We start from the raw sequence: 115,343 nt of genomic DNA on the forward strand, positions 1-115,343 counted from the left end.
CCGGGTCACTGCCATCATCCAGCAGTTCTTCAATAATCAGCCGCGTTTCTTCACGCTGCTCTTCCAACAATGCTTCATTAGCCATGATCGCTTCCTCATTAAGGCGTTATTTCGCGTATTTTCCCACAGTGCCCTCTGCGCCACTACCTTTAAAAGCAAGTTTCTGCTCTTCGGGGTTGAAAGTGAATATTAATACGGTTAAATTGAATTTTAATTCATTAAAGATCATCCCGGAGTGCTTTATGAGTCAGTTATATCAACGTCACTTCCTCAGGCTGCTCGATTTCACCCCCGCTGAAATCAACGGCTTACTGGCGCTGGCGTCCACGTTGAAGACCGATAAAAAAAATGGCGAAGAAATTCAGCATCTGAAAGGTAAAAATATCGCGCTCATCTTCGAAAAAGACTCGACCCGCACCCGATGCTCTTTCGAAGTTGCCGCATACGATCAGGGCGCGAACGTCACCTGGATTGGCCCGAGCGGCAGCCAGATCGGCCATAAAGAGTCGATGAAAGACACCGCCCGCGTGCTGGGCCGGATGTACCACGGTATTCAATATCGCGGCCACGGCCAGGTGCTGGTGGAATCCCTGGCCGAACACGCTGGTGTGCCGGTGTGGAACGGGCTGACCAACGAGTTTCATCCCACCCAGTTGCTGGCGGACCTGCTCACCATGCAGGAACACCTGCCGGAGAAAGCCTTCAGTCAGATGACGCTGACCTACGTCGGCGATACCCATAATAATATGGGCAATACTCTGCTGGAGGCGGCGGCGCTGACAGGCCTGGATCTGCGCCTGGTGGCACCGAAAAGCTGCTGGCCGGATGCGGGGCTGGTTGCTGAATGCCGCAGCGTGGCAGAAAAAACCGGCGGAAAAATCACCCTGACAGAAGATATTGCGCAAGGCGTGCTGGGCGCGGACTTCATTTACACCGACGTCTGGGTATCCATGGGTGAGCCAAAAGAGGTATGGCACGAACGTATTGCCCTGCTGCGCCCTTATCAGGTGAACATGGCGATGCTTGAGGCGACCGGGAACCCGCAGGTGAAGTTCCTGCACTGCCTGCCTGCGTTCCACGATGACCAGACCACGCTGGGCCAGCAGATGGCGCAGCAGTACGATCTGCACGGCGGCATGGAAGTCACCGATGAGGTGTTTGAATCATCGCACAGCGTGGTGTTTGACCAGGCAGAAAACCGTCTGCACACCATCAAAGCAGTGATGGTGGCCACGCTGGCACAATTGGGGTAACTCACCCCAGGCAAACGATTACGTTACGCGTTTTTCGCTTGCTGCAAACGGATGAATGCGTATAATGCACCCCGTTTGCCGGGAGGATGCATGAAACTGAATTGCGTTAATCAAGCCGTACTGAATCGCCTTTCTACAGGCGGGCAGCACCGTTTTTCCTCCCGTTGCATGACCGATCATCAAGAAAAGCCCCTCATTGAGGGGCTTTTTTTTGCCCGTATTTTAATGCAAAAACGTTGCGCTATAGCACTCATGAGGCAGCCGACACCGCTGCATCATGAATGATAACGGCAAAAGGAGTGGAAATGGCTAACCCCCTATATCACAAACACATTATTTCAATTAACGATCTCAACCGTGAAGAGCTGGAGCTGGTATTGCGTACCGCGGCCAGCCTGAAGGCGAACCCACAGCCTGAGCTGCTGAAGCACAACGTGATTGCCAGCTGCTTCTTTGAAGCGTCCACCCGCACCCGCCTCTCGTTTGAAACGGCGATGCATCGTCTTGGCGCGTCCGTGGTCGGGTTTGCCGATGGCAGCAACACCTCGCTGGGCAAGAAAGGGGAAACCCTCGCCGATACCATCTCCGTGATTGGCACCTATGTGGATGCGATTGTCATGCGTCATCCGCAGGAAGGCGCCGCGCGTCTGGCAACCGAGTTTTCCGGCGGCGTGCCGATCCTGAACGCGGGCGATGGCGCCAATCAGCATCCGACTCAGACGCTGCTCGATCTGTTTACCTTGCAGGAAACGCAGGGCCGTCTGAATAACCTCAGCGTGGCGATGGTCGGTGATTTGAAATATGGCCGCACCGTACATTCACTGACCCAGGCGCTGGCGAAGTTTGAAGGCAATCGTTTTTACTTTATTGCGCCTGATGCACTGGCGATGCCGGCTTACATCACCGATATGCTCGACGAAAAAGGCATTGTCTGGACACGTCATGACAGCATTGAAGAAGTGGTGCCGCAGGTGGACATTCTGTATATGACCCGCGTACAGAAAGAGCGTCTTGATCCGTCGGAATACGCTAACGTCAAAGCCCAGTTTATTCTGCGCGCCAGCGATCTGGTGGGCGCACGCGAGAATATGAAAGTTCTGCACCCGCTGCCGCGTATTGACGAAATCGACACGGATGTCGATCACACGCCGCACGCCTGGTATTTCCAGCAGGCAGGTAACGGTATCTACGCACGCCAGGCACTTCTGGCGCTGGTACTGAACAGCGAACCGGTTCTTTAAGGGGATAAGCACATGACACACGATAATAAATTACAGGTTGAAGCGATTAAACGCGGCACGGTGATCGACCATATCCCGGCTCAGATTGGCTTTAAGCTGCTCTCCCTGTTCCGCCTGACGGAAACCGACCAGCGCATTACCATTGGCCTGAATCTGCCCTCGGGTGAGCTGGGCCGCAAAGACCTGATCAAGATTGAGAACACCTTCCTGACCGACGATCAGATCAACCAGCTGGCGGTGTATGCACCGCACGCAACGGTGAACCGCATTGATGATTACAACGTGGTGGCGAAGAGCTCCCCGACGTTGCCAGACCGGATTGAACGCGTGCTGACCTGCCCGAACAGCAACTGCATCAGCCGTTCTGAACCGGTGCATTCCAGCTTCGCGGTGAAACAGCGCCAGGATGAGCTGCACCTGAAATGTAAATACTGCGAGAAAGAGTTCGCGCACCATGTGGTGATGGCAAACGGTTAATGCCGTTGCATTTGGTCCGTTGCGTGGGCAGGATGTGACACGCGCCGGGTCAAACAGAGAGGCGAGGCATGCCTCGCCCCTACGGGGGTATCACCGTTGCTGTCGGGCCTCGCTCTTACGGAATATCACTGTACCTGTAGGGGCCGGGCATGCCCGGCCCGGGCAAAAATGATACGCTGTACCCCTATCCTCACCATCGCACACATTCAGGAGAAACTATGTCACGCGAAATCAGTACGGAAAACGCCCCCGCCGCTATCGGCCCTTATGTTCAGGGTGTGGATCTCGGCAGCATGATCTTCACGTCAGGCCAAATCCCGGTCGATCCGAAAACCGGTGCTGTGGCGGACGATATTGCCGCTCAGGCACGCCAGTCACTGGAAAATGTGAAAGCGATTGTTGAGGCCGCGGGTTTGAAAGTGGGTGATATCGTTAAAACTACCGTGTTCGTGAAAGATCTGAATGACTTCGCCACGGTGAATGCCACCTACGAAGCCTTCTTCACTGAGCACCAGGCCAGCTTCCCGGCACGTTCGTGTGTGGAAGTGGCGCGTCTGCCAAAAGATGTGAACATCGAAATCGAAGCGATCGCTGTACGTCGTTAAGCGAACGTCGTAAATCGTTGTACGGGTCGATCAACGATCGACCCGCCGTTATTTCCCGTTGCGCAATAATTTCTCCACCGGATACACCAGCGCAATCACCACTTCATCCTGGCTGAACGCTGCCTGATCCAGCCGCTGATGCATCTTCGCCACTTCACGAGCGCCAAAAGTTTGTTCCTTTTCCATGGCATCCAGCAGTGACAGCCCCATCTGACTGATCTCTGCCACCTGCCCTGCCACCGGCAGCAGCGGCCGTAGCTGCGGGTTCTGCGCCAGCACCGGCTCTACCAGCGGAATATTGTGCTGCCACTGCAGAAGCTGACGGCGGATCGCCTGCGCCGCCTGTCGGTCACCCCGATTGGCGATCAGCGCGTCCACCTGCTGATCCAGCTCACGCACTTTGTTGCTTTCAGATGGCAGTACATCGGCCAGCCGGTTCAGCGGTTCAGCCTGCGTGTAATGCCCGGCCTGATATTTCAGATGCTGTCGGGTATAGAATTGCGCAGGCTCCAGCGCTTCAGCGAAGATTTGCAGCGGCACCGTGTCACTACTGTTGGCCAGACGCATCATCTGCAACTGCGTCTCCGCGTGCTGTTGCAGACCCACCGACACGGCGGACCAGCTATCAACCGCTGCCAGGCGCTGATACATATTCTTCTCATCCGTCACATCAGAGGCCGACCACAGCCGCTCTGCCACCACAAATGCCCGCGGCCACAAACGGACGTCAATCACGTTCTCATCGACGATTTCGCTCCACAGCGCCGCTTCCCCGCCCAGCAGGTTATTTCGCAACTGGGCATCATCCGGCAGTACCGGTTTTATACCCTGCGGAGGCTGCGGCAGCCTGCTGCCCACAGTGGGATAGCGCACGTTACCGATGCGCCAGTAGCCGCTCATGTTGTCGCCCGCCAGGGTGAGCACTGGACGAAGCTCGCCCATCCAGCTGTCGACACGGAAGGTAAACTGGGTGGGCGACAGCCAGCGGATCTCCCGCACCATACGCCGCGAGCGCCCTTCGAAATCAATAAATCCGCGCCATCCACCAACGGCATCAATCAGCGTAAAGCTGCCTGTAAGCGGCTTACCCTTAAGACGTGGCAGCGTAAATTGCCAGCTCTGTGCTGTTTCGCCCTCTTTGATCCGATCGGCATCGTTCAGTCCCTGCGGCCAGACTTCATTGCGATAATGGAACGCCGCAGGCTGGGCCTGATCGAGATAGAAGCCGGTAGAAAGGATGCCGCGATAGTTGTTTTTTGCCACTTCACCCAGCGCATCCGGTCCGCGCCAGGATTGGATCAGAATGCTGCGCGGCAGATCGGGATGATAGATTTCATCCCAGCCGATCATCTGTCGCTGGTGTTTTTCCAGGATCTTCTCCACCCGTTGATTGAAATATGCCTGCAGTGCATGACTGTCTTTCAACCCTTTCTGCTGCATAAACTGAGCGATAGCCTCAGAGTTATCCCACTGGCTGGGATCCACTTCATCGCCACCAATATGCAGATAAGGATCGGGGAAGATGGCGGCCACCTCGCCCACCAGCGTATCAATAAACTGATAAACCTGTTCGCGGGACGGATCGAGCAGCGGTTTAAAGACGCCCCAGCCACGTTCCATTTGATAAGGCCCCGGTGCCGCGATCAGTTCAGGCATCGCCACCGCCAGTGCCGAAGCGTGCCCCGGAAAGTCAATTTCCGGCACCACACGCACGCCACGATGGGCGGCATAGCTGACGATATCGCGCATCTGCTGCGGGCTGTACCACAGTCCGTCGCTGGCTTTTTCCTGCAACTGTGGGAAATGACTGGAACCAAAACGCCAGCCCTGGTCGTCGGTCAGGTGCCAGTGGAAGACGTTCATACGCGCAGCGGCGATGCCATCAATCTGGCGTTTCAGCGTCTCAATGGGCATAAAGTGGCGGGCAGAATCAATCAGGATCCCGCGCCACGGAAAGCGCGGGTGGTCATTAATCGTCACCAGGGGCACCGTGCTGTTATGCACCAGTTGCAGCAGCGTTTCCATGCCGCGCATCGCGCCAAAACGGGTGGCTGCATCCAGTGTGATGCCGTCGGCGCTGACCACCAGCCGGTAGCTCTCATCGCTGTCCGGTTGAGGAATAGCGGCAACCTGTCGGGCGATACGGATCTGTAATGACGTGGCACTGGCGGAAATCGGCAGATCAGGGTTACCGGTCTGACGCGCCAGGCGTTGCTGCCAGCGCGGGATTGCCTCGTGCAGGTTATCGCCCTTAACCTGAATCGCCAGCGGCATGGTCAGGGCCAGATTTCCCCTACCCTCTGGCTGCTCTACCTGCTGCGGCCAGGGCATCAGCGGGAGTTTCCCTGCCGGGTCGGCAGCCACAGTGAATGGCAGAAACAGGGAACAGGCAAGCAACAGCGGGCGCAGTGACCATGGCATATCAGGGCATCCTTTTTTTGTGATGACCTCATAAAACATAATTCGCGTGTTACATCAAGTTACATCTCACGAAACGAATTCCATAAGGCGCAGGCGCCGTTAACGTTTTGATGCTATCCGGGCGGTGATGTCAGGAGAACAGTGCCGCCAGATCGTCCTGACTGAAACTGGAGGGTTCACTCAGCTCGTCGTCGAGGATCTCTCCGGCCAGCTCGGCTTTTTGCTGCTGCATCGCGACGATCTTCTCTTCAATGGTATCGGCCGCGATCAGCTTATACACAAAGACCGGTTTATCCTGCCCGAGGCGATAAGCGCGATCGGTGGCCTGATTTTCAGCCGCCGGGTTCCACCAGGGATCGTAGTGGATCACCGTGTCGGCCGCCGTCAGGTTCAGCCCAACTCCGCCCGCTTTAAGGCTGATCAGAAACACCGGGACTTCGCCCTGCTGAAAACGCCGTACCGGCTCAGTGCGATCGCGGGTGCTGCCCGTCAGGATGACATAAGGAATGCGCGCTTTCTGTAACTCTTCGGCGATGATGCCCAGCATGGTGGTGAACTGCGAGAAGATCAGGATGCGCCGATCTTCTGCCAGCAGGTCATGCAGCATCTCGCGCAGCAGCGCCAGCTTGGCAGAGTGTTTCACCCGCTCGGCGCGCGGATCGGACATCAGACGCGGATCGCAGCAGATTTGGCGCAGTTTTAGCAGGGCATCCAGCACCAGCAGATGGCTGCGTCCCGGCCCCTGCTGCTGCATCGCTAACTGTACGCGGTCCTGCATGGCGGCACGCACCTGGTCATACAGTTCTCGTTGCGCACCGTCCAGAGGCACGCTGCGCACAATGGTATTTTTCGGCGGCAGCTCTTTGGCGACCTCCTGTTTACGGCGGCGCAGCATAAACGGCCGTACGCGCTTCGCCAGCAGCTCACGCCTGACTTTATCGCCATTGCGTTCTACCGGAATACGCCAGTTCTGGGTGAAGTCGCGTTCGCTGCCGAGGAAGCCCGGCAGCAGGAAATCAAACTGCGACCACAGCTCCCCGAGGTGATTTTCCAGCGGGGTTCCGGTCAGGCAGAGACGATGCCGCGTCTTCAGGGTGCGGATTACCGAGGCGGCACGTGAGGCGCTGTTCTTCACGTACTGCGCTTCATCGAGGATCAGCAGATGATAATAGTGCGCCACCAGCTGCGGCTGATCGCGCCACAGCAGTGAATAGGTGGTGATGACCACGTCGTACTGTTCCATCTGATCGTAAAAGTCTTTGCGCTGCGGCCCGGTCAGCGCCAGTACTCGCAGATCGGGGGCAAAGCGCCGTGCTTCACAGCACCAGTTATGGACCAGCGTGGTCGGCACCACGATCAGTGCAGGACGATCGAGGCGCCCGGCTTCTTTTTCCAGCAGCAGGTGGGCCAGCGTCTGAATCGTTTTTCCCAGCCCCATATCATCGGCCAGTATGCCCGCCAGCTGATGCTCACGCAGGAACTGCATCCAGTTAACGCCCTGCTGCTGATAATCGCGCAGGGTGGCCTGCAAGCCAACAGGCGGGGCAATGGCCTGCACGCCGCTGTGCCCGTTCAATCGTTCTGCCAGCTGATGGACCGCGTTGTCACCGTCAAATATCCAGCGGTTACGATCGCCAGGTTCGCTGAGACGCCCGATATCCCAGGCGGCCAGTCGCAGCGGTTGATGCGCGCCAAACAGATCAATCAGATTGCCCACCAGCGGCTTTAGCTGACCCGCGCGAAACAGCAATCGCTGATTCTTGTCGTCACGCATCTCAATCTGTTCGTCATCATCAATCAGACGCAGATTGCCGGACATCCAGCGGCGGTCACGCTCAAACAACTTCGCCAGCAGCGGCTCCAGGCGCACGCGTCGGCGGCCAATTTTCATCGCCAGCTCAAGATCGAACCAGCCGTCCTCGCCCTGTACTGCGCGCCCTTCAATCGCATCAACGTCCGAGACGTTCCAGGTGAAATCATCATCCATGCTGATGCGCCAGCCGCGTTTGCGCAGCGCAGGCAGGCCTTTTTTAATGAAATCACGCCACTGCGGCGGCGATGCCGGGGCGAAGATCGCCGGGGGCAACGGAGCAGGCGTATAAATATGCCCGGCGGGGATGGCATTCAGCCCGACCGTGTCGATCTGCGCCAGCCAGGACTGCTCCTCTTCCGTATGGCGCTGAACGTGGTAGCGCAGACCATTCCTGTCGGTAAAGTTCTCCGCCCGGCTTCCTGCATCAACGTTCACGCCTGCGTAGTCAAAGCTGACGGAGGCAAAATCGAGGCGCTTCTGGCGATGACCATAATGACCATAGCCGCTGATAAATTTGGCACGTGATTGCAGTTGCAGCACCGGGACAGGCACTGCCTCAATGGTTTTGAGGACCACTGCCGCTGTTGGCTGGCGGGGTTGCAGGTTCGCCAGCATCAGCGCCGCGACATGCTTACAGTTATTTTTTACAGCACAGCTGCACTCCCCGCTGGCCAGCAACCTGCCCTGGGGACGACTGAAATGCACGATCACGCTGAAAGGTTCCGCTTTACGTCCCGGCACCTCGCCGGTCAGCAAATTATTTTGCCACTGCAGATTCTGTACGCTGGCGACCAGATCGCGCGCCCGGGCCACGGTACGTGCACCGAGCCAGCGAATGACCTGTTTTTCGTTATAAGCGACAGACGACATCAGACAGTATCCCTGAGAGACCAGAGCAAAATGGATTTCGCTCTATGGCAACCGGCAATAGTAGTGATTCCTTTGGGTTGAATGCAACCGCCACAGCACACCTTGATGGCAAAAAATAGCGTATAACCACACAAAACCTTAACCGACGTTGACCATCGCTTATCTTTGCTGCGCTGCTGTCAGATCTTTGCCTCAGGTCAATAAAACGGCGTTTAAATCTGATCGCAACACTATATATAGCGTTTACTATAGCCATCAAAACCCACATATAGATTTTCTTCATTCAGGAGAGCAGCGGTGGCAACTCAGGTAATCAAGCGGGACGGCTGTCAGGTCGCCTTCGATCCAGCGCGTATTGAGGCGGCAATCCGTGCCGCTGCACAGGCTGCGAAAATTGACGATGACGACTACTGCGCCACTGCCGCCAGCCAGATTAGCGCTCAGCTCACCGCCCGCCCGAGCGTGGATATCGCAGAGGTTCAGCGCGCGGTTGAGAACCAGCTGATGGCAGGCCGTTACCCGCAGCTGGCACGCAGCTATATTGAATACCGCCACGATCGCGACGTAGCACGCGAGCTGCGCGGTCGGTTGAACCATGAAATTCGCGGTCTGATTGAACAGAGCAACCCGGCACTGCTGAATGAAAATGCCAACAAAGATAGCAAAGTGATCCCGACCCAGCGCGATCTGCTGGCCGGCATCGTCGCTAAACACTATGCCCGTCAGCATATGCTGCCGCGCGATGTGGTCAGTGCGCATGAACGCGGTGAGATCCACTATCACGACCTCGACTATTCGCCGTTCTTCCCGATGTTTAACTGTATGCTGATTGACCTGCGCGGCATGCTGACCCATGGCTTCAAAATGGGGAATGCCGAGATCGAACCGCCAAAGTCGATCTCCACCGCGACCGCCGTTACCGCACAGATTATCGCCCAGGTGGCCAGCCATATTTACGGCGGCACCACCATTAACCGCATTGATGAGGTGCTGGCCCCGTTTGTGGAAGCCAGCCTGGTGAAACATCGTGCCACTGCGCAGCAATGGCAGGTGGCGGATGTCGAAGCGTATGCCCAAACGCGCACAGAGAAAGAGTGCTACGACGCGTTCCAGTCACTGGAATATGAAGTGAATACACTGCATACCGCTAACGGCCAGACGCCGTTTGTCACCTTTGGATTTGGCCTTGGCACCAGCTGGGCGGCGCGCCTGGTCCAGCAGTCGATTCTGCGGAACCGCATTGCCGGACTGGGGAAAAATCATAAAACGGCGGTGTTCCCGAAACTGGTTTTTGCTATCAAAGCCGGGCTAAATCAGGCCGCTGGCGAGCCCAACTACGATATCAAACAGCTGGCGCTGGAGTGCGCCAGCAAACGCATGTATCCGGATATTCTCAATTACGATCAGGTGGTCAAGGTCACAGGATCGTTTAAAACCCCTATGGGCTGCCGCAGCTTCCTGGGCGTGTATGAAGAGAACGGCGAGCCGATCCACGATGGCCGTAACAATATCGGCGTGATCAGCCTTAACCTGCCGCGTATTGCGCTGGAGGCACAGGGTGATGAGAGCCGCTTCTGGACGCTGCTCGACCAGCGTCTGTTGCTGGCGAAGAAAGCCCTGATGACACGCATCGCCCGGCTGGAAAATGTGAAGGCCCGCGTGGCCCCCATCCTCTATATGGAGGGTGCGTGCGGAGTGCGCCTGAAAGCCGATGATCCGGTGGCACCTATCTTCCGTCACGGCAGAGCCTCCATTTCTCTGGGCTATATTGGCATTCATGAAACGCTGAATGCCCTGAGCGGCGGCAGTGTACATCCTTATGATGATGCGCAACTGCGCGCCAAAGGGCTGGAGATTGTTGCCCGACTGCGCGCCGCCGTCGAGGCATGGAAAGAGGAAACGGACTACGGCTTTAGTCTGTACAGTACGCCCAGTGAGAACCTGTGTGACCGTTTCTGTCGCCTCGATGCTGCCGAGTTCGGCGTGGTGCCGGGCGTCACCGATAAGGGCTACTACACCAACAGCTTCCACCTCGACGTGGAGAAGAAGGTCAATCCGTACGATAAAATCGACTTCGAAGCCGGTTATCCACCGTTAGCGAACGGCGGTTTTATCTGTTACGGCGAATACCCTAACATTCAGCACAACCTTAAGGCGCTGGAAGACGTCTGGGATTACAGCTACAGCCGGGTGCCTTACTACGGCACCAATACGCCTATCGACGAGTGCTATGAGTGCGGTTTTACCGGCGAGTTTGAGTGCACCAGTAAAGGCTTTACCTGCCCGAAATGCGGTAACCATGACAGCACCCGCGTCTCGGTGACGCGGCGGGTGTGCGGCTATCTCGGCAGTCCTGATGCCCGTCCGTTTAACGCCGGGAAGCAGGAGGAGGTTAAACGTCGGGTGAAGCACCTGGGTAACGGTCAGCTGGGGTGAACATCCATCAGTACTACCCGGTGGATATCGTTAACGGTCCCGGCACGCGCTGCACGCTGTTTGTCTCCGGCTGCGTGCATGAATGCCCCGGTTGTTATAACAAAAGCACCTGGCGGCTGAACTCCGGGTTGCCGTTCACCCTTCAAATGGAAGAGCAGCTGATTGCCGACCTCAACGATACACGTATTCCGCGCCAGGGGTTGTCGCTGTCAGGCGGCGATCCGCTGCATCCGGCCAATCTGGCGGATGTCGGACGGCTATTGCGGCGAGTGCAGCGTGAGTGTGCTGGCAAAGATATCTGGATGTGGACAGGTTACCGCCTGGAGGAACTGAGCACAGAGCAGCAGCAGGTGGTCACCAGCGTGAATGTGCTGATCGACGGGAAGTTTATTCAGGCACTCAAAGACCCGGCGCTGCTGTGGCGCGGCAGCAGCAACCAGGTGATCCATAATTTACGTTGAGATCAGTAGGTCATGCAGGCGGCGTTCAATATCCCCACGCCGGTAGACACCCCACCGAGGAACAGCCCCGCAGACAGGTGATTATCCTCAATGCGGCGGCTGATATCCGACATAAACAGGCGCACTGCGGTAAATACCAGCAGCTGCACAACCAGCGCCACTGCACCCCAGACCAGATAATCCAGCAGGTTAACGGAGTTAATGGCCACGCTGGCCAGCGGAATAATGTAACCCAGCAGTGCCCCGATGAACCCTGAAGTCGCCGCCAGATTATTCTCTTTAATCAGACGCCATTCGTTGTGCGGTGTAATGCGGGTATAGATAAACAGAAAGATCAGTACCAGCGCGCCGCTGGTTAAAAAATAAGAAGCAAAAGCGAGTAAGGAGTGCAGCGTGGCCATGAGATCGTCCTGAAAAGTGGGAGCTTAATGGGGAATTATCATAGGGTGCGGTATACATAAACACCAGCGACCTGCGTCTTCTTTACCTTTGTGTGCCCTATGTTCCCTTCTAAAATCATCCACCTGTGCCCCTCGCTGTGCCCCTGAATTTGCTTTTCAGCACCAGTGAACCACACTTACTGCGCATTTAAATGAAACTCACAGGAGGAAATATGAGCAAGAAAATTGCGGTGCTGATTACCGATGAATTTGAAGACTCAGAATTTACTTCTCCCGCAGAGGCGTATAAAAAAGCCGGCCACCAGGTCATTACCATTGACAGTGAAGCGGGTAAAACTATTACTGGTAAGCAGGGTAAAGCCAGCCTGAAGGTCGATAAAAATATCGATGATGTCCATCCGGCCGAGTTTGATGCGCTACTGCTGCCCGGCGGCCACTCCCCGGACACGCTGCGCGGCGATGACCGTTTTGTCGCCTTCACCAAAGCCTTTGTTGCACTGGGCAAACCTGTCTTCGCTATCTGTCACGGGCAACAGCTGCTGATCAGTGCCAATGCCGTACGCGGTCGCAAAATGACCACGGTGAAACCGGTGGTGATTGATTTGAAAAATGCCGGTGCTGATTTCTACGATGAAGAGGTCGTGGTCGATAACGACAGGCTGGTCACCAGCCGCACGCCGGACGATCTCCCCGCTTTTAACCGCGAATCGCTGCGTATTCTTAACGCCGCATGATGCTTCGGGCCAGCTCCGGCTGGCCCTTGCTGCCCCCCTGCCTCTCCCTCTCTGCCAACATATACGCTAAAGTAGCCGTACTGTTTTTTATCTGAGAAACCCTATGAGCGCGGCTGCACCCGGGGACTGGCGACTGTATATTCTGCGAACCGCTAAAGGAATGCTGTACACCGGCATCACCAATGACGTGGCCAGGCGTTTTGCCCAGCACCAGAGTGGTAAAGGCGCAAAAGCATTGCGCGGTAAAGGACCGCTGGTGTTGGTATTTCACTGTGAGGCAGGGGATCGTTCGCTGGCGTCGAAGCTGGAATATCAGGTTAAGCAACTGAAAAAACCACAGAAGATCAGGCTGGTAGAACACCAGCCTGTATCACTTGTTCAATGGCTTGCTGCGCTCAGAAGCGATTAAAGGGCACGGAGAACTCGATGCGGCCTTCAACGCCATCAAAGGCGTCATCCGCCAGCTTGTACACCTGAAACGCCGCTTCAGTGCCTTCCCAGCGGCAGTGCAGCTGGTGGCGTGCAGCCGGTTCAAAGCCATAAGGACCGTAGAAAGCGGGATCGCCCAACACCACAACGGCGGCATAGCCAAACTCATTCAACGTATCCAGCCCTTCGTAAATCAACTGTTTACCCACGCCCTGCTTGCGAACGCTTTCATCAACCGCCAGCGGCGCTAATCCTACCCACTGCCGATCTTCATCGTTGAGCGTGACCGGGCTGAAGGCCGCATAGCCCAGCACCTGGCCATCGTCATCTGTTGCAACGACACCGAGGGTTAATAGCCCATCTTCCCGCAGTTGCTGCACCAGTTCCGCTTCCGCAGAGGTTGGGAAGCTACGGCGCAGCAGGCTGTCGATGCTCGCCGCATCGATGCCAATTTCTGAACGAATTAACATGTGGCACCTGCGCGATCCGCCGGGGGAATCGCGTCCTCTTTCATTCCGGCCTCAATAAAATCAGCCAGTTGCATAAGCCCGATGCGTAGCGGCGCTGGCATGGCGTCCAGATCTATCGCATCCATCATATTTTTGACTTCCAGGCCCAGTTCCGTATCACCTTCAATCAGTAAACGGCGCTGGAAAAACAGCGTGTCGGGATCCTGCCTGCGGGCAGCGATCAGCGCCAGGTCATTGGCATTGCCGCGAAACCAGACATCAGCCTCCTCACGTTCAGCGACCCGAAGCTGCCCCTGTTCCAGCGTGACTGACCAACGGAGTTCAAGGTCCTTGACCTCAATCCCCAGCCAGCGCCCTTCAAGGAAGTCCAGCTCGCCTTCCGCCAGCGCCTGCTGAAACTGCCAGCGTAACAGTGCCTGTAATAGCGGCTTCTTCACTGCAAACGGGGTAAACCGCAGTGGGAAACGCAGTAATTGCGGCCCGTGACGGACACAGTGGCTGCGTAGCGGGTTCAACACCATTATCACTCCTTACGAATAAATTTCAGCTATTTTGCCACAGCAGCAAAAAGCGTCTGACGGCTGGATCAACAAAGTGTGCGAACTCTATGAGTTTTATCAGGGTACACGAACACCATCAATACGCCATTAGCTGCCTTAAATCAAAATTTGTCTCGGCCTTCCTCACTAAACTCTTCAACTCTTCTGATTAGTTGGATCGCTTCTTATGGAACTTCTCTGCCCGGCCGGAAATCTTCCGGCACTGAAGGCCGCCATCGAAAATGGTGCCGACGCGGTGTATATCGGCCTGAAAGATGAGACCAATGCCCGCCATTTTGCGGGATTGAATTTCACCGATAAACGCCTGCAGGAAGCCGCAAACTACGTGCATCAGCGTAAACGTAAACTCCATGTGGCCATTAACACCTTTGCCCATCCCGATGGCTACCAACGCTGGCAGCGTGCGGTGGATATGGCCGCAGATGCGGGTGCTGATGCCTTAATCCTGGCAGATATTGCCATGCTGGCGTATGCCGCAGATAAATATCCTCATATTGAACGCCATGTTTCGGTACAGGCGTCTGCCACAAATGCCGCTGCCGTACGCTTTTATCAGCGTAACTTTGATGTTGCACGCGTGGTATTGCCACGAGTGCTATCGATGCACCAGGTGCGCCAACTGGCGCGTGACACTACCGTTCCACTCGAGGTGTTCGCGTTTGGTAGCTTGTGCATTATGGCGGAAGGACGTTGTTATCTTTCGTCTTACCTGACCGGCGAGTCGCCCAATACCGTCGGTGCCTGTTCCCCCGCGCGCTTCGTTCGCTGGCAGCAAACCCAGGCAGGCCTGGAATCCCGTCTGAACGAAGTGCTGATTGATCGTTATGACAACGGAGAAAATGCCGGTTACCCCACGCTGTGCAAGGGTCGCTATAAGGTAGATGAGGCGCGCTATCATGCGCTGGAAGAACCCACCAGCCTGAACACGCTGGCACTCTTACCTGAGCTGATGGCAGCCAATATTGTCTCCGTCAAAATTGAGGGACGTCAGCGTAGCCCGGCCTATGTTGAACAGGTGGCGCGTATCTGGCGCCAGGCCATCGATCGCTGTAAAGCTGACCCGCAAAATTTCACCGCACAGCCGCAATGGATGGCGGCGCTGAGTGCGCTGAGTGAAGGCACTCAGACAACGCTCGGTGCTTATCACCGCCAGTGGCAGTAGGAGATATCATGAAATACTCACTGGGTCCGGTACTGTGGTACTGGCCAAAAGAAACGCTGAATGCCTTTTATCAGGCTGCCGCCAGCAGTCAGGCTGACGTCATCTACCTCGGCGAATCTGTTTGCAGCAAACGCCGTGCAACGAAAACCGCTGACTGGTTGAGTATGGCGAAGTCGCTGGCCTCCGCCGGTAAACAGGTCGTTCTGAGCACTCTGGCACTGGTGCAATCCCCTTCTGAACTGACGGAACTGAAGCGCTATGTCGATAACGGCGAGTTTCTCATTGAAGCTAATGATGTGGGTGCGGTGACGCTGGCAAATGAAGCGGGCGTGCCTTTTGTCGCCGGACCTGCGCTAAATGTGTATAACGCCGTTACGCTGCAACTGCTGCTGAAAATGGGTATGACCCGCTGGTGTATGCCGGTGGAACTGTCGCGCGACTGGCTGGTGCAATTACTGAAGCAGTGTGATGAGCTGGGCATTCGCCAGCAGTTTGAGGTCGAGGTGTTGAGTTACGGTTATCTGCCGCTGGCGTACTCTGCCCGCTGCTTTACTGCCCGCTCTGAAAATCGCAGCAAAGATGAATGCCAGACCTGCTGCATTGACTACCCGCAGGGGCGACGTGTTCGCACTCAGGAAGACCAGCAGGTGTTCGTCCTGAACGGGATCCAGACCATGAGCGGCAATTGCTATAACCTCGGCAATGACCTGATCTCAATGCAGGGGCTGGTCGACATTGTGCGTCTTTCGCCGCAGGATGCAGAAACGTTGTCGATGGTGGATCGGTTCCGCGCAAACGAAACAGGCCATCAGCCACTGATGATGGCACGCAGCAATGAGTGTAATGGCTACTGGCGCCGCGTTGCAGGGCTTGAGCTGGTCAGCTAAATAGCTGTTTCATTCTGGCAGATGATGGATAATACTTTGATTGGCTAGCAGCCTAACTATCCGCAGGCACTATTGTTTCGTCTGTTCTGTGCGCACTTTATTCCTTGAGTGCTGCAAACGGACAATAACAGGGACAGCAGATCCCGTAGCCTGTCGTTTTTGCACATGGCGCAGTGTCGGCCGTTAGACAAAGTGAGCAACTATGCCTGATAAAAAAAATGTTCCCCTTTCCGTACTGGATCTTGCCCCTATCCCACAGGGGGCATCCGCACGCGATGCTTTTCATTCATCACTCTCTCTGGCACAGCAGTCAGAAAAACTTGGCTTTCATCGTTACTGGCTGGCCGAACACCATAATATGACCGGGATCGCCAGTGCAGCGACGTCGGTGCTGATAGGTTATCTGGCGGCAAATACGCAGACGCTGCGTTTAGGCTCTGGTGGTGTCATGCTGCCAAATCATGCACCGCTGGTGATTGCAGAACAGTTTGGTACGCTGGAGTCACTTTATCCTGGCCGTATCGATCTTGGTCTGGGGCGTGCGCCGGGTTCTGACCAGCGTACAATGCTGGCACTGCGCCGCCATATGGCGGGTCACGTCGATAACTTCCCCGCCGACGTAGCGGAGTTGATCCGCTGGTTTGATCATTCCGGTGACGAGATGCCGATTGTCCAGCCCGTTCCGGGAACCGGGCTGAAAATTCCCGTCTGGCTGCTCGGATCCAGCCTTTACAGTGCTCAACTGGCAGCACAGATGGGCTTGCCGTTTGCTTTCGCCTCCCATTTTGCCCCGGAAATGCTGTTACAGGCGCTGGATCTGTATCGTGACAACTTTAAGCCGTCAGCGCGGCTGGAGAAGCCGTACGCGATGGTGTGCGTTAACGTTGTCGCCGCCGACAGCGAACGTGATGCCCGCTTCCTGTTTACCTCCATGCAACAGCAGTTTATTAACCTGCGTCGTGGCAAGCCAGGCCCACTGCCAGCACCGGTGGAAAATATGGATAATTTGTGGTCACCGTCCGAGCAGTACGGCGTGCAGCAGGCGCTGAATATGTCGGTGGTCGGCGATAAAGAGAAGGTGCGTCAGGGGCTGGCCGCATTGATGCGCGAAACGCAGGCGGATGAGGTGATGGTTAACGGCCAGATCTTTGATCCCCAGGCTCGCCTCTACTCCTTCGAGCTGGCGATGCAGGCACGTAACGCCTTGTAGATTCTGAGGGCGAGGCGTGCCTCGCCACTACATGATCAGAGATGGATGGCACAAATCGCAGATATAAAAAAACCAGCCCGAAGGCTGGTTTTTTATTGGGCATCAGTGATTACGCATCACGACGACGGGTAGGTGCTGCGCCGCCTTCAGTGCGTGGACCACGGCTGGTGCCACCTGGACGACGTTCGCCGCCACGGTCATTGCTGAAACGACGACCGCCTTCAGCACCACCGCGTGGAGCGCCGCCTTCACGACCTGCGCCAGAGCCGAAGCCACCACGTGCAGGGCCGCCTGGACGACGTTCGCCGCCACGGTCATTGCTGCGTGGCTGTGCATCACCAATCAGCTGCATATTCATGGGTTTGTTCAGAATACGCGTACGAGTGAAGTGTGACAGAACTTCGCCCGGCATGCCTTTTGGCAGTTCGATAGTAGAGTGAGTACCGAACAGCTTGATGTTACCGATGTAACGGCTGCTGATATCGCCTTCGTTAGCGATAGCGCCAACGATGTGACGAACTTCAACACCATCATCACGGCCCACTTCAATGCGGTACACTTCCATATCGCCAACATCACGACGTTCACGACGCGGCGCATCACCACGTGCTTCACCACTGCGTGCTTCGCGTGGTTCACGTGGACCACGGTCCGGACGGTCACCACGGCGATTGTCACGGCTGTCATCACGGTCACGGAACTGGCTGCGTGGACGCTGTGGTGCATCAGCTGGAACGATCAGTGGACGTTCGCCCTGAGCCATTTTCAGCAGTGCGGCGGCCAGTGTTTCGATATCCAGCTCTTCTTCTGGCTGCATTTTAGCCAGCAGAGCACGGTACTGCTCCAGATCGCTGCTTTCCAGCTGCTGCTGAACTTTAGCAGCAAACTTAGCCAGACGACGCTCACCCAGCAGTTCTGCATTTGGCAGTTCTACTTCTGGAATAGTCAGCTTCATGGTGCGTTCGATGTTACGCAGCAGGCGACGCTCACGGTTCTCAACGAACAGCAGAGCACGGCCAGCACGACCCGCACGACCGGTACGGCCGATACGGTGAACGTAAGATTCTGCGTCCATCGGGATGTCATAGTTAACAACCAGGCTGATACGCTCAACGTCCAGACCACGGGCAGCAACGTCAGTCGCGATCAGGATGTCCAGACGACCATCTTTCAGACGCTCCAGCGTCTGCTCACGCAGTGCCTGGTTCATGTCACCATTCAGTGCAGCACTGTTGTAACCGCTACGCTCCAGCGCTTCAGCCACTTCCAGCGTAGCGCTTTTGGTACGCACGAAGATGATTGCAGCATCAAAGTCTTCAGATTCCAGGAAACGAGTCAGTGCATCAGTTTTACGGCCATAGGCAGTCCAGTAGCTCTGGCTGATATCAGGACGTGTCGTCATGCTTGACTGGATACGCACTTCCTGCGGATCTTTCATGAAGCGTTTGGTAATGCGGCGAATCGCTTCTGGCATGGTAGCAGAGAACAGAGCAGTCTGATGATTGTCTGGGATCTGGGCCATGATAGTTTCAACGTCTTCGATGAAGCCCATACGCAGCATTTCATCGGCTTCGTCCAGCACCAGACCGCGCAGGTTAGACAGGTCTAACGTGCCGCGTTTCAGGTGGTCAAGCAAACGGCCAGGTGTACCCACAACAACCTGTGGTCCCTGACGCAGAGCACGCAGCTGCACGTCGTAACGCTGGCCGCCGTAAAGGGCCACCACGTTCAGACCGCGCATGTGTTTGGCGAATTCGGTCATCGCTTCAGCAACCTGAACCGCCAGTTCGCGGGTCGGTGCCAGCACCAGAATCTGTGGCGCTTTAACGGTAGGGTCAATGTTGTGTAATAAAGGCAGCGAGAATGCTGCAGTTTTGCCACTGCCGGTCTGTGCCATACCCAGAACATCACGGCCAGCCAGCAGATGAGGAATACACTCAAGCTGGATTGGAGATGGCTTAACGTAGCCCATGCCGGTCAGTGATTCGAGGAGGTCGGCGTTCAGGCCAAGGTCAGCAAAAGTAGTTTGGATATCAGTCATGTAGTACACGTGCCTCTTAGATTGCGGCGGCCAGTCTACATAACTCGTCGTGAAAATTTTCAGTCATTTTCATCAAAAAGTGTGAACCGGCTCAAATTAGTGGTTTCGACGAACAAAAAGGCCCTCATCCGCTAAGATGATGACTTTTCGAAAATTCGGGCAATAAAAGTTCGTCAGCTATTGCTGGTCAGATTCTGATAAATCGTCTTGTGTCTGGCCGAGTAGCGCCAGCTCCAACAATGCATATCGATGCTCAACAAAGTTGTGAACGTTGTTGGCGACCGTCAGCTTGAACAACGCTTGAGCGTTGTCCTTCTCCCCCAGACTTAGGTAGTACTTACCTAAATAGAAGTTGGTTTCACTGAGATGTTCAGCGAGCGAGGTGTTATCCGTTGCGTCCGCCTGGAGCCGTTCAGTCAGCGTTTTTTCGCTGATATCGCCCAGGTAGAACTCGACAATATTCCATCCCCATTGTTCCTTCACCGCTTTTTCGTAACGCTGCTTGAGCGAAACTTTTGCCTGGTCTGCGTTGATCTCACGTTCAGTAAGATACAGCCACAGGCTACGGAAGGGATCGTTAGGATCGTCTTGATAAAACGCCAGCAGATCATCTTGCGCCAGTTTAAATCTTCCGCCGTAATAGAGAGCGATACCTCGATTTAAACGCGCATAATTGTAAGTTGGATCAAGCTCAAGTACAGAATCGAACGCTTCATAGGCAGCATCAAAATTGCCTGCCTGCGTTAAATATATGCCTAAGTAATTGAATACTTCGGGCATATCTGGTCGGATAGACAGCGCTTGTGAAAAATCATTTCGCGCCAGTGCTCTCAGACCGAGACTATCATACAACACTCCGCGCTCATATAACAGCTGTGCGCGTTCATCATCGGTCAATGACCGACTGGCAAGTATTTGTTCCATACGAGCGAGAATGACTTCCTGTTGCAGCGTAGGCTGCAATGGAACTGCCAAAACTTCGTTCTTACGCCAATCGGTGTTGCTGCATCCTGCCAGCGTCAAAGCTGTCGCAACAATACACCAGCGCAAAAATGGCTTCATTTACCACTCCCGAAAACAAACATAGGGACGAGCATCCTGTCATCCGCCTGCCGTTCACAAGGCCATCCCGCCCTCGCGTTATAACAATCCTCCGCATCCGAAGATGCAGAGGACTCAATGGTAATGCTTTTATTCTGCTTCAGGTGCTGGTGCTGCAGGAGCTTCAGCTTCAGGCTGTGCCTGTTCGCTGGCTTCTTTGATGCTCAGGCGTACGCGACCCTGACGGTCAACTTCCAGTACTTTCACTGGCACTTCCTGGCCCATCTGCAGGTAGTCAGTCACTTTCTCTACACGCTTATCAGCGATCTGAGAAATGTGAACCAGACCTTCTTTACCACCACCGATAGCGACGAAGGCACCGAAATCAACGATACGGGTCACTTTACCGTTGTAGATACGGCCCACTTCGATTTCTGCGGTGATTTCTTCGATACGACGGATAGCAAATTTCGCTTTCTCACCGTCGGTCGCTGCGATTTTAACGGTACCATCATCTTCGATTTCAATGGTGGTGCCAGTTTCTTCGGTCAGCGCACGGATAACAGAACCACCTTTACCGATCACGTCTTTAATCTTATCAACGCTGATCTTGATGGTGTGAATACGTGGTGCAAACTGAGAGATATCGCCACGCGGAGTGCTGATAGCCTGTTCCATCACGCTCAGGATATGCAGACGCGCACCCTTAGCCTGGTTCAGTGCTTCCTGCATGATTTCGCGGGTGATACCTTCAATTTTAATGTCCATCTGCAGCGCGGTGATACCTTCACGGCTACCGGCTACTTTGAAGTCCATGTCGCCCAGGTGATCTTCGTCGCCCAGAATGTCAGACAGAACAACAAAGTTGTCGTTGTCTTTTACCAGACCCATCGCGATACCGGCTACGGCCGCTTTGATGGGTACACCAGCATCCATCAGTGCCAGAGAAGCACCACACACAGACGCCATTGAAGACGAGCCGTTAGATTCGGTGATTTCAGACACAACGCGTACGGTGTACGGGAACGCATCGCCTTTTGGCATCACTGCCAGCACACCGCGTTTCGCCAGACGACCGTGACCAATTTCACGACGCTTAGGCGAACCGACCATACCGGTTTCACCGACAGAGTACGGAGGGAAGTTGTAGTGGAACAGGAAGTTGTCAGTACGCTCGCCCATCAGTTCGTCAAGGTTCTGCGCATCACGGGCAGTACCCAGCGTTGCGGTAACCAGTGCCTGAGTCTCACCACGGGTGAACAGTGCTGAACCATGAGTACGTGGCAGAACGCCGGTACGCACATCCAGACCACGGATCATGTCTTTTTCACGGCCATCGATACGTGGCTCACCGCGCAGAATGCGGCTACGCACAACGTTCTTCTCCAGCGTGTGCAGGATGTCGCTGATTTCGCCAGCGTCCAGGGTCTCTTCTTCCGCCAGCAGTGCTGCTGTGGTTTCAGATTTGATCACGCCAACCTGGTTGTAACGTTCCTGTTTTTCAGTGATGCGGTACGCATCGCTCAAACGAGCTTCAGCCAGTGCAGCAATACGCGCGTGTAACGCTTCGTTGACAGCTTCTGGCGTCCAGTCCCAACGCGGTTTGCCTGCTTCAGCGACCAGTTCGTTGATGGTGTCGATAACGATCTGCTGCTGGTCGTGGCCAAACACCACCGCACCCAACATCTGATCTTCGCTTAACAGCTCAGCTTCAGACTCAACCATCAGCACTGCGCCTTTCGTACCGGCAACCACCAGGTCCAGCTTGCTCTCTTTGAGTTCGTCGGTGGTTGGGTTCAGTACGTACTGATCATTCAGGTAACCGACGCGTGCCGCACCGATTGGACCGTTGAATGGCAGGCCAGACAGCGCCAGAGCAGCAGAAGCACCGATAAGCGCAACGATGTCCGGGTTAACCTGTGGGTTAACAGAAACAACGGTCGCGATAACCTGCACTTCGTTTACGAAGCCTTCCGGGAACAGTGGGCGAAGCGGACGGTCAATCAGACGAGAGGTCAGTGTTTCGCCTTCGCTTGGACGGCCTTCGCGACGGAAGAAGCTGCCCGGGATACGACCAGCAGCATAAGTACGCTCCTGGTAGTTAACAGTCAGTGGGAAGAAGTCCTGACCTGGCTTAGGCGTTTTGCGGCCTACAACGGTGACGAACACTGCGGTGTCGTCCATGCTTACCATTACGGCTGCCGTTGCCTGGCGGGCCATCATACCGGTCTCAAGTGTGACGGTGTGCTGACCATACTGGAATTTTTTGACGATCGGATTCAGCAAAATTAGTTCCTTAACTTCAGGGCCGGTAGTTTTTTATACCGACCGTGGATTTCTAATCTTCATTCTTGCATCCTCGCGACTAATGACAACCCTGATCCCAGATGGGATAAAGCCTCTCATTAGCCGCGCGAACCTCTGCAACTGAAGATCACACTCACCAACAATACAATAGTTTGCGTTTAATTGCTGCCGCTTGCTTGAAAAAAGGGGCCATAAAGGCCCCTTTCCAGCGAAACTCGCACCAGGTTGTCCGATTACCCACTTTAGTGTTCAGATGTTCTGAAACCGTGGCGGGACAACCTGTAAGAATTAGCGACGCAGACCCAGACGTTCGATCAGGCTGGTGTAACGTGCAACATCTTTACGCTTCAGGTAATCCAGCAGCTTACGACGCTGGGAAACCATACGCAGCAGACCGCGACGGCTGTGGTGGTCTTTCTTGTGCTCAGAGAAGTGACCCTGCAGGTGACTAATCTGTGCGCTCAGCAATGCAACCTGAACTTCAGTAGAACCACTGTCATTTGCGCCACGACCGAAATCAGCAACGATCTGTGCTTTAGTTTCAACACTTAGAGACATGAGACAACTCCAAAAATTAAGATAAATGTACAGGCGCCGATCTCTAATTCAGCCACCCAGTGTAAAGCCGCGCCATTCTACTCTTAGCGCCAGACAAGCGCAAATTTACCCGTCATATTTCGAGCAGCAGATGCGTTGGCTACGCTCGCTCACCCCGGTCACATAGTACTCTATGCTCCCTGGGATTAACCAACTTGCCACCTTCCTGCAACCCGAACTATTTGGGTAATGCTAGTCGAAATATTCTACAACCAGCCGGCGTGGCGCCACACGCCCATCGTCAGCGATTTCCGCCATGCCGATAAATTTCTGATCGTCGCCTTCCGTCACGCGTACCAGCCCACTGGCGGGGGCACCCGCCGCCTGAACAGGCATACCTTGCTTGAAGTAAGCCGCTACCGAACTCAGCAGGTTCACTACCGGGTACTCGGCCGCAGGGCTGTCCATTGGCATCAACAGCGCGTCCAGCAGGTCAGCGGGAAGCTGTTCGCTACGGTGTGCTTCTTCCGTCAGCGCACTCAACTGCTCCAGCGTAACCATTTTTTCGATCGGATAGGTGGCAACCTGCAAACGGCGCAGATAAGTGACATGTGCGCCACAGCCAAGCTTTTCACCGAGATCGTCGATGATAGTGCGAATATACGTCCCTTTCGACACGTGGATTTCCAGCTCAAGTTCATTGCCTTCATGGCGAATAAACAACAGCTCGTACACCTGAATGCTGCGCGATTCACGCGGCACTTCAATGCCTTCACGGGCATATTCGTACAGCTTACGGCCCTGATATTTCAGTGCCGAATACATCGACGGGATCTGCTGCGTAACTCCGCGGAAACTTTCCAGCGCCTGTTCAAGTGCTTCTGCCGTAAACGCCACCGGACGCTCACTGACAATGACACCATCCGCATCCGACGTATCAGTGCGCTGCCCCAGGCGGGCTATCACACGGTAACGCTTATCAGATTCCAGCAGATACTGGGAGAATTTCGTCGCTTCCCCCAGACAAATCGGCAGCATGCCTGTCGCCAGTGGGTCCAGCGCACCAGTATGACCGGCACGATTGGCGTTATACAAACGTTTCACTTTCTGCAGTGCATCGTTGGAGGACAAGCCCGTAGGCTTATCCAGCAATAGCACACCGTGGATATCGCGACCGCGACGGCGAGGACGACTCATTACTCTGCTTTACCTTCTTCCTGATTTTCTTCTGCCGGACCGCGACGCTCTTCGTCATTTCTGACCACGTTAGTCACGAGGTTAGACATGCGCATCCCTTCAACCAGCGAGTTATCGTAGAAGAAGGTCAGTTCAGGCACGATACGCAGGCGCATCGCTTTGCCGAGCAGCGTACGGATATAGCCAGAAGCGTCACCGAGGGCGCGCAGGCCACCTTTGATTGCGGCTTCATCTTTGTCGTTCAGGAAGGTCACGAACACTTTGGCATAGGCCAGGTCACGCGACACATCAACACCTGAAACGGTGACCATCATGCCAAGACGTGGGTCTTTAATCTCACGCTGCAAAATGATAGCAATCTCTTTTTGCAGCTCTTGAGAAACGCGCTGAGGGCGACCAAATTCTTTCGCCATAATATTATCTCTCTATAAAGAATTGGGAGGCCAGAAGCCTCCCAAATATTAGTGTTGCTGATTGCGGTCGTCGACTTAGTCGATGGTACGCTGGATTTCGATAATTTCGAATACTTCGATCATATCGCCAACACGTACATCGTTGTAGTTCTTCACGCCGATACCACATTCCATGCCGTTACGGACTTCGTTAACGTCATCTTTGAAGCGGCGCAGGGATTCCAGCTCGCCTTCATAGATAACCACGTTGTCACGCAGTACGCGGATTGGGTTGTGACGTTTGATGTTACCTTCCGTCACCATACAGCCCGCGATAGCACCAAATTTCGGTGATTTGAACACGTCACGTACGGCAGCCAGACCGATGATCTGCTGTTTGTACTCAGGTGCCAGCATGCCGCTCATCGCTGCTTTCACTTCGTCAATCAGATTATAGATGACGGAGTAGTAACGCAGATCCAGGCTTTCGGAATCAATCACGCGGCGCGCAGATGCATCGGCACGAACGTTGAAGCCCACCAGGATTGCGTTAGACGCTGCTGCCAGTGTGGCGTCGGTTTCAGTAATACCACCCACACCAGAACCGATGATTTTCACTTTCACTTCATCAGTAGACAGCTTCATCAGGGATTCGGAGATAGCTTCAACAGAACCCTGTACGTCAGCTTTCAGCACGATGTTCAGTTCAGACACTTCGCCTTCGGTCATGTTCGCAAACATGTTTTCCAGCTTAGATTTCTGCTGACGAGCCAGCTTAACTTCACGGAATTTGCCCTGACGATACAGTGCTACTTCGCGTGCTTTCTTCTCGTCACGTACGACGGTCGCTTCATCACCCGCTGCCGGCACACCGGACAGGCCAAGGATCTCAACCGGAATAGATGGGCCTGCAGTCAGTACTTCGCGGCCCAATTCGTCACGCATCGCACGGACACGGCCGTATTCGAAGCCACACAGAACGATATCGCCTTTGTTCAGCGTACCTTCACGAACCAGTACAGTTGCAACCGGGCCACGACCTTTATCCAGGAAGGACTCGATAACCACACCGCTTGCCATGCCCTGACGTACTGCACTCAGTTCGAGGACTTCCGCCTGCAGCAGGATAGCATTCAGCAAGTCATCGATACCGGTACCGACTTTAGCTGAAACGCTAACGAACATGTTTTCGCCGCCCCACTCTTCCGGAATGATACCGTATTGAGTCAGTTCAGTTTTAACACGGTCTGGATCAGCTTCAGGCTTATCGCATTTGTTCACCGCAACGACAACCGGCACTTTGGCCGCTTTCGCATGCTGGATCGCTTCGATAGTCTGTGGCATCACGCCATCGTCAGCCGCAACCACCAGGATAACGATATCCGTTGCCTGAGCACCGCGGGCACGCATTGAAGTAAACGCTGCGTGGCCTGGGGTATCCAGGAAGGTGACCATACCGTTGTCAGTTTCAACGTGGTAAGCACCGATATGCTGAGTAATGCCGCCCGCTTCGCCAGAGGCGACTTTGGTGGAGCGAATGTAGTCCAGCAGAGATGTTTTACCGTGGTCAACGTGACCCATGATAGTCACGACCGGAGCACGAGACTCATGCACCGCATCGGTATCACGGTCACTCATTACCGCTTCTTCCAGCTCATTTTCGCGGCGCAGAGTCACTTTGTGACCCATTTCTTCCGCTACCATCTGAGCCGTTTCCTGGTCGATGACCTGGTTGATGGTGGCCATAGCGCCCATTTTCATCATCGCTTTGATGACCTGGGAGCCTTTCACCGCCATCTTGTTAGCCAGTTCCGCTACGGTGACAGTTTCACCGATGATAACGTCACGGTTAACAGCCTGAGCTGGCTTGTTAAAGCCCTGCTGCAGGGTGCTTGGTTTACGTTTGCCGCCTTTGCCGCCACGAACCTGAGCACGCGCTTCTTCACGGTCAGTTTTCGCTTCAGAATGCTTGTTGCCTTTCTTGCGAACAGGGGCTTTAGCTGGACGTGTAGCAGTACGAGTACGACGGTCACCTTCGACCTGTGCGTCATTTTCGTCTTCTGCTGCACGAGCGTGAGTTGAAGTAGTAACGTGGTAATCAGAAGTGTCTTCCACTTCTTTAACCTGCGTCCACTCTTCGCCTTTCTCTTCCGCCATTTTGCGTGCTTCTTCGGCTACGCGCTTCGCTTCTTCTTCGATCTTGCGACGCGCTTCTTCTTCAGCTTTACGCTTCAGTTCTGCCGATTCCGCTTCGCGGCGGGCTTTATCGGACTGAGAAGCCCGGGTTGTTTCGTCGGTATGTTGATTGCTCACTTTATCTTTTTCCGCTGCATCACGTTTGGCTTTATCAGCTGCCTCACGTTTGGCCTGCTCCTCGGCTTCACGCTTCGCTTTGTCTTGAGCTGCGCGCTGGGCTTGTTCTTCAGCCTCGCGACGAGCCAGTTCTTCCGCTTCACGCTCTGCCTGGGCTTCCGCTTCTGCTTGTTCAGCATCAGCCGGATCGCCTTTTACATAAGTGCGTTTTTTGCGGACTTCGATTTGCACCGACTTACTTTTGCCCCCGGTGCCTGGAACATTCAAGGTGCTGCGCGTTTTGCGCTGCAGAGTAAGCTTACCAGATCCACCGCCATGTTCGCGGTTCAGATGGGTCAGCAAAGTCTCTTTTTCATGCTGGGTAACAGAGTCAGTCTCAGACTTTTGGATCCCTGCATCAGCAAATTGCTGTACCAGGCGTTCTACCGGTGTCTGAATCTCTGCGGCCAGGGATTTTACGGTTACATCTGTCGTCATGCTGTTCCTTCCTGCTACAGTTTATTACGCGTCGTCGCCGAACCAACAGATATTTCGTGCAGCCATAATCAGCTCACCAGCCCTTTCATCGTTCAGGCCCTCAATATCTGACAGATCGTCAACACCCTGCTCGGCAAGATCTTCCAGCGTGCATACGCCTTTAGCTGCCAGCTTGAAGGCCATCTCGCGCTCCAGTCCTTCCAGGCTCAGTAAATCTTCTGCCGGTTGGGTGTCGCCGAGGCTCTCTTCCTTGGCCAGTGCCAGGGTGGTTAACGCGTTTTTAGCTCGGTCGCGCAACGCTTCTACTGTCTCTTCATCAAGACCGTCGATTTCCAGCAGCTCGTTAATCGGCACATAAGCCAGCTCTTCCAGAGAAGAGAAGCCTTCTTCGACCAGAGTGGTCGCGAAGTCTTCGTCGATATCGAGATGTTTGGTAAAGACGTCGATGGCAGCATGAGCTTCAGCCTGATGCTTGGCCTGCAGGTCGTCGACCGTCATCACGTTCAGCTCCCAGCCACTTAACTGTGAAGCCAGACGCACGTTTTGGCCATTACGGCCGATCGCCTGGGCCAGATTACCGGCTTCCACAGCGATATCCATGGTGTGATTATCTTCATCCACCACGATAGAGGCGACATCCGCCGGGGCCATTGCGTTGATCACGAACTGCGCAGGATTATCATCCCACAGCACGATATCAATACGCTCGCCACCCAGCTCACTGGATACCGCCTGAACACGCGCACCACGCATACCTACGCAAGCACCGACCGGGTCGATACGTTTGTCGTTGGTTTTCACTGCGATTTTAGCTCGGGAGCCTGGATCGCGCGCAGCGGCTTTAATTTCAAGAACTTCTTCAGCAATTTCCGGCACTTCAATGCGGAACAGTTCGATCAGCATTTCCGGTTTAGAACGGCTGACGAACAGCTGAGCACCACGCGCTTCAGGGCGCACAGCGTACAGTACGCCACGGATACGGTCACCCGGACGGAAGTTCTCACGTGGCAACATATCTTCACGGATAATCACGGCTTCTGCGTTGGTGTTAGAACCATCGTTTGGACGCACTTCCAGTGAGATATTGTCACGATTAACTTTCTTCACCACGCCAGTGATGATTTCGCCTTCCTGCTCGCGGAACTGATCGACAACCATCGCGCGTTCAGCTTCACGAACTTTCTGTACGATAACCTGCTTGGCAGTCTGGGTAGTGATACGGTCAAAGGTAACAGATTCGATCTGATCTTCAACAAAGCCACCCAGGCCCAGTGATTCATCTTCGTAGACGGCGGCTTCCAGCGTGATTTCACGCGTCGGCATCGTCACTTCGTCCACAATCAGCCAACGGCGGAAAGTATCGAAATCGCCACTTTTGCGATCGATGCTGACGCGAACGTCAATTTCCTGCTCGTATTTTTTCTTGGTGGCTGTGGCCAGCGCGCTCTCCAGAGCTTCGAAAATCTTCTCGCGTGGGAGGGACTTCTCATTAGAGACCGCTTCTACAACAGCTAAGATTTCTTTGTTCATCCTGGTATGCCTCAATCCGGACTTTTAAAAGTGGGGAACCAGGTTCGCCTTCTGGATATTACTCAGCGCGAACACTTCGTCGTTACCCTCAACGGCAACAGTGATCATCTCACCCTCGACAGACTTAATGATACCTTGCCATTTGCGACGGTTCTGGACCGCCATACGCAGAACCAGGCTCACTTCTTCGCCAGTAAATCGGACATAATGTTCTGCGGTAAACATTGGTCGGTCAAGACCAGGCGAGGAGACTTCGAGGTTGTAAGCAACGGTAATTGGGTCTTCGACGTCAAATACCGCACTGACCTGGTGGCTCACATCAGCGCAATCATCAACATTGATGCCATCTTCACTATCAATATAGATGCGCAAGGTGGATGTGCGACCGCGTACAAACTCAATACCAACCAGTTCGTAGCCTAGCGCTTCTACCGGTGCTGAGATCAGCTCTGTTAATTTTTGCTCTAACGTGGACAATCCCACCCCCAAGACGTAAAAAAAGGGCCTATAGCCCAGTGATGCTGCTTCCTGATAACAAAAAACCCCGAAATATCGGGGCTTAATGCGACTGGACCCTGTAAACCGCCACTGGCGGCTCGGCACAATCCAAAAGAATTTTTTTCAAAATCAACTGAGATACGTAATGTGGAGTATACAGTTTATTTGAAAAAGAACTCTAAGGGAAAGTGGTTGCGGGGGCCGGATTTGAACCGACGACCTTCGGGTTATGAGCCCGACGAGCTACCAGGCTGCTCCACCCCGCGTCCGAATACTACGCAAAACTTGCAGAAATTGCAAGCAAAACTGAGATTTGGTACCGAGGACGGGACTTGAACCCGTAAGCCCATGCGGGCACTACCACCTCAAGGTAGCGTGTCTACCAATTCCACCACCACGGCACTAAAGAGGCGACTTTTTTATTTCTGTCGCGTCGAAACGGTTACTGCAACTTCATTTACTGCTTACTGCGGGATATCGCTGCCCGGTGTTACCGGTTTCGCTGGCTGAGTCTGTTGGGACTGCGCCGGCTGAGTCAGGTTTTCCCACTCGCTTCCTTTCTGGGTTTTGTTGCTGTTGATGTTACCCAGAACCAGACTGATAATGAAGAACAGGGTCGCCAGTACTGCAGTCATACGGGTCATGAAGTTACCAGAACCGTTAGAACCAAACAGTGTACCAGAAGCGCCTGCACCAAATGATGCTCCCATATCAGCGCCTTTACCTTGCTGAAGCATGATCAGACCGACAAGGCCGATTGCCACAATAAGGAAAACTACTAAAAGAGCTTCGTACATAATCAACCTTGTTCCTGGTGCGTTAAACGCACATCAAAAGCTTCAAGCCAGTTAGTCTTAATAAGTAGTTAACGACCTACCTATGAAGCGGGTGTGAATACTAACCAAAGGTGACCGCACGTGCAAGGGCAATTTCATACGCCATAACTGATTGCGGAAAAAAACGACAAAAGGCGGTTTTTTGGAGAAAAAACACACGCTTTAGCCCAAAAAAATCCTATGCACTCTGTAAATTACCTGCCCGGTAAGACTTAAAAAAGATCGTCCCGGGCATCGGGTTAAACTGCTTTTACTGCATCAGCAATGCGGTGCGCCAGCGCAGTCACCTGCGCTTCATCCTCACCTTCCACCATCACCCGGATGAGAGGCTCGGTGCCTGACTTACGTAACAATACGCGTCCACGCCCTTTTAATTCGGCTTCAACCTCAGCAGTCACCGCTTTGACCTGGCTGTCTTCCAGCGGGTCATTGGCACCACTGAAACGCACATTTACCAGAATTTGTGGCAACAGTTTCATTCCACTGCACAGATCGTGCAGGGTCATATGGTTACGCACCATCGCAGTCAACACCTGCAAACCTGCAACAATACCGTCGCCCGTGGTAGTTTTATCCAACAGGATAACGTGACCTGAGTTCTCAGCCCCCAGGCGCCAGCCCTTCTCTTTCAGTTTTTCCAGTACGTAGCGGTCACCCACTTTGGCACGTGCGAACGGAATACCGAGCTGTTTCAGCGCCAGTTCAAGGCCCATGTTGCTCATCAGTGTGCCAACCACGCCGCCGCGCAGTTGCCCCTGGCGCAGCCCTTCCCGGGCAATAAGATAGAGGATCTGATCGCCATCCACTTTGTGGCCAAGGTGGTCAACCATCATGATACGGTCGCCATCACCATCGTAAGCCAGACCAACATCGGCTTTTTCTGCCAGCACACGCTCCTGCAACAGACGGAGATCGGTCGCACCGCACTCTTTGTTGATGTTCATACCGTCCGGCTGCACACCAATCGCGATGACCGTAGCACCCAGTTCACGTAATACGTTTGGCGCGATGTGATAAGTGGCACCATTCGCGCAGTCGACCACAATTTTCAAGCCATTCAGACTCAGCTCGCTCGGGAATGTCCCTTTGCAGAACTCAATATAGCGCCCGGCAGCATCAACGATACGGCTGGCACGTCCCAGTTCTGCAGATTCGACACAGGTAATCGGTTTTTCCATTTCCGCTTCGATCGCTTCTTCCACTTCATCCGGCAGCTTAGTGCCTTCAGTAGAGAAGAATTTGATGCCGTTATCGTCAAAGGGATTGTGTGACGCAGAAATCACAATGCCGGCTTCTGCACGGAAGGTGCGGGTCAGATATGCGATAGCCGGGGTTGGCATCGGACCGGTGAATGCCGCAGACAGACCCGCGGCGGCCAGGCCTGCCTCCAGTGCAGACTCCAGCATATAGCCAGAAATACGCGTGTCTTTACCAATAATGATCTTCTTGGAACCATGACGCGCCAGCACTTTACCTGCAGCAAAGCCCAGCTTCAGCACGAAGTCCGGAGTAATCGGAGACTCACCCACTTTGCCGCGGATGCCATCTGTACCAAAATATTTACGCTCGCTCATACTATTTTTCTTCCCTTGCAGACTGTGTGGCTTCGACGACGCGCATCGCCTCTACGGTTTCTTTCACATCGTGGACGCGCAGAATATGGGCTCCCTGCATGGCGGCAATCACTGCACAAGCGAGACTCCCGGTCAGGCGCTGGGATGGCCCGACATTCAATAGCTGACCAACCATACTCTTGCGTGACATTCCTACCAACAGCGGCAGGCCAAAGTGGTGGTAATCCGCCAGATGCGCCAGCAATTGATAATTGTGGGAGAGATTCTTACCGAAACCGAAACCGGGGTCGAGCAACAGTTGTGATTTTTTGATCCCGGCGGCTTCACAGCGGGCGATATGCTCGACAAAAAAGGCATCCACATCCTGTAAAATGTTCTGATACTGCGGCGCCTGCTGCATCGTTTTCGGCTCACCCTGCATATGCATCAGGCAGACTGGAAGGCCGGTTTCCGCTGCTGCAGCCAACGCGCCAGGTTCCTGGAGAGAACGAATATCATTGATGATGTGGGCACCTGCACGTGCAGATTCGCGAATAACATCAGGTTTTGAGGTATCGACTGAGATCCAGACCTCGAAACGTTGTGCGATGGCTTCCACGACCGGCATAACCCGGTCCAGCTCCTGTTGAACACTGACCTCTGCCGCGCCGGGACGCGTGGATTCCCCCCCCACATCAATGATAGTTGCACCTGCGTTGATCATCTCATTGGCATGGGTCAGCGCCTGGATTAACTCATTATGCTTGCCGCCATCGGAAAAAGAGTCAGGAGTGACATTTAAAATCCCCATTACGTGAGGATGTGAAAGGTCGAGCACGGAATCTCTGGCGTACAGCTTCATAACAAATTTTCTCCGGTAACAGGGATAAAAAAACCCCGGTCAGCGCCGGGGTTTTGATGATATCAATTTTACAGCACAGCAGATGAAAGCGCTGCGCAGTTTTTACATAGTGCTGGTAGGCGTCGGCGGATCATCAACCGGGCGCGGTGCCTGAGGGCTGCCACCATTTTTATCGGAGTTGTCAGAGCTGGTGCTCTCTTCCCAACCCGCTGGTGGACGCACTTCACGGCGTGCCATCAGATCGCTAACCTGTGGAGCATCAATGGTTTCATACTTCATCAGCGCGTCTTTCATCGCATGAAGGATGTCCATGTTCTCATCCAGAATACGGCGAGCACGGGCGTAGTTAGTATCAATCAGTTTTTTCACTTCCTGATCGATAATACGCGCCGTTTCATCAGACATGTGTTTCGCTTTTGCCACTGAACGGCCAAGGAACACTTCACCTTCTTCTTCAGCATACAGCAGCGGACCCAATTTCTCTGAGAAGCCCCACTGAGTCACCATGTTGCGCGCAACGCTGGTGGCCATTTTGATGTCTGAAGAAGCACCGGTAGAGACATAGTCTGGACCATAGATGATTTCTTCAGCCAGACGGCCACCGTAGGCGACGGAAATACGGCTTTCCAACTTCTGACGGTTGGCGCTGATCTCATCACCCTCAGGCAAGAAGAATGCGACGCCCAATGCACGTCCTCGCGGAATAATCGTCACTTTATGCACCGGGTCATAACCGGGTACCAGTGTACCGACAATCGCGTGACCGGCTTCGTGGTAGGCCGTCGACTCTTTCTGCGCTTCGGTCATCACCATGGAGCGACGTTCTGCACCCATCATGATTTTATCTTTGGCTTTTTCGAACTCAACCATCGATACCACACGCTTATTGCCGCGTGCCGCAAACAGAGCCGCTTCGTTGACCAGGTTAGCCAGGTCAGCACCGGAGAAGCCTGGAGTACCACGTGCAATCACAGACGGTTCCATATCAGTCGACAACGGTACACGACGCATATGGACTTTCAGGATCTGCTCACGACCACGAACATCTGGCAGACCCACCACAACCTGACGGTCGAAACGGCCCGGACGCAGTAATGCCGGGTCCAGCACGTCAGGACGGTTAGTTGCCGCGATCACGATGATGCCTTCATTACCTTCGAAGCCATCCATTTCAACCAGCATCTGGTTCAGGGTTTGCTCACGTTCATCGTGACCACCGCCCAAACCGGCACCACGCTGACGGCCCACTGCATCGATTTCATCGATGAAGATAATGCACGGCGCAGCTTTTTTAGCCTGTTCAAACATGTCACGAACGCGGGATGCACCCACACCAACAAACATTTCAACGAAGTCAGAACCGGAGATGGTAAAGAAAGGCACTTTCGCTTCACCGGCAATCGCTTTTGCCAGCAAGGTTTTACCGGTACCCGGAGGACCGACCATCAGTACGCCTTTCGGAATTTTACCGCCGAGTTTCTGGAAGCGGCTAGGCTCACGCAGGTATTCAACCAGCTCGCTGACTTCTTCTTTTGCTTCGTCACAACCGGCAACGTCCGCAAAGGTGGTCTTGATTTGATCTTCTGTCAGCATGCGGGCCTTGCTCTTGCCGAAGGACATCGCGCCCTTTCCGCCGCCGCCCTGCATCTGACGCATAAAGAAGATCCAGACACCGATAAGTAGCAGCATTGGGAACCAGGAGATGAAGATCGACGCCAGCAGGCTCGGCTCTTCTGGTGGTTCACCCACTACTTTCACATTTTTAGTCAACAGGTTGTCGAGCAACTTAGGATCGTTGACGGGAATGTAGGTCGTATATCGATTACTGTCTTTTTTGGTTACGTTAATCTCACGCCCGTTAATACGTGCCTCGCGGACCTGATCCTGGTTCACTTCCGACAGGAAGGTTGAATAATCAACCCGACGGCCATTCGACTCGCTGGGCCCAAAGCTCTGGAATACAGACATCAGCACGACTGCGATGACTAACCAGAGAATCAGGTTTTTCGCCATGTCACTCAAGGGATTAACCTCATATTACAACGGTGTTAACAGACAGCGTAGGGTACTCTATATCCTTCACACTTGGAATCGCTGAGGTGCTGACAGCCAATCCAGTTATTCTGGTTACAGTTTGCGCCCTGTCGCTACAATGTACACTTCACGCGAACGAGAGCGCGAAGCGTCCGGCTTACGAATTTTTACTTTCGTAAACAGGGAGCGAATTTCCCGGAGGTATTCTTCAAAGCCATCTCCCTGAAACACTTTCACTAAAAAGCTTCCACCAGGTGCCAAAACGTCACGGCACATTTCCAACGCAAGCTCACATAAATACATAGACCGGGGAATATCGACGGCAGGCGTACCCGTCATGTTGGGTGCCATATCTGACATCACAACCTGAACCTTGGTCTCACCTACGCGTTCCAGCAGAGCCTTCAGCACCAATTCATCACGAAAGTCGCCCTGAAGGAAATCGACACCGACGATAGGATCCATCGGCAGAAGATCACAAGCAATAACGTGACCCTTTGCCCCAATCTGGGTAACCACATACTGCGACCAACCACCGGGAGCCGCGCCGAGATCCACCACAGTCATCCCAGGTTTGAACAGTTTGTCGCCTTGCTGTATCTCATCCAGTTTAAACCAGGCGCGCGAGCGCAGCCCTTTTTTCTGTGCCTCAAGCACATATTTATCGCTAAAGTGTTCCTGTAGCCAGCGGCTGGAACTGGCCGAACGCTTTTTACCTGTCATACAATTTCCAACTATGATTCAACGTAAGCGATAAATAAACCGCTCAAATCAGCGCTGCCGATTTGGTGATACACCCGAGATGGCGGTAGAATGACCCGTTTTCAATCCCAATGTAAGTAAAAAATACGATGAATCTGAGTACCAAACAAAAACAGCACCTGAAAGGTCTGGCCCATCCGCTGAAGCCAGTTGTTATGCTGGGCAACAATGGTTTGACCGAAGGGGTGCTGGCCGAGATCGAACAAGCACTGGAGCACCATGAACTTATCAAGGTGAAAATCGCCACAGAAGATCGTGAGACGAAAGCCCTGGTAGTTGAGGCCATCGTGCGCGAAACGCGTGCAGTCAATGTGCAGGTTATCGGCAAGACGCTGGTACTGTACCGTCCAACGAAAGAGCGCAAGATTTCCATTCCGCGTTGATGAGCAGGTCGGTTTTCGGGCCGACTTGTCCATACTAAGCTCAGGACTGGAGAAAGTGCCATGCTCCTGATTCTGATAAAAGGCCGCGTTGCGGCCTTTTTCTTATCTTTACAAAACCTCAGTTATTTTGAGGACTGTAAAATTAAAGATATTCTACTTTTAAGATTTCATATTCCACATCGCCACCTGGGGTTTTGATAATGGCAATATCATCAGCAACCTTGCCCACCAGGCCACGTGCCATTGGTGAGTTCACTGAAATCAGATTCTGCTTAAAGTTCGCTTCATCATCCCCTACGATACGGTAGGTAGACTCTTCATCAGTGTCCACATTCAGCACGGTCACTGTGGCACCGAAAATCACGCGGCCGTTAGCATTGCCCGCCATTTTGGTGACATCAATCACCTGGGCATTCGACAGCTTGGCTTCAATTTCCTGAATACGGCCTTCGCAGAATCCTTGCTCTTCACGAGCAGCATGATATTCAGCATTTTCTTTTAAATCGCCGTGTTCGCGAGCATCTGCAATTGAGGCAATAATTCTAGGGCGTTTAACGGTTTTCAGCTCTTCCAGCTCTTCGCGCAGTTTTTCCGCGCCCCTCAACGTCATCGGAATCTGGTTCATCTCAATACCTCTTAAAATCTATCCTGTTTAAAGTGTCGTCATCCTGACGGGTGGCATGCAGGAAGGGCGTCCTGCGGCGCTTACTACTGATTTGAAACGAAAGAAGCCTGACCCGGAGCAAGCTCCAGGGCAGGTTCGATTTTGCAATTTGATACGTATTTTACCCCAGAGTTCCCTGGGGGTCATCGTTTACTTTCCACCGCAATGCACCGTAGTATGACAGCATCACCTGTCAGTTACCGCGAGATTATGCGATTTTCACGAATTGTCACCGGCTTTACCTGCGCATTTATGCTGCAAGCGCAGGCTGCGCCCGTCGAAGACTATACCCAATATTTACCCGACGGCGCCAATCTGGCGCTGGTTGTGCAGAAAATTGGTGCCACAACGCCAGCTATCGACTATCACAGCCAACAGATGGCACTGCCCGCCAGCACCATGAAAGTGATCACTGCTCTCGCCGCGTTGTTACAACTCGGCCCGGATTATCGCTTTCATACACAGCTGGAAAGTAAAGGCAGTGTGAGCGGCGATACACTGCGCGGCGATCTGGTGGCTCGTTTCGGTGGCGATCCCACCCTGACACGCCAGGATTTGCGTAATATGGTCACCGCACTGAGAAAACAGGGTGTGGAACACATTGATGGCAATCTGGTCATTGATACGTCCGTTTTTGCCAGCCACGATAAAGCGCCCGGCTGGCCGTGGAATGACATGACGCAATGCTTCAGTGCCCCGCCCGGCGCTGCCATCGTTGATCGTAACTGCTTCTCGGTATCGCTTTATAGTGCGCCAAACCCGGGTGATAAGGCGTTTATTCGCGTCGCATCTTACTATCCGGTGAATATGTTCAGCGAAGTCCGCACGCTGGCTAAAGGCTCCCCTGATGCGCAGTATTGCGAGCTGGATGTGGTTCCGGGTGAGCTTAATCGCTTTACCCTCACGGGTTGTCTGACCCAGCGTTCTGAGCCATTACCGCTGGCTTTTGCCATCCAGGACGGGGCCAGTTACGCAGGCGCGATCCTGAAAGCTGAGCTGCAGAATGCCGGGATTGACTACACCGGCCACCTGGTCAGGCAGACTCAGGTCACACAGCCCGGTACTGTACTGGCCGAAACGCAGTCAGCACCGCTGCATGATCTGTTAAAAATTATGCTGAAGAAGTCAGACAATATGATCGCTGACACCGTTTTCCGCACCATCGGCCATGAACGCTTTGGCGTGCCGGGTACATGGCGGGCAGGATCGGATGCAGTCCGTCAGATCCTGCGTCAGAAGGCGAATATCGATCTGGGTAACAGCATTCAGGTCGATGGATCCGGGCTGTCGCGTCACGATCTGATCTCTCCGGCAACCATGATGCAGGTACTGCAATATATTGCGCAGAATGATGAGCAATTAAATTATATTTCGATGCTACCCTTAGCGGGTTATGACGGCACATTACGCTATCGCGGCGGTCTGCACGAAGCTGGTGTTGATGGCAAGGTATCGGCAAAAACGGGGTCTTTACAGGGTGTGTATAACCTGGCTGGCTTTATGACAACCGCCAGCGGACAACGTGTTGCCTTTGTGCAGTTCCTGTCAGGATACGCTGTGCCACCGGAAGATCAGCGCCAGCGCCGTATTCCTTTGGTTCGTTTCGAAAGCCGCTTGTACAAAGACGTTTATCAAAATAATTGAGCCAATGAAAATACTGATCGTTGAAGATGATACGCTCCTGCAACAGGGGTTAACCCTAGCCCTGACGGGTGAAGGTTATGCTGTGGACTGTGCGGCCAGCGCCGCGCAGGCCATTGCGTATTTGAACAGCGGTCAGTACAGCCTGATTGTTCTGGATCTTGGGTTGCCGGATCGTGATGGTGCCGATCTGCTGCGGCAGTGGCGCAAAGAGCAGGTTGATCTGCCAGTATTGATCCTGACAGCACGCGATGCATTATCTGACCGTGTTGACGGGCTGGATGCCGGAGCAGATGACTATCTGATCAAACCCTTTGCACTGGTTGAGCTGAAAGCCCGCGTCCGTGCGCTTATCCGTCGCTATCAGGGAAGAAGCGATAACCTGTTACAGCATGGCGACCTCGCACTTAACCTCTCTTCGCAACAGGTCGCCGTCGATAATCACCCCATCGAGGTGACACCTAAAGAGTTTTCTCTGTTAACGCGTCTACTGATGCGCATTGGTCAAACGGTGCACCGGGAAACACTCCTGCAGGATCTCTACAGCTGGCAAGATGATACCGGCTCAAATACCCTTGAAGTCCATATCCATAATCTGCGGCGTAAGCTGGGGAAAGACCGGATTAAAACCGTACGTGGCGTTGGCTATCGCCTGGAAGAACGCGCATGAACAGTATGCGTCGGCGTTTATTGATTATGCTGACGCTCATTCTGTTGAGCTGCCAGTTGATGAGCGCGCTCTGGCTGTGGCATGAAAGCCGCGAACAGATCAGTTTTCTGGTCAATGAGACCCTCTCTGCACACGCTCGTAATGATCAGGTAGAAAATGAAATCCGCGAGGCCATCGCCTCTCTGCTTCTGCCTTCGCTGGTGATGGTCTGCTTTACCCTGCTGCTTTCATTCTGGGCAATCAGCTGGATTATTCGCCCGCTCAGATCGCTTCAACAAAACCTGGTTACCCGCTCTGCTGACAATCTCTCTCCCCTGCCGCTGCATTCAGAAATGGATGAAATTGTGGCGGTCACCGGGGCGTTAAACCAGCTGCTGGGCCGTCTTGATAATACGCTGCAGCAGGAGCGGCTGTTCACCGCTGATGCTGCACACGAGCTGCGTACGCCGCTGGCAGGTCTGCGGTTACACCTTGAGCTGCTGGAGCAGGAAGGGGTAAAACAGGGGCCGATGCTGGTTGAGCGCATCGATCAACTGATGCATGTTATTGAGCAGCTCCTGATGTTGTCACGCGCCGGTCAGGCACTGGCCAGCGGCCATTATCAGACCCTGAGCTGGCATGATGTCATTGACCCGCTACGCCAGGAAATGGATGAACTACTGGCCCTGCGTCAGCAGCATCTTATTGTTAGCAGCACGACAATACGCACGGTACAGGGCGATGCCATCTTGCTGAGGCTGATGCTGCGTAACCTGCTGGAGAATGCCTCACGTTACAGTCCAGAGGGCAGCACGATTACGTTGCTGGTGGAAGATGAGGAAACCGGAAGCCAGGTCAGTGTCCACGATGAAGGCTCCGGCATTGATGCCAGTATGGTAAACGATGCCATCAAAGCCTTCCGTCGAATGGATCGTCGCTATGGTGGTAGCGGACTTGGCCTGAATATCGTCCAGCGCATTGTGCAAATCCATCGTGGGCACCTCAGTCTGACGAACCGTAGCGATCGCAGTGGCCTCAAAGCCAGCTGCTGGTTACCCCATCAGCTTGACTAAACGTTTCCTGCTACCCGCCTAACATCCTCTGTTATCCCACGGGCGTTATCCCACGGGCATTTAATCAGCAATGCTTACCTTTTATGTGGATTCCTCTGGCCCCCCTTTTCACAGGTAATGGCAGCACGGCTCGCGTACAGCACCCACCGTGTAAGGATGTCTTTACGATAATTAAATTAATTTACCTTTATTGACACTCCACAATAATCGACGTAGTTTACTGCACCTGAAAGCAAATGATAATAGTTCTTACTACGTTTATCATTTAAATGAGGATGCCCAATGGAATCGTTAACGTCAGAAAGTACGCTACAGTTTGCCTCACAGGCAGCCGCCAGTGGTTTTTTCTTTATGTCTCCCTGGCGCAGTCTGGCAGCACAGGGCTGCTTTACCACCGTCACCACCCCTGCATTCGGTGGCGAAGCGCTACATAGCGAATTTCAACACGAAATCCGGCAACGATTCCTTGATGCGAAACGCCAGGGAATTGCTCACCCCGTGCTCGTCGGGGCGATCCCCTTCGATGCCAGCCAGCCTTCTTCCCTGTTTATCCCTGAGTCCAGCCAGTACTTCGATGGCAAGGCGTATCTGCAACAAATGGGCGCGCCAAAGAGTGAGCTTCCTGACGTCATGCGCCGTACTGCTCTGCCAGAGCAGGACGCCTTTATGCAGATGGTCGCCCAGGCCGTTGACGCGACCACAACGAAGCAGTTGGACAAAGTGGTGCTGTCACGCCTGATGGAAATCGTCACTACCGAGAAGATCGATATTGCCAACCTGATGACGCGCCTGATGACGCAGAATCCTGGAAGCTATAACTTCCATGTTGCACTACCGGAAGGGGGTTCATTGCTGGGGGCCAGCCCGGAGTTGCTGATGCGCAAGCATGACAGCCGCTATTACACCCATCCACTGGCCGGATCGGCGCGTCGTGAAAGTGATGCACAGAAAGATCGTCAGGCCGGGCAACAGCTGATGGCATCCACCAAGGATCGCTACGAGCATAAGCTGGTGACCGATGCCATGCGCGATGTGCTGCAACCCCGCAGCGCTTACCTTGCCCTGCCAGCGACCCCGGAGCTGTTGACCACCTCGACGCTCTGGCATCTGGGCACCGCGATTGAAGGTGAAGTGAGCCAGAAAGCCGATACGGCACTGTCACTGGCCTGCCTGCTGCATCCAACGCCGGCGCTGAGCGGCTTCCCGCATACCACTGCCCAGAAACTGATTGCTGAACTGGAACCGTTCAATCGGGGCCTCTTTGGCGGCATTGTCGGCTGGTGCGATGAGCACGGCAACGGTGAATGGGTCGTCACCATCCGCTGCGGCAAAGTGAACGGTAACCGCGTTCGTCTGTTTGCCGGTGCCGGTATCGTTCCGGCCTCCAGCCCGGAATCCGAATGGCGGGAAACCGGCGTCAAACTCAACACCATGCTACGGGCTTTTGGCCTGAACTAAAGAGTGCTGTCATGACCATCCCTTATTCTCGCTGGCCGAACGATCTGGCCACACAGTATCGCGCAAAAGGTTACTGGCTGGATCTGCCGTTAACGGACATTCTGCAACGTCACGCTGGCAGCAGCGCCGTAGCCGTGATTGACGGCACGCGCCGTTATCGCTACCACGATCTGGCACAGCAGTCCGATCGCCTGGCAGCCTCGCTGCAACGCCGTGGTCTGAAGTCAGGTGACACGGCACTGGTACAACTGGGTAACGTTGCAGAATTCTACGTCACCTTTTTTGCCTTGCTGAAAATTGGCGTCGCCCCTGTTAACGCACTATTCAGTCATCAACGCAACGAACTGAGCGCCTACGCGCTGCAAATTCAGCCCGCGCTGTTGATTGCCGACCGCCAGCACAGCCTGTTTAGCAACGATGATTATCTCAATCAACTCCGGCAGGATTTCCCGGCGCTGAAGGTCGTGGCGTTGCACAATGAAAACAACGTTGCGCTTTCACTGTCAGGCCTGATTGATGCAGATGCCGGCGATTTTATAGCCAGCCCCTCTGCTGCCGATGAAGTGGCCTTCTTTCAGCTCTCCGGCGGCAGTACCGGAACCCCGAAACTGATCCCACGTACCCACAATGATTATTACTACAGTATTCGTGGCAGCGTTGAGATCTGTGAGTTCAACGCACAGACTCGTTATCTGAATGCCCTGCCCGCCGCCCATAACTATGCGATGAGCTCACCAGGCTCCCTCGGCGTGTTTTACGCGGGTGGCTGTGTGGTAATGGCGAACGATCCCAGTGCCAACCTCTGCTTCCCGCTGATTGAACAACATCAGGTTAACGTGGCGGCACTGGTGCCACCCGCCGTCAGTCTGTGGTTACAGGCAATTCAGGAATGGGGCAGCAACCGTGCACTGACATCACTGGCACTGTTACAAGTTGGTGGTGCCAAGCTCAGTGAATCACTGGCTTCACGTATCCAGAAAGAAATTGGCTGCCAGCTCCAGCAGGTCTTTGGCATGGCCGAAGGTCTGGTGAACTACACCCGCCTGGACGATGACCAGCAGCATATTCTCACTACGCAGGGCCGTCCGATCTCTGACGACGACGAGGTTTGGGTCGCGGATGAGCAGGGTCAGCCACTGCCCGCGGGAGAAACCGGCCGCCTGATGACGCGCGGCCCTTATACCTTCCGTGGTTACTACAATAGCCCGGAGCACAATGCTGCCAGCTTCGATGATCAGGGTTTCTACTGCTCCGGCGATCTGATCGCCATCGCTGCAGACGGCTACATCACCGTTCAGGGGCGCGAGAAGGATCAGATCAACCGGGGTGGCGAAAAGATCGCAGCGGAAGAGATCGAAAATCTGCTACTGCGCCATGAAGACGTGATCCATGCTGCGCTGGTGTCCATGGAAGACAACCTGATGGGTGAGAAAAGCTGTGCGTTTATTGTCGCGCGTCGTGCGCTAAAACCGGTGGTCTTACGTCGTCATCTGCGTGAACTGGGCGTGGCGGAATTCAAGCTGCCGGATCGCATTGAATGTGTCGATGAGCTACCGCTCACCCCGGTGGGAAAAGTGGACAAAAAACGCCTGCGCCAGCAGCTGGCCGCTCAGCAGAACGGATAATTTTCAGGAGAGAGTAATGGCTATTCCAACGTTAAATTCTTACGCGCTGCCAACCGCAGCCGAACTGCCAGCCAATAAAGTGACCTGGGCCTTTGAACCGGCGCGTGCCGCGTTACTGATCCACGATATGCAGGAGTATTTCCTCAATTTTTGGGGTGAAGACAGCCCGCTGATTGAACAAGTCGTCGCCAATATTGCCCGGTTACGCGAGTACTGCAAATCCCAGGGGATCCCGGTGTTCTACACCGCACAGCCCAATGAGCAAAGTGCTGAAGATCGTGCTCTGCTAAACGACATGTGGGGACCTGGCCTCAACAAACACCCTGATCAGCAGAAAGTCGTGGCTGCACTGGCACCGGATGAACATGACCAGGTGCTGGTGAAATGGCGTTACAGCGCATTTCATCGCTCACCGCTGGAATCGATCCTGAATGAAACCGGACGCGACCAGCTGATTATCTGTGGCGTATATGCCCACATTGGCTGTCTGACCACCGCGACCGACGCCTTTATGCGTAACATCAAGCCATTTATGGTGGCTGACGCCCTGGCTGACTTCAGCCGCGAAGAACATATGATGTCGCTGACCTATACAGCCGGTCGCAGCGGCCGCGTTGTGATGACGGAAACCCTGCTGCCACTGCCACAAAGCAAAGAGCAGCTACGTGCCGTGGTCCTGCCCCTGCTGGATGAAGACAGCGATGATCTCCTTGATAGCGAAAATCTGGTGGATTACGGACTGGATTCGGTGCGCATGATGGCGCTGGCAGCCCGCTGGCGCCAGGTGCATAGCGATATCGACTTCATCGCCCTGGCAAAAAATCCCAGTATTGATGGCTGGTGGGCACTGCTGTCGAGGGAGCCTGCGTAATGTCATGCCGTTTTGACTTCAGCAATAAACAGGTGTGGATCACCGGGGCGGGCCAGGGGATTGGTTATCATACTGCACTGGCATTTGTTGCTGCGGGTGCCTCTGTGGTGGGGTTTGATAAACAGTTTTCGCAAAACGATTACCCCTTCCAGCGCGCCATTGTCGATATTTCCGATGCCGATCAGGTGAAACGTGTCTGTCAGCGCCTGCTGTCAGATACACCCCGCCTTGATGTGCTGGTGAATGCTGCCGGTATTTTACGTACTGGCAGCACCGAAGAACTCGCGGTGGAGGACTGGCAGGCCTGCATGGCCGTCAACGCCGGGGGGGCATTCAATCTGTTCCAGCAAACACTGCCACTGTTCCGTCAGCAACGTGCCGGCGCGATTGTCACTGTTGCCTCCAATGCGGCACACGCGCCGCGTATCGGTATGTCAGCTTATGGTGCTTCTAAAGCAGCCCTGCGTAGCCTGTGCCTCACTGTCGGGCTGGAAATGGCTCCCTTTGGTGTCCGCTGCAATATCGTTTCACCCGGTTCCACAGACACCGCGATGCAACGGAGCCTGTGGCATAAACCGGAAGACGAACAGCAGATGATCGCCGGCTACCCCGATCAGTACAAACTGGGTATTCCGTTGCAGAAAATTGCCCAACCTCAGGAAATCGCCAACACGGTATTGTTCCTCGCCTCCGACAGCGCCAGCCATATCGTGATGCAGGATATTGTTGTCGATGGCGGAGCCACTCTGGGTGCCTGATATGTGGAAACGACAAAGTAGCCTGACTGAGCTAAATCAGATGGCAGAAGGTACGCTAATTGCCGGGCTGGGTATGGTCTTTACCCGACTGGAGCCTGACTGGCTGGAAGCCACTATGCCCATGGATGCTCGCACACAGCAGCCGTTTGGGCTGCTGCACGGTGGCGCATCAGTGGCGTTGGCGGAATCGCTGGGGTCAATGGCAGGTTGGCTCTGTTCGCAGCCAGGTCAGAATGTGGTAGGTATTGAAGTCAGCGCCAGCCATCTGCGTGCGGTCTATAGCGGAACCGTACGCGGCATCTGCAGGGCGCTTCACAGCGGCAGTATGAACCAGGTCTGGCAGATTGAGATTGTGAATGCACAGGATCAGCTGTGCTGTATTGCACGACTGACAACCGCCATTATCGGCTAAAGCGCAGAGGCGCGGTACCACATCAGAACCGCCGCGATTAAGCACAAAAAAATAGGGCGCCAGTGGCACCCTATTTTTTTAGCGAAGATTAACGCTGATAGACGGTTTCGACACCTTCTTCGTCGTCTTCGTCCCAATCGTCATCCCAGTCATCGTCTTCTTCTTCAACTTCTGGCTGGGTTTCTTCCAGCTGCTGACGATGATAGTCATCCCACATGAATTCCACTTTCTCTGGCTGTTTAGCTTCCAGTTCAGCTTCTTTCGGGTTAGCGATGATGAAGGACATCAGGTCCCAGCACAGTGCGTTAACGCCTGAGCGGTTTGCCGCAGAGATCAGATAGTATTTCTCTGTCCATCCCAGAGCGTCTGCAATGGCTTTAGCACGCGATGCGGCTTCTTCTTCATCCAGCAGGTCCACTTTGTTGAACACCAGCCAGCGTGGCTTCTGGAACAGCTTATCGCTGTATTTCTCCAGCTCAGCCAGGATGATGCGAGCGTTTTCAATCGGATCGCTTTCGTCAATCGGTGCCAGATCGATGGTGTGTAACAGTACACGGCAACGCTCAAGGTGTTTAAGGAAGCGAATACCCAGACCTGCACCATCCGAAGCCCCTTCGATCAGACCCGGGATATCGGCAATAACAAAGCTCTGCTCGCTGTCCATACGAACAACACCGAGGCTTGGCACCAGAGTGGTAAACGGATAATCCGCCACTTTAGGTTTCGCAGCAGAAACAGCGCGAATAAAGGTCGATTTACCTGCGTTAGGCAGGCCGAGCATACCCACGTCAGCCAGCAGCATCAGCTCCAGCTGTAAATCACGCTTTTCACCCGGCGTACCCATGGTTTTCTGGCGTGGGGTACGGTTCACGGATGACTTGAAACGGGTGTTGCCCAGACCGTGCCAACCGCCTTTAGCGACCATCATCTTCTGCTGATGATGCGTCATATCACCGAGGGTTTCACCGGTTCCCTGGTCAATAATGCGCGTTCCAACCGGTACTTTAACAACGATGTCCACACCGCGTTTACCGGTACAGTCACGGCTCTGGCCGTTCTGCCCACGTTCTGCACGGAAGGACTTTTCAAAGCGGTAGTCGATCAGGGTATTCAGGTTTTCGTCGGCCTGCATATACACATCGCCGCCATCGCCACCATCACCACCGTCCGGACCGCCACGAGGGATATATTTCTCACGACGGAAGCTCACGCAGCCATTACCGCCATCGCCAGCCACTACCAGGATCGTCGCTTCATCAACAAACTTCATTTTACTTCTCCATCACTCATACGCCCGTGGCCCGATGCAGGTGGCACCGGAACGGGATTGCTCCGCCGTGGCCATAAGCGATGACCAATTGCGGAAAACATGGCGCCTGACACCACAACGATTGCTCCGACAAACCCTAAGGTATTGAGTTGCGGAATGGCAAAAAAGTCGGGCCAGCCAAGCGATAAAAATTCTGAAAACAGCAGGGTAAAAAGTGGCGTTAGCGTCACAATTGCGCTGACCTGAGCCGCCTGCCAGCGTGCGTAGGCTTCCGCCAGTGCGCCGTAACCCACAAGGGTATTCAGCACACAAAAAATCAGGCATCCAAGCTGCCATCTGTCCAGTTGCCACACCAGATCGGTGTGCGCAAAAGGCAATAACGTCACTGCACATAAAGTGTACAGCAAAAACAGGATCTGCTGCGAGCCGAGTCGACGCAACAAAATTTTTTGCGTCACGCCATAAACCACCCACACCAGTGCTGCACTGACGCCCAGAATCACACCCCAGGTGTAATTGGTCAGACGGGTAAAGATTTCCACCAGGCTGGTATTAAAAAACATCACCAACCCGCACAGCAGCATACAGACACCGATAATCTGGCTGCCGCGCATCTTTTCTTTCAGGATAAAGACGCTGGCAAGCATCATACCAGGAGGAGCCAACTGGGCAATCACCTGGGACGCCGTCGGGCTGAGATACTGCAACGAAGAGCCAAACAAGATGAAATTGCCCACCAGTCCGGCGGTAGCGATCATCACCCACACCAGCCAACGCGGGTGCCGGAAGAAATCACGCGGCGGCAGCTGACGTTTCAAGGCCAGAATCGTGCCCAGGCCTAACGCTGCGAGAAAAAAACGATAGAACACCACAGTGAACGGATCCATCACCTGCAGCACCACTTTCATCGCAATGGGTAACGAACCCCAGCTCATAGCGGTAACCAGCGCAAGCGCAATACCCATTCCAGCCTGTTGTTTGATGACTAACATCAGTGTTCCCTGGCAGAATGTAAAAAGCCCCGCAGTCTAGTGCGGGGCTTTTATTTTCGCAGCAGTGAACGGCTTAACAGCCGTTCCGCGGCACGAAAACCTAATTACTCAGCAACAATGCTGATGTATTTACGGTTGTTCGGGCCTTTAACTTCGAATTGGACCTTGCCGTTTGCAGTAGCAAACAGGGTGTGGTCACGACCGCAGCCTACGTTGGTGCCCGCGTGGAATTTGGTGCCACGCTGACGAACGATGATGCTACCAGCCAGTACAGATTCGCCGCCGAAACGTTTTACGCCCAGACGTTTTGCATTGGAGTCACGACCGTTACGGGTCGAACCACCAGCTTTCTTATGTGCCATTTGTCAGGTCTCCTGTTATGCGCTGATGCCAGTGATCTTCACATCAGTGAACCACTGACGGTGACCCTGCTGCTTACGGTAATGCTTACGACGACGGAACTTAACAATCTTGATCTTGTCGCCACGACCGTGAGCTACGATTTCAGCCTTGATCACGCCACCTGAAACTAAAGGTGCGCCGATTTTAACGTCTTCGCCGTTAGCAATCATCAGAACCTGGTCGAATTCAACGACTTCGCCGGTTGCGATGTCCAGCTTTTCCAGGCGAATGGTTTGACCTTCGCTTACTCGGTGTTGTTTACCACCACTTTGGAAAACCGCGTACATATAAACTCCGCTTTCGCGCTTGCCTTCTTTGATTTCAGGCTGCGCTATAAATATTCACAATAGGGCGCGAATTCTACGCAACTTCGCAGGTAAAGACAATAGCCTGTTTCGCTCTATTGCAGAAAAAAAACGCAACGTGAATGGGGACGTTTCACCGCCGCGTTTTTCAAGTACAATCTGTCATACATTTCATGCCACTGGCACGGTAAAGGCGCTTATCATAGCAGCGAACTGAGCGATAGCTGAACAGACTGATGAACTTAGAACAGATAAATGAACTCACCGCGCAAGATATGGCGGACGTCAATGCGACAATACTCGACCAGCTGAACTCGGATGTATCCCTCATCAATCAGCTGGGCTATTACATTATCAGTGGCGGAGGTAAGCGTATCCGTCCGATGATCGCTGTGCTTGCAGCACGCGCCATCAATAATTACGAAGGTAAACAACACATTACCGTCGCGGCGTTGATCGAATTCATTCATACCGCCACGCTGCTACACGATGACGTCGTGGATGAATCAGATATGCGCAGAGGTAAAGCCACCGCGAACGCCGCGTTTGGCAATGCTGCCAGCGTGCTGGTCGGTGATTTTATCTACACTCGCTCGTTCCAGATGATGACCAGCCTCGGCTCGCTGAGGGTTCTGGCCCTGATGTCTGAAGCGGTCAATGTGATTGCGGAAGGCGAAGTCTTACAGTTGATGAACTGTAATGACCCGGACATCACCGAAGAAAGCTACATGCGCGTCATTTACAGCAAAACCGCACGCCTGTTCGAAGCAGCAGCACAGTCCTCGGCCATTCTGGCAGGTGCCAACGCGGTACAAGAGCAGGCTTTGCAGGATTACGGCCGCTACATCGGCACCGCATTCCAGCTCATTGATGATCTGCTGGATTACAGTGCCGATGGCAAAACGCTGGGTAAAAACGTGGGTGATGACCTGAGTGAAGGTAAACCGACACTGCCGTTATTGCATGCCATGCGTAACGGAACACCGCAGCAAGCCAGCATGATTCGTACTGCGATTGAAGAAGGTAACGGACGCCATTTACTGGAACCTGTTCTGGAAGCAATGCACCAGTGTGGCTCACTGGAATGGACGCGCAATGCTGCGGAACAAGAAGCCGATAAAGCCATTACGGCTCTGAAAGCCCTGCCTGAGTCGCCATGGCGGAGTGCGCTGGAAGCCCTTGCGCACATGTCAGTTCAGCGCGAATTCTAATGCCATAAATTAAACAGAAAGCACACCACTTCGTGCTTTCTGTTTTTTTGTCCGCCCTTCAGATACACTTTTTTCACGCGCACTCCCCCATGCCCCCGGCACGTCACTTCTAATTTTGCGTAACGTTACGCAAAAAAACAGTTATGCCTGAAATTTATTGGAATTTAATGGAAGTTATTTGCTATAAACAGCCTGTTATTGTGAAATATAACAAGTTGCTTTATCGGAATAATACCTACAGCAGAGTGCAATTGATGACAACAATCCGCGCCCTGTTTTCCAAAAGTGCCCATGGAGGATAAGCACATGAAACACTCTCAGCAAGACTGGCACCCAGCAGACATCATTGCCGGACTGCGCAAAAAAGGAACCACCCTCGCCGCCCAATCCAGACTGGCAGGCTTAAGTTCATCGACGTTAGCCAATACGTTGAGTCGACCCTGGCCTAAAGGAGAGTGGCTGATCGCCGATGCCCTGAATGTGCATCCGGCAGAAATCTGGCCCAGCCGCTACTACGATCCTAAAACACATCAACTTATCGACCGTAAGAAACTGATCCGCAGTAAAAAAAAAGGGCCGGTATTGAATACCGACCCTTTTTTATTGCGGGAAAATCACTCTTCGCCGCTGATGCGCTGAATATTTGCGCCAAGCGCCATCAGCTTATCTTCAATGTGCTCATAACCGCGGTCGATGTGGTAGATACGATCCACCAGAGTCGTACCTTCCGCAATACAGCCTGCCAGAACCAGACTGGCTGAAGCACGCAGATCGGTCGCCATCACCTGAGCACCCGACAGCTTCTCCACGCCATGGCAAATCAGCGTATTGCTCTCAATTTCACCGTGTGCGCCCATACGGACCAGCTCCGGCACATGCATGAATCGGTTCTCAAAAATGGTCTCGGTGATCACGCCCGTACCTTCTGCCACCAGATTCAACAGGCTGAACTGGGCCTGCATATCAGTCGGGAAACCTGGGTGTGGTGCCGTGCGCAGGTTTACCGCTTTTGGCCGCTTACCGTGCATATCCAGGCTGATCCAGTCGCTGCCCACTTCAATATCCGCACCGGCTTCACGCAGTTTAGCCAGCACAGCATCCAGAGTATCGGGCTGAGCCGCACGACAGACCACTTTACCGCCAGAGATCGCCGCCGCCACCAGGAATGTTCCGGTCTCGATACGGTCAGGCAACACGCGATAGACCCCACCACCCAGACGTTCTACGCCTTCGATAGTAATACGGTCGCTGCCAGCGCCAGTGATTTTCGCACCCAGCGTATTCAGGAAGTTTGCGGTATCCACAATTTCTGGCTCACGCGCAGCATTTTCAATAACCGTTGTTCCGGTTGCCAGCGTTGCAGCACTCATGATGGTGACGGTAGCGCCTACGCTGACCTTATCCATCACAATGTGTGCGCCCTTCAAGCGACCATTAACCGAGGCCTTCACATAACCTTCTTCCAGCTTAATCTCTGCGCCAAGTTGCTCCAGACCCGTGATATGCAGGTCAACAGGACGGGCACCGATGGCGCAACCGCCAGGCAGGGATACCTGACCCTGGCCAAAACGCGCTACCAGCGGCCCCAACGCCCAGATAGAAGCACGCATGGTCTTCACCAGGTCGTAAGGCGCACAGAAAATATTGACGTCACTGGCATCAAGATGCACGGAACCATTACGTTCAGCCTTTACACCCAACTGACTGAGCAGTTTCATGGTGGTATCGATGTCCTTCAGTTTCGGGACATTCTGAATCTCTACCGGCTCTTCAGCCAGCAAAGCTGCGAACAGGATCGGTAATGCGGCATTTTTAGCCCCGGAAATTGTGACTTCACCACTCAGGCGGGTCGGACCCTGTACACGAAATTTATCCATTGCAACTGCTCTCTGTTGTCAGTCAAAAAATCTGCTGTTCAGACTCTCACCACGCCAAACGTGGCGAACGCTGCACAGCTTAAAAACCGTTTAGTTTACGGTCACGCGCCCACTCTTCAGGGGTATAAGTCTTGATGGAAACCGCATGAATACGGTTATCCGCGATGTAAGCCATCAGGGGTGCATAGACCGTCTGTTGCTTCTTCACACGGCTCAGCTCGCCAAACAGTTCACCAACGGCAATCACCTGGAAATGGCTGCCATCACCAGTAACGTGGACTTCCTGCAGCGGTAACGCGCCCATCAGCACGGACTGAATTTCATTATTTTCCATGATGCTTTCAAATTCACTTGATAATAAACAGGCACACATCTTAGTGGAATCCGCCCCACTCTTAAACAAGCAAAAAATGCCAGGAGCAGCAGTAAAAGACTAAATGAGAATGGATAACAATACGGAGGCAGGATGAAAGAGGAACCGGCGCACCAGTTCCTGAAGTAAAAATGAGCAAACTCAAGGTGTTCCGCTGTCGTTACGCGGCGCATCGATTCTGGCGGCTTAGTCGCTGCCGACAATAATTTTCTGCAGGTTATAGAGCGTGATCAGCGAACTGAGTTTATCGGTGATGCCGATAAACTGCGGTACTCTTCCACGCTGTATCGCGATCTGTCGGAGATGGACCAGCAATGCCAGCCCACCGGAATCGACGCGATCCAGCCCGGAAACATCGATCGTTTCGACCCACTGCATCACCGCTTCCCGCTGCTGCCAAAGCGGCAACAGCGTTTCACGTTCCAACTCCCCGAAGAGACGCAGATGGTCCGTCTCTACCTCCCAACGCAGTTGTTCGCTCATTACGACTGCTTATTCAATGAAATCGGCTGCTGCGAGTAGGACTTCAACAGCGCCGTCAGGCCGTCGATACCTTTCGTACGTAGGGTGTCACTCCATTCGTTCTGCTTGGTCGTGATCATGCTGACACCTTCCGCAATCATGTCATAAGCCTGCCAGTGATTCGTGACGCTGTTTTTACGCCACTGGAAGTCCAGTCGTACCGGCGGGCGGCCATTCGGGTCAATGATGGTGACACGGATAGCAATAATATTGGCATCCCCCAACGGCTGAGGCGGAGCAATCTGGTATGTTTGCCCGTTGTACATCGCCAGCGCCTGGCCATAGGCCTGCGCAAGATAATCACCAAAGGCTTTGAAATAGGCATCACGCTGTGCTGGCGTAGCCTCTTTGTAGTAACGACCGAGTACCAGCGCCCCGGCGTATTTGATCTGCACATACGGCAACAGTTCTTCACGCACGATCTGACGCAGGTAGTTAGGATCCTGCTTAATTTTCGGTTGTTCACTCTTCAACCGGGTAAACGTTTTCGCGGCTGCTTCGTTCATTAATTTATAAGGATCGGTCTGATCCGCTGCGGCATTGGCTGCCACTGGTGCGATCACCAGCATCGCCACCATCAGTAAACGTTTAAACATTATTTGCCCTCTTCTGGAGTTGTCGTCGCCGGGGCGGGCACTGAGGCCGGCTCGTCACCCGACGCAGATGAATTTTGGTTTTTATCGTCACCGTTGCCGCTTTTGTACAGGAACTGTCCAATCAGATCTTCCAGCACCATTGCAGATTTGGTGTCCTGCAACGTGCTGCCGTCTTTAAGCGTAGCAGTTCCCATTTCCGGGTCATCAAACCCAATATTCAGGGCCAGATATTGCTCACCCAGCAGACCGGAGGTGCGCACAGCCAGAGAACTGGTGTCAGGGATATTGTTATATTTATCTTCAATATCCATCGTGACCTTCGGTGAGTAATTTTTCGGGTCAAGGGTAATGTCTTCAACCCGGCCAATGACGACGCCACCAACTTTCACCGGCGATCCTGCTTTCAGACCACCAATATTGTCAAAAGTAGCATACAGCTTCCAGGTCGGTTCATTGCCCAGTGACTTCAGGTCGGCAACGCGTAGACAGAGAAAAATAATCGCGCACAGCGCCAGCAGTAAAAAGGCACCTACCCAAATCTCGCTTTTTTTCGTTTGCATTGAATCAGTTCCCAAACATCAGTGCTGTAAGCACAAAATCCAGACCGAGCACTGCCAGTGAAGCATGTACTACGGTACGCGTCGTTGCCCGACTGATCCCTTCAGAAGTCGGAATGGCGTCATAGCCGTTAAACAGCGCAATCCAGGTGACCGTCACCGCAAAAACGGCGCTCTTGATTACGCAGTTGATAAGATCCGTGCGCAGGTCGACCGCATTCTGCATGGCTGACCAGAAGAATCCAGGATCGATACCTTTCCAGCTGACCCCCACCAGCCCACCGCCAAGAATACCCACCGCGACAAAAATCAGGGTAAGCAACGGCATACTGATGACACCCGCCCAGAAGCGCGGAGAGATAATGCGCCGCAGAGGATCAACCGCCATCATTTCCATGCTGGAAAGCTGCTCAGTGGCTTTCATCAGGCCAATTTCTGCTGTCAGTGCTGAACCGGCACGCCCGGCGAACAGTAACGCGGTGACAACCGGCCCCAGTTCGCGCAACAGCGACAGTGCAACCATCATGCCCAGGCCTGTTTCGGCACTGTATGTCTTCAGCACCAGATAACCCTGCAGGCCAAGCACCATGCCGATAAACAGCCCGGAGACCACGATAATTAATAACGACATCACGCCAACGCTATACAACTGTTTTATCAGCAATGGCGCATGTTTACGAAAGCGAGGAATGCCAAAAAGTGCATGGAATAACATCAACCCTGCACGGCCAAAGGAGGCGCAGGTATTAATGCCCGTTCGCCCGAGTGACGCCAGTGCTCTTAGAAACATCAGTCTGTCACCCTCCCTGAGCCGACTAAATCTTGCAGATAATCCCCTGCCGGGAAACGGAACGGCACGGGCCCGTCAGCAATACCATCAATAAACTGACGCACGCGGGCATCATCATTTTCACGTAACTGTGGGGCTGTCCCCTGTGCAATCACTTTTTGATCGGCGATAATATACGCATAATCGGCAATGCTCAGCACTTCCGGGACATCGTGAGAAACCACGATACAGGTAACACCCAAAGCGTGATTAAGCTCATCGATTAACTTCACCAGCACGCCCATGGTAATCGGATCCTGCCCGACAAACGGTTCGTCGAACATAATCAAATCGGGTTCAAGTGCAATCGCACGGGCCAGAGCGGCACGCCGCGCCATTCCGCCAGACAGTTCAGAGGGTTTCAGATTGGCGGCACCGCGTAATCCCACGGCTTCCAGTTTCATCATCACCGTACTGTTCAGCAAGGGCTCTGGGAGACGGGAATGTTCACGCAGCGGCCATGCAACGTTGTCAAAGACGCTGAGATCGGTAAACAGCGCACCTGACTGAAACAGCATACTCATCTTCTTACGCGCTTCGTAAAGACGCGAACGCGACAGCGCGGGAATGTTCTCACCATTGAACCAGATTTCACCGCTGTCAGGCGGGATCTGCCCACCTATCAGTCGTAACAACGTAGTTTTACCGATCCCGGATGGCCCCATAATGGCGGTGACTTTCCCTTTGGGCACCGTAAGCGAGATGTTATCGAAAATCGGACGGTTGCCACGGGAGAAACTCACACCCCGGACATCCACCAGATTCGTCTCCGCCTGGCTCATAGTTACCTCTATCTTTATTTTTAGGCGATTAATTTACCCCCGATAGTAACGTATTACCCTCCGGGCCGGGCATTTTTACAGAATCTTACCTCTGTGACGTAGCTAAAGTTGGCATAAGTTTTACTTTTTGCTTTGAGACCGTCAAAATCACTGCCATTAAATTTTCCATGCCTTACTTCGTTGTCGCCACCTGCCCTCGACGATAAGACCTGACCACAAGGACACTTCATGCTCGTCGCTACAGCACTACTGATTATCGGTTTAGTCTTACTGGTTTATGGAGCCGATCGTCTGGTGTTTAGCGCCGCTATCTTGTGCAGATCCTTTGGTATTCCCCCGTTAATTATCGGAATGACCGTGGTGGGCATCGGCACCTCACTGCCCGAGCTGATTGTCTCGTTCTCTGCTGCTACACATGGGCAGATGGATATTGCCGTAGGAACAGCGATGGGCTCGAATATTACCAATATTTTGCTGATATTGGGAGGCGCAGCGCTGCTACACCCGCTCACCGTTCATTCAAACCTGATCCGGCGTGAGCTCCCACTGATGCTGCTGGTCACCCTGCTGTGCGGTGTGACGTTGTTCGATAACGAACTGAGCCGGAATGATGGTCTGGCGCTGATCGCTATCGCAGCCATCTATCTGTTGTTCATCATTAAAATCGCACGCCGTGCTGAACGCGACGGTAATGACTCTCTGACCCGGGAACAGCTGGCCGAACTGCCACGCGATGAGGCGGGCAATACCGTTGCTTTCCTGTGGCTGGCCGTTGCGCTGATCCTGCTACCCATGTCTACGCGTATGGTGATCGATAATGCGACGGTCATTGCTGATTATTTTGGCGTGAGTGAACTGGTGATTGGCCTGACCATCATTTCAGTAGGCACCAGCCTGCCGGAACTGGCTACGGTTATTGCCGGAGCACTAAAAGGCGAAGATGATATCGCCGTCGGAAACCTGATTGGTTCAAACATCTATAATATCGCGATTGTGCTGGGCATCCCGGCACTGATTCATCCCGGCACGCTCGACACCGCTATCTTCGCCCGTGATTATTGGGTGATGCTGGGTGTCAGTGCGCTGTTTACATTAATCTGTTTGCAACGCAGTCGTCGCATTGGTCGGCTGGCTGGTGCATTGTTGCTGTGCGGATTTATCGTCTGGGTGGGAATGCTCTATGGCTTCCCCTCTGTGACTTTCTGGTAAAAGGACTGGACTACTATGGCGCATATCACTGCCGATCCCGACTTTGACTTTCAACAGGCCGGGAAAGAAGTATTGCGGATTGAACGTGAAGGGTTAGAGCAGCTCGATCAGTACATCAACGACGATTTTACCCATGCCTGCAACCTGATCTATCGCTGTGGCGGTAAAGTTGTGGTGATGGGAATGGGGAAATCGGGGCATATCGGTAAGAAAATAGCCGCTACCTTTGCCAGTACCGGTACGCCATCGTTTTTTGTCCACCCCGCTGAGGCCAGTCACGGCGATCTGGGCATGGTCAGCCCCAATGACGTAGTATTAGCCATCTCTAACTCCGGTGAATCTTCCGAAGTTCTGGCACTGATTCCGGTGCTAAAACGCTTACGCGTCACATTAATCTGCCTCACCAGCCGCCCGGAAAGTGCAATGGGCCGCGCAGCGGATGTGCATCTGTGTGTTAAAGTGCCACAGGAAGCTTGTCCACTGGGCCTGGCACCAACGACCAGCACGACGGCAACACTGGTCATGGGAGATGCCCTGGCCGTTGCCCTGTTGAAAGCACGTGGCTTCACACCGGAAGATTTTGCGCTCTCCCATCCCGGTGGTGCGCTGGGGCGTAAGCTGCTACTGCGTGTTGATGATATCATGCACTCGGGCAGCGACATGCCGCACGTGAGCCGTGATGCTTCACTCCGCGATGCGCTGCTGGAAATAACGCGTAAAAATATGGGAATGACGGTAATCTGCAACGATTTGATGAAAATCGAAGGCATCTTTACCGATGGCGATTTGCGCCGTGTCTTCGATATGGGCGTTGATATCCAGCATGCCGGCATCGAAAGCGTGATGACCCCGGGCGGGATCCGCGTTCGGCCTAATACCCTGGCAGTGGATGCGCTGAATCTGATGCAAAATAAGAATATTACCTCCGTGATGGTCGCCGACGGCGACACACTGCTGGGCGTGGTGCATATGCATGACATGCTTCGTGCTGGTGTGGTTTAACAAAGGAAGTGAACAAAAATGAGTCATTCAGCAGCCACCGTTGAGACCTGTTACGGCCCGGTCAGCCAACAGGTGATGGCACAAGCGCAGAACATAAAACTGTTGATCTGCGATGTCGATGGTGTCATGTCAGACGGCGTGATCTACCAGGGTAACAATGGTGAAGAACTCAAAGCCTTCAATGTGCGTGATGGTTATGGTATTCGCTGCCTGCTCACCTCCGGGATTGAAGTGGCTATTATTACCGGCCGTAAAGCCAAACTGCTGGAAGATCGCTGTGCCACACTGGGGATTACGCATCTTTACCAGGGACAAACGGATAAGCTTTTGGCCTTCCGTGAACTTCTGGATACACTGTCACTCAGTGCGGAGCAGGTTGCCTATATTGGTGATGATCTGATTGACTGGCCGGTCATGGCTGAAGTGGGCCTGAGTGTGACCGTTGCTGATGCTCATCCCATTTTGCTTCCCCGCGCTCACTACGTGACCCGTATTGCGGGTGGTCGTGGTGCAGTTCGGGAAATTTGCGATCTAATCCTGATTGCACAGGGCAAGTTTGATGAGGCCAAAGGGCAGTCGGTATGAGTAAAACAAGACGCTGGATGACGCTGATACTGGCACTGATCGCCATTGTGCTGATTGGCTGGAATCTGACTGCCACCGATGATAACGACGGTGCAGCAACGCAGGACAATAATGAACCCACCTATATGAGTGATAACTCACATACGGTAGTTTATAACCCAACCGGAGCGCTGAGCTACAAGCTGGTTTCTGACAAGGTGACCTATTTTTCGGCGGATGCTGTAACCTGGTTCGATAACCCGGTGATGACCACCTACGATGAGAACAAGGTTCCAACGTGGTCAGTGCGTGGAGACAAAGCCAAGCTCACTAACGATCGCATGCTGTACCTATACGGGCATGTGGAAGTTAACAGCCTGACGAAAGACGCACAGCTTGAGCGCATCAAAACAGATAATGCGCAAATTAACCTGACGACTCAGGATGTGACCTCGGACGATCAGGTAACACTTTATGGCAGCAGCTTTAACTCTACAGGTATGAAGATGCGTGGGAATTTACGGAAGAAAACTGCCGAGTTGATTGAAAAGGTCAAAACATCTTATGAAATTCAAAATGAACAAAAGCCTTAAGTTACTGACTGCAACCCTGCTGTTCGCCGTGAGCGTTCCTGCTTTAGCGTTAACGGGCGATTCGGATAAACCGGTGAATGTCGACTCGGAAAATCAGGCGCTGGATATGCAAGGCAACGTTGCCACGTTTACCGGAAAAGTCATCGTGACGCAGGGTACGATTAAAATCACGGCCGATAAAGTGGTGGTGACCCGTCCGGGTGGCGACAGCAATAAAACCATTGTTGATGCCTACGGCAATCCTGCGACCTTCTACCAGATGCAGGACAGTGGCAAACCCGTGCAGGGTCACGCCCAGAAAATGCATTACGAACTGGCGAAAGACCTGGTGGAGTTAACCGGCAACGCCTATCTGGAGCAGCTCGACAGCAACGTCAAAGGCGATCGCATCACCTATCTGGTGAAAGAGCAAAAAATGCAGGCCTTCGGCAGCAGCGGCAAACGTGTCACTACCGTACTGGTGCCATCGCAGTTGCAGGACAAAGGCACACCGTCAAACGGTCAGAAAAAGAGTAACTAACGAACATGGCAACCTTAATTGCGGAAAACCTCGCGAAGGCTTACAAAGGCCGCCGCGTGGTTGAAGATGTCAGCCTGCAAGTGAAGTCTGGCGAAATCGTGGGCCTGCTTGGCCCGAACGGCGCAGGCAAGACCACCACGTTTTACATGGTGGTTGGCATCGTGCCGCGTGATGCAGGTCGTATCGTGATCGACGATGAAGACATCAGCATTTTACCGCTGCATGCGCGTGCGCGTCGGGGCATTGGCTATCTGCCACAGGAAGCCTCTATTTTCCGCCGTCTGAGTGTTTACGATAATCTGATGGCGGTGCTGCAAATTCGTGAAGATCTGACCAGTGAGCAGCGTGAAGATCGTGCTAATGAACTGCTGGAAGAGTTTCACATCGAACATTTACGTGACAGCCTCGGTCAGGCGCTATCAGGCGGTGAACGCCGCCGCGTAGAAATTGCCCGTGCGCTGGCCGCCAATCCAAAATTCATCCTGCTGGATGAACCGTTTGCCGGTGTTGACCCGATTTCCGTTATTGATATTAAAAAGATTATTGAACACCTGCGTGACAGCGGCCTCGGCGTGCTGATCACCGACCATAACGTACGTGAAACGCTGGCAGTGTGTGAGAGAGCCTATATCGTCAGCCAGGGGCATCTTATCGCCCACGGCACCCCGGAAGCGATCCTGGCCGATGAGCAAGTTAAGCGTGTCTATTTGGGTGAAGAGTTCAGACTCTGATAAGGTGTTCACATTCGGTAAGTTTTCTGGGGAATTAATACTCTGAATATGAAGCAAGGTTTACAACTCAGGCTGAGTCAACAGCTTGCCATGACGCCACAACTGCAGCAGGCCATTCGCCTGCTGCAACTCTCTACGCTTGAACTACAGCAGGAAATTCAGCTGGCGCTGGAAAGTAACCCGTTGCTTGAACAGACCGACATTCACGAAGAAGTTGATACCCGCGAATATCAGGAAACAGAAGCGCTGGATACCCGGGAAGCGCTGGAACAGAAAGACATGCCCGAGGAGCTTCCACTGGATGCGACCTGGGATGAAATCTACACCGCTGGTACGCCGTCAGGCACGGGTACCGATTACCATGACGATGAGTTACCTGTTTATCAGGGTGAAACGACCCAGACACTACAGGACTATCTGATGTGGCAGGTGGAGCTAACGCCTTTTACCGATACCGATCGCGCGATTGCGACCTCCATTGTCGATGCTGTCGACGATACGGGCTATCTGACCGTGTCGCTCGAGGAAGTGCTTGAAAGTATGGGTAACGACGAGCTGACCCTTGACGAAGTGGAAGCAGTGCTGAAACGTGTACAGCGTTTTGATCCAGTAGGCGTCTGCGCCCGCGATCTGCGCGACTGTTTACTGGTACAGCTCTCCCAGTTTGCGGCAGATGTGCCGCTGCTGAAAGAAGCACGGCTGATTGTCAGTGAGCATCTCGACCTGCTCGCCAACCATGATTTCCGCAGCCTGATGCGCGTCACACGCCTTAAAGAAGACGTGCTGAAGGGAGCGATGCAGGTCATTCAAACGCTTGACCCGCGCCCAGGCCAATCGATCAATACTCAGGAACCCGAGTATGTCATTCCAGATGTGCTGGTGCGTAAAGTCAGTAATCGCTGGATGGTCGAGTTGAATGCAGACAGTGTGCCGCGTCTGAAGATTAATCAGCATTACGCTTCACTAGGCTCAAGTTCACGCAGCGACAGTGATTCGCAGTTTATCCGCAGTAATTTGCAGGAAGCCAAGTGGCTGATTAAAAGCCTGGAAAGCCGAAATGATACGCTGCTGAAAGTGACACGCTGTATCGTGGATCAGCAGCAGGCCTTTTTCGAACAGGGCGAAGAGTATATGCGCCCAATGGTGCTGGCTGATATTGCCAGTGCCGTCGAAATGCATGAATCGACCATTTCCCGTGTGACCACCCAGAAATACCTGCACAGTCCACGTGGTATTTTTGAACTTAAGTATTTTTTCTCCAGTCACGTCAATACCGAAGGAGGGGGCGAAGCGTCCTCAACGGCGATCCGTGCACTGGTGAAAAAATTAATCTCGGCGGAGAATCCCGTCAAACCACTCAGCGACAGCAAGCTCACCTCCATGCTTTCCGAACAGGGAATTATGGTGGCACGGCGCACTGTGGCAAAATACCGAGAGTCTTTATCCATCCCGCCATCAAATCAGCGCAAACAGCTGGTCTGAACGAACAGAGAAGGAAGACACTATGCAGCTCAATATCACTGGACAGCACGTTGAAATCACCGAGCCACTGCGCGAGTTTGTGACAGCGAAGTTTGCCAAACTGGAGCAATACTTTGACCGGATTAACCAGGTCTATATTGTTTTAAAAGTGGAGAAAGTGACGCAAATTGCCGATGCAACATTGCATGTGAATGGCGGTGAGCTGCATGCCACCTCGGAAGATAAAGATATGTACGCGGCGATTGACGGCCTGATCGACAAGCTGACTCGCCAGTTGAATAAACACAAAGATAAGCTAAAACAACACTAAATCTCACAATGCATTGATGGTGTTTCAGCAACCCGCTTCTACTGGCATATGCTGAAAGCGGTATCGGCTCGTATTCTTCCGGGAATACGAGCCGTTAATCAATACGGCATGTTAATCTCTTGATCTGAACGCTGGTAAAGAGTGTCCTGCCTGCGGAAGTGAAAAGTTAAGTGAAACTATGATGAACAATGATTTGAAACTGGAACTGGGCTCCGTCTTGAGCATCTCGTGTACCCGTAATGGCGTACATTGCCAGAGCAAAAAACGGGCGCTGGAAATTATCAGCGAGCTTGCGGCGAAACAGCTTAACCTCCCGCATCAGACAATTTTTGAAGCGATTCTGACGCGTGAAAGAATGGGCAGCACCGGTATCGGTAATGGCATTGCCATCCCGCACGGCAAGCTGGAAGAAGATACGCTACGCGCAGTCGGTGTCTTCATTCGCCTTGACCAGCCCATCGCGTTTGATGCAATTGATAATCAGCCCGTGGACCTGTTGTTTGCCCTGCTGGTGCCAGCAGATCAGTGTAAAACACATCTTCATACTCTCTCTCTGGTTGCCAAGCGCCTGGCAGATAAAACCGTTCTGCGTCGCCTGCGCGCCGCACAATCCGATGAAGATCTTTACGAGATCATCACGGAAGATCACGAAGAGAGTTAGTCATTCTTGCCACAGTCCCCGACATAATGAAGTTGCAGCAACGCAGCGAAACGCAGCGCTGGTGCAGCTTCTGGTCTAAGGGAAAGCGGGTTAAATTGGGGGAAAAGTGAAATGGTGCTGATGATCGTCAGCGGTCGCTCAGGCTCAGGGAAATCAGTGGCATTACGCGCGCTGGAAGACATGGGTTTTTACTGCGTGGATAACCTGCCTGTAGTCTTGCTACCTGATCTGGCTCATTCGCTGGCTGAGCGCAACATATCTGCTGCTGTGAGTATCGATGTACGTAACATGCCGGAATCTCCGGAGGTATTTGAAACCGCGCTCACCAATTTGCCAGACTGTTTTTCGCCGCAGCTTCTGTTCCTGGATGCTGACCGTAATACCTTAATCCGTCGCTATAGCGATACCCGTCGCCTGCATCCGCTCTCCAGTAAAAATCTGTCGCTGGAAAGTGCCATCGATGAAGAAAGCGATCTGCTGGAACCGCTACGTTCCCGTGCCGATTTGATTATCGACACCTCAGAAATGTCAGTGCACGAGCTGGCAGAGATGCTACGTACCCGCCTGCTGGGGAAACGCGAACGTGAACTGACCATGGTATTCGAATCTTTCGGTTTCAAACACGGTATTCCCATTGATGCCGACTATGTGTTTGATGTCCGTTTTCTGCCGAATCCACACTGGGATCCGAAGCTGCGTCCGATGACCGGTCTTGATCGCCCCGTTGCCGCCTTCCTTGATCGTCATACTGAAGTGCATAATTTTATTTATCAGACGCGCAGCTACCTCGAGTTATGGTTACCGATGCTGGAAACCAATAACCGTAGCTATCTGACAGTGGCGATCGGCTGTACCGGCGGTAAACATCGTTCCGTGTATATTGCCGAGCAACTGGCAGATTATTTCCGCTCGCGCGGTAAAAACGTTCAGTCTCGTCACCGTACGCTGGAAAAACGCAAATCATGACCGTAAAACAGACTGTTGAGATTAAAAATAAGCTGGGTATGCACGCACGTCCGGCGATGAAGCTGTTCGAACTGGTACAGAGTTTTGATGCTGAAGTGCTGCTGCGCAATGAAAGCGGTACTGAAGCGGAAGCGAGCAGCGTGATTGCGCTACTGATGCTTGACTCAGCTAAAGGCGGTCATATCGAAGTAGAAGCCAGTGGTGCGCAAGAAGAAGAAGCGCTGGCCGCGGTGATCGATCTGTTTAATGCCGGATTCGACGAAGACTAATCATCCCCCTGAACAGACCGGCGTTTCAGCCGGTCTGTTGGCTATTTCCCGCCCGAATTAATGCAACTTATGTTCCCGCAGGAAACTCTCCCCCCCGAGCTGGCGCATCTGGCGCATAATCCACTGTTGGCGCTGACGCACATAGCCAGACGGAGCATCAGCCCTGAAGCGAATGGGGTTGGGTAGCACTGCAGCCAGTAGCGCGGCTTCAGACATAGACAGGCGACTGGCCGGTTTATGGAAATAGCGTTGAGAGGCCTCCTCTACGCCAAAGACCCCTTTCCCCATCTCCGCCACGTTAAGATAAACAGTGAGGATCCGGCGTTTGGTCCATACTGTTTCAATTCCCACCGTCAGACCGGCCTCCAGGCCTTTACGCACCCAGCTCCGTCCATCCCAGAGAAATACGTTTTTGGCCGTTTGCTGCGAGAGTGTCGATGCGCCGCGCATACCCGCTTTCTCATTACTGCTGTCCAGTACTGACTGAATAGCGGCCACATCAAACCCCCAGTGCGTAGGGAACTTCTGATCTTCAGAGGCAATAACCGCCAACGCCATCCACGGTGAAATCTTATCCATCGACACCCAGTCAGAATGAGCCACATAGCGAAAATCACCACTGAACCAGGCGCTCAATTGCCGTTCGGCCATCACGGCAGAAAATGGCACCGGTAAAAAAGCAAAGAGGACAATACCACCCACCCATAAACCCATTACGACCAGGACCAGGCGAAATAGCCCCGATTTGATCCGCGCCATCACGCGCACTTTATTGCGACTCATACCCGAGGATCCGCCCAAAATTTATCAGTATGAAAATACACCAGGATTTCTCCATGATTGTCAGTTACTCCGACATAACCGGAATCGGTTCCATTAAATCACGCACTTTACCTTCACTCTACGATGGATCTGTCGGAAGCAGAAAGCACTCGAAATTGATTGGTTCATCCTGCTTATAAATTTCATCTGGACGCTTTCGATTATTCAGCCTCATAGAAAGTAAATCCCGTGTCGATTTGGCCTTAGAGTCGATTCCACATCGTTTCACGTTACTGGAAAGAGCTGTTTATCTTGCTGAACGGAGTCAGCATTTACCGACCGCTGGAGGGCGATTCGGTAATTTGTGCTAGCAGAAACCAAAACGTTTCGGAAAGCCAGACCAAAAACCCAACAATAACTAAATAAAACATCAACTTACAAACAATAAAATCGATTACAGCAGCGAGACTCCCGTACCTAAGTAAAAAGTCATCAGAGCAAAAAGTTTACGTCAATCCCAGGACCTGGGGAAAAGCCACAATCGTTCAATAAATATGCGTATTATCGTAAAATGTAATTCGCCGCTTGACTGGATTGTAAAAATCGGTTCTTCTGTTTACGAACGCTGCTCAACATCACACATTTTAATGAATCCCGTAACATGTGACGCAAGATTTGCTAAAGTAGTGACTGAGCATTGTTATGTTCACCCAATACCTAAACCTGAGCTCTCGACGATTCTTATCAGAATAGCTCAGGAGGACCTTTTTCCCTGGTGTTGGCGCAGTATTCGCGCACCCCGGCTTCGGTCGGGGTCATTTTTTTTCAGCGTCCGTAACCCATTGCCGTAACACTTCCACGTCATTGCGCCACTCGTGCTTAAGCTCATCAATCCATTCCTGAACGTTATCCCACCATGCAGGCAGCTCAGGGCTTTGAATCTGTTTTGCAACCTGCTGCAAATGTGTCAGCCCTACGGAACCCGCAGCACCTTTAATTTTGTGGCCCTCTTCCGCAATGCCTTTTTGATCGCGCGCCATCATGTTGGAATCCAGTACCGCCAGGTAACCCGGCATCATCTGTTCGAACATCGCGAGGCTCTGATGGATCAGTTTCGGCCCGACCAACTCGATATACTGTTCAAGCATGGGCACATCCAGTAACGCCAGTTCTTTCTCATCCATATTGAACTCCGGTGCATCAGGTAGATCGATTGCCTGGAAATCCCAGTATCTTTTGATCATCGCCGTGAGTGCAGGAACGGCCAATGGCTTGCTCAGAACATCATCCATACCCGCATCAAGGTATTCACGTTTATCCTTCAGGACGTTCGCCGTCAGTGCCACCAGCGGTGGCAGATGCTCTCCGGCATGACGCTGGTGGATGATGCGCGCCACATCCAGTCCGGTCATGTCGGGTAGCTGGATATCCAGCAACACCAGATCAAACTCGTCAGGGTCAAACATATCCAGTGCAGCTTGCCCTGTCATCGCCACGTCTACGCTGTTACCCAGCTTCTCAAGCACCGAACGAGCAACCACAACGTTCAACTCAATATCCTCCACCAGCAGCACGTGCAGCGCGGGCAGTGGCAAATCTTCTTCCTGCTGTTCATCCTCGAGGTCTTCGATCACACGCGGTGCGTTGAGCGTCAGGGTGAAGCAGGAACCCTGACCAGGCGCGCTATGCACGCAGATGTCGCCTCCCATGCTTTGAGCCAGGCGGCGGGATACCGCCAGTCCAATCCCCGTGCCCGTCGCAGGCTTGCCGCCACGCTGATCCTTCACCTGGTAATACATGGCAAAAATTTTGTCCTGCTCATCCTGCGGGATACCCATGCCAGAATCTTCGACTTCGAAGCACAGGCAGTCATCCTGCTGATAGCCAACCCGCACCACAATTTCCCCTTGCTGGGTAAATTTCACCGCATTACCAATCAAGTTCCACAGGATCTGACGAAGGCGTGTGCCATCAGCAATAATTTTGTGGGGAAGCGGGAGCGAGGGCGCCAGCACAAACTTCAGCCCTTTTGGCTCAGCCAGCAAACCGGAGAGGTTTTCCAGATCGGCCAGGAACCCTGTGAAATCAATAGGCTGATTATCCAGCTGCACTTTGCGGCGCTCGATTTTGTCCATCTCAATCACATCGTTGAAAATGTTACCCAGTGTAATAGCGGAAACATGGATGGTTTTAAGATACTTCAGCTGTTCCTGGTTGAGGCGGGTATCCAATAGGATACGGCTCAAACCCACAATGCCATTAAGCGGCGTACGAAGCTCGTGGCTGATAGTAGAGATAAAGGTCGTCTTATCCCTACTGGCATTCTCTAACGCGTCCTGGTAACGCTTACGCTCGGTTATATCGCGTCCAAAGCCCATCAGCCCACTACGTTTCCCTACGCGGTCGTAATAAGGCACCTTCCGAATTTCAAAACAGGCCTTGCGCCCATCAGGATATTGCAGCCACTGCTCATAAGTCAGGGAGACATTATGACGGAAGACTTTCTCATCAGTTTCCAGCACTTTGGTCGCTGCGTCGTCGTCGTAGACATCTTTTGGAGACAGGCCGATAAGCTGTTTTTCGCTTTTGCCCGTGAGCAATTCCATCGCGCGGTTACAGCCTGAGAACTGCTGGTCAACATTGCGGTAGAACACGAGATCAGGGGAGGCATCAAGGAATGAACGCAGGAAAGAGGATTGTTGTTCGAGTTCGATTTGCGCTTCTTCACGCCGCACCATCTCCTCTTTCAGTTTCGCCACCACCTGCAGGCGTGCATCTTCGGCTTTAATACGGTCAGTAATCTCCTGATTTAACTGGACAATATTACCCTGCATCTGCTGATTAAGTTCCAAATCACGGTTACGCATCTCTTCAAGCTTATCGACAAGCCGGGCAAGACGCTGACGCGATTCTTCCAGTTGCTCCACCACCACCGAGAGGAAGTAAACCGCCCAGGGCGTAATCAGCAGACCGAAAAATACCGAACGTACCATATCGATACTTTCGACATGACCACGCAGCACCATGGTGACGGCCATCTGCACAATCATGGCCAGTACCACCAGCGCCGATGCCAACAGCAACGAGAAGCGCACCAGCCCCAGTTTGACCATCAAATCAACGTAGTACTGCGCTAATAACCGAATTTGTTTCATAAAGGATTCCTTCCAGTCGGATAGCGGCAATCATACCGGAATTGAACAAAAGACCAACGCGCTATCTCCCCACGCTGGGTCAGAAACCTGCACACTAATAGTGCAGCAGCACCCACAGCCCGCAGCGGGTTATGACGGGATTTTCCGCGCCCTGCGGCCTGAGACTGGTACTGGCGGCAAAACCAGGCCTGGCAATGCTCTCACCAGGGTGGCCGACAATAAAAACTTTTTTTCCCTCTCAGCAAAAAGTTACCCTTTAAGATATTGACTAAATTTTATAACTGCATAATCTGTAGGGCCGCTCTGGATTCAGCGCGCCTTTCTCTTGTTGATACTTTTCATAGCGATGGTCAGCCTTACTCGCAGTCTCTCGTCACACCTAACGAATAATCATTCACAATTAATGAAATATTAATCACACCTGGCATGATTAATTTTACTAATGACACCCCTCTGTTTAATTCAAATAACCCCACTCGCCAAAAACAGTGTGTTCCTGCGGTTATCAAGCGCCTAACAGCACATTCTGCTGCCAATAACCCCGGCACCAGCATGGTGCAGAGATTTGCCCGCTGCCCTATAGTGAGTCAGCTCACACTTCCTGTGCCTTCATGCATGGGTCGATAGGGTTAAAATATGGCATTATTTTGTTATTTATCATGAAGATAATTCACAAAACACGCTAAAAGGTATAAGTAAGATCGCTATTTGACCTGAGTACGCTTTCCCGATAAGTTGGAAATCCGCTGGAAGCTTTCCTAACGGGCCAGTGTCTCGGCATATCTATGCAGCAAGTAGACTCCCTCGTGATGCAAGTTATCTCCAATTTGAGACCCGGAATTTCGTGAGCAACTCATTCAAGGACGTTTAAACAAATGTCCATCAATGGAATGTTCGGAGTCACGGTGTCTGCGTTTTAGCGGCATAAAATGATACAGAGCCAGAGAAGACTGCCCGTAGCGCTCTGTGCCTGAAGAACAGTGGTAATGTCAAAAGCAGTTTAAGGAGGCCCTCAATGTCCAACTCAAAACCTTATCCCTATGGCTTGTATGATCCATCAAAAGACAGTGATAGCTGTGGCGTAGGTTTCATTACTCGTAAGGACGGCGAGCAAACTCATGAGGTTCTGCAGATGGCACACAATGCCCTGTGCACCGTTCCTCATCGCGGGGGTATGTCAGCCGAAGGCGTGGGTGATGGCGCTGGCGTCAACGTTGACCTCTCTTTGCACTTTTTCCGCAAAATTACCGGATTGCCGCTGGAAGCGGGCCGTTATGGCGTCGGTAACTTCTTTGTGCCGAAAGACAGTGCGCTACGAGCCAACGCCGAGCGCCTGGTCGAAGAAACGCTGGCCGCCTATGATTTGACGATCATCGTTAAGCGCGATATGCCGCTGGATAACAGCGTGCTGCGCCCGGCGGCGATTCAGTTCCAGTTGCCTATCGCGCAATGGGTGTTTACTGCCCCGGCCGATGTGACTAACCAGATTGATTTTGAAAAACGCATTTACCGTGCCCTGCTGGACATCGAAGCCCGCGCCTTTACTGAAAGTGAATTTGGCGGACTCTATCCGCTGTCGCTTTCCTCGCGCACGCAGGTATTTAAAGCACGTCTGAACTCCAATGAAGTGATTCCTTATTTCCAGGATCTGACCGATGCTGACCACCAGGTGCGCGGTCTGTTCTTCCATACCCGTTTTTCCACCAATACCGACCCGCACACCACCATGGCACAGCCGTTCCGCCTGATGGCGCACAACGGTGAACTGAACACTGACCGTAAAAACCGCATTGCAGAATCTGCACTTGCGCTGGCACGCGGTAAGAAGATCGTGCGTCCAAAAGGCCAGTCAGACAGCTCCCGTCTTGACCAGAGCATCCACAGCCGCCTGATGGAAGATAACCTGGACCTGATCACCGCCGTGGTATCGATGATGCCGCCAGCATGGGAAAACGATCCATCATTGTCTGCTGAAGTACGTGCGATGCTGGAATATTTCTCACTGTACGAAGAGAAGAATGACGGCCCGGCCGCTCTTATCTTCGGTAACGGCGAAGTGATTGGTGCGCGTCTTGACCGTCTGGGGCTGCGTCCCCTGCGTTCTGTCGAAACCGCTGAATATATTGGTGCGATGTCGGAAGCGGGCCAGATCGCCTTCCCACCGGAAAGCGTACTGCGCCGTGGCCGTATCGAAGCGGGCGGGATGCTCTATTACGATCACAGTGAAAAACGCAGCTACACCACCATCGAAGCGCTGGAGAAACTGGCTGCGGTGGCTGACTATCCGGCTATGCTGGCAGAGTCGCGCGTCACATTACAGGAACTCCCGGTTATTCCGGCAGAGCAACAAGGCTCGCCTCTGCGTTACAGCGGTGACCTCAAAACCTATCAGCGTTTTGTGGCTTACTACTACAACCAGGAAAGCTTCAAATTCATGATGGATCCGATGCTGACCACCGGCGCTGAGAAGATTTCAGCGATGGGTTACGGCAACGCGATTAACGCCCTGTCCGATCACGAAGGCGGCATGGCGCACTACTTCTCCCAGCGCTTTGCCCAGGTCACTAACCCACCGCTGGATTCTATCCGTGAAGTGGACGGCATGACGCTGCGCGTAGCATTAGGCGCTAAACCGCATCTCGGGCGCAGTAAAGGCCACCAGATTGTGGTTCCAACACCGATTCTGACGCATCTGGATATGCTGCAGCTGCGCGAGCAGACCGTGGCACCTTATGCCCGTTTTGAAATGCTCTACGAGCCAGTTATCGGAACCGATCCTGAAAGCCGTGCGGCCAATGCTGATGCGCTGGAAAAAGCCATTGATGCCCTGGCGCAGGATGTGGTTGATTTTGCCCGTGAACAGGGCGGCATCGCCGTTATTACTGACCGCCATATTTCCTCGACGCGTGCGGCTATCCCGATGCTGCTGATGGTGTCGGCGATCAACCAACGCCTGGTGCAGGAAGGCCTTCGTCTTGATGTCTCACTGGTGGTGGAAAGCGGTCAGAGCATCTCTTCACATCACATTGCCGCTACCCTCGGTTTCGGTGCTTCGGCGGTTTATCCGCTCGGCGTTCAGATGCGTGCTGAAGAGAAGTACGGTGAAGGCGAAGAAGGTAATAAAGCCTTTAAACGCTATGCCAAAGCCGCTGAAAAAGCCCTGATGAAAACCATGGGTAAAGTGGGTCTGTGTACCGTTGAAAGCTACAGCTGTGGCGAATTCTTTGAACCGAACTTCCTGGATACCGAAGATCGCGTGCTGAAGAAGTATTTCCCGAATATCAAAACCCCGGTGGGCGGCGCTGGCTTTGCCACCATCGCGCAGATGGCCGTTGACTGGCACCAGAGTGCGCTGCGCATTCAGGGCGAGTCTGACGTACCGTTGCTGGGGCTGTTTAAAGAGCGTGCAGAAGGTGCAGGCCACTCTTACGGAACCATTGCCGTACGTACCTTTATCGATATGACTGAGCAGCCTATCCGCTTTACCGACAAAGCCCGTGAGGAGGATAATTTTATCCGCCTGATGACGCTGGCCAAGCTGGATAATGCCTTCAATATCAAAGCGAAGTCCTTTACTGACAGCAGCTTCGAACGCATCCCGAATGAGGTGATCGATAACTTCACCATCACCGCTGATTACCGCCAGTTCTCCAGCCTGATGCTGGAAGAGCGTAAACGTCGCCCGGCGGCCCTGCGTGATATTCTCGCCCTGCCGGCAGACTTAACGCACGTGGACAGTGAAGCAGAATTCACCCGTAAGCTGGGACGCTACTCGCTGGTCAACAACGGCTTTGCCGTGCGTGGGCTGGAGTGTGAAGCGACAGAAGGCAGCGACGATCGGTTTACGCTGCGCCTGACTGATGCCATCGTCGGCCTGAAAAGCGAGTATGACCGTTTGACCACGCTCTCCGTCGTCCTGAAAAAACGCTTTGGTGACGCGATTCAGCATGTCGAAGTGGCGGCGGATGCTCTGCACCTGACGGCAACCGGAAAAGCAGCAGATTATCTGTCACGCATCTTCACGATCTCTCCGGCACTGCCATTGAGTGAAGTGCAGCCCGCTCACGAAATTACCCGTACCTTTGCCTCTGGCGCGATGAGCCACGGTGCGCTGGTCGCCCCGGCACACGAAGCCGTTGCTCACGGCACCAACATGGTGGGCGGCATGAGTAACTGCGGTGAAGGCGGTGAACACTACTCACGCCATGGGACCATTCGTGCTTCACGTATCAAGCAGCTGGCATCCGGTCGTTTCGGCGTCTGGGCCGCCTATCTGGCTGACCCTATGCTCGAAGAGCTGGAAATCAAGATTGGCCAGGGCGCAAAACCGGGTGAAGGCGGCCAGTTACCGGCAGCCAAAGTGACGGTAGAAATCGCGGCGGCACGTGGTGGTACACCGGGCGTGGAGCTGGTTTCACCTCCTCCGCACCATGACACCTATTCGATTGAAGATCTGGCGCAGCTGATCCACGACTGTAAAGCGGCGCGTGTGCGTGTCATCGTCAAACTGGTTTCCTCTGAAGGTATCGGCACCATTGCTGTTGGCGTGGCGAAAGCCGGTGCCGATGTCATCAACGTTGCCGGTAACACCGGGGGAACCGGGGCAGCCTCGGTCACCAGCCTGAAATACACCGGGCGCGTGGCAGAAATCGGCATCGCCGAAGTGCATCAGGCGCTGTGTGCCAACGGCCTGCGTGAAAAAGTGCTGCTGCGCTGCTCTGGCGCACAGCAGACAGGTAGCGACGTAGTGAAATCCGCGCTGCTGGGCGGTGACAGTTTCGAGTTCGGTACCACTGCACTGATGATGCTGAAATGTGTGATGGCGAAAAACTGTAACGTGAAATGCCCGGCAGGCCTGACCACCAATGCCGAAGCCTTTGATGGCGATCCGCGCCAGCTGGCGCAATATTTTATCAACGTTGCGCATGAAGTGCGTGAAATGCTGGCGCGTCTCGGCCTGCGCTCACTGCGCGAAGCCCGTGGCCGCTCCGATCTGCTGCACCTGATGGATCACCCACTGGAAGTCGGCAAACTGGATCTGCGTGCCATGTTGACCGTAGTGCCCGAGCTGAAAATCGCCCGTCCAGTCTATCTGGAAAAAGATTTTGAGCTGGATAACGGCTGGATTGATCTGCTGAACGATCAACTGGTCAGCCAGGGATCCACTGAGATCAAGCTCGGCGCAGGGATCACACTGAACAACCGTAACAAGAGCGTGGGCGGTCAGTTGGCTATCGACATTGAGCGCCTGCTGAACCATACACTGAACGCTGAGCATTTGAGCCGTATTCCGGCCGCGCTGCTGGACGATCGCGGGCGCCGCTATCTGGCACCGGCGACGATCACTATCTCTACCTCCGGTTCTGCTGGCCAGTCCTACGGCGTGTTCTGTAACGATGGCATGCGCCTGGAACATTACGGCACCTGTAACGACGGTGTGGGTAAGGGCCAGTGCGGCGGGGAGATTGTGGTGATGTCGCCTGGCGGCGGCTCACAGGACGCGGAAGGCAACGTGTTGATCGGTAACTTTGCCCTGTTCGGTGCCACCGGCGGGCGTCTGTACGCACAAGGCCAGGCGGGTGACCGTTTTGCCGTGCGTAACTCCGGTGCGACTGCGGTTGTTGAAGGCGTCGGTGATTTCTGCTGCGAATATATGACGAACGGTGCGGTGCTTAACCTTGGTACGTACGGTACTGGGTTTGGTAATGGCATGAGCGGCGGTTTCGCCTACCAGTACGACCCGTACGGCACGCTGGCGGGTTCTGCTGCCGGTGATTCCGTGATGCTGGGTTCCATCACCGATGACAACGAGATGGCACGCGTTCATAAAGAAGCGGTACTGACCATGCTGAACTGGCATCTGGAAGCGACCTCTTCTCCGCGTGCTCAGTGGTTGCTTGATCACTGGGAAACAGAGAGCCAGCATTTCGTTTACGTGATGCCGCGTTCCCTGTTGCTGTATCAGGATGGTGCTGAAATTCTGAAAGCGAAAACCCGTAAGGATTTGCTTGAAGAACTCTCTACCGCACTTGCCGGTCATCAGGTCGCGAAATTTAAAGCGGCATGGCGTGAAGGTAAAGCCATCGCCAATGGTGCGGTTCCGGGCTACGGCGCAACGGATACCCCCGAGATGCTGGTGTTGTTAAACAACTACACCGTCCTCAGCTCTGCGCAACAGCTGGCACTTTCGCGTCTGCCGAAAGGTACTTCAGTGGAAGACCCGGCGGTTGAGAAAGCGGTGCGTAACCTGCTGATGACCGAGGATTTCACGCTGATCAGCAAGTTGCAGCGCCACGGTCGCGCGGCCATTGAAAGCTACAGTGATGAAGAGCTTTCCTGCCTGATTGGTGCGAAGCGCATGACCGATTATAAAGCCGCGCTGACGCAACGTAACATCCGTTCAATGGACAGTCTGGCGACGTACGGTTGGATCATGTATCAGGATGCATGCAACAGAGAAGTACTGGGACGACTGCCTGACTTTGAAGAGCTGTTTGCTCGTGCTGCACTGCCTGAACTGGCTGCCGCAGTCGGCAAATTAGCCTGATTATTGATAAGAACAGAAACTAATATTCTATAACGAGTATTCAAACGGGATTGAGTAGATAAAAGCGATGAAGATTCCTTATATTCCTGAAGATGCACCGTTTAATGGTGAGCAGAAATTTTGGCTGGCAGGCTTCCTTGCTGGTTTACATTCACGCCTGCTGGTGCTGGAAAATCAGCCGCAGGCGGCAGGCTCTGCCGCCTCCGCAGCAACGACCCAGCTTCACATCCTGTTTGGTTCCCAGACGGGTAATGCGGAAGCATTAGCACAGAGCGCCGCGAAAGCAGCGCGTGCGAAAGGCTTGGTGCCTGTCGTTCAGGGTCTGGGCGAAGTCGATATCGACGTGTTCGCGACCATGCGTCACGTGCTGGTGATCACCTCGACCTACGGTGAAGGTGAAATGCCAGATAACGCGCAGCTGTTCTGGCAGGCTATCTCTGCCAGCACAGCTCCACGTCTGGAACAGATGCACTTTGCGGTACTGGCGATTGGCGATACAGGCTACGACGGTTTCTGTCAGGCAGGTAAATTTATCGATATGCGTCTTGAGCAGCTGGGCGCAAAACGTGTCTATGACCGCATCGACTGCGATATCGACTATGAAGAGCCGTCTAACGAATGGATCGCCAGCTCCATGCCACAGTTTGCTGCCAGCGCAGGCAGCAGCGGTAATGCCCTGGAGAGCGCACCCGAAGCGCCAGTCATCCCTGGCAGCAATAAAAACAACCCTTACGCTGCTGCACTGGCGACGAACAAGCGTCTGTCCGGTGAGAACTCAGGCAAAGATATTCGTCACTTCGAGTTTGATCTGACCGACAGTGGTCTGAAGTACGAAGCGGGTGATGCGTTGGGTGTTATCCCGGTCAACGAACCGGCACTCGTCACTCTGCTGCTGACGCAGCTGAAATCAGACTACGATACACCCGTTCCTGGCTTTGAAAGAAGTCTGGGCGACCTGCTGACCTACCAGTTTGAGATCTCTGAACCTTCACGCAAGCTGATCGAATGGGTTGGCCAGAACACCACCAACCAGGAGCTGCGTCATGTCTTACAGCATGACGATAAAGATGCGCTGGGTGTGTGGCTGTGGGGTAAAGATACCCTCGACCTGCTGCAGCTGGATGTGACTCGTTCACTGAGTATTCCTGAGTTTGTTGCCCTGCTGCGTCCGTTGCAGCACCGCGCTTACTCCATTTCGTCCAGTCAGAAAGCACACCCTAATCAGGTGCATCTGACCATCGCTTCCGTTCGTTATCACAGCGCAGGCCGTGCACGTAATGGCGTCTGCTCAACTTACCTGGCTGAGCGCGTTAAACGGGGTGAAAAACCTGCGATCTTCATTTCACCGAATAAAGCGTTCCGCGTGCCATCCAATAATGATGCTCCGCTGATCATGATTGGCCCAGGTACCGGTATTGCCCCGTTCCGTGCTTTCCTTGAAGAGCGTGAAGCGTTAAACGCTAAAGGCAAAAACTGGTTGTTCTTCGGCGATCAGCATCAGGAACACGACTATATCTATCAGGATGAACTGAATACCTGGCAGGAAAGTGGTTTACTGACGCGCCTGGACTTAGCCTTCTCACGCGATCAGGCTGAGAAAATCTATGTGCAGACCCGCATGCTGGAACAGGGTGCAGAGCTGTTTGCCTGGTTAGAAGAAGGGGCTTACTTCTATGTCTGTGGCGATGCTTCACGCATGGCTAAAGACGTCGATAAGGCGCTTTATCAGGTGATTACTCAGTTTGGTGGGATGTCTGCGGAACGTGCAGCAGATTACGTCGATCAGCTGAAGAAAGAAAAACGCTACCTGCGCGATGTCTATTAAGAGAAGTGAGGCGAACCGTAACATCGGTTCGCTCCAGAGACAGGGATAAAAAAAACGGGCCATCAGGCCCGTTTTTTATTTCACAACGCGAAGCGCCGGACGACCACCGCGCGGAGGCGGCTCATCATCAGGGCCCTCATCGTCAGAAACGCTGTCATCGGGACGATCACCATCGATCACCGACATCACCGTTTCCGGGGCAACATCCTGCCCGCCAGATGCCTCGAATTCACCCGCTTCGTCATACGCCGGTTCAGGTTCGAACATGGTACCCGCGCCGTTTTCACGGGCGTAAACCGCCAGTACCGCCGCTAATGGCACGGAAACCTGACGAGGAACACCGCCAAAACGGGCGCTGAAGCGAACTTCATCATTGCCCAACTCAAGATTGCCCACAGCACGCGGCGCAATGTTCAGAACGATCTGACCATCGCGGGCGTATTCCAGGGGCACCATCACGCCGGGCAAATTAATGTCGACGACCAGATGCGGCGTGAGATTGTTGTCGAGCAACCACTCATAAAAAGCGCGCAGCAAATAAGGACGACGTGCGGTAAGTTGGGACATTTCCATCGTAATCAGCCCCGCGTATGCAGGCGCATTTCACGTTCTGCTTCAGTCAGGGAAGCCAGGAAGGAATCACGCTCGAAGACACGCGTCATATAGCCTTTCAGCTCTTTTGAACCCGCACCAATCAGCTCAATACCCATCTGCGGTAAACGCCACAACAGCGGAGCCAGATAGCAGTCAACCAGGCTGAACTCTTCGCTCATAAAGAACGGCGTACGTGCGAACAGCGGAGCGATTGCCAGCAGCTCTTCACGCAGTTGCTTACGTGCCGCTTCAGCTTCCTGCGCGGTACCGTTTTCAACTTTACGCATCAGGCTGTACCAGTCCTGCTCGACGCGGTGCATCATCAGGCGGCTTTCACCACGCGCTACCGGGTACACCGGCATCAATGGTGGATGCGGGAAACGCTCGTCCAGATATTCCATGATGATGCGCGATTCATACAGCGTCAGCTCGCGATCAACGAGGGTGGGTACGGTACGGTACGGGTTGAGGTCGATCAGATCCTGCGGCAGGTTATCCGTTTCAACCTGCTCGATCTCGACACTAACACCCTTCTCAGCCAGTACAATGCGTACCTGGTGGCTGAAAATGTCAGTCGGACCAGAAAACAGCGTCATTACCGAACGTTTGTTGGCAGCGACAGCCATGTAAACCTCCAAGTTTATCGAGAAAATTACTGCGAATAGCCATCCACGTGGCGACTCATCATTGCCACCAGCCCGAAGATTGACCGATTCCTGGTACACAGGATACACGCGTCATTGCCCGGCCAATGGGCACAAAGTGACACATAGTCTACCAGATTTTAGTCAGCTTGTGGGGGGTCGCAGACGGAATTGCAGGGGAAAATGGTAAAGCGGTGTGTGTTTCGCGCTTTTTGCACTAGAAGAAAATAAAAAACCCGGCGCCAGGCACCGGGTTTTCCGATAATCGATTCTGCCTGAGCAGAAAAAATTAACGTTTGGAGAACTGAGGACGACGACGTGCTTTACGCAGACCGACTTTCTTACGTTCAACCTGACGAGCATCACGAGTAACGAAGCCTGCTTTACGCAGTTCGCCACGCAGTGACTCGTCGTACTCCATCAGAGCGCGTGTGATACCATGACGGATCGCACCAGCCTGACCAGAGATACCACCACCTTTAACAGTGATGTACAGATCAAATTTACCTACCATGTCCAGAAGTTCCAGCGGCTGGCGAACTACCATGCGGGCAGTTTCGCGACCGAAGTACTGTTCTAAAGAACGCTGGTTGATAACGATGTTACCGCTACCCGGCTTAATGAAGACGCGTGCGGAAGAGCTTTTGCGGCGACCAGTGCCGTAGTTTTGATTCTCAGCCATTGCCTGTAATCCCGATTAAATGTCAAGAACTTGCGGTTGCTGTGCCGCATGGTTGTGCTCGTTGCCCGCGTAAACTTTCAGTTTACGGTACATAGCACGGCCCAGCGGGCCCTTTGGCAGCATGCCTTTAACCGCGATTTCAATCACACGCTCAGGACGGCGAGCAATCATCTCTTCGAAGGTCGCTTGCTTGATACCACCGACGAAGCCGGTGTGATGGTAATAAATCTTGTCAGTACGCTTGTTACCGGTTACGGCAACTTTCTCAGCGTTCAGAACGATGATGTAATCACCAGTATCGACGTGCGGAGTGTATTCCGCTTTGTGCTTACCGCGCAGACGACGAGCCAGTTCGGTCGCTAAACGACCTAAGGTTTTGCCTGTTGCGTCAACAACATACCAGTCACGTTGGACGGTTTCTGGCTTAGCTGTAAAAGTTTTCATCTAAAAGCTTACCCAAATTAAGTTACACGTTGGTGAAATCCCAAACGCTTGAATAAACGGTTGGAGCTCACACGACCATCTTGACCAGCAAGCCCACCCCTTCGGATAGAGTTACTGGAACACAAAGAGTTTTGGGAAAAAAACCTTTGCTGTAACGTGGGGTCGCAAGATTATAGAGAACTCGCACGCAAAGAGCGAACGTTTTCTACGATAAAATTACCATCACGTCACCGTAATGAGAGGCTCAGGGTAAATGCGGCAGCCGCAGGTACTCTTCGCTCTGCATCTCTTGTAAGCGGGAGACACAGCGCTGGTACTCGAACTTCAGCCTCGTACCCTGGTAAATCTCATAAAGTGATGTTTCTGCCGAGACCACCAGCTTCACATGACGCTCGTAGAATTCATCCACCAACGCCAGGAAACGTCGAGCCTGGTCTTCAGTCTTGTAAATCATCACCGGCACATCATACAGCAATACGCTGTGGAAGCGGCGCGACAGTTCAATATAGTCATGCTGGCTACGTCCTTCCCCACATAACGTAAGAAAACTCATCGCCAGCACGCCTTCTGCCATTCCCAGCGTGGGCAGCTGACGATGGTTAATCTCGAGCGGCTCATGATGTTCCCGCGGCTTACCCGCCAGCGCGACAAACATCCGTTCCATCTCTTTTGACGTCTCTTCACCCAACGGCGTCATCCACAGGTGTGCAGACGTCAGCGTGCGCAGGCGATAATCAATCCCCGCATCCACATTCATGATTTCACAATGCTGTTTAATCATCTCAATGGCAGGCATAAAACGTGCCCGTTGCAAACCGTTACGATAGAGATCGTCCGGGGGAATGTTTGATGTCGCAACCAGCGTAATACCCCGACTGAATAGCGCTTCCATCAGTGTGCCAAGCAGCATGGCATCGGTGATATCTGAGACAAAAAACTCATCAAAACACAGCAGGTCCGTTTCGGCTTTAAAGCGATCGGCAACGATTTGTAACGGATCACTTTGGCCCTGCAACTCGGTCAACTCCTGATGCACCCGCAGCATAAAGCGGTGGAAGTGCAGTCGCTGCTTGCGCTCGCCAGGAATAGCCCGAAAAAACATATCCATTAGCCAGGTCTTGCCACGCCCAACGCCGCCCCACATATACAGACCACGCGCAGGTGTCTGAACATCATTTTTACTTTTTCCCAGCAGCTTATTAAGCTTACCGAATAACCCACCGCTGGCAGCGGATGCGGGCGGGCTGATACGGGTTAATGCCTGATAGATACCGTCTAAGCGGGTCATCGCGGCACGTTGTACGTCATCGGCCTGATACTCGCCGTTTTCCAGCGCCTGCTGATACAGCGCCAGAGGAGACATCGTTTGCATAATGTTGTCACATTCCCTGAAAAATGGTCTTGCCGGGTGGTTGATTGTCGAAAAAAAAGTCGTTCTACACTAAGCGAAGCTGCCGCAGGATTCCACTTCCGTGAGATTAGCGGTTATAGTGGCGGGTATGAGTTGGAAAGGCCCTACGGAACAACGAAGACAATATGGGAGTTATTATGACCTGGGAATATGCGCTTATTGGGTTAGTGGTTGGGATTATTATTGGTGCGGTCGCCATGCGTTTCGGCAATAAGAAACTGCGTGAGCAACGCAGCCTGCAGTATGAACTGGAAAAGAGTAAAGCCGAGCTGGCTGACTATCGTGAAGAGCTGACGAATCATTTTGCCCACAGCGCAGAGCTGCTGGACAATATGGCTCGCGACTATCGCCAGCTGTATCAGCATATGGCGAAAGGGTCGAACGACTTGCTGCCAAACCTGCCGGGTGAAAAAAACCCGTTTGCCTATCAGCTGACCGAATCCGAAGCGGATAACGATCAGGTGCCAGTGCAAATGCCGCGTGATTACCCGGACAGCGCTTCTGGCCTGCTGCGTGGCGATCGCGCTGCCAAATAATTTTTATTGGGGGTGCCTGGCACCCTCTCGTTTCTGAACGGTCATACCTGTATCACTCAACATATAGCCTGCAATTCCGGGTACACCTTTATTTATTCCCCTGGTAGCGAGAGCTGAGTCCCGATGAAGAAGAAATCATTTCTGTTAAGCGCACTGGCATTAAGTATTGGCGTCAATCTGGCCGTGGTCCCTGCGACCCAGGCATCGCTGCCTTCCCAGATTCAGGGACAACCGTTGCCGAGCCTGGCACCGATGTTGGAAAAAGTTCTGCCTGCCGTGGTCAGCGTTCACGTTGAGGGAACCGAGAGCGACAGCAAACAGCAACAGATCCCCGAGCAGTTAAAGCGCTTCTTCGAACAGAACGGCCAGGATGGTGCACAAGGTGACGAAAAATCACAAGAGTTTGAAGGACTGGCGTCAGGTGTGATCATTGATGCGGCAAAAGGTTACGTGCTGACCAATAACCACGTGGTTAACGGCGCAGACAAAATCAGCGTGCAGCTGAGCGACGGCCGCGAGTTCGATGCCAAACTGGTTGGCCACGATGAGCAGACCGATATTGCGCTCATCCAGCTCAATGGCGCCACGAAGCTAACGCAAGTTAAAATTGCCGACTCTGACCAGCTTAAAGTCGGGGATTTTGCCGTTGCGATCGGTAATCCGTTTGGACTGGGTCAGACCGCCACCTCAGGAATTGTCTCTGCCCTGGGGCGCAGTGGGCTGAACCTGGAAGGGTTGGAAAACTTTATCCAGACCGATGCGGCCATCAACCGGGGTAACTCCGGTGGAGCGCTGGTGAATCTCAATGGTGAACTGATCGGCCTGAACACGGCTATTCTGGCCTCCAGCGGCGGCAATATCGGCATTGGCTTTGCTATCCCCAGTAATATGGCGATGGGCCTTGCACAGCAGTTGATCCAGTTTGGCGAAGTTAAGCGTGGCCAGTTGGGAATCAAAGGCACCGAGATGACCGCTGAGATGGCGAAAGCCTTTAATGTCGACGTTCAACGTGGCGCTTTCGTCAACGAAGTATTACCCCAGTCCGCCGCGGCCAAAGCAGGCATCAAAGCCGGTGACATCATTACCAGCGTCGACGGTAAAGCCATCGCCAACTTTGCGGAACTGCGGGTGAAAATCGGCACCACCCCGCCGGGCCAGGATGTGAAGATCGGCCTGTTACGTGATGCTAAGCCACTCACCGTAACTGTGAAGCTGGATAACAGCACCCAGAGTAGCGCTGGCGCAGAGCTGACAACGCCAGCTTTACAGGGCGCGACACTCAGTGATGGAGCGGCCAAAGACGGCACCAAAGGGGTGAAAGTCGATGAGGTTGAGAAATCGACTCCCGCCGCCCAGTTTGGTCTGCAGAAAGACGATGTGATTGTTGGCGTCAACCGTACGCCAGTTCAGAACCTGGCCGAACTGCGTAAACTGCTGGAAGCAAAACCACCGCTACTGGCACTGAGCGTGATGCGCGGTGAAGAGAATATCTACCTGCTCCTGCCTTAACCCTCTTGCGCAGACACGGGCTACTGTGTCTGCGTAACTCATGCTATTCTGCCAGTCGTTCTTTCATTCACCGCTTAAGACCATGTTTCTTAAAATTTTGCGTTCAGTGATCTTTGGCCTGATTGTGGCCGGTATTCTTCTGGTAGCCGTACCGAGCCTCAGGCTTGGGGGCGACCTGTTGCCGCGCTCCAGCTCCAGTACCAGCACCACCAGTGAAGAACCTGTCAGTTACAATGCCGGGGTCCGCCGCGCGGCACCTGCCGTGGTCTATGTCTATAACCACAGCGCCAGCGGCTCAACAGATGTCCTGGGCTCAGGCGTAATAATGGATCCTCGTGGCTATATCCTGACCAATAAACATGTGATTAATGATGCCAGTCAGATTATCGTTAATCTGCAGGATGGACGCTCCTTTGAAGCCATGCTGGTCGGGTCAGATACGCTGACCGACCTGGCCGTGCTGAAAATCAATGCCTCCAGTTTGCCGGTGATCCCCATCAACCCGCAACGAGTCGCACACGTTGGCGACCTGGTAATGGCGATTGGTAACCCCTACAACATCGGACAAACCGTCACCCAGGGCATTATCGGTGCCACGGGGCGCGTTGGCCTCAGCCCTTCCCGTCATCAGGATTTCCTGCAAACAGATGCCTCGATTAACCGTGGCAACTCTGGCGGTGCGCTGATTAATTCTCTGGGTGAACTGATGGGGATTAATACGCTATCGTTTGATAAAAGTAGCAACGGTGAAACACCGGAAGGGCTGGGGTTTGCTATCCCCACCAAACTGGCGACTAAGGTGATGGAAAAGCTGATCCGCGATGGTCGGGTGATCCGTGGCTATATCGGTATCACGGGCCAGGAATTCCGACGCTCCAGTGGGCTGGAGACAGGAATAGAGCACCCTCAGCTTCAGGGTATCGTCGTTACCTATGTTAAAGCTGGTGGGCCCGCCGATATTGCCGGTATTCATGTCAATGACACGATTACCCGGGTCAACAACGTTCAGGCGGCTTCACCGCTGGAAACGATGGATCAGGTGGCGGAAATACGCCCGGGAACGGTGATTAACGTAGAAATCAGCCGTGAGGGTAAAAAGATGACGCTGCCAGTCACGGTTCAGGAATACCCGGAAGAGAATCAGACGCAGTAGTTTGACAGACATCCACCCCGGACAGAGCCGGGGTGAACAGCACCGCTACGGGTGCCATATATGAAGGGGTAAGTTACTTAACGAACTCTTCGCCGAGAGTAATATCCTTCTTCAGCGTGTCCAACATGCCATCCAGCGACTGCTGTTCAAACGCACTCAGTGCACCGATCGGACGACGTTCGACAATACCGTTTTTGCCCAGCAACAACGGCTGTGAGAAGAAACGCGCATACTCGCCATCTCCTTCAACATAAGCACATTCAACAATGTTGCTTTCGCCTTTCAGAGCACGCACCAGAGACAAACCAAAGACCGCAGCCGCGTGGCCCATCGACAAAGTTGCAGAGCCGCCACCCGCTTTTGCCTCGACCACTTCAGTACCCGCATTCTGAATACGTTTCGTCAGTTCAGCGGCTTCCTGCTCGGTAAATGTCACGCCAGGGATCTGCGACAGCAATGGCAGGATCGTCACGCCGGAGTGTCCACCAACCACCGGCACATTGAGTTCTTCAGGCTGCTTGCCTTTCAAGGCAGCAACAAATGTGTTCGAACGAATGATATCGAGGGTCGTGATACCAAAAAGTTTATTTTTGTCGTAAACACCTGCTTTCTTCAGCACTTCAGCAGCAATCGCTACCGTGGTATTGACCGGGTTTGTGATGATACCAATCAGTGCTTTTGGGCTGGTTGAGGCGACCTGCTCAATCAGATTACGCACAATGCCGGCATTTACGTTGAAAAGATCTGAACGATCCATACCAGGTTTACGTGCAACACCAGCAGAAATCAGCACTACGTCAGCACCCTTAAGCGCAGGAGTCGCATCTTCACCGCTGAAACCTTCAATTTTGACTGCTGTAGGGATATGGCTTAAATCAACCGCGACACCGGGGGTAACCGGAGCGATATCATAGAGGGAGAGTTCTGAGCCTGCCGGAAGCTGAGTTTTAAGCAGGAGGGCCAAAGCCTGACCAATACCACCTGCTGCACCGAGGACCGCAACTTTCATCCTAAACTCCTTATTATTTTTTGAACATTACATGTGCCGGGAAATCAGTATACAAATACATCGTGATTGGGCGTTACATTACACCTTTAGCGCGTTGTGGAACAACCTCAACATTATAACAAAGTGTTCACAAAGTGCGCATTTCAGCACGGCGTCAGCACGTTTTTTTTCGCCGATAAAATTTGGTAAACTGTTGCGGAGACGGCCTTAAATGGCTCCGCGCCCGATTTCTCATTTGCATAAACATTCATTTTATTGCATATTAATGTAATATCCCGCTGAGGGTATCCCTTGATAACCCCCTTTTATCGGTAACCTATGCGTAACCCATCAAAACAAGAAGACCTGATCAAGGCATTCAAAGCCTTACTCAAGGAAGAAAAATTCAGCTCGCAGGGCGAGATTGTCAGCGCACTGCAAGAAGAAGGCTTCGAGAATATCAATCAGTCGAAAGTGTCTCGTATGCTGACGAAGTTCGGCGCAGTGCGCACACGCAATGCAAAAATGGAGATGGTTTACTGCCTGCCAGCAGAACTGGGTGTGCCGACCACCACCAGTCCGCTAAAAAACCTGGTACTGGATATCGACTTTAACGATGCACTGGTTGTGATTCACACCAGCCCGGGTGCCGCACAGTTGATTGCACGCCTGCTGGATTCACTGGGTAAAGCAGAAGGTATTCTTGGAACCATCGCCGGAGATGACACCATCTTTATTACGCCTGCACGCGCCTTCTCGGTGAAGCAACTCTACGATGCGGTGCTGGTACTCTTCGAGCAAGAGTTATAAGGCACCACTGGCGTTAACCTGGCGGCAACACCCGCTGGCCATGCATTTTACTTAGGGCTGATACTGATCGGCCCTTTTTTATTTCCCTGATAAAACAACCAACAGCAGAATATCCCACTCCCTTCTCACCCGGCTCCTTGCGGCTACCACTGCCAAAAATTCTTTCAGCAATGTGATCAACCCCTAATAAGCGCACAAATCGCTAATGTCACGCAGTGCGATGTTTTTACACGTATTTAACAGGGGGCGGGTAAAATATAAGCGTTTTTTATAACGGCTGGTTATTAAAAATGCTATAACGCCAGAAGAATCCCAACAAAAAATTATTAGCGTGCTATTAATTTTTTACGTTATTAGATCTATACTTGTTTTCGTGATGCAAATCACAGTACGTAAAAAGATAAAAACAGTTGACGAGGAAAATATCATGAACATTAAAACTACTATTGCTGCATTGAGCGTGTTATCTGCGCTGTCATTTGGTTCTTTTGCCGCTGAATCTGTTAACGCCGATCAGGCTAAGAATCTGCAATCTATCGGCGTCATTAGCGTCAGCGGTGTCGCCGGATCGCCGATGGATATCCATCAGGCTCTGAATAATAAAGCAACTGAGAAAGGCGCCAGCGCTTACCGCGTTATCGAAGACTATGAGAACGGTAACTGGCACGCGACAGCGGAATTGTACAAATAATTCAGTCAGTCACCTGGACGTCTATTTATTAGTTAATTAATTAATGAAATACGGTAACCCCAAGTATAAAAAACGCTTTTAAGCCCTTTCGGTTACCGCGAAACCCTAATTCTGGAGTCATCATCATGAAAACCACTTTTACCATCGCTGCATTGAGTCTTGCTTCTGTTCTGTCATTCGGCGCCAGCGCCGCGAATCTGGTGACCAATGAGCAGGTCGCCAGCCAGAACCTGCAATCTGTCGGCACCGTAAGCGTCAGCGGTATCGACGGAACGCCAATGGATATCCGTCATGCGCTGTCAGAGAAAGCGGACCAGCAGGGCGCAACCTCTTACCGTGTCATCGAAGCACGTAACGACGGTAACTATCACGCCACCGCTGAACTGTATAAATAACACCGTATCGGGTGCTGCTGCACCCATCCGTGACATGACTGCGGTCATGATGTTGAATCCGCAGGTTGTTGGTCACAATGAGGAGATTAATCATGAAAATTAAAACAACCATCGCTGCATTGGGTCTGTTTTCTGTCGTCAGCTTTGGCGCATCTGCTGCACAGCTGGTCAACAGCCAACAGGCTGAAAATCTGCAATCTGCGGGGACAATTACGTTGAGTGGCGTGGCGGGTACACCGTCGGATATTCGTCAGCAGCTGTCACAAAAAGCCGATCGTGAAGGTGCCAGTGCTTATCGCATTATTGAAGCACGTAATCAGGACAGCTGGCACGCCACCGCCGAGCTCTATAAGTAATTCCTCGTCAATGCACTGCCCATGATGGGCAGGCCAGACGACCTTTTTGGCCCCGTTCGCCGGGGCCCTTTTTTTGCCCTTTTTACCTGACGTTAAAGCGGAGCTGGCCCTCAAGTTCCTCTTCCGCTTCATCAAAGAGCAAAATCAGTGCGCCATATCGTCGTTTCTGACCACTTCCCAGATGGATAAACTCAATCTCCAGCGGTAGCGGCACCTGCGGCTGAATGATGGCATCCCACAGGCTATCCAAATCGCTTATCACACTCGCCGTTAATGCAAACCGTTCACTGAACTGGCGGTAGAAATGCGCCTGGTCGACAATCACATTAAAATCGAAACTCTCTTTTCTCATGCTGGCTGCTCCGCAGGACACACAACCGGGCGTAGGGCTACAGCCCACCAATATGCAGGGCTTTGACTTCCATAAACTCCTCAAGCCCCAGAACCGAACCTTCCCGCCCCAGACCGGAGGCTTTGACGCCACCGAACGGCGCCAACTCAGTAGAGACCGCACACTCATTCACTCCCACCATGCCACTTTCCAGCGCGGCAGAGACGCGGAATACCCGCTGCAGATTTTGTGTATAGAAGTAGGCGGCCAGACCAAACTCGGTATCATTCGCCCGGCGGACGACCTCTTCTTCCGTATCAAAACGGAAGCACGCGGCCACCGGACCGAAGGTCTCTTCATGGGCCAGTTTCATGGTTTCATTCGCTTCCGCAATCACGGTGGGTTGCCAGAAATTCCCCCCCAGCGCATGACGCGCACCACCGGTCACCAGCCTGCCGCCTTGTGCCACGGCATCGTTGACATGTTCTTCGACTTTTTTAAGCGCGGAGGCGTCTATTAGCGGCCCGATCACCACGCCCTCTTCCATTCCGTTACCCACCTTCAGCTTTTTCACTTCCTCCGCCAGTTGACTAACGAAGCGATCGTAAACACGGTTATGGATAAAGAAGCGATTCACGCTGACGCAGACCTGCCCGGCATTACGGAATTTATTAGCAATCGCCCCTTTCACCGCCGCATCAATATCCGCATCGTCAAAGACGATATAGGGTGCGTTGCCCCCCAGCTCCATTGAAACCTTTTTCAGCGTCTCGGCCGCATTGCGCATCAGCAACTTGCCAACTTGTGTGGAACCGGTAAAGGAGATTTTCCGCACCTGATTGCTCGCCATAATGGCATCACTGATCGCCTGCGTATCGCCGGCGACTGCATTCAGAACGCCATCGGGCACGCCCGCTTTTTTCGCCAGCGCCAGCAAGGCGAAGGCAGAAAGCGGCGTGTTATTAGCGGGTTTGATCACGCCGGTACAGCCAGCAGCCAGCGCCGGACCCAGTTTGCGAGTCAGCATGGCCATGGGGAAATTCCACGGTGTAATGGCGGCAACCACCCCAACAGGTTCACGCGTGGCAAGAATGCGGCTGCCCGGCTTTGCCGGAGGAATGATTTCACCATTCGCACGCTTCGCCTGTTCAGCAAACCACTGAATGAAGCTGGCAGCATACTCCACCTCGCCCTCTGCCTCTTTTAATGGTTTACCCTGTTCGGCGGTCATCAGACGCCCCAGCCAGGCTTTGTTTTCAAGGATAAGCTGATACCAGCGTTGCAGAATTTCAGCGCGTTGTTTGGCGGTCTGGGCACGCCAGCCCGGGAAAGCCGCTGCCGCTGCCGCAATGGCCTGCTCAGTTTCTGTTTTGCACGCTTTTGCCACCTGAGCAATCACTTCCCCGGTCGCGGGGTTGAGCACGTCAAAGGTGCTCGTCGCCTGCTGCCAGCGGCCATTGACCAGAAAGCCAGTCTGAAACAGTTCGTTATCCTTAAGCGTTGAGAGGGCCATCGTTGTCTCCTGATACGGTTTTCATTTGCCTGGCAATAAGTATAGATGGCAAATGACGGTCGTTTTATGACGGAGTGGCATCAGAGAAAGGAATCAGGCAAGGAAAAGCGCTGACAGCGGATGCTGTCAGCGAGGTGATCAAATCTCGATCAGGGTATTCTGATATTTTTTCAGCATCGCAGCCAGTCGTGCAACCGGCTCGGTCACACCGATCGGGGCGTCATACTGTTCCAGCTTTTGCTGATAGATCTCAAACTCTGCGAGCAAGCGTTCAAAGTAATGGCGTTTTTTGATTTCACTGCTGGAGGAGATAACCCGGTCAGCGGTATGGCGCATCTGCTTGTGGAACGCAGAGAGATCGGCATTCACGGGCACATCGGCATCACGCATACGTTGATGACCAATGATCAGCGTCAGCGCCAGCCGGTATTTGTCGATGTCACCGGGGAAGATATTCAGCAGCATAAAGAGTTGCTGATAGAGCGCAGGCAAGTGGTTCTCTTTACGCCGTGCCGGGTTAGTCGTCAGCGCGGAGACGGCGGCATACATCAGGCGATTAAGTAGCGTCCGTCCGACGCGTGCTTTCGAGGTATCGCGTATCAGCAGGATCACCAGCAAGGCAACAAAGCAGCCGATCGCCTGGCCGAGCGCACTGTCGAGAAACAAGCTGACTTCAAACTTCATCGGATTATCCAGTGTCAGGATATTAATGGTCCCCACCAGCGCCCCCAGCGTACCGATCTGCCGCCGCTGGATCAGAATGCCGCAGATAAACGCGATGATACCCAGAGCGATGCATAACAGCAGCATACTTTGCTGGGTATTTGGCATCACCACCATGTAATACAGTGACCCCAGAGGAATAGCGACAATCATGCCGTAGAGAAAGTCTTTGGCGACCATGAGCGGGTTGGGCGTGCGCATCGCCAGTGAGGTAATCACTGCCAGCATCACCATCGCACCGCTGCCGGAGGTCCAACCGGTCCACAGCCAGAAGAGTGAACCAACGGCAATCGCGACAAACGTACGTAAGCCGTTAACCAACGCATGACGGTTTTCAGCCGAACGCATTTTGACTACGGGTTCCGCATTCAGGAGATCTTCTTCTATGCGGCTGATACGGCTATTGGTGTGGATCCCTTTCAGCAGCAGCAGATAGCGACTTGCCGCCCCCACCCAGGTGCGAATGGTCGTCGGCGTATTTTTACTGCCGCTGGCGGTAATCACCCTGCGCATCACTTTCATCCGCTTATGGATATCCGCAATATTATTAACCGGCTTTTCGAAGAACAGATGAAACTGGGAAGGAACATATTCTTGCCGGGTGTTCTGGATAAGGAAGGTTTCACAGGCCTGGGTAATCAACGTCAGCGACAGGGTATTCAATACGCGCAGACGGCGATCCACTTTCTGCCAGCGCCCTGACTCCATCATCAGATGGGTGCGCATACCGTTCAGCGCGGTGGTGCGGCGTACCAGCCCCGCCCAGCATTTATCAACCTCATCTTTGTCCGCATGTGACACGCAGAGCTGCATCAACCGGTACTGCTCAACCAGAAGAGCATCAATTTCCCGATCAATATCCTGTTTAATCGAACGCGGTGAGAACAGCATGTCAGCCAGAATAGCGCAGACAATACCGATAATGATTTCACTACAGCGCTCAACGGCAAACTGCGGGGCCAGCAGCAGCGAGCCGTTAGCATCCACGCTGACCACGATAATCAGCGCGGTGTAGCCCGCCAGGCCCAGTGCATAAGAGTTTTCCACCTTCATCAGTGAAGAAACCCACACGCAGACACCCGCCCAGATGCAGCACAGCAACAACATCACTACGGGCGCACGAATGGTGGCCACCATGATCACCACGGCAGCAATGCAGCCAATAAAGGTGCCGATAATGCGCAACATGCCGCGATGGCGCAACGCACCGGAGAAGGGGTCGCCCCCGGCGGCAAAAGCGGTGCCCCCGGCAACGATAGCTGCCGTCATCACCGCCCAGCGCGGAGTTTCCAGGTTAAATTCAAAGCCGACAAACAGCGCCAGTAAAATGGCAAAAGTCAGTTTGATGGGAAAGCGCAGACGATACCACTGCATCATTCGCCCCGCCTCAACCAAACTCGCGCAGGCGATGCATCAGCTTCATCAGCGGTGACATATCTTTATCCTGACGGTCTTGCGCGCCTGTGACCACTACGGTCGCCGTGGTACCCGACGGATAGAGGTTACCCGGCTGCTGGTCAAGGTGAATTCGCACCGGCACACGCTGTGCCAGACGTACCCACTCAAGGTTGGAGTCAATCGTCGCCATCCCTTTACCATCAACCGTACTGCTGCTGTTGGTTACACCAGCGGCCACACTGTCGACCGAGCCATGCAGGACATGGTTGCTGCCCAGCGGTGTAATTTCGACACGATAACCCGGACGGATGCCATCCAGTTTGGTCTCTTCCAGGTAGGCCAGCACATAGAAGGAGTTCTGCTTCACCAGCGCCACCGACGTTGAACCGCGGGTAATAAACTCACCCGTGTAAACATTCAGGTTGGTGATCCAGCCCGCTGCGGGTGCTTTTACCGTGGTACGTTCCAGGTCCAGCTTCGACAGGTCCCGGGTGGCGACGGCTTTCGCCAGCTGGTGTTCCGTGGTTTGATAATCACTGTTGGCCTGGTCAATCGCTTCACGCGACATGGCCGAGATGCCTAGCTGATTACGACGCGCAGCTTCACGGCGCTTTTCACTCAGCACCGCCTGGTAGTAGGCAACATCCGCTTCCGCCTCTTCCAGCGCTTTCTGGTAACGCGGCTGGTCGATGGTGAACAACACCTGGTCTTTCTGCACCAGCTGGTTATCACGGACGCGAACGTCGGTGATCAGGCCGCTGACATCAGGCGCAATCGCCACAACATCAGCGGTGAATTTGGCGTCACGCGTCCACGGGGATTCGGTATAAAACACCCAGACGCGGAAAATCAGGACAATCGCGATGATCACCAGCAGCAGGGTAATGGCGAAACGGGCAATTTTTCTTGTTAGAGCTTTCACTATGACCTCAGACGAACAATCGGGATACCAGATAGAACAGGCAGCAGTACAATGCAGTATTAAACAGTGCCGGATGCCAGACCAGATCATAGATCCCGGTCGGCGTGATCAGACGGCGGACCAGCCAGAACACGATCAGCGACACAATTATTTCAAAAAAAATGGGTGGGAATGACATCCCGAACACCACGACAACCGGAAGTACACTCATCATTTATCCTTGTTGATACTGTACCAGGTAATTCGCTGCCACAACCCGCTCCTCTCAGGGTTTACTGAGAGATATGTATGCAAAAGGTGATCAGCTGACAGGGAGACAGTCAGACGCTAATCAGCACCAAAGCCAATTGAATAATAGTCTATTCAGGGGCAGCATTTGTCACACGCGGGGCGACAGGTCGATAACCTGACATGACTATAGTAACGCGCCTGACTATAAGTTATCTACCAAATGTGATCTAAATCACTTTTAAGCCAGGGTTAATAATGGAAAGACTGAAGGGCATGACCGTTTTCGCCAAAGTCGTTGAACTGGGTTCATTTACCGCAGCAGCACAACAGATGCAGTTAAGTGTATCGGCCGTTAGCCAGATTGTCGCCAGGCTGGAAAATGAACTCCAGGTGAAGCTGCTTAATCGTAGTACGCGCAGCCTGGGGCTGACCGAGGCCGGTAAGATCTACTTTCAGGGCTGCCGTCGCATGATGTCGGAGGCGCAGCAGGTGCATGAACAACTGTGGGCATTTAATAATACGCCGGTTGGCACACTGCGCATCGGCAGTTCTTCTACCATGTCGCAGAATTTACTGGCCCCGATGACCGAAGAGATGCTGAAGGAGTATCCGGGACTGACCGTTAACCTGGTGACGGGAATTCCGGCACCGGATCTTATCGCGGACGGGCTGGACCTGGTGATCCGTGTTGGTGCATTGCAGGATTCCAGTCTGTTTTCAACGCGGCTGGGTTCCATGCCGATGGTGGTATGTGCCGCGAAAAGCTATCTCGCGCAGAATGGGACGCCGGAAAAACCGTCAGACATCAGCAACTTTTCGTGGCTCGAATACAGCGTACGCGTGGATAACGACTTTGAGCTGACCTCACCGGAAGGCACATCGATTCGTCTCTCGCCTCAGGGCCGCTTTGCCACCAATGACTCACAGACACTGATCCGCTGGCTGAAATCCGGCACCGGTATCGCCTATGTGCCGCTGATGTGGATTATTGATGAGATTAATGCCGGGAAAGTGGAAATCCTGTTCGCGCATTATCAATCGGTGCCGCGCCCGGTCTATGCGGTATACACCCAGAAAGACAAATTGCCGCTAAAGGTGCAGGTGTGCATTAACTATCTGATCGCGTATTTCGATAAGGTGGCGGAGATTTATCAGGAGTTTCGCACATAACGCACACTATGCAGAAAGCAGAAACCGTAGGGGCGAGGCACGCCTCGCCCTGGGTCAACGTCAGGCGGTACCACCGACGGTGAGTTTATCCAGCTTCAGCGTAGGCTGACCCACGCCAACAGGCAGGCTCTGGCCCTCTTTACCGCAGACGCCAACGCCTTTATCCAGCGCCAGGTCATTACCCACCATTGAAATCTGTTGCATCGCTTCAATACCGGAACCGATCAGCGTTGCGCCTTTCACCGGCTTCGTCACCTTACCGTTTTCAATCAGATAAGCTTCAGAGGTGGAGAAAACAAATTTACCCGAGGTAATATCCACCTGACCACCGCCGAAGTTCGGCGCATACAGACCGTACTCCACGCTTTCGATAATATCCTGCGGGGTCGACTTGCCTGCCAGCATATAGGTATTGGTCATACGCGGCATCGGCAGATGTGCATAAGACTCACGACGACCATTCCCGGTAGGCGCCACGCCCATCAGACGCGCATTGAGTTTATCCTGCATGTAGCCTTTCAAAATACCGTTTTCAATCAATACATTGTACTGCCCCGGTACGCCTTCATCATCAACGGCCAGCGAGCCGCGCAACCCTTCGATGGTGCCATCATCCACGACGGTACACAGCTCAGAGGCCACCAACTGCCCCATTTGGCCACTGAACACCGACGTTCCACGGCGGTTGAAATCGCCTTCCAGACCGTGACCCACCGCCTCGTGCAGCAGCACGCCCGGCCAGCCAGCACCCAGCACTACAGGAATGGTGCCTGCCGGTGCCGCGACCGCATTCAGATTCACCAGCGCCATGCGCACGGCTTCACGTGCCCAGGCTTCGGCACGCACTTCCCCGTTTTCATTTGCCAGGAAAAACTCGTAGCCGAAGCGCCCGCCGCCGCCGCTGGCACCGCGCTCGCGCTTGCCGTTATCTTCCACCTGGACGCTCACCGAGAGACGTACCAGTGGACGCACATCGGCCGCCAGCGTGCCATCGGTTGCCGCGACCAGCACCAGTTCATAGACACCGCTCAGGCTGGCAGATACTTCCTGTACGCGTTTGTCGGCTGCGCGTGCAGCGCTGTCAACGCGGTGCAGCAGAGCAATTTTCTCTTCGCGGGTCAGGCTTTGCAGCGGATCGAGTGCCGGATACAGCGCACGGTTCATCACCGCCCCCAGCGTGCGTGACTGGCCGTTGCCCTGCTCGCGTACAATGCTGCGTGCCGCTGTGGCACTTTGATTCAGCGCATTTAGCGTAATCTGGTCAGCATAGGCGAAGCCGGTTTTCTCTCCGCTAACCGCGCGCACACCAACGCCCTGATCGATATTGTAAGAGCCGTCTTTAATGATGCGGTCTTCCAACACCCAGGACTCATGGTAGCTGGACTGAAAATAGAGGTCCGCATAATCCAGCTTGCGCTCTGAAAGCTGGCTGAGAATAGAAAAAAGGTCGCTTTGACGAATGTTGTTAGCAGTTAGTAACTGCTCACTTACCAGATTCAGACTCATGAATTCTCGCTCTGTGTGGATGAGCCAGTGGCTGCTGGCTTTCAATTGTCAATTGTGACGAGGTACGATGGTGATACCCCGTATCATATATGAAGGGTGAGGCAATATGAGGGCCACGTCAAACTCACTTCTCACTGATCTCACGTGGTTTACGCAGCACTTCATCAATTTGCGGTTTATCTATCGGCCCACTGATGTGGTAGCGAAGCACGGAAATCTTGCTCCACAGCGGCCCCAGCACTTTACTGGCGGCAAATACCGCCGCACCAATCACCGGGTTCACTGCAAAGGCGGTCGCGACACCCACGGTCGTAGAAATTTCCGGAGCAACAACGGCTTCCATATCAATCTGGCGTTTGACCAGATCCATCTTTCCTTTCATGGCAATGTCGGCTTCCAGCCCATCCACCAGCAGGTTATCGGTGTGCATCACGCCGTTTTCAATCCAGGCCGTGCCGTTGATGGAGTCGAAATAGAAGCCCTGGCTGAAAGTGTCGCTAAAATCGAGGCGTAATTTACGCAACAGCGAGTCGATGCTGACCAGACGCAGCAGTTGCCCGGCACGGCCGGTTGAAACATCGGCGATCTGCCCCGCGCCCAGATGCGACTTCAGCACACCGCTTAACGTCTGCTCCGACGGTTGCCACGGTGCCGACTGCCAGTGCAGATCATATTCCAGCTTAAACGGCGAATCACGCAGCGGTGAGCTGACACCAAACCAGTTAGTGGCATCATTGATTTTTTTACCGCTTAGTACGCCCTTTAACGACGTGCGCTGCTGGCCTGGCTGGTTCACCCACTCGCCCTTCACGGTCAGGTGAGTATTACCACTATCAATCAGTCCATTCTCCAACGTCAGCGTATCGCCGGATGGCGTCAGGTCGGCCTTCATATGGCCGAATTTCTGTCCACGTAGCCAGCATTCATCGCAGTTCAGGCGGAGTGCAGGCCAGCCGCTGAAATTCACCCGGGCCGCATCGTCAGGCAAGGGAGATGACGAGGTGCCTTTGCTGTCCCATTGCGGGTTGTAATAAAGGTATTTGAGGTTAGCCACCCAGGGTTCATTCTGCTTAGTGACCAGAGAACCAATGATATCCTTGCCCTGAGCGTTGACCGTCATCTCGCCCGCCATACTTTGGCTGAGAGTGGCGGTAAGATCCTGCCACTGCTGGCCCGCCAGAGTGAGTGCAGGTGTGTGCAGGCGAATATCACCTGGCAGCATCGTGATTCCCGTTTTGCCGTTACCACCGCTACCCGAACCCGCTCCCAGCAAGCCAAGCCAGGCTTCACCGTCCAGCGCAGGCAGATTTAATACCATTCCACTGCTCTCCGGCAGCGCAGGCAGGTGTTTTGTGTCGTTTTCCCAGATACCACGGTCGACTTTAAGCTGCTTACCCAGCAGCCAGCGACTGTTAAATCGATGACGGTCACCCACTGAGCCACTGAGATCAAGACTATTGAGGTTACCTTTTGCCAACACTTTCACAGGAAGCGCACTGGTGCCTGTTTTATCAAGCGGTGCAGGTAAGCGACTGCTCACATTTTTAAGATCACCGTCAAGGTTAACCAGGTAACTGGCCCCACCTTTGTGCGGCAAGGTCACCAGTACATTGCCCTGCCACGGCAGATGTCCCCCCAGCTGTTTACTCACCGCCTCAGGCAGCTGACTTATCGCCCCTGGCTGCCAGTCACCGTTCAGATCCACACCGATTTGATACTCTTTTTCCCCGTCCTGGGTGTTGAAGCTCACGCCGATGGGCTGACCAAACCAGCGGGCGGTCATCGCATCACTTTTCAGGTCGCCGTTATCATAGGTAAAGTGACCGCTCAGCTGGTCGAAACGCGTCTCCAGCGGTTTGATCAAGAGCGAGTTGCCTGCAAGATTCACGTCACCCGTGGCACGCACCTCTTTGCCATCCAGCGGGATATCAAGATGTAAGCGCCCACTAACAGCACCGCCGATTTGCAGTTCGTCCAGCGCCGCTCCCAGCGAGGGTTTTAACGGTGACTGATTAAAGTACTCACGTATCTGAGGCCCTTCCCCCTTGATCTCACCATCAATAATCAGCTTTTCTTGCAAATAATCGGGGATCACCGCCGAGATGTTATGGCCGTTAACCTCGCCCAGTTTGATATCAGGCGCTTTCATCCACAGACCGTTGTTGGCGAAGTCGAGGTCAATATCCAGATTTTCCAGCAACGGCCAGCCCGGTTCAAACTCGTAGGTCGCCTGACGCAACGGTACCGCCACTTCAAACATGCCGTCATTCTTTCTGAACGGGAAATGGTGCGGGTCACCGGCAAAGACCAGCGTTGCATCTTTCACCTGCCCGCCTTTGATCGCGCCGCTCAGATAGTCTGCCAGCGATTTCCCCATCAGCGGTTCAGGGAAATAGCGCCAGGCATCACCCGCATTGGTGAGGTTAATACCCGCGAGGATATCAAGACGAGGTGGCTGCTCGTTCTGTTGCTGATAGCGGAAGTCACCCCGCGCCCACAGTGAGCGCGCCTGAACATCAACCTGCTGGCCGGACAGCGTCAGCCCCTGTTTTCCATATTCCCAGTTGAGTGACCCACTGGCCTGGGCAATCTCCAGCGGAGCGCGGAACATATCACCATAAGGGAGCGTAGCCTTCTGAATATCGAAGGTGAGCCGCCCGTCAGCCACGCCGCCTGCCAGCGTCCCGTTAAGATGCTCCATACCTGGCAATAGTTCCCACTGCTGCCAGCTCAGATTCTGCCATTTGGCCTGGAAACGAGTCCGTTCCGGCTGCTGAAGCGGTATATCCAGCGCCAGCGCGTTGAGCTGGCCGCGCGGTTGCAGCGCACGCCAATTTTCCAGCAGTTGCGGAGACAGTTTGGCAAAAAGCGGAATGAGTGGATCAAGACGCTCAAGGTCCAGATCGGTGACGCGCACGCGCAGTTCCTGATGATGATCAGGACCGGGTAGCTGCGTATTTTCGGGCTGCCATAACAGCGATAACTGACCGTGTGGCCAGGGCTGCCCATCCGTAATAAAGCGCGTTTGCGGGATATTCACATTCCAGCCACCGTTAAAACGACTGATATGTGCAGTAAGATTGTCTACGCTGAGATGGTGCGCCTGTTTGTCGCCCTGCCAGTTAGCTCCCCCCTGTTTCAACCAGACATCACCACCATGGACTTCACCATTTTCCACACTCATCCAGGCGGCGAGGCTGAAACGCGCGCTTTCCAGACTGGTGTTGTCGCGCATCCACTGTCCCAGCCAGGGTTTCATATCAACGTCATCGGCCTGCATCCACACACGCCCGGTACTGAGGTAACCATTACTGTCGCTGAGATCCAGCCGCAACTGCACCACACCATGCTGCCCTGTAAAACTGGAAAGACTGACCAGTCCCTCGGCACGATGGCGATTTTTTTCATTAAGCCAGGTCAGCTGCGGAATGGCCAGCGTTGCACGCTGTCCGGATGGGGTAACAAAACTGATGTGACTGTCGCGCAGATCGAAGTGGTCAAACTGGCGCAGGAAGAGATCGTTTAACCGCTCAGTCTGAAAATCTGACTGACGATTATTGCCACCATTCAGCGGGGTATTGGTGAGCAGGTTGAGCTGCCAGAAAGTCAGATCGCGAAACTGCCAGCGCAGGTGCAGCAATGATTGCCAGACATCCAACGCCAGCGTGACGCGCTGGATTTTCAGTGCGCCGCCATCGGAGAAGCCGGTCTGGATATCTTTGATTTCCAGGCGGGGACCAAAGTTCTCCCAGCTGCCTTCAATTGCGCTGGCCTTGATCTCGACGCCCGCGGCAGCAGACACAGCGTTAAGGATTGGCGCACGCCAACTGTTCATATGCGGCATCAGCAGACGTAAGCCACTCACTAATAGCGCAGTAACCACCACCAATGTTGCGCCAGTGAATAGCAAAACCTTCGGCAATTGCCTCACACACCTCTCCTTGTCTTCCGCGAAAACGGATAGCCAGTCACTAAAATCTGTTGGTATCTCACGAGGGAGATACGACAAGGCGGTTCAAGCCGTAACGTCCAGTTTCCCCCCAACCGTTGCGATTTTTAGCGCAAAATCGGGGAGAACCGTGCGGATATTACATCATCACCACGTCAAACTGCTCCTGAGTATAGAGCGGTTCTATTTGAACTTTAACCTGCTTGCCCACAAAGATTTCTACTTCCGCTAAAGCATGAGACTCATCGCTTTTCAGCGCTTCACCCACCGATGGCGAGGCATAAACCAGGAAACGGTCAGAATCATAAGCATGATGCACACGCACAATCTCACGCATGATTTCATAACAGACCGTTTCCACCGTTTTCAGCGTTCCACGCCCTTTACACACCGGACAATCCTGGCACAGTACATGCTCAATACTTTCGCGCGTGCGCTTACGCGTCATTTCCACCAGCCCCAGCTGTGAGAAACCATTCACGCCTGTTTTCACCCGATCTTTACTTAGGGCCTGGTCTAGTGAATGCAGAACTCGTCTGCGGTGATCGTCATTATTCATATCAATAAAATCGATGATGATAATGCCACCAAGATTACGCAGCCTGAGCTGACGCGCAATCGCCTGAGTCGCCTCGATGTTGGTATTGAAGATGGTTTCTTCAAGGTTACGGTGTCCAACAAAAGCACCGGTATTGATATCAATTGTGGTCATGGCTTCCGTCTGATCGATAATCAGATAGCCACCTGACTTGAGCTCAACTTTACGATCGAGAGAACGCTGAATTTCGTTTTCCACATCGAACAGATCGAAAATAGGCTGCTTGCCGACATACAGCTCCAGCTTTGCCGTCATCTCCGGGATATATTCGCTGGTGAACTCCACCAGATGTTCGAACGTCAGACGGGAATCGATGCGGATACGGTCAAGGGCTGCACCGGCAAAGTCACGCAGGATACGCTGCGATAGCGCGACTTCACCATAAAGGCGGCAGCGCGTCTGATTGCGTTTCTTACGTTCGATCACCTTGGTCCACAGACGTTTAAGAAACGCAGCATCAGATGCCAGCTCATCTTCGCCCACGCCTTCTGCTGCAGTGCGGATGATGTATCCGCCCAGCTCATCACAATAGCTGGCAACGACGGATTTCAGGCGGTCGCGCTCTGCTTCGCTCTCGATACGTTGCGATACCCCCACGTGCGAAGCACCCGGCATAAACACCAGATAGCGTGACGGCAAGGTAATATCGGTCGTCAGGCGTGCACCTTTGGTCCCAAGCGGATCTTTCACCACCTGCACCATCAGATCTTGTCCCTGGCGTACCAGTTCGGAGATATCACGCACAATGAAATTTTTCTTTTCGTCACCCGCAACACATTCGGTGTGCGGCATGATGTCAGAAGCGTGCAAAAACGCCGCTTTTTCCAGCCCAATATCGACAAAGGCCGCCTGCATTCCTGGTAACACCCGGCTGACACGCCCTTTGTAGATGTTGCCAACGATGCCACGGCGCGCTTCGCGCTCGATATGAATTTCCTGCAGAATGCCACCGTCGATGTAGGCAACACGGGTTTCCGACGGCGTAATATTGACCAGCAGTTCAGCTGTCATCTTGACCTCTCACATCACGCAGCGATTGAAAATGGCTGAAAAGCTCGGCGGTTTCCACCAGAGGCAGCCCCACTACCGCGTGATAACTTCCGTTAATTTTTCTGACAAAGTTGCCACCCAGTCCCTGAATTCCATAAGCGCCTGCCTTATCCATTGGCTCGCCGCTGGCAATATAACCAGCAATATCTTCAGGTGTTAACATGCGAAATGTCACCTCAGTGACAACAAGACATTCAAGGGTCCGCTGGCGATCGGCCAACGCTACCGCGGTCATGACTTCATGAGTCTGGCCGGAGAGCATCGTCAGCATGGCGGCGGCAGCGTCAGCATCCGCGGGTTTCTCCAGCACATGATTATTCAGCACAACAATAGTATCAGCACCCAGCACCGGGAGATCGCGAGCAGCCACGGCAACCCCCGCCAGCGCTTTATCCCGCGCCAGACGACGCACATACTGCTCTGCGGTTTCATCCGGATGACGGCGTTCTTCCACGTCAGTAGAAAGGCGTTCAAATGACAGGCCTAGCTGAGTCAGCAGTTCGCGGCGGCGTGGGGAGCCTGAAGCCAAATACAGGGATACCATAATTGTCCTTTATTGTACGGCAAACTGGCGGCGAATTTTTCTCATCAGTAAGAACAGCCAGGGCCAGAGGATACCGTCGACGACGCTACTCCAGAAAATTTCTGGGCGGAAGGAAACGTTAATCACCAGGAACTCAGACCAGAATACGATGACATCCATCGCCAGTGACAGCACCATCACCATCAGTGCCTGCTGCCAAAGCGCCAGATTGCGGAATAACTGGAATTTGAAGGCCACCAGGTAGGCAACGATACTGAATGCCAGTGCGCGTACGCCGAGCGTCGAACCAGAGATAAGATCCATTATAGATCCCATCACAAATCCGGTGCCAACGTTGACACGGTGCGGCAACGCCAGCACCCAGTAGATCAGGATCAACAACAGCCATGACGGGCGATAAACAAACAGCTCCTCGGGCCAGGGCATGATTTGTAGCACCAGCGCCACCAGAAAAGAGAGCCAGATAACCCAGCGTCCGTGGCTGCGGTAACTACTCAAGGCTGGCCTCCGCGTTCGGACTGCGGACGGCGAACCGGTGCAGCGGCAGGGGCCGTTGCCGGGATGCTGGCGGGTGCCGCGGCAGGAGGGGCAGGCGGCCCCACCATTTCGCTCGCCTGCGGCAGTACCTGCGGCATCATCTGCATCAGGCGTTCATTGGCCACGCGATGGACTTCGTCCGGTGCCATTGGCATCGAGCCATTGCGATCCGCGCCCCACAGCAGCAGCAGATAACGCAGACGCTGGAGACCCGCCGTTGGACGCGCCTGGATCACCGTATAAGCGCGTTGGGTATCCACTTTCACGGAAGAAACCACCCCAACAGGGTAACCTTCAGGGAAGCGCCCACCGAGGCCGGACGTCACCAGCACATCGCCCACGCGGATATCGGTATTACCTGGCAGATGTTCAAGCTGCAAATCTTCCGTGCAGCCATTACCCGCCGCAATCACGCGGATGTCATTGCGCAGAACCTGAATCGGCAGTGCGTGTGAGGCATCGCAAATCAGCAGCACGCGGCTGGTGATTTTACCCACAGCAACCACCTGGCCGACCACGCCTTTATCACTGATCACCGGCTGACCTTCGTAAACACCGTTTACGCTGCCTTTGTCGATCACCACCTGATCGGTATAGGGATCGGTGCCGGTGGAGATCACCTGCGTGACCATTTTATGCTCGTCCTGACGCAGCGGTGAACCCAGCAGTTCGCGTAAACGGGCATTTTCCTGCTTAAACTGACCCAGCATCAGCAGTTCGCTGTTCTTCAGCATCAGTTCGCGGTGTAAGGCTTTATTTTCCAGCTCGAGTTGCTGGCGGGAGGCCAATGTTTCTGAAACATTGTCCAAAATCTGACGAGGCCCATTGGCCAGGAAATAGAATGGACTGACGGCAGTGTCCATATAGGTGCGGATTTGGGAGAAAGCTCCCATGCGACTGTCGGCAACAATCACGCCTATTGCCACAATAACCGCTAAAAATAAGCGTAACTGCAGGGAAGGCCCCCTGCTGAACATCGGCTTCATAAACTCGGCGTTTTCCTCGACAACATGAAAAAGGAGTGCGGGCAGCGTCCCGCTACTCCTTCAGGCAAATTATTCTTCGCTGAACAAATCGCCGCCGTGCATGTCAATCATTTCCAACGCTTTACCACCACCGCGTGCAACGCAGGTCAATGGATCTTCTGCAACGACCACTGGAATTCCAGTCTCTTCCATAAGCAGGCGATCCAGATTGCGCAACAGCGCACCACCGCCAGTCAGTACCATGCCACGTTCGGAGATGTCAGATGCCAGTTCTGGCGGACACTGTTCCAGTGCAACCATAACCGCGCTAACGATACCAGTTAACGGCTCCTGCAGCGCTTCCAGGATCTCGTTGGAGTTCAGGGTGAAACCACGCGGAACCCCTTCAGCCAGGTTACGGCCGCGGACTTCAATCTCGAGCACTTCGTCACCCGGGTAGGCTGAACCGATCTCATGCTTAATACGCTCTGCGGTGGCTTCACCAATCAGAGAGCCGTAATTACGGCGCACATAATTAATGATGGCTTCGTCGAAACGGTCACCACCGATGCGGACAGAAGAAGAGTAAACCACGCCATTCAGCGAGATCACCGCAACTTCTGTTGTACCGCCACCGATATCCACCACCATAGAACCGGTCGCTTCGGAAACAGGGAGGCCTGCACCGATAGCAGCAGCCATGGGTTCTTCAATCAGGAAGACTTCACGCGCACCAGCACCCTGAGCAGACTCACGGATGGCACGACGTTCAACCTGGGTTGCACCAACGGGCACACAGACCAGCACGCGCGGACTTGGGCGCATAAAGCTGTTGCTGTGAACCTGTTTGATGAAGTGCTGCAACATTTTCTCAGTCACAAAGAAGTCGGCGATAACGCCATCTTTCATTGGGCGAATAGCTGCGATATTACCGGGTGTACGACCCAGCATCTGTTTTGCGTCATGACCGACTGCCGCTACGCTCTTTGGGGAACCGGCACGATCCTGACGGATAGCAACGACGGAAGGCTCATTAAGAACAATGCCCTGCCCTTTCACGTAAATCAGGGTATTGGCTGTACCCAGGTCGATGGACAAGTCGTTGGAAAACATGCCACGGAATTTTTTAAACATACTAAAGGATAATCCTGCAAGCTGGGGGCGGAAAATAAAATCCGCTTACTTTACCAACCACACGAAGCAGCGACAAGGCGCAAAAACGTTCTGCTTCGGTGAAAAATCATGCTATCTCTCGCTGAAGTCACAACCTTACGACATCGTGCGTAACGGAAGCCGATATAACGGCCTTTCGCTGTGGTTTTTGGACACGTCAGCGGACATAACATACATAAAAATTAACAGTTTCAGTTTCGCCTCGGCCTGCGAGAAAGCCGCGTCGAACCACAATCTCCCAGGTATTCTACGTGAAAACCTGCCAGACGTGAGACTAAACTCGATATCTTTGCGAATATTTTTTCACGCTACTATTAACCGGCTCTGAGGCAGCGAAAAAGTCGCCCTGCCCACCGGTGACTCCCAGCTCCAACAGCGTTTGCCACTCTTCCCGGGAACGTACCCCGGCAGCAAAAACCTGAGTGGAAGTTTGCTTGCTACTCTCCAGCAGGCTTTGTACAAACAGCTGATTTTCAGTACGCCGATCAATATTGCGCACCAGGCCGGGATGAAGCTTGATCAGCCTGACCTGGAACTGCTTGATATACGCGGTGCTCACTACCGTTAAACCGGCCTGATTCACTGCCACACCACAGCCAAAACCGTAGAGCAATCGGAACACTGGCGTTAAACGGCTGATGTGTTGACACACATCTGCTTCTGCAAGTTCAAATAAAATACGTTTTCTTTGCGATTTAGTACATTGCAGCAGGTTATCACGCAGCCAGTTCAGGAATGAGCGCTGCAATAATGAGTCGAGGGTGAGCGGAATGGCAAGAGTTTCTTCTGGCCACAGTTCGATCAACGTCACAATACGTTTCACCATCTGTCGATCGTAGCGTTCTGCCAGACCCAGTTGCTGAATCACAGGCAGATACTCTGCGGATAACAGCTCTTTTTCACCGTCAAAAATGCGTGGCATCATTTCGCGATGATGCACTTCACCCTTCGCGTTAACGGCCGGTTTTTGATAAAGCCGTGGACCACCACGATTCAGTGTGTTTTCCAGCAATGTGCGCCATTTCACGCTTCCGCGCGCGAAATCCTGCTGTGCCCCCTCGCCCACCGACCAGTTATTCCCGCCCTGTAGTGTGGCGTTACGCGTTGCCCGCTCGGCATTCTCCATCACCTGAAGAGTGCTCTGCCCGCTGTGCCAGCCGCTGATACCAATATGAATCATGTCATCACGATCCAACATTCGCGTTGATGGCAGAGTATCGACCGCTTTAATCAACTGAGAAGCAATACCGTCGGCATCCTTTACGCTGCGATGTGGGAGCAATACGGCGAAGTCACTGCGAAAATAGCGAGCCAGCAGCGCACCGGGATAGCGCAGCACAAAAGTCGACAGCATATTGACCAGCGCAAACAGATAATCCTGCACCTGCACATGGCCCCAGCGCTCACGCAGGCTGTCGAAATCTGGCAAGCGGATCATCATCACCATGCCATGCGTTCCAACGGACTCCGGATCCTCCAACAGTGTGGTGAGCTGATTATCAAAGAACAGGCGGTTGTTCAGGCCGGTGCGGGCATCCTGTGCCGCAAATGCGCGGATCAGCGTATCAATGCGGTTATGCTGCTCTCCTGCCTCTTTCAGATCGGCCAGCAACAGGTCAATTGCGCTGCTGGCTTTAGGCGGCCACTCATGTACTGAACCCGATTTGACCGTAGCGCGTTCTCCTTTGATCACGGCTTCAGCTCGCTCCTCCAGCCGTTCCATTCCTTGTAATTGCTGCTGGAGCCAGCGCCTGGCCTGCCATAGCAATAAAGTCATGATCGCGACCACACCGATAATTAGCGACAAACTGGTAGCCCCTATTAAGGAAGCAAACCAGGTACGGGTGGAGTCGACCCACTGAATATGCAGTGTCATGCCGGGATGTTGCGTCAGCGGAAGCTGTATCTGGCGATAGCGATTAGGTTCGTCTTCCAGGAGGGACGGCTGATGAAGGGTGACCTGAAACAGTTGCGCATTACCGTTGTTCAGTTTAACGCGTTCGATTTGTAACGGATTCATGACCTGACGTAGCCATGCTTCTATCTGTTGGGGGGATTGTGTGAATAACGCGCTATCAACATCGTCCGCCATCCGCTGGATCCGATGTTCTGCCCGCTGGTTACTAAGATAAAAGAAGCTCAGTACGCAGCCCACCAGCATCAGTAACATGGCCAGTGAGCAAAGCAGGGTGATAATCGCAGAAAGTTTGGTGGTTAGTCGCATCCTTGTGCCCATTTGTGTTGCGGGTGAAGAAGACGTCATTAACACTGAACCGCAACCAAAATGTAAATGACCAGGAAAATGTGCATATCTGACAGCTGACGCGGTGAAAAATAACACACCACACACACCGATTGCTTGCCCGGGGTCAGATAATTGTCCATTTCCAGGAGTATAGTCCTGACAGGGCGCTTTTTATTAATGAAACCACTATTTTCAGGAGATTCTCATGCAGGCTCTGGTTCTCGAACAGTCAGAAGGCAAAACCGTTGCTGCCGTGAAGTTCATTAGCGCTGACAGCCTGCCGGAAGGCGAGGTCAAGGTCGATGTGGACTGGTCGGGTATTAACTATAAAGATGCGCTGGCGATTACCGGCAAGGGCAAGATTATCCGCCAGTTTCCGATGGTGCCCGGTATCGATTTTGCCGGGAAAGTGCATACCAGTAGCGATCCCCGTTTCCACAGCGGTCAGCCGGTGCTGCTAACGGGCTGGGGCGTAGGTGAAAACCACTGGGGCGGCCTGGCCGAACAGGCACGTGTTAAAGCAGACTGGCTGGTCCCGATGCCAGAAGGCATGGATGGCCGCCAGGCGATGATCATTGGTACGGCCGGGTTTACCGCCATGCTGTGTGTTATGGCGCTGGAAGAAGGCGGCGTGACGCCAGAAAGCGGTGAAATATTGGTCACGGGTGCCAGCGGTGGCGTGGGAAGCACCGCCATCGCACTGCTCAGTGCACTCGGTTATCACGTTGTGGCCGTCAGCGGACGCGAATCAACGCATGACTACCTCAATCAGTTGGGGGCACGCGAGGTGCTGCCGCGCAGTGCATTCAGTTCGGTGGCGCGGCCGCTGGAGAAACAACGCTGGGCAGGGGCGGTCGATACCGCAGGCGATCAGGTGCTGGCCAGTGTGCTGGCGCAGATGAACTACAACGGTGTGGTCGCTGCGTGCGGCCTGGCAGGTGGCTTTGCCCTGCCCACCAGCGTCATGCCGTTTATCCTGCGTAATGTCCGTCTGCAAGGGGTGGATTCCGTGATGACGCCAGCACCACGTCGTCGTGAAGCCTGGAAACGTCTGCTGAAAGTGCTGCCAGCATCGTTTTATCAACAGGCCACTACTGAGGTTCCCCTGTCAGAAGCCGCCAGCGCCGCTGAAAAACTGCTGAATAACGAGATTACTGGCCGTACCCTGGTGCGTATCCGCTAATGCTATGTCCCTCGCTATGATGGCGAGGGATGCCTTTCTCCCAGGAAATTTCATATTTTTTCGCCAGTATTCGCTTAAATCGTGGCACTGCGCCATGCTCAGGGTTATTACCCATACCTGAGCAAGGGTCACAGATGAAAACCATCAACAAACTGACTGAAAATGATGTCACGCCGGAGAGCGTCTTTAATACGCGCCGTCGTACGCTGCTCAAAACCCTCGGGTTGAGTGCGGCTGCACTTTCCCTGCCCACCGCCGCTCGCGCTGATGTGCTGTCATGGTTTAAAGGTAATGACCGCCCGAAGGCGGCATCCGGTAAAGCATTAGAATTTAGCAAACCCGCACTTTATCAGGCAGACCTTGCGCTGACGCCAGAAGACAAGGTCACTGGCTATAATAACTTTTACGAGTTTGGGTTGGATAAAGCGGATCCTGCCGCCAATGCCGGCACATTAAAAACCACCGACTGGAAGATCCAGATCGGCGGTGAAGTTGGCAAGCCGCTCACGCTTGATATGGATGATATCTTTAAGCGCTTTCCACTGGAGCAGCGCATTTACCGTATGCGCTGTGTCGAAGCCTGGTCCATGGTAGTGCCGTGGATCGGTTTCGAGCTGGGTAAACTGCTGAAGGCTGCCGAACCCACCAGCAATGCACGCTATGTTGCTTTCCAGACGCTCTACGCGCCCGATCAGATGCCAGGCCAGCAGGACCGCTTTATCGGCGGGGGGCTGGATTATCCTTACGTAGAAGGCCTGCGGTTGGATGAAGCCATGCACCCACTCACGCTGTTAACCACCGGCGTATATGGCAAAGCGCTGCCCCCACAAAACGGTGCGCCCATTCGCCTGACAGTGCCGTGGAAATACGGTTTTAAAGGTATCAAGTCGATAGTAAAAATCACCCTGGTGAAAGATATGCCCCCAACAACCTGGAATCAGCTGGCAGGCAATGAATATGGTTTCTTCGCCAATGTGAATCCTCACGTCGATCACCCACGCTGGTCACAGGCAACCGAACGTTTTATCGGCTCCGGCGGTATTCTTGATGTCAAACGCCAGCCAACGCTGCTGTTTAACGGTTATGCTGAACAGGTTGCTTCCCTCTACCGCGGGCTGGATCTGCGGGAGAATTTCTAAATGGTGCGCCTGTCGTTAAAACAGATTACAGGCCTGAAGGTGTTGCTGCATCTGGCGGGCTTTTTGCCGCTATTGTGGCTGCTGCTCTCGATTGATCAGGGCTGGTTCAGTGCCGACCCGGCCAAAGATATCCAGCATTTTACCGGCAGAATGGCATTAAAATTTTTGCTGGCCTCCCTCGCGGTAACGCCGCTGGCACGCTACGGTAAGCAACCGCTGCTGATTCGTGTACGCCGCCTGCTGGGATTATGGTGCTTTGCCTGGGCCACGCTGCATCTGGTGAGCTACTCATTACTCGAACTGGGGATCAGTAATCTCGGTCTGCTGGGATCAGAGCTGATCTCACGCCCTTACCTGACACTCGGTATTATTTGCTGGATCGTGCTGCTACTGCTGGCTGTCACATCGTTCCAGCGGGCACAGCGCACATTGGGTAAGCGCTGGCAAACACTGCACAATGCCGTCTATCTGGTGGCTATCCTGGCACCGGTTCATTATCTGTGGTCGGTAAAAATCCTTTCCCCTCAGCCGTGGATTTATGCGTTAATTGCCGCGATCTTGCTGGCATGGCGTTACAAAAAGCTACGTAAGTGGTTGCCAGGTAAATCCTGATTACTGTGTTCCACCCCACATCTTCAGCGATCAACCCTGCCTTTTTAACCGGGTGTGGTTGATCATCTTCGCTGATACGACCAGTATTTAGCTGCTAATTGCGTTGATATCGTTATAATGCCCGACTTCATTCGTGGCCTTTGCCAAATTTCATCTGAAAAGGTGACAAACTGGCTTTGGCGATGTATTTTGTGCGATGCCATTATTATCGCAGGAGATAGCAGCAAGATGACGGATAAGTTGCACGTACTGCTTTTGAACGGCCCCAATCTGAATATGTTGGGAACCCGTGAGCCTGAAAAGTATGGTCATACCACGCTGGCCGAGATTGTCAGCGATCTGACCTCGCAGGCTAACGCGCTTAACGTCACACTGAGTCATCTCCAGTCTAATGCGGAATATGCGCTGATCGATCGCATACATGAGGCGAAAGGCAATGTCGATTATATCGTCATAAACCCGGCTGCATTCACACACACCAGCGTGGCATTGCGTGACGCACTGCTGGCAGTCAGCATCCCGTTTATCGAGGTTCATCTGTCAAACGTGCATGCCCGTGAGCCCTTTCGTCATCATTCGTATCTTTCTGATATTTCTGCCGGCGTGATCTGTGGACTTGGCGTCGACGGTTATTCCTGGGCTTTACAGACGGCAGTCAAACGCCTGTCACCATCTCATTAAACAGAGTACGGAACCACATCATGGATATTCGTAAGATTAAAAAACTGATCGAACTGGTTGAAGAATCAGGCATCGCTGAACTGGAAATCTCTGAAGGCGAAGAGTCTGTTCGCATTAGCCGTGCACCAGTTAACGTTGGTTACCCGATGATGCAGCAGGCCTATGCTGCACCAATGATGCAGCAGCCTGCACTGGCTAACGCTGTCGCTCCGGCTACCGCTCCGGTAATGGAAGCGCCTGCAGCTGCTGAGATCAGTGGCCATATCGTGCGTTCTCCTATGGTCGGTACTTTCTATCGTACCCCAAGCCCGGATGCGAAAGCCTTTGTGGAAATCGGTCAGAAAGTTAACGCCGGTGACACCCTGTGCATCGTTGAAGCGATGAAAATGATGAACCAGATCGAAGCCGATAAATCCGGCATTGTGAAAGCGATTCTGGTCGAAAGCGGTCAGCCTGTTGAGTTTGACGAGCCGCTGGTAGTCATCGAATAACGAGGCGAGCCATGCTGGATAAAATTGTAATTGCTAACCGTGGTGAAATCGCGCTGCGAATTCTCCGCGCCTGTAAAGAACTGGGCATCAAGACTGTGGCAGTGCACTCCACTGCGGACCGCGATCTGAAGCACGTACTGCTGGCAGATGAAACGGTCTGTATTGGCCCGCCACCGTCAGTGAAAAGCTATCTGAACATCCCGGCACTGATTTCAGCCGCTGAGATCACCGGGTCTGTTGCTATCCACCCAGGCTACGGTTTCTTGTCTGAGAATGCTGACTTTGCCGAGCAGGTTGAACGCTCTGGCTTTATCTTTATCGGGCCGAAAGCAGAAACTATCCGCCTGATGGGCGATAAAGTGTCGGCAATCACCGCGATGAAGAAAGCAGGTGTTCCGACGGTGCCAGGCTCCGATGGCCCGTTAACCGAAGATATGGATAAAAACCGTGCCTTCGCAAAACGCATCGGCTATCCGGTCATTATTAAAGCCTCCGGCGGCGGCGGCGGTCGTGGTATGCGCGTTGTGCGCGGCGACAAAGACCTGGAACAATCCATCAACATGACGAAAGCGGAAGCCAAAGCGGCTTTCAACAACGACATGGTTTACATGGAAAAATACCTGGAAAACCCACGCCATATCGAAATTCAGATTTTGGCTGACGGTCAGGGCAACGCTATCTATCTGGCTGAACGTGACTGCTCAATGCAGCGTCGTCACCAGAAAGTCGTGGAAGAAGCGCCAGCACCAGGTATCACTGAAGAGATGCGCCGTTACATCGGCGAGCGCTGCTCGAAAGCCTGTGTTGATATTGGCTATCGTGGCGCCGGCACCTTCGAGTTCCTGTATGAAAACGGTGAGTTCTACTTCATTGAGATGAACACCCGTATTCAGGTAGAGCATCCGGTGACGGAGATGATCACAGGCGTTGACCTGATTAAAGAGCAGCTGCGTATTGCTGCCGGTCAGCCGCTGTCGATCAAACAGGAAGAAGTGATCATTCGCGGTCATGCGGTGGAATGCCGTATTAACGCTGAAGATGCCAACACCTTCCTGCCAAGCCCAGGCAAAATCACCCGCTTCCATGCACCAGGTGGATTTGGTGTGCGTTGGGAATCTCATATCTACGCCGGTTATAGCGTGCCGCCGTACTATGACTCAATGATTGGTAAGCTGATTACCTTCGGTGAAAACCGCGATGTGGCTATTTCACGCATGAAAAATGCGCTGGCGGAGCTGATCATCGACGGAATTAAGACCAACATCGAACTGCAGATGAAAATCATGTCGGACGAGAACTTCCAGCACGGTGGAACGAATATCCACTATCTGGAGAAAAAACTCGGCCTGCAAGAGAAATAATTGGCCCGGGTCAGGCGTGCCTGCCCTCTACAGGAGGGTGCATACCCACCATAGCGTAGGGGGGCGGGCATGTCTGACCTCTACGGGGGCATTCCCGCCCTATCGTAGGGGTCGGGCATGCCCGACCCGCCAGCAGAGTTCGCTGTATGCAGAGGGGCCGATTATTCGGCCCCTTCTTATTTTGGGGAAGAAACGCATGGAAAAACGTTTTATTCAGGCCCACCGTGAAGCGCGCTGGTCATTCTGGCTGGCAGTGGCTTATCTTGCCTGTTGGGCGCTGTCAGCCTGGCTACCGGACGATGTGCAAGGTGTCACCGGACTGCCGCACTGGTTTGAAATCGCCTGCCTGCTGGTGCCCGGTTTGTTCATTTTTCTCTGCTGGCTGATGGTTCGCGTCATCTTCCGCGATATTCCTCTGGAGGATGACGGTGAAGCTTGACATTATTTTGCCTCTAATTGGCTACCTGTTACTGGTTGCCGGACTCTCTGTGTACGCCATGCGTCAGCGCCGTGAGGGCAGCTTCCTGAGTGAATACTTCCTCGGCAGCCGTTCAATGGGTGGCTTCGTGCTGGCCATGACACTGACCACCACTTATATCAGCGCCAGCTCGTTTATTGGTGGCCCAGGAGCCGCCTATAAATACGGACTAGGATGGGTGCTACTGTCGATGGTACAGGTGCCTGCCGTATGGCTGTCACTGGGGATTTTGGGTAAGAAGTTTGCCATTCTGGCGCGGCGTTATAATGCCGTGACGCTTAACGATATGCTGTATGCACGCTACCGCAGCCCAATGCTGGTCTGGCTGGCAAGTATCAGCCTGCTGGTCGCATTTATTGGTGCCATGACCGTGCAGTTCATCGGCGGTGCACGTCTGTTGGAAACCGCTGCGGGGATCCCTTACGATACCGGACTGCTGATTTTTGGCATCTCCATCGCTTTGTATACGGCGTTTGGTGGCTTCCGTGCCAGCGTCCTTAATGATGCTATGCAAGGCCTGGTGATGCTGGCAGGCACCTTCCTGCTGCTGTTCGCCGTGATCCATGCCGCTGGCGGGATGCATAAGGCCGTAGAAACCCTACAGCATATTGATCCAAAACTGGTGTCATCGACAGGTGTTGATAACATTCTGACCCCGACATTCCTTGCCTCTTTCTCTGTGCTGGTGTGCTTTGGCGTTATTGGTCTGCCACACACGGCGGTACGTTGCATCTCCTATAAAGACAGTAAAGCCGTACATCTGGCGATCCTGCTTGGCACCGTGGTCGTTGCAGTTCTGATGTTTGGTATGCATCTCGCAGGGGCTTTAGGACGCGCGGTGATCCCGGATTTACAGATCCCGGACCAGGTGATCCCAACGTTAATGATCCAGGTACTGCCACCACTGGCTGCCGGGATCTTTCTTGCGGCGCCGATGGCGGCGATCATGTCCACCATTAACGCACAGCTGCTACAATCGTCGGCAACGATCGTCAAAGATCTCTATCTGCGGATGCGACCGCATCAGCTGGATAATGAACCGCTGTTGAAGCGCTTATCCTCGCTGGTGACGCTGATACTGGGGCTCCTGTTGCTGGTGGCGGCCTGGAATCCACCCGATATGATTATCTGGCTGAATCTGCTGGCCTTTGGCGGGCTGGAAGCCGTATTCCTCTGGCCGCTGGTGCTGGGGTTGTACTGGGAAAGAGCCAACGCGGCTGGCGCACTGAGCAGTATGGTATCGGGTGCGGCCTGTTACACCCTGCTGGCCAGCCTGTCGCTGCAACCCTGGGGGTTCCACCCGATTGTTCCGGCACTGTTACTCAGCTTGCTGGCCTTTATTATTGGCAACCGTTTTGGTCACTCTGACACCCTGGCGACGACTGCCCACACTCCGATTGAATGAAGAGATTATTATGCCTTGGATCCAAATGAAGCTTAATACCACCGGCGCTCAGGCTGAAGAGCTGGGTGATGCACTGATTGAAAATGGCGCCGTGTCGGTGACCTTCCAGGATACCCACGACAATCCGGTGTTTGAACCCTTACCGGGCGAAACGCGTCTGTGGGGTGATACCGATGTGATTGGCCTGTTCGATGCTGAAACTGAGATGCCCGATGTGATTGCCGGGCTGGAACAGCATCCGCTGCTGGGCGCTGGTTTTCACCATAAGATTGAGCAGATCGAGGACAAAGACTGGGAACGTGAGTGGATGGATAACTTCCACCCGATGCGCTTCGGACAGCGCCTGTGGATCTGCCCAAGCTGGCGCGATGTGCCCGATCCTACTGCGGTAAACGTGATGCTCGACCCGGGCCTGGCGTTTGGTACCGGCACCCACCCGACCACCGCACTTTGTCTGGCCTGGCTGGATGGTCTGGACCTGGAAGGTAAAACCGTGATCGATTTCGGCTGTGGTTCCGGCATTCTGGCGATTGCTGCTTTGAAGCTGGGTGCTGCTGCCGCTATCGGTATTGACATCGATCCGCAGGCAATTCAGGCCAGCCGTGACAATGCACAACGTAACGGCGTATCAGAGCGTCTCTCGCTGTATCTGCCACACCAGCAACCAGACAACCTTATTGCTGATGTGGTGGTGGCGAATATCCTGGCAGGCCCACTGCGCGAGCTGGCACCGCTGATTAGCGTCCTGCCTAAAACAGGCGGTCATCTTGGCCTTTCAGGCGTGCTGGCCAGTCAGGCTGACAGCGTATGTGAAGCTTACGCGGAAACCTTCACGCTGGATCCCGTGGCAGAGAAAGAAGAGTGGTGTCGCATTACGGGTATTCGCCGATAAAATAACCGGCTGGCGCAGCCCGGATAAGCTGTGTCAGCACGTTCATCACGTCATATGTCTCGAATAACGGCTCAACTGGCGTGATTTATGTTGTTATCCGGGTCACAAAAAAAGAAAAATCTTTGTACACAATTTCGTCGTATTTTTTTAATTCATTGTTTTATATAATTATAATATTAATTCCGCTGCCAGGTACGATGATTACTTGATCCGCAACAGCGGATTGTTCAAAGTTTGGCCTTTCATCTTCCTGAAAAAATGCGTAATATACGCCGCCTTGCGGACACACTATGGTCACTTTTTTTTCATGCGCATAGGAAATCACCAGCTTCGTAATCGTTTGATTGCAGCCCCGATGGCCGGGATAACAGACAGGCCATTCAGGACCCTTTGCTATGCAATGGGCGCTGGTATGACCGTCTCCGAGATGATGTCGTCAAACCCTGAAGTCTGGGGTAGCGATAAGTCGCGGTTGCGTATGGTACACAGTGACGAACCTGGTATTCGTACCGTGCAAATTGCCGGTTGTGACCCGGAAGAAATGGCGGCAGCCGCGCGCATCAATGCAGTGTCAGGTGCGCAGGTGATCGACATTAATATGGGTTGTCCGGCCAAAAAAGTGAATCGCAAGATGGCAGGTTCGGCGCTGCTGCAACACCCTGAGCTGGTGAAGTCTATCCTCTTAGCGGTGGTGAATGCAGTTGACGTACCAGTTACCTTAAAGATTCGCACTGGCTGGGATAGCGACAACCGCAACTGTGTAGAGATTGCCCAATTGGCTGAACGCTGCGGTATTCAGGCCCTGACAATTCACGGACGCACACGCGCGTGTTTGTTCAACGGCGAAGCTGAGTACGACAGCATTCGGACAGTTAAGCAGAACGTATCCATTCCGGTTATCGCGAATGGAGACATTACTGACCCGCATAAAGCCAGAGCCGTACTTGACTATACGGGGGCTGATGCCCTGATGATAGGACGGGCGGCTCAGGGAAGACCGTGGATCTTCCGGGAAATCCAGCACTATCTGGACACTGGGGAGCTGCTGGCACCGATGCCACTGGCTGAAGTAAAGCGCTTGCTCATCGGGCACTTACGGGAACTGCACGACTTTTATGGTCACCGCAAAGGATACCGTATTGCCCGGAAGCACGTCTCCTGGTATCTGCAGGAGCACGCCCCAAACGACCAGTTTCGGCGCACATTCAACGCCATAGAGGATGCCAGCGAACAGCTGGAGGCGTTGGAGGCATACTTCGAAAATCTTGCGTAATTAGAAATAAAGAGCTGACAGAACTATGTTCGAACAACGCGTAAATTCTGACGTACTGACCGTATCTACCGTGAATTCACAGGATCAGGTGACCCAAAAGCCACTTCGTGATTCGGTCAAACAGGCACTGAAGAACTATTTTGCTCAACTGAATGGTCAGGATGTAAATGATCTGTATGAGCTGGTACTGGCTGAAGTAGAACAGCCTCTGTTGGACATGGTGATGCAATACACCCGTGGCAACCAGACCCGTGCAGCCCTGATGATGGGCATCAACCGCGGTACACTACGTAAGAAACTGAAAAAATACGGCATGAACTAATAGCCCTGGCTATCATGTTGTTTCGAAAGCGCTTATCCCTCTTTAGGGCTAAGCGCTTTTTTATTGATAGTCGCATCATCCCTGACGCATACTATGTAGGTGATGTGGAGAATGGGTGAAGATTGACAGGCCTTTTCGCACAAGAAAAATCCCGCTCACCTCTTCCTGTATGCAGGATAACCTGTGTAAACTCACGTGTACTTGAAATTCCTTCGCAGGCCCGCCGCCCTCACCTTCTGAACGCAGTATGCAACATCTCCTGAATGTAAATTACTGCCAAAAATGAGCCGTGGCTAAACCTACGTACTGAATGGGTGTCTGAATGATTGTACCGCTACTGATTGCCTTCATTATGCGTTACAGGTTCTCTGCCCTTAATGCTTAAATGAGTAAATATGAAGCCGTCACAAAAATTCCACAGGGGCTTTCTGCGCCCGCGCTATTGGCTGACCTGGTTTGGTGTCAGTGTATTATTCCTGCTGGTACAGCTCCCTTATCCTGTATTGAACAAACTGGGCCTCTGGATGGGCCGTACCTCCATGCGTTTTATGAAACGCCGCGTCTCGATTGCCCGCCGTAACCTGGAGCTCTGTTTCCCGGATATCGACCCTGAGCAGCTTGAACGCCGTATCGTCGGAAATTTTGAATCTCTGGGAATGGGATTACTGGAAACCGGCATGGCCTGGTTCTGGTCCGATCGTCGAGTGAAACGTTGGTTCAGCGTTACCGGCCTGGAAAACCTTCAGGCTGCGCAGCGTGAAAAGCGCGGGGCGCTGATTATT

General features: G+C 53.4%; 109 protein-coding genes and 2 tRNA genes (2 of these 111 cut by a window edge). 56 read left to right on the forward strand and 55 right to left on the reverse strand.

Annotation, left to right across the window (positions count from 1 at the left end):
• Window positions 1–85: the 5' portion of a ribonuclease E inhibitor RraB gene (gene rraB / locus HHI26_RS08410; RefSeq protein ID WP_133843993.1), read on the reverse strand. Its footprint begins 344 nt before the window's first position; only the first 85 of its 429 coding nucleotides appear in the window; its start codon is at window positions 83–85; the stop codon falls past the left edge of the window.
• Between the two features lie 157 nt (window positions 86–242).
• Between rraB and argF the strand changes: the two genes are divergently transcribed.
• The 5 genes from argF to ridA all read left to right on the forward strand — a co-directional run bounded on the left by argF (window position 243) and on the right by ridA (window position 3,576).
• Window positions 243–1,253: an ornithine carbamoyltransferase gene (gene argF / locus HHI26_RS08415; protein WP_133843995.1), complete on the forward strand. Its 1,011-nt coding sequence runs from the start codon at window positions 243–245 to the stop codon at window positions 1,251–1,253.
• Between the two features lie 90 nt (window positions 1,254–1,343).
• On the forward strand, window positions 1,344–1,538 hold the full coding sequence (locus HHI26_RS08420; RefSeq protein ID WP_133843997.1) for a hypothetical protein: 195 nt from the start codon (window positions 1,344–1,346) through the stop codon (window positions 1,536–1,538).
• Between the two features lie 20 nt (window positions 1,539–1,558).
• Complete coding sequence (gene pyrB, locus HHI26_RS08425) at window positions 1,559–2,494, forward strand: aspartate carbamoyltransferase (protein ID WP_133843999.1); 936 nt, start codon at window positions 1,559–1,561, stop codon at window positions 2,492–2,494.
• A 12-nt stretch (window positions 2,495–2,506) separates the two neighbouring features.
• Window positions 2,507–2,971 (forward strand): aspartate carbamoyltransferase regulatory subunit, encoded by a 465-nt coding sequence (gene pyrI / locus HHI26_RS08430; protein WP_133844002.1) that lies wholly within the window; start codon window positions 2,507–2,509, stop codon window positions 2,969–2,971.
• Between the two features lie 218 nt (window positions 2,972–3,189).
• Entirely contained in the window at window positions 3,190–3,576 is a 387-nt protein-coding gene (ridA, locus tag HHI26_RS08435; protein ID WP_133844004.1) for a 2-iminobutanoate/2-iminopropanoate deaminase, read from the forward strand.
• 48 nt (window positions 3,577–3,624) lie between these two features.
• Here the strand turns inward: ridA and HHI26_RS08440 are convergent, their stop codons facing one another.
• Window positions 3,625–5,997, reverse strand: a complete 2,373-nt coding sequence (locus tag HHI26_RS08440; RefSeq protein ID WP_171148911.1) for a family 20 glycosylhydrolase — start codon at window positions 5,995–5,997, stop codon at window positions 3,625–3,627.
• A 130-nt stretch (window positions 5,998–6,127) separates the two neighbouring features.
• Entirely contained in the window at window positions 6,128–8,680 is a 2,553-nt protein-coding gene (locus HHI26_RS08445; RefSeq protein ID WP_171148912.1) for a DEAD/DEAH box helicase, read from the reverse strand.
• Window positions 8,681–8,977: 297 nt separating this feature from the next.
• Between HHI26_RS08445 and nrdD the strand changes: the two genes are divergently transcribed.
• Together nrdD and nrdG are read left to right on the forward strand one after the other, a co-directional pair.
• A complete protein-coding gene (gene nrdD, locus HHI26_RS08450; protein WP_159337323.1) occupies window positions 8,978–11,116 on the forward strand; it encodes an anaerobic ribonucleoside-triphosphate reductase in 2,139 nt (712 codons plus the stop codon).
• Window positions 11,113–11,577 carry an anaerobic ribonucleoside-triphosphate reductase-activating protein gene (gene nrdG / locus HHI26_RS08455; protein ID WP_133844012.1) on the forward strand — a complete coding sequence of 155 codons (465 nt, stop codon included), beginning with the start codon at window positions 11,113–11,115 and terminating at the stop codon, window positions 11,575–11,577. Before nrdD ends, nrdG begins: the two co-directional genes overlap by 4 nt.
• A gap of 2 nt (window positions 11,578–11,579) precedes the next feature.
• On the opposite strand, the gene HHI26_RS08460 is transcribed toward nrdG, so the two are convergent.
• On the reverse strand, window positions 11,580–11,978 hold the full coding sequence (locus tag HHI26_RS08460) for a DUF350 domain-containing protein (RefSeq protein ID WP_133844014.1): 399 nt from the start codon (window positions 11,976–11,978) through the stop codon (window positions 11,580–11,582).
• Between the two features lie 212 nt (window positions 11,979–12,190).
• Here HHI26_RS08460 and HHI26_RS08465 point away from each other — a divergent pair, with 212 nt between their 5' ends.
• Together HHI26_RS08465 and HHI26_RS08470 are read left to right on the forward strand one after the other, a co-directional pair.
• Window positions 12,191–12,712 (forward strand): type 1 glutamine amidotransferase domain-containing protein, encoded by a 522-nt coding sequence (locus HHI26_RS08465; RefSeq protein WP_159337322.1) that lies wholly within the window; start codon window positions 12,191–12,193, stop codon window positions 12,710–12,712.
• Window positions 12,713–12,815: 103 nt separating this feature from the next.
• Window positions 12,816–13,121, forward strand: a complete 306-nt coding sequence (locus tag HHI26_RS08470; protein ID WP_133844018.1) for a GIY-YIG nuclease family protein — start codon at window positions 12,816–12,818, stop codon at window positions 13,119–13,121.
• Here the strand turns inward: HHI26_RS08470 and HHI26_RS08475 are convergent.
• Window positions 13,108–13,611, reverse strand: coding sequence for an N-acetyltransferase (locus HHI26_RS08475; RefSeq protein WP_133844020.1), 504 nt, complete (start codon window positions 13,609–13,611; stop codon window positions 13,108–13,110). The genes HHI26_RS08470 and HHI26_RS08475 overlap by 14 nt on opposite strands.
• Window positions 13,605–14,132 carry an SCP2 domain-containing protein gene (locus HHI26_RS08480; protein WP_171148913.1) on the reverse strand — a complete coding sequence of 176 codons (528 nt, stop codon included), beginning with the start codon at window positions 14,130–14,132 and terminating at the stop codon, window positions 13,605–13,607. The genes HHI26_RS08475 and HHI26_RS08480 overlap by 7 nt, the downstream gene beginning before the upstream one ends.
• A 205-nt stretch (window positions 14,133–14,337) precedes the next feature.
• On the opposite strand from HHI26_RS08480, the gene HHI26_RS08485 reads away from it, so the two are divergent.
• The 3 genes from HHI26_RS08485 to HHI26_RS08495 all read left to right on the forward strand — a co-directional run bounded on the left by HHI26_RS08485 (window position 14,338) and on the right by HHI26_RS08495 (window position 17,430).
• Window positions 14,338–15,333, forward strand: a complete 996-nt coding sequence (locus HHI26_RS08485) for a peptidase U32 family protein (protein ID WP_133844022.1) — start codon at window positions 14,338–14,340, stop codon at window positions 15,331–15,333.
• 8 nt (window positions 15,334–15,341) lie between these two features.
• Complete coding sequence (locus HHI26_RS08490) at window positions 15,342–16,220, forward strand: U32 family peptidase (RefSeq protein WP_133844024.1); 879 nt, start codon at window positions 15,342–15,344, stop codon at window positions 16,218–16,220.
• A 202-nt stretch (window positions 16,221–16,422) separates the two neighbouring features.
• Window positions 16,423–17,430 carry a luciferase-like monooxygenase gene (locus HHI26_RS08495; protein ID WP_133844026.1) on the forward strand — a complete coding sequence of 336 codons (1,008 nt, stop codon included), beginning with the start codon at window positions 16,423–16,425 and terminating at the stop codon, window positions 17,428–17,430.
• 109 nt (window positions 17,431–17,539) lie between these two features.
• Here HHI26_RS08495 and HHI26_RS08500 read toward each other — a convergent pair whose 3' ends face one another.
• The 16 genes from HHI26_RS08500 to rlmE all read right to left on the reverse strand — a co-directional run bounded on the left by HHI26_RS08500 (window position 17,540) and on the right by rlmE (window position 35,771).
• Window positions 17,540–19,471 carry a DEAD/DEAH family ATP-dependent RNA helicase gene (locus HHI26_RS08500; protein WP_133844028.1) on the reverse strand — a complete coding sequence of 644 codons (1,932 nt, stop codon included), beginning with the start codon at window positions 19,469–19,471 and terminating at the stop codon, window positions 17,540–17,542.
• A 177-nt stretch (window positions 19,472–19,648) separates the two neighbouring features.
• Window positions 19,649–20,533 (reverse strand): lipoprotein NlpI, encoded by an 885-nt coding sequence (gene nlpI, locus HHI26_RS08510; protein ID WP_133844030.1) that lies wholly within the window; start codon window positions 20,531–20,533, stop codon window positions 19,649–19,651.
• 129 nt (window positions 20,534–20,662) lie between these two features.
• The gene (gene pnp / locus HHI26_RS08515; RefSeq protein ID WP_133844032.1) at window positions 20,663–22,798 is read right to left on the reverse strand and encodes a polyribonucleotide nucleotidyltransferase; all 2,136 of its coding nucleotides are present in this window, start codon (window positions 22,796–22,798) and stop codon (window positions 20,663–20,665) included.
• Between the two features lie 309 nt (window positions 22,799–23,107).
• Window positions 23,108–23,377: a 30S ribosomal protein S15 gene (gene rpsO / locus HHI26_RS08520; RefSeq protein ID WP_133844034.1), complete on the reverse strand. Its 270-nt coding sequence runs from the start codon at window positions 23,375–23,377 to the stop codon at window positions 23,108–23,110.
• Between the two features lie 231 nt (window positions 23,378–23,608).
• Window positions 23,609–24,553, reverse strand: coding sequence for a tRNA pseudouridine(55) synthase TruB (gene truB / locus HHI26_RS08525; protein WP_133844036.1), 945 nt, complete (start codon window positions 24,551–24,553; stop codon window positions 23,609–23,611).
• Complete coding sequence (gene rbfA, locus HHI26_RS08530; protein ID WP_133844038.1) at window positions 24,553–24,966, reverse strand: 30S ribosome-binding factor RbfA; 414 nt, start codon at window positions 24,964–24,966, stop codon at window positions 24,553–24,555. The genes truB and rbfA overlap by 1 nt, the downstream gene beginning before the upstream one ends.
• 75 nt (window positions 24,967–25,041) lie before the next feature.
• Window positions 25,042–27,735, reverse strand: coding sequence for a translation initiation factor IF-2 (infB, locus tag HHI26_RS08535; protein WP_133844040.1), 2,694 nt, complete (start codon window positions 27,733–27,735; stop codon window positions 25,042–25,044).
• 24 nt (window positions 27,736–27,759) lie between these two features.
• Window positions 27,760–29,265 carry a transcription termination factor NusA gene (gene nusA / locus HHI26_RS08540; RefSeq protein ID WP_133844042.1) on the reverse strand — a complete coding sequence of 502 codons (1,506 nt, stop codon included), beginning with the start codon at window positions 29,263–29,265 and terminating at the stop codon, window positions 27,760–27,762.
• Between the two features lie 24 nt (window positions 29,266–29,289).
• Complete coding sequence (rimP, locus tag HHI26_RS08545; protein ID WP_048914488.1) at window positions 29,290–29,742, reverse strand: ribosome maturation factor RimP; 453 nt, start codon at window positions 29,740–29,742, stop codon at window positions 29,290–29,292.
• A 210-nt stretch (window positions 29,743–29,952) separates the two neighbouring features.
• Window positions 29,953–30,029, reverse strand: a tRNA-Met gene (locus HHI26_RS08550).
• A 48-nt stretch (window positions 30,030–30,077) separates the two neighbouring features.
• Window positions 30,078–30,164 (reverse strand) — tRNA-Leu (locus HHI26_RS08555).
• A gap of 63 nt (window positions 30,165–30,227) precedes the next feature.
• Window positions 30,228–30,560, reverse strand: coding sequence for a preprotein translocase subunit SecG (secG, locus tag HHI26_RS08560; RefSeq protein ID WP_133844044.1), 333 nt, complete (start codon window positions 30,558–30,560; stop codon window positions 30,228–30,230).
• Between the two features lie 278 nt (window positions 30,561–30,838).
• Complete coding sequence (glmM, locus tag HHI26_RS08565) at window positions 30,839–32,173, reverse strand: phosphoglucosamine mutase (RefSeq protein WP_133844046.1); 1,335 nt, start codon at window positions 32,171–32,173, stop codon at window positions 30,839–30,841.
• Window position 32,174: 1 nt separating this feature from the next.
• Window positions 32,175–33,014 carry a dihydropteroate synthase gene (gene folP / locus HHI26_RS08570; protein WP_171148914.1) on the reverse strand — a complete coding sequence of 280 codons (840 nt, stop codon included), beginning with the start codon at window positions 33,012–33,014 and terminating at the stop codon, window positions 32,175–32,177.
• 102 nt (window positions 33,015–33,116) lie between these two features.
• Window positions 33,117–35,027, reverse strand: coding sequence for an ATP-dependent zinc metalloprotease FtsH (ftsH, locus tag HHI26_RS08575; RefSeq protein ID WP_133844050.1), 1,911 nt, complete (start codon window positions 35,025–35,027; stop codon window positions 33,117–33,119).
• Window positions 35,028–35,141: 114 nt separating this feature from the next.
• A complete protein-coding gene (rlmE, locus tag HHI26_RS08580) occupies window positions 35,142–35,771 on the reverse strand; it encodes a 23S rRNA (uridine(2552)-2'-O)-methyltransferase RlmE (RefSeq protein WP_133844051.1) in 630 nt (209 codons plus the stop codon).
• A 128-nt stretch (window positions 35,772–35,899) separates the two neighbouring features.
• Here rlmE and yhbY point away from each other — a divergent pair, with 128 nt between their 5' ends.
• Complete coding sequence (gene yhbY / locus HHI26_RS08585; protein ID WP_048914482.1) at window positions 35,900–36,193, forward strand: ribosome assembly RNA-binding protein YhbY; 294 nt, start codon at window positions 35,900–35,902, stop codon at window positions 36,191–36,193.
• A 142-nt stretch (window positions 36,194–36,335) separates the two neighbouring features.
• On the opposite strand, the gene greA is transcribed toward yhbY, so the two are convergent.
• Window positions 36,336–36,818, reverse strand: a complete 483-nt coding sequence (gene greA / locus HHI26_RS08590; protein ID WP_133844053.1) for a transcription elongation factor GreA — start codon at window positions 36,816–36,818, stop codon at window positions 36,336–36,338.
• A gap of 249 nt (window positions 36,819–37,067) precedes the next feature.
• Between greA and dacB the strand changes: the two genes are divergently transcribed.
• From dacB to HHI26_RS08630, 8 genes are all read left to right on the forward strand, one after another.
• Window positions 37,068–38,501: a serine-type D-Ala-D-Ala carboxypeptidase gene (gene dacB / locus HHI26_RS08595; RefSeq protein WP_133844244.1), complete on the forward strand. Its 1,434-nt coding sequence runs from the start codon at window positions 37,068–37,070 to the stop codon at window positions 38,499–38,501.
• A gap of 4 nt (window positions 38,502–38,505) precedes the next feature.
• Window positions 38,506–39,168, forward strand: coding sequence for a two-component system response regulator PmrA (gene pmrA / locus HHI26_RS08600; protein ID WP_133844055.1), 663 nt, complete (start codon window positions 38,506–38,508; stop codon window positions 39,166–39,168).
• The gene (pmrB, locus tag HHI26_RS08605) at window positions 39,165–40,220 is read left to right on the forward strand and encodes a two-component system sensor histidine kinase PmrB (RefSeq protein ID WP_133844057.1); all 1,056 of its coding nucleotides are present in this window, start codon (window positions 39,165–39,167) and stop codon (window positions 40,218–40,220) included. Before pmrA ends, pmrB begins: the two co-directional genes overlap by 4 nt.
• A gap of 282 nt (window positions 40,221–40,502) precedes the next feature.
• Entirely contained in the window at window positions 40,503–41,678 is a 1,176-nt protein-coding gene (locus HHI26_RS08610) for an isochorismate synthase (protein ID WP_171148915.1), read from the forward strand.
• An 11-nt stretch (window positions 41,679–41,689) separates the two neighbouring features.
• Complete coding sequence (locus HHI26_RS08615; RefSeq protein ID WP_171148916.1) at window positions 41,690–43,303, forward strand: (2,3-dihydroxybenzoyl)adenylate synthase; 1,614 nt, start codon at window positions 41,690–41,692, stop codon at window positions 43,301–43,303.
• 16 nt (window positions 43,304–43,319) lie between these two features.
• Window positions 43,320–44,174 (forward strand): isochorismatase, encoded by an 855-nt coding sequence (locus tag HHI26_RS08620; protein WP_133844063.1) that lies wholly within the window; start codon window positions 43,320–43,322, stop codon window positions 44,172–44,174.
• Window positions 44,174–44,932: a 2,3-dihydro-2,3-dihydroxybenzoate dehydrogenase gene (gene dhbA / locus HHI26_RS08625; RefSeq protein WP_133844065.1), complete on the forward strand. Its 759-nt coding sequence runs from the start codon at window positions 44,174–44,176 to the stop codon at window positions 44,930–44,932. Before HHI26_RS08620 ends, dhbA begins: the two co-directional genes overlap by 1 nt.
• Window position 44,933: 1 nt before the next feature.
• A complete protein-coding gene (locus HHI26_RS08630; RefSeq protein ID WP_133844067.1) occupies window positions 44,934–45,344 on the forward strand; it encodes a hotdog fold thioesterase in 411 nt (136 codons plus the stop codon).
• Between the two features lie 88 nt (window positions 45,345–45,432).
• Here HHI26_RS08630 and cgtA read toward each other — a convergent pair whose 3' ends face one another.
• The 4 genes from cgtA to rplU all read right to left on the reverse strand — a co-directional run bounded on the left by cgtA (window position 45,433) and on the right by rplU (window position 48,295).
• Entirely contained in the window at window positions 45,433–46,614 is a 1,182-nt protein-coding gene (cgtA, locus tag HHI26_RS08635; protein WP_133844069.1) for an Obg family GTPase CgtA, read from the reverse strand.
• Complete coding sequence (locus HHI26_RS08640; RefSeq protein WP_133844246.1) at window positions 46,611–47,597, reverse strand: DMT family transporter; 987 nt, start codon at window positions 47,595–47,597, stop codon at window positions 46,611–46,613. Before HHI26_RS08640 ends, cgtA begins: the two co-directional genes overlap by 4 nt.
• A gap of 113 nt (window positions 47,598–47,710) precedes the next feature.
• Entirely contained in the window at window positions 47,711–47,968 is a 258-nt protein-coding gene (gene rpmA / locus HHI26_RS08645) for a 50S ribosomal protein L27 (RefSeq protein ID WP_013204035.1), read from the reverse strand.
• A 15-nt stretch (window positions 47,969–47,983) separates the two neighbouring features.
• Complete coding sequence (gene rplU / locus HHI26_RS08650; protein ID WP_133844071.1) at window positions 47,984–48,295, reverse strand: 50S ribosomal protein L21; 312 nt, start codon at window positions 48,293–48,295, stop codon at window positions 47,984–47,986.
• Between the two features lie 254 nt (window positions 48,296–48,549).
• Here rplU and ispB point away from each other — a divergent pair, with 254 nt between their 5' ends.
• Together ispB and HHI26_RS08660 are read left to right on the forward strand one after the other, a co-directional pair.
• Window positions 48,550–49,524, forward strand: coding sequence for an octaprenyl diphosphate synthase (gene ispB / locus HHI26_RS08655; RefSeq protein WP_133844073.1), 975 nt, complete (start codon window positions 48,550–48,552; stop codon window positions 49,522–49,524).
• A gap of 306 nt (window positions 49,525–49,830) precedes the next feature.
• Entirely contained in the window at window positions 49,831–50,163 is a 333-nt protein-coding gene (locus HHI26_RS08660; protein ID WP_171148917.1) for a helix-turn-helix domain-containing protein, read from the forward strand.
• Here HHI26_RS08660 and murA read toward each other — a convergent pair.
• From murA to mlaF, 7 genes are all read right to left on the reverse strand, one after another.
• The gene (gene murA / locus HHI26_RS08665; RefSeq protein WP_133844077.1) at window positions 50,139–51,401 is read right to left on the reverse strand and encodes a UDP-N-acetylglucosamine 1-carboxyvinyltransferase; all 1,263 of its coding nucleotides are present in this window, start codon (window positions 51,399–51,401) and stop codon (window positions 50,139–50,141) included. The two genes, HHI26_RS08660 and murA, sit on opposite strands and share 25 nt — an antisense overlap.
• Before the next feature lie 79 nt (window positions 51,402–51,480).
• On the reverse strand, window positions 51,481–51,735 hold the full coding sequence (ibaG, locus tag HHI26_RS08670) for a BolA family iron metabolism protein IbaG (protein WP_133844079.1): 255 nt from the start codon (window positions 51,733–51,735) through the stop codon (window positions 51,481–51,483).
• Window positions 51,736–51,960: 225 nt separating this feature from the next.
• Window positions 51,961–52,257 (reverse strand): lipid asymmetry maintenance protein MlaB, encoded by a 297-nt coding sequence (gene mlaB, locus HHI26_RS08675; protein ID WP_133844081.1) that lies wholly within the window; start codon window positions 52,255–52,257, stop codon window positions 51,961–51,963.
• Complete coding sequence (mlaC, locus tag HHI26_RS08680; RefSeq protein ID WP_133844083.1) at window positions 52,257–52,892, reverse strand: phospholipid-binding protein MlaC; 636 nt, start codon at window positions 52,890–52,892, stop codon at window positions 52,257–52,259. Before mlaC ends, mlaB begins: the two co-directional genes overlap by 1 nt.
• Complete coding sequence (mlaD, locus tag HHI26_RS08685) at window positions 52,892–53,452, reverse strand: outer membrane lipid asymmetry maintenance protein MlaD (RefSeq protein WP_133844085.1); 561 nt, start codon at window positions 53,450–53,452, stop codon at window positions 52,892–52,894. Before mlaD ends, mlaC begins: the two co-directional genes overlap by 1 nt.
• A 4-nt stretch (window positions 53,453–53,456) precedes the next feature.
• The gene (gene mlaE, locus HHI26_RS08690; protein WP_133844087.1) at window positions 53,457–54,239 is read right to left on the reverse strand and encodes a lipid asymmetry maintenance ABC transporter permease subunit MlaE; all 783 of its coding nucleotides are present in this window, start codon (window positions 54,237–54,239) and stop codon (window positions 53,457–53,459) included.
• Window positions 54,239–55,060: a phospholipid ABC transporter ATP-binding protein MlaF gene (gene mlaF / locus HHI26_RS08695; protein WP_133844089.1), complete on the reverse strand. Its 822-nt coding sequence runs from the start codon at window positions 55,058–55,060 to the stop codon at window positions 54,239–54,241. Before mlaF ends, mlaE begins: the two co-directional genes overlap by 1 nt.
• A 228-nt stretch (window positions 55,061–55,288) precedes the next feature.
• On the opposite strand from mlaF, the gene HHI26_RS08700 reads away from it, so the two are divergent.
• From HHI26_RS08700 to npr, 11 genes are all read left to right on the forward strand, one after another.
• On the forward strand, window positions 55,289–56,269 hold the full coding sequence (locus HHI26_RS08700) for a calcium/sodium antiporter (protein WP_159337316.1): 981 nt from the start codon (window positions 55,289–55,291) through the stop codon (window positions 56,267–56,269).
• A 15-nt stretch (window positions 56,270–56,284) separates the two neighbouring features.
• Window positions 56,285–57,271: an arabinose-5-phosphate isomerase KdsD gene (gene kdsD, locus HHI26_RS08705; RefSeq protein ID WP_133844093.1), complete on the forward strand. Its 987-nt coding sequence runs from the start codon at window positions 56,285–56,287 to the stop codon at window positions 57,269–57,271.
• 18 nt (window positions 57,272–57,289) lie between these two features.
• Window positions 57,290–57,856: a 3-deoxy-manno-octulosonate-8-phosphatase KdsC gene (kdsC, locus tag HHI26_RS08710; protein ID WP_133844096.1), complete on the forward strand. Its 567-nt coding sequence runs from the start codon at window positions 57,290–57,292 to the stop codon at window positions 57,854–57,856.
• Complete coding sequence (gene lptC, locus HHI26_RS08715; protein WP_133844098.1) at window positions 57,853–58,428, forward strand: LPS export ABC transporter periplasmic protein LptC; 576 nt, start codon at window positions 57,853–57,855, stop codon at window positions 58,426–58,428. Before kdsC ends, lptC begins: the two co-directional genes overlap by 4 nt.
• Window positions 58,400–58,948: a lipopolysaccharide ABC transporter substrate-binding protein LptA gene (lptA, locus tag HHI26_RS08720; RefSeq protein ID WP_133844100.1), complete on the forward strand. Its 549-nt coding sequence runs from the start codon at window positions 58,400–58,402 to the stop codon at window positions 58,946–58,948. The genes lptC and lptA overlap by 29 nt, the downstream gene beginning before the upstream one ends.
• A 5-nt stretch (window positions 58,949–58,953) precedes the next feature.
• Window positions 58,954–59,679 carry an LPS export ABC transporter ATP-binding protein gene (gene lptB, locus HHI26_RS08725; RefSeq protein ID WP_171148918.1) on the forward strand — a complete coding sequence of 242 codons (726 nt, stop codon included), beginning with the start codon at window positions 58,954–58,956 and terminating at the stop codon, window positions 59,677–59,679.
• A gap of 48 nt (window positions 59,680–59,727) precedes the next feature.
• Window positions 59,728–61,161: an RNA polymerase factor sigma-54 gene (gene rpoN / locus HHI26_RS08730; RefSeq protein ID WP_133844105.1), complete on the forward strand. Its 1,434-nt coding sequence runs from the start codon at window positions 59,728–59,730 to the stop codon at window positions 61,159–61,161.
• Window positions 61,162–61,183: 22 nt separating this feature from the next.
• Entirely contained in the window at window positions 61,184–61,471 is a 288-nt protein-coding gene (hpf, locus tag HHI26_RS08735) for a ribosome hibernation promoting factor (RefSeq protein WP_133844107.1), read from the forward strand.
• A gap of 178 nt (window positions 61,472–61,649) precedes the next feature.
• Window positions 61,650–62,132, forward strand: a complete 483-nt coding sequence (gene ptsN, locus HHI26_RS08740) for a PTS IIA-like nitrogen regulatory protein PtsN (protein WP_133844109.1) — start codon at window positions 61,650–61,652, stop codon at window positions 62,130–62,132.
• A gap of 111 nt (window positions 62,133–62,243) precedes the next feature.
• A complete protein-coding gene (rapZ, locus tag HHI26_RS08745) occupies window positions 62,244–63,098 on the forward strand; it encodes an RNase adapter RapZ (protein ID WP_133844111.1) in 855 nt (284 codons plus the stop codon).
• Window positions 63,095–63,367: a PTS phosphocarrier protein NPr gene (gene npr, locus HHI26_RS08750; protein ID WP_133844113.1), complete on the forward strand. Its 273-nt coding sequence runs from the start codon at window positions 63,095–63,097 to the stop codon at window positions 63,365–63,367. The genes rapZ and npr overlap by 4 nt, the downstream gene beginning before the upstream one ends.
• 57 nt (window positions 63,368–63,424) lie before the next feature.
• Here npr and mtgA read toward each other — a convergent pair whose 3' ends face one another.
• Both mtgA and arcB read right to left on the reverse strand, forming a co-directional pair.
• Window positions 63,425–64,150, reverse strand: a complete 726-nt coding sequence (gene mtgA, locus HHI26_RS08755; RefSeq protein WP_133844115.1) for a monofunctional biosynthetic peptidoglycan transglycosylase — start codon at window positions 64,148–64,150, stop codon at window positions 63,425–63,427.
• 794 nt (window positions 64,151–64,944) lie between these two features.
• Complete coding sequence (arcB, locus tag HHI26_RS08760) at window positions 64,945–67,284, reverse strand: aerobic respiration two-component sensor histidine kinase ArcB (protein WP_133844117.1); 2,340 nt, start codon at window positions 67,282–67,284, stop codon at window positions 64,945–64,947.
• Between the two features lie 1,015 nt (window positions 67,285–68,299).
• Between arcB and HHI26_RS08765 the strand changes: the two genes are divergently transcribed.
• Window positions 68,300–73,831, forward strand: coding sequence for a glutamate synthase-related protein (locus HHI26_RS08765; protein WP_159337315.1), 5,532 nt, complete (start codon window positions 68,300–68,302; stop codon window positions 73,829–73,831).
• Between the two features lie 67 nt (window positions 73,832–73,898).
• Complete coding sequence (locus HHI26_RS08770; protein WP_133844121.1) at window positions 73,899–75,656, forward strand: sulfite reductase subunit alpha; 1,758 nt, start codon at window positions 73,899–73,901, stop codon at window positions 75,654–75,656.
• A 75-nt stretch (window positions 75,657–75,731) separates the two neighbouring features.
• On the opposite strand, the gene sspB is transcribed toward HHI26_RS08770, so the two are convergent.
• The 5 genes from sspB to zapE all read right to left on the reverse strand — a co-directional run bounded on the left by sspB (window position 75,732) and on the right by zapE (window position 79,392).
• A complete protein-coding gene (sspB, locus tag HHI26_RS08775; protein WP_133844123.1) occupies window positions 75,732–76,229 on the reverse strand; it encodes a ClpXP protease specificity-enhancing factor in 498 nt (165 codons plus the stop codon).
• Window positions 76,230–76,234: 5 nt separating this feature from the next.
• Window positions 76,235–76,876 carry a stringent starvation protein SspA gene (gene sspA / locus HHI26_RS08780; RefSeq protein WP_133844125.1) on the reverse strand — a complete coding sequence of 214 codons (642 nt, stop codon included), beginning with the start codon at window positions 76,874–76,876 and terminating at the stop codon, window positions 76,235–76,237.
• A gap of 307 nt (window positions 76,877–77,183) precedes the next feature.
• A complete protein-coding gene (gene rpsI, locus HHI26_RS08785) occupies window positions 77,184–77,576 on the reverse strand; it encodes a 30S ribosomal protein S9 (protein ID WP_004168023.1) in 393 nt (130 codons plus the stop codon).
• Window positions 77,577–77,591: 15 nt separating this feature from the next.
• Window positions 77,592–78,020 carry a 50S ribosomal protein L13 gene (gene rplM / locus HHI26_RS08790; protein ID WP_056231094.1) on the reverse strand — a complete coding sequence of 143 codons (429 nt, stop codon included), beginning with the start codon at window positions 78,018–78,020 and terminating at the stop codon, window positions 77,592–77,594.
• A 244-nt stretch (window positions 78,021–78,264) separates the two neighbouring features.
• The gene (gene zapE / locus HHI26_RS08795) at window positions 78,265–79,392 is read right to left on the reverse strand and encodes a cell division protein ZapE (RefSeq protein WP_133844127.1); all 1,128 of its coding nucleotides are present in this window, start codon (window positions 79,390–79,392) and stop codon (window positions 78,265–78,267) included.
• Between the two features lie 176 nt (window positions 79,393–79,568).
• Between zapE and zapG the strand changes: the two genes are divergently transcribed.
• The 3 genes from zapG to degS all read left to right on the forward strand — a co-directional run bounded on the left by zapG (window position 79,569) and on the right by degS (window position 82,629).
• Window positions 79,569–79,967, forward strand: coding sequence for a Z-ring associated protein ZapG (zapG, locus tag HHI26_RS08800; RefSeq protein ID WP_133844129.1), 399 nt, complete (start codon window positions 79,569–79,571; stop codon window positions 79,965–79,967).
• Window positions 79,968–80,090: 123 nt separating this feature from the next.
• The gene (gene degQ / locus HHI26_RS08805) at window positions 80,091–81,476 is read left to right on the forward strand and encodes a serine endoprotease DegQ (RefSeq protein ID WP_159337314.1); all 1,386 of its coding nucleotides are present in this window, start codon (window positions 80,091–80,093) and stop codon (window positions 81,474–81,476) included.
• A gap of 82 nt (window positions 81,477–81,558) precedes the next feature.
• Entirely contained in the window at window positions 81,559–82,629 is a 1,071-nt protein-coding gene (degS, locus tag HHI26_RS08810) for an outer membrane-stress sensor serine endopeptidase DegS (protein ID WP_133844133.1), read from the forward strand.
• Between the two features lie 73 nt (window positions 82,630–82,702).
• Here the strand turns inward: degS and mdh are convergent, their stop codons facing one another.
• Entirely contained in the window at window positions 82,703–83,638 is a 936-nt protein-coding gene (gene mdh / locus HHI26_RS08815) for a malate dehydrogenase (RefSeq protein WP_133844135.1), read from the reverse strand.
• Window positions 83,639–83,956: 318 nt separating this feature from the next.
• Here mdh and argR point away from each other — a divergent pair, with 318 nt between their 5' ends.
• From argR to yhcN (HHI26_RS08835), 4 genes are all read left to right on the forward strand, one after another.
• On the forward strand, window positions 83,957–84,427 hold the full coding sequence (gene argR, locus HHI26_RS08820; protein WP_133844137.1) for a transcriptional regulator ArgR: 471 nt from the start codon (window positions 83,957–83,959) through the stop codon (window positions 84,425–84,427).
• Between the two features lie 427 nt (window positions 84,428–84,854).
• The gene (gene yhcN / locus HHI26_RS08825; RefSeq protein WP_171148919.1) at window positions 84,855–85,118 is read left to right on the forward strand and encodes a peroxide/acid stress response protein YhcN; all 264 of its coding nucleotides are present in this window, start codon (window positions 84,855–84,857) and stop codon (window positions 85,116–85,118) included.
• 125 nt (window positions 85,119–85,243) lie between these two features.
• Window positions 85,244–85,513 carry a peroxide/acid stress response protein YhcN gene (gene yhcN, locus HHI26_RS08830; RefSeq protein ID WP_133844141.1) on the forward strand — a complete coding sequence of 90 codons (270 nt, stop codon included), beginning with the start codon at window positions 85,244–85,246 and terminating at the stop codon, window positions 85,511–85,513.
• Between the two features lie 92 nt (window positions 85,514–85,605).
• Window positions 85,606–85,869 carry a peroxide/acid stress response protein YhcN gene (gene yhcN, locus HHI26_RS08835; protein ID WP_133844143.1) on the forward strand — a complete coding sequence of 88 codons (264 nt, stop codon included), beginning with the start codon at window positions 85,606–85,608 and terminating at the stop codon, window positions 85,867–85,869.
• An 82-nt stretch (window positions 85,870–85,951) separates the two neighbouring features.
• Here yhcN (HHI26_RS08835) and HHI26_RS08840 read toward each other — a convergent pair whose 3' ends face one another.
• From HHI26_RS08840 to aaeX, 5 genes are all read right to left on the reverse strand, one after another.
• Window positions 85,952–86,221, reverse strand: coding sequence for a hypothetical protein (locus tag HHI26_RS08840; RefSeq protein WP_133844145.1), 270 nt, complete (start codon window positions 86,219–86,221; stop codon window positions 85,952–85,954).
• A 37-nt stretch (window positions 86,222–86,258) separates the two neighbouring features.
• On the reverse strand, window positions 86,259–87,713 hold the full coding sequence (locus tag HHI26_RS08845) for an NAD-dependent succinate-semialdehyde dehydrogenase (RefSeq protein WP_171148920.1): 1,455 nt from the start codon (window positions 87,711–87,713) through the stop codon (window positions 86,259–86,261).
• A gap of 138 nt (window positions 87,714–87,851) precedes the next feature.
• On the reverse strand, window positions 87,852–89,813 hold the full coding sequence (gene aaeB / locus HHI26_RS08850; RefSeq protein WP_133844149.1) for a p-hydroxybenzoic acid efflux pump subunit AaeB: 1,962 nt from the start codon (window positions 89,811–89,813) through the stop codon (window positions 87,852–87,854).
• A gap of 10 nt (window positions 89,814–89,823) precedes the next feature.
• Window positions 89,824–90,756 carry a p-hydroxybenzoic acid efflux pump subunit AaeA gene (gene aaeA / locus HHI26_RS08855; RefSeq protein ID WP_133844151.1) on the reverse strand — a complete coding sequence of 311 codons (933 nt, stop codon included), beginning with the start codon at window positions 90,754–90,756 and terminating at the stop codon, window positions 89,824–89,826.
• 7 nt (window positions 90,757–90,763) lie between these two features.
• Entirely contained in the window at window positions 90,764–90,967 is a 204-nt protein-coding gene (aaeX, locus tag HHI26_RS08860; protein ID WP_133844248.1) for a p-hydroxybenzoic acid efflux pump operon protein AaeX, read from the reverse strand.
• Window positions 90,968–91,242: 275 nt separating this feature from the next.
• On the opposite strand from aaeX, the gene aaeR reads away from it, so the two are divergent.
• Entirely contained in the window at window positions 91,243–92,157 is a 915-nt protein-coding gene (gene aaeR, locus HHI26_RS08865) for an HTH-type transcriptional activator AaeR (RefSeq protein WP_133844153.1), read from the forward strand.
• 60 nt (window positions 92,158–92,217) lie between these two features.
• Here aaeR and tldD read toward each other — a convergent pair whose 3' ends face one another.
• From tldD to csrD, 8 genes are all read right to left on the reverse strand, one after another.
• Window positions 92,218–93,663, reverse strand: coding sequence for a metalloprotease TldD (gene tldD / locus HHI26_RS08870; protein ID WP_133844155.1), 1,446 nt, complete (start codon window positions 93,661–93,663; stop codon window positions 92,218–92,220).
• A 124-nt stretch (window positions 93,664–93,787) separates the two neighbouring features.
• Window positions 93,788–97,594, reverse strand: coding sequence for an AsmA2 domain-containing protein YhdP (gene yhdP, locus HHI26_RS08875; protein WP_171148921.1), 3,807 nt, complete (start codon window positions 97,592–97,594; stop codon window positions 93,788–93,790).
• Window positions 97,595–97,751: 157 nt separating this feature from the next.
• Entirely contained in the window at window positions 97,752–99,221 is a 1,470-nt protein-coding gene (rng, locus tag HHI26_RS08880) for a ribonuclease G (protein WP_133844159.1), read from the reverse strand.
• Window positions 99,211–99,804: a Maf family protein gene (locus HHI26_RS08885; protein ID WP_171148922.1), complete on the reverse strand. Its 594-nt coding sequence runs from the start codon at window positions 99,802–99,804 to the stop codon at window positions 99,211–99,213. The genes rng and HHI26_RS08885 overlap by 11 nt, the downstream gene beginning before the upstream one ends.
• Before the next feature lie 9 nt (window positions 99,805–99,813).
• The gene (gene mreD / locus HHI26_RS08890) at window positions 99,814–100,302 is read right to left on the reverse strand and encodes a rod shape-determining protein MreD (RefSeq protein WP_133844163.1); all 489 of its coding nucleotides are present in this window, start codon (window positions 100,300–100,302) and stop codon (window positions 99,814–99,816) included.
• On the reverse strand, window positions 100,299–101,327 hold the full coding sequence (gene mreC / locus HHI26_RS08895; protein WP_133844165.1) for a rod shape-determining protein MreC: 1,029 nt from the start codon (window positions 101,325–101,327) through the stop codon (window positions 100,299–100,301). The genes mreD and mreC overlap by 4 nt, the downstream gene beginning before the upstream one ends.
• Before the next feature lie 69 nt (window positions 101,328–101,396).
• Window positions 101,397–102,440 (reverse strand): rod shape-determining protein MreB, encoded by a 1,044-nt coding sequence (gene mreB, locus HHI26_RS08900; protein WP_126485560.1) that lies wholly within the window; start codon window positions 102,438–102,440, stop codon window positions 101,397–101,399.
• Between the two features lie 313 nt (window positions 102,441–102,753).
• The gene (gene csrD, locus HHI26_RS08905) at window positions 102,754–104,703 is read right to left on the reverse strand and encodes an RNase E specificity factor CsrD (RefSeq protein ID WP_133844167.1); all 1,950 of its coding nucleotides are present in this window, start codon (window positions 104,701–104,703) and stop codon (window positions 102,754–102,756) included.
• Between the two features lie 226 nt (window positions 104,704–104,929).
• Here csrD and HHI26_RS08910 point away from each other — a divergent pair, with 226 nt between their 5' ends.
• The 12 genes from HHI26_RS08910 to lpxP form a co-directional block, all read left to right on the forward strand.
• Entirely contained in the window at window positions 104,930–105,907 is a 978-nt protein-coding gene (locus HHI26_RS08910; protein WP_159337312.1) for an MDR family oxidoreductase, read from the forward strand.
• Between the two features lie 134 nt (window positions 105,908–106,041).
• Window positions 106,042–107,046 (forward strand): protein-methionine-sulfoxide reductase catalytic subunit MsrP, encoded by a 1,005-nt coding sequence (msrP, locus tag HHI26_RS08915; RefSeq protein ID WP_167863380.1) that lies wholly within the window; start codon window positions 106,042–106,044, stop codon window positions 107,044–107,046.
• Between the two features lie 3 nt (window positions 107,047–107,049).
• Window positions 107,050–107,658, forward strand: a complete 609-nt coding sequence (msrQ, locus tag HHI26_RS08920) for a protein-methionine-sulfoxide reductase heme-binding subunit MsrQ (protein WP_171148947.1) — start codon at window positions 107,050–107,052, stop codon at window positions 107,656–107,658.
• Between the two features lie 228 nt (window positions 107,659–107,886).
• Window positions 107,887–108,339 carry a type II 3-dehydroquinate dehydratase gene (gene aroQ, locus HHI26_RS08925; RefSeq protein ID WP_133844175.1) on the forward strand — a complete coding sequence of 151 codons (453 nt, stop codon included), beginning with the start codon at window positions 107,887–107,889 and terminating at the stop codon, window positions 108,337–108,339.
• Window positions 108,340–108,359: 20 nt separating this feature from the next.
• Window positions 108,360–108,830: an acetyl-CoA carboxylase biotin carboxyl carrier protein gene (gene accB, locus HHI26_RS08930; RefSeq protein ID WP_133844177.1), complete on the forward strand. Its 471-nt coding sequence runs from the start codon at window positions 108,360–108,362 to the stop codon at window positions 108,828–108,830.
• A gap of 11 nt (window positions 108,831–108,841) precedes the next feature.
• A complete protein-coding gene (accC, locus tag HHI26_RS08935) occupies window positions 108,842–110,191 on the forward strand; it encodes an acetyl-CoA carboxylase biotin carboxylase subunit (protein WP_133844179.1) in 1,350 nt (449 codons plus the stop codon).
• 196 nt (window positions 110,192–110,387) lie between these two features.
• The gene (locus HHI26_RS08940; protein ID WP_133844181.1) at window positions 110,388–110,630 is read left to right on the forward strand and encodes a YhdT family protein; all 243 of its coding nucleotides are present in this window, start codon (window positions 110,388–110,390) and stop codon (window positions 110,628–110,630) included.
• Entirely contained in the window at window positions 110,620–112,074 is a 1,455-nt protein-coding gene (gene panF / locus HHI26_RS08945) for a sodium/pantothenate symporter (RefSeq protein WP_133844183.1), read from the forward strand. Before HHI26_RS08940 ends, panF begins: the two co-directional genes overlap by 11 nt.
• 10 nt (window positions 112,075–112,084) lie before the next feature.
• Window positions 112,085–112,966 (forward strand): 50S ribosomal protein L11 methyltransferase, encoded by an 882-nt coding sequence (gene prmA, locus HHI26_RS08950; protein ID WP_133844185.1) that lies wholly within the window; start codon window positions 112,085–112,087, stop codon window positions 112,964–112,966.
• A gap of 307 nt (window positions 112,967–113,273) precedes the next feature.
• Window positions 113,274–114,239: a tRNA dihydrouridine synthase DusB gene (dusB, locus tag HHI26_RS08955; protein ID WP_133844187.1), complete on the forward strand. Its 966-nt coding sequence runs from the start codon at window positions 113,274–113,276 to the stop codon at window positions 114,237–114,239.
• A 25-nt stretch (window positions 114,240–114,264) separates the two neighbouring features.
• Window positions 114,265–114,561 carry a DNA-binding transcriptional regulator Fis gene (gene fis / locus HHI26_RS08960; protein WP_000462905.1) on the forward strand — a complete coding sequence of 99 codons (297 nt, stop codon included), beginning with the start codon at window positions 114,265–114,267 and terminating at the stop codon, window positions 114,559–114,561.
• Window positions 114,562–114,956: 395 nt separating this feature from the next.
• Window positions 114,957–115,343: the 5' portion of a kdo(2)-lipid IV(A) palmitoleoyltransferase gene (gene lpxP / locus HHI26_RS08965; protein ID WP_171148923.1), read on the forward strand. 534 nt of this gene lie beyond the right edge of the window; 387 of the gene's 921 nt are visible here — the first part of the coding sequence; the start codon lies at window positions 114,957–114,959; the stop codon falls past the right edge of the window.

The sequence above is a fragment of the Erwinia sp. JH02 genome (assembly GCF_013074405.1).
Classification (GTDB): domain Bacteria; phylum Pseudomonadota; class Gammaproteobacteria; order Enterobacterales; family Enterobacteriaceae; genus Erwinia; species Erwinia rhapontici.

Bases quoted from the DNA above. Each gene is read 5' to 3' on its own strand.
- argF (WP_133843995.1), top strand. From the start codon at position 243: ATGAGTCAGTTATATCAACGTCACTTCCTCAGGCTGCTCGATTTCACC.
- HHI26_RS08420 (WP_133843997.1), top strand. From the start codon at position 1,344: ATGAAACTGAATTGCGTTAATCAAGCCGTACTGAATCGCCTTTCTACA.
- pyrB (WP_133843999.1), top strand. From the start codon at position 1,559: ATGGCTAACCCCCTATATCACAAACACATTATTTCAATTAACGATCTC.
- pyrI (WP_133844002.1), top strand. From the start codon at position 2,507: ATGACACACGATAATAAATTACAGGTTGAAGCGATTAAACGCGGCACG.
- ridA (WP_133844004.1), top strand. From the start codon at position 3,190: ATGTCACGCGAAATCAGTACGGAAAACGCCCCCGCCGCTATCGGCCCT.
- HHI26_RS08440 (WP_171148911.1), bottom strand. From the start codon at position 5,997: ATGCCATGGTCACTGCGCCCGCTGTTGCTTGCCTGTTCCCTGTTTCTG.
- HHI26_RS08445 (WP_171148912.1), bottom strand. From the start codon at position 8,680: ATGTCGTCTGTCGCTTATAACGAAAAACAGGTCATTCGCTGGCTCGGT.
- HHI26_RS08460 (WP_133844014.1), bottom strand. From the start codon at position 11,978: ATGGCCACGCTGCACTCCTTACTCGCTTTTGCTTCTTATTTTTTAACC.
- HHI26_RS08465 (WP_159337322.1), top strand. From the start codon at position 12,191: ATGAGCAAGAAAATTGCGGTGCTGATTACCGATGAATTTGAAGACTCA.
- HHI26_RS08470 (WP_133844018.1), top strand. From the start codon at position 12,816: ATGAGCGCGGCTGCACCCGGGGACTGGCGACTGTATATTCTGCGAACC.
- HHI26_RS08475 (WP_133844020.1), bottom strand. From the start codon at position 13,611: ATGTTAATTCGTTCAGAAATTGGCATCGATGCGGCGAGCATCGACAGC.
- HHI26_RS08480 (WP_171148913.1), bottom strand. From the start codon at position 14,132: ATGGTGTTGAACCCGCTACGCAGCCACTGTGTCCGTCACGGGCCGCAA.
- HHI26_RS08485 (WP_133844022.1), top strand. From the start codon at position 14,338: ATGGAACTTCTCTGCCCGGCCGGAAATCTTCCGGCACTGAAGGCCGCC.
- HHI26_RS08490 (WP_133844024.1), top strand. From the start codon at position 15,342: ATGAAATACTCACTGGGTCCGGTACTGTGGTACTGGCCAAAAGAAACG.
- HHI26_RS08495 (WP_133844026.1), top strand. From the start codon at position 16,423: ATGCCTGATAAAAAAAATGTTCCCCTTTCCGTACTGGATCTTGCCCCT.
- HHI26_RS08500 (WP_133844028.1), bottom strand. From the start codon at position 19,471: ATGACTGATATCCAAACTACTTTTGCTGACCTTGGCCTGAACGCCGAC.
- nlpI (WP_133844030.1), bottom strand. From the start codon at position 20,533: ATGAAGCCATTTTTGCGCTGGTGTATTGTTGCGACAGCTTTGACGCTG.
- rpsO (WP_133844034.1), bottom strand. From the start codon at position 23,377: ATGTCTCTAAGTGTTGAAACTAAAGCACAGATCGTTGCTGATTTCGGT.
- truB (WP_133844036.1), bottom strand. From the start codon at position 24,553: ATGAGTCGTCCTCGCCGTCGCGGTCGCGATATCCACGGTGTGCTATTG.
- rbfA (WP_133844038.1), bottom strand. From the start codon at position 24,966: ATGGCGAAAGAATTTGGTCGCCCTCAGCGCGTTTCTCAAGAGCTGCAA.
- infB (WP_133844040.1), bottom strand. From the start codon at position 27,735: ATGACGACAGATGTAACCGTAAAATCCCTGGCCGCAGAGATTCAGACA.
- nusA (WP_133844042.1), bottom strand. From the start codon at position 29,265: ATGAACAAAGAAATCTTAGCTGTTGTAGAAGCGGTCTCTAATGAGAAG.
- secG (WP_133844044.1), bottom strand. From the start codon at position 30,560: ATGTACGAAGCTCTTTTAGTAGTTTTCCTTATTGTGGCAATCGGCCTT.
- glmM (WP_133844046.1), bottom strand. From the start codon at position 32,173: ATGAGCGAGCGTAAATATTTTGGTACAGATGGCATCCGCGGCAAAGTG.
- folP (WP_171148914.1), bottom strand. From the start codon at position 33,014: ATGAAGCTGTACGCCAGAGATTCCGTGCTCGACCTTTCACATCCTCAC.
- ftsH (WP_133844050.1), bottom strand. From the start codon at position 35,027: ATGGCGAAAAACCTGATTCTCTGGTTAGTCATCGCAGTCGTGCTGATG.
- rlmE (WP_133844051.1), bottom strand. From the start codon at position 35,771: ATGACAGGTAAAAAGCGTTCGGCCAGTTCCAGCCGCTGGCTACAGGAA.
- yhbY (WP_048914482.1), top strand. From the start codon at position 35,900: ATGAATCTGAGTACCAAACAAAAACAGCACCTGAAAGGTCTGGCCCAT.
- greA (WP_133844053.1), bottom strand. From the start codon at position 36,818: ATGAACCAGATTCCGATGACGTTGAGGGGCGCGGAAAAACTGCGCGAA.
- dacB (WP_133844244.1), top strand. From the start codon at position 37,068: ATGCGATTTTCACGAATTGTCACCGGCTTTACCTGCGCATTTATGCTG.
- pmrA (WP_133844055.1), top strand. From the start codon at position 38,506: ATGAAAATACTGATCGTTGAAGATGATACGCTCCTGCAACAGGGGTTA.
- pmrB (WP_133844057.1), top strand. From the start codon at position 39,165: ATGAACAGTATGCGTCGGCGTTTATTGATTATGCTGACGCTCATTCTG.
- HHI26_RS08610 (WP_171148915.1), top strand. From the start codon at position 40,503: ATGGAATCGTTAACGTCAGAAAGTACGCTACAGTTTGCCTCACAGGCA.
- HHI26_RS08615 (WP_171148916.1), top strand. From the start codon at position 41,690: ATGACCATCCCTTATTCTCGCTGGCCGAACGATCTGGCCACACAGTAT.
- HHI26_RS08620 (WP_133844063.1), top strand. From the start codon at position 43,320: ATGGCTATTCCAACGTTAAATTCTTACGCGCTGCCAACCGCAGCCGAA.
- dhbA (WP_133844065.1), top strand. From the start codon at position 44,174: ATGTCATGCCGTTTTGACTTCAGCAATAAACAGGTGTGGATCACCGGG.
- HHI26_RS08630 (WP_133844067.1), top strand. From the start codon at position 44,934: ATGTGGAAACGACAAAGTAGCCTGACTGAGCTAAATCAGATGGCAGAA.
- cgtA (WP_133844069.1), bottom strand. From the start codon at position 46,614: ATGAAGTTTGTTGATGAAGCGACGATCCTGGTAGTGGCTGGCGATGGC.
- rpmA (WP_013204035.1), bottom strand. From the start codon at position 47,968: ATGGCACATAAGAAAGCTGGTGGTTCGACCCGTAACGGTCGTGACTCC.
- rplU (WP_133844071.1), bottom strand. From the start codon at position 48,295: ATGTACGCGGTTTTCCAAAGTGGTGGTAAACAACACCGAGTAAGCGAA.
- ispB (WP_133844073.1), top strand. From the start codon at position 48,550: ATGAACTTAGAACAGATAAATGAACTCACCGCGCAAGATATGGCGGAC.
- HHI26_RS08660 (WP_171148917.1), top strand. From the start codon at position 49,831: ATGAAACACTCTCAGCAAGACTGGCACCCAGCAGACATCATTGCCGGA.
- murA (WP_133844077.1), bottom strand. From the start codon at position 51,401: ATGGATAAATTTCGTGTACAGGGTCCGACCCGCCTGAGTGGTGAAGTC.
- ibaG (WP_133844079.1), bottom strand. From the start codon at position 51,735: ATGGAAAATAATGAAATTCAGTCCGTGCTGATGGGCGCGTTACCGCTG.
- mlaB (WP_133844081.1), bottom strand. From the start codon at position 52,257: ATGAGCGAACAACTGCGTTGGGAGGTAGAGACGGACCATCTGCGTCTC.
- mlaC (WP_133844083.1), bottom strand. From the start codon at position 52,892: ATGTTTAAACGTTTACTGATGGTGGCGATGCTGGTGATCGCACCAGTG.
- mlaD (WP_133844085.1), bottom strand. From the start codon at position 53,452: ATGCAAACGAAAAAAAGCGAGATTTGGGTAGGTGCCTTTTTACTGCTG.
- mlaE (WP_133844087.1), bottom strand. From the start codon at position 54,239: ATGTTTCTAAGAGCACTGGCGTCACTCGGGCGAACGGGCATTAATACC.
- mlaF (WP_133844089.1), bottom strand. From the start codon at position 55,060: ATGAGCCAGGCGGAGACGAATCTGGTGGATGTCCGGGGTGTGAGTTTC.
- HHI26_RS08700 (WP_159337316.1), top strand. From the start codon at position 55,289: ATGCTCGTCGCTACAGCACTACTGATTATCGGTTTAGTCTTACTGGTT.
- kdsD (WP_133844093.1), top strand. From the start codon at position 56,285: ATGGCGCATATCACTGCCGATCCCGACTTTGACTTTCAACAGGCCGGG.
- kdsC (WP_133844096.1), top strand. From the start codon at position 57,290: ATGAGTCATTCAGCAGCCACCGTTGAGACCTGTTACGGCCCGGTCAGC.
- lptC (WP_133844098.1), top strand. From the start codon at position 57,853: ATGAGTAAAACAAGACGCTGGATGACGCTGATACTGGCACTGATCGCC.
- lptA (WP_133844100.1), top strand. From the start codon at position 58,400: ATGAAATTCAAAATGAACAAAAGCCTTAAGTTACTGACTGCAACCCTG.
- lptB (WP_171148918.1), top strand. From the start codon at position 58,954: ATGGCAACCTTAATTGCGGAAAACCTCGCGAAGGCTTACAAAGGCCGC.
- rpoN (WP_133844105.1), top strand. From the start codon at position 59,728: ATGAAGCAAGGTTTACAACTCAGGCTGAGTCAACAGCTTGCCATGACG.
- hpf (WP_133844107.1), top strand. From the start codon at position 61,184: ATGCAGCTCAATATCACTGGACAGCACGTTGAAATCACCGAGCCACTG.
- ptsN (WP_133844109.1), top strand. From the start codon at position 61,650: ATGATGAACAATGATTTGAAACTGGAACTGGGCTCCGTCTTGAGCATC.
- rapZ (WP_133844111.1), top strand. From the start codon at position 62,244: ATGGTGCTGATGATCGTCAGCGGTCGCTCAGGCTCAGGGAAATCAGTG.
- npr (WP_133844113.1), top strand. From the start codon at position 63,095: ATGACCGTAAAACAGACTGTTGAGATTAAAAATAAGCTGGGTATGCAC.
- mtgA (WP_133844115.1), bottom strand. From the start codon at position 64,150: ATGAGTCGCAATAAAGTGCGCGTGATGGCGCGGATCAAATCGGGGCTA.
- arcB (WP_133844117.1), bottom strand. From the start codon at position 67,284: ATGAAACAAATTCGGTTATTAGCGCAGTACTACGTTGATTTGATGGTC.
- HHI26_RS08765 (WP_159337315.1), top strand. From the start codon at position 68,300: ATGTCCAACTCAAAACCTTATCCCTATGGCTTGTATGATCCATCAAAA.
- HHI26_RS08770 (WP_133844121.1), top strand. From the start codon at position 73,899: ATGAAGATTCCTTATATTCCTGAAGATGCACCGTTTAATGGTGAGCAG.
- sspB (WP_133844123.1), bottom strand. From the start codon at position 76,229: ATGGAAATGTCCCAACTTACCGCACGTCGTCCTTATTTGCTGCGCGCT.
- sspA (WP_133844125.1), bottom strand. From the start codon at position 76,876: ATGGCTGTCGCTGCCAACAAACGTTCGGTAATGACGCTGTTTTCTGGT.
- rpsI (WP_004168023.1), bottom strand. From the start codon at position 77,576: ATGGCTGAGAATCAAAACTACGGCACTGGTCGCCGCAAAAGCTCTTCC.
- rplM (WP_056231094.1), bottom strand. From the start codon at position 78,020: ATGAAAACTTTTACAGCTAAGCCAGAAACCGTCCAACGTGACTGGTAT.
- zapE (WP_133844127.1), bottom strand. From the start codon at position 79,392: ATGCAAACGATGTCTCCTCTGGCGCTGTATCAGCAGGCGCTGGAAAAC.
- zapG (WP_133844129.1), top strand. From the start codon at position 79,569: ATGACCTGGGAATATGCGCTTATTGGGTTAGTGGTTGGGATTATTATT.
- degQ (WP_159337314.1), top strand. From the start codon at position 80,091: ATGAAGAAGAAATCATTTCTGTTAAGCGCACTGGCATTAAGTATTGGC.
- degS (WP_133844133.1), top strand. From the start codon at position 81,559: ATGTTTCTTAAAATTTTGCGTTCAGTGATCTTTGGCCTGATTGTGGCC.
- mdh (WP_133844135.1), bottom strand. From the start codon at position 83,638: ATGAAAGTTGCGGTCCTCGGTGCAGCAGGTGGTATTGGTCAGGCTTTG.
- argR (WP_133844137.1), top strand. From the start codon at position 83,957: ATGCGTAACCCATCAAAACAAGAAGACCTGATCAAGGCATTCAAAGCC.
- yhcN (WP_171148919.1), top strand. From the start codon at position 84,855: ATGAACATTAAAACTACTATTGCTGCATTGAGCGTGTTATCTGCGCTG.
- yhcN (WP_133844141.1), top strand. From the start codon at position 85,244: ATGAAAACCACTTTTACCATCGCTGCATTGAGTCTTGCTTCTGTTCTG.
- yhcN (WP_133844143.1), top strand. From the start codon at position 85,606: ATGAAAATTAAAACAACCATCGCTGCATTGGGTCTGTTTTCTGTCGTC.
- HHI26_RS08840 (WP_133844145.1), bottom strand. From the start codon at position 86,221: ATGAGAAAAGAGAGTTTCGATTTTAATGTGATTGTCGACCAGGCGCAT.
- HHI26_RS08845 (WP_171148920.1), bottom strand. From the start codon at position 87,713: ATGGCCCTCTCAACGCTTAAGGATAACGAACTGTTTCAGACTGGCTTT.
- aaeB (WP_133844149.1), bottom strand. From the start codon at position 89,813: ATGATGCAGTGGTATCGTCTGCGCTTTCCCATCAAACTGACTTTTGCC.
- aaeX (WP_133844248.1), bottom strand. From the start codon at position 90,967: ATGAGTGTACTTCCGGTTGTCGTGGTGTTCGGGATGTCATTCCCACCC.
- aaeR (WP_133844153.1), top strand. From the start codon at position 91,243: ATGGAAAGACTGAAGGGCATGACCGTTTTCGCCAAAGTCGTTGAACTG.
- tldD (WP_133844155.1), bottom strand. From the start codon at position 93,663: ATGAGTCTGAATCTGGTAAGTGAGCAGTTACTAACTGCTAACAACATT.
- rng (WP_133844159.1), bottom strand. From the start codon at position 99,221: ATGACAGCTGAACTGCTGGTCAATATTACGCCGTCGGAAACCCGTGTT.
- HHI26_RS08885 (WP_171148922.1), bottom strand. From the start codon at position 99,804: ATGGTATCCCTGTATTTGGCTTCAGGCTCCCCACGCCGCCGCGAACTG.
- mreC (WP_133844165.1), bottom strand. From the start codon at position 101,327: ATGAAGCCGATGTTCAGCAGGGGGCCTTCCCTGCAGTTACGCTTATTT.
- mreB (WP_126485560.1), bottom strand. From the start codon at position 102,440: ATGTTTAAAAAATTCCGTGGCATGTTTTCCAACGACTTGTCCATCGAC.
- csrD (WP_133844167.1), bottom strand. From the start codon at position 104,703: ATGCGACTAACCACCAAACTTTCTGCGATTATCACCCTGCTTTGCTCA.
- HHI26_RS08910 (WP_159337312.1), top strand. From the start codon at position 104,930: ATGCAGGCTCTGGTTCTCGAACAGTCAGAAGGCAAAACCGTTGCTGCC.
- msrP (WP_167863380.1), top strand. From the start codon at position 106,042: ATGAAAACCATCAACAAACTGACTGAAAATGATGTCACGCCGGAGAGC.
- aroQ (WP_133844175.1), top strand. From the start codon at position 107,887: ATGACGGATAAGTTGCACGTACTGCTTTTGAACGGCCCCAATCTGAAT.
- accB (WP_133844177.1), top strand. From the start codon at position 108,360: ATGGATATTCGTAAGATTAAAAAACTGATCGAACTGGTTGAAGAATCA.
- accC (WP_133844179.1), top strand. From the start codon at position 108,842: ATGCTGGATAAAATTGTAATTGCTAACCGTGGTGAAATCGCGCTGCGA.
- HHI26_RS08940 (WP_133844181.1), top strand. From the start codon at position 110,388: ATGGAAAAACGTTTTATTCAGGCCCACCGTGAAGCGCGCTGGTCATTC.
- prmA (WP_133844185.1), top strand. From the start codon at position 112,085: ATGCCTTGGATCCAAATGAAGCTTAATACCACCGGCGCTCAGGCTGAA.
- dusB (WP_133844187.1), top strand. From the start codon at position 113,274: ATGCGCATAGGAAATCACCAGCTTCGTAATCGTTTGATTGCAGCCCCG.
- fis (WP_000462905.1), top strand. From the start codon at position 114,265: ATGTTCGAACAACGCGTAAATTCTGACGTACTGACCGTATCTACCGTG.